Origin of the sequence: Klebsiella sp. 2019SCSN059 (genome assembly GCF_021739525.1) — a bacterium.
Classification (GTDB): Bacteria; Pseudomonadota; Gammaproteobacteria; order Enterobacterales; family Enterobacteriaceae; genus Klebsiella; species Klebsiella quasipneumoniae.
The window spans coordinates 1-113,428 of sequence record NZ_JAKKOM010000004.1; the positions used below are offsets into that span (position 1 = coordinate 1).

Genomic DNA, 113,428 nt, shown 5'->3' on the forward strand with positions numbered 1-113,428 from the left:
GGAACGGTCTGCGTTGTCGGGAAGATGCGTGATCTGATCCTTCAACTCAGCAAAAGTTCGATTTATTCAACAAAGCCACGGGCAAGCTCAGGCCTTCAAGTCCAGAACGACATGGCTGAATGTTTGATAGGTTTTTTCATCTGGCGCAGGCGGAATTTTGGCGACTTTCAGCGCGGACATCACCTGCGCGCAGAATGGCCGATCGCCGTTCTCGACCGCCGGATCCTGCACCGTCCCGTCACGCTGCAGGGTAAAGCGCACCGAGCATTTTTGCCCTTGCCAGGAGTCCGGCTGGTCTATGTTAGCGAAGATAGCCGCCTGGATCCGCGCCAGATAGCGTGAGGCATTGGCCTGCGGTGACGTATCGGCACCCGTTTGATAATCGCGAAGTATCTTATCCACTTCTGCCGATATTTGAGCGTCTTCAGCGCTGTCCGGCGCAGAAGCATGACCCGAACAGGCGGAAAGGAGTAAAGAGAGGGTGCAAACGAGCACGGCGTTAATTTTCACGGACATGGTAAGCCTCCTTGCTGGTGGTGAAACATTTCGTGTACGAGGCGGTTATCCTCTGTTATTCCGCGAGATTATTCAAACGTTGAACGCATGGCGCTCGCTTTAAGTGACACTGTCACACATTTTGGGCTTTCGTCGCGGACGGTTAGGCCATCCAGTCGCGAATCAGGTCACCGTATAGCCGTTCTGCCTCCGCCAGCCGGCTGAGCAGGCAGTACTCGTCGGTTTGATGAGCCATCGACGGCTCCCCGGGGCCGAGAATAATACAGGGCGGGTCGCCCAGGGCAGGCAGCAGCAGCGAGGCGTCGGTAAAGTAGGGCACCACGCGCGGCGTAATCGGCTCAGCGTGCAGCGGCTGACAGCGTTGGTAAACCTGCTTAATCCATGCATGATCCTCCCGGCTCAGGACCGCAGGCAGGTCGACCAGCGTGGTGACCGTAACGCTTTCGCCCAACAGCGTCGTCAAGCGCTCCCGGATAGCGGCGTGCTGTAAATTGGGCGCGCTGCGGATATCGACATCAAAACGCGTGCGGTCCGGTACGGAATTAATATTGAGTCCGCCCTCTATGCGTCCGACGTTGAGGGTGGGTTGCTTCATCAGGGGATGCGGCGCGCCCGGCGAAAAATGCTGGATCTTACCCAGCGCATCCGCCGCAAGATAGATAGCATTGATCCCCAGCTCCGGCATCGCGCCGTGGGCGGTTTTTCCCCGCGTTTCGCAGCGTAGCCAGAGGGCGCCTTTATGGCCGATAACCGGGTAGTTGGCGGTGGGCTCACCGACGATCAGCGCGCCCACCTCTGGCAACGTATCGGAGGCGATCAGCGCCCGCGCGCCGTCGCAGCCGGTCTCTTCTCCGCCGGTGATCAGCAATAGTGCGCCGCGCCCGGCGCGAATCGTTTGCCGCTGATGAACGCAGGCGACGGCAAATGCCGCTATCGCCGCTTTCATATCGCTCGACCCGCGTCCATAAAGACGCCCGTCTTCCATCTGCGCACCGAAAGGATCGTACTGCCAGCGGGCATTTCCCAGCGGGACGGTATCCAGATGTCCGGTAAAAGCCAGCGGTTTACCGCTCTTCGACCCGGGCAGCCTGGCGATAAGATTGCAGCGTCCCTCGCCGAATGACGACAGCGACACCTCAAAACCGCTATCGGCAAGCCAGTCGGCGAAGAACCGCATGCAATCGGCTTCGCTGCCCGGCGGGTTGATGGTGTTAAAGCCCAGCAGTTGCCGGGCGAGCTCAAGGGTAGCGGTCATCAGCGGCGTTCCGTCAGCCAGTCGAGGCAGTTAATCCACAGCTGGCGATAGCCGGGCCATTTGGCAAACTCTTCCGGCAGCCAGTGTGCCGACATGTCGCTGGTCCACACCAGCGAGCGCCCCCGCTGATATTCGCGAATGGCCAGCAGAGGATGATCGGTACCGGCCACGGTCGCCAGCAGTTTACCTTCCGGATGCATTTCAACCTCGTTATAGCCCAGCAGCCACGGCCATTCGCCAGGAATATCGTTAAACAGGGGGTGAGATCCCGCCACTTCAGCAAAGCAGCCTTCCGGGGTTTCAATGCGATCGTCCCAGGCCAGGCAGCGAACCGGCAGCACTTTCTCCACCGCGGTATTACGGTAGCGTGCGCCGCCGTTGATCCCCTGGAAGCTGTAATAGCCGCCGATCATCATCAGCGCCCCCCCGCCGGCCACGTAATCATGCAGGAGCGTTAGACGGTTGGCGGTGCGGCGGCTCTTCAGCCAGGTGTCCGGATGCAGCAGCAGCGTATTGGCGCCGATATCCGAAAGGATGATCGCATCCCAGTATTCCAGCGCTTCCAGCGTCAGCGGAAAGTCGGTCGCCGCCGCGTGGGCGGGCATATAGGTAATGGCATAGGGACTGTCGGCGAGCGCGGCCAGAAAATCCGTTGCGCCGGTGTGCCAGGTGGCGGTGGCAAACTGGTCGAAGCCTTTAACGTGCGTTGAGGTGCTGGTCCAGGACTCACCGACCAGTAAGATTTTTTTCTGCATGATGACGTTTCCTTTTATCCGCCAAAGACCCGCTGGGGGTTTCCAATCATTAAGGTTTCAAGCTGTTCGCCGCTGACGCCGTGGCGCCGCAGACGCGGAACAAAATGCTTGAGTATGTAGCCGTAACCGTGGCCGCCGTAGCGGGTGAGCATGGTTTTCAGGAAGACATCCTGCGACAACAGAATGTGCTGGATATAGCCGTCGTCAATTAACTCGCGGATCGCGCGGGCGTTCTCCTCGTCGGAGGGCGACTGCGCTGACTCGTCGGCGTAGTAATAGCTCATGCCAATCATGTCGTATTCGAGGAATGCTCCGCGCTGGGCCAGTTCGCGCTGGTAGCGCTTATCGGCAAAGCTGGGGTTCATATGGCACAGCACGGTATGGCGTAAATCGGCGCCTTCCTGCTCGAGAATATCCAGCACCCGATGACCCAGCCGCTCCCAGCCCGGCAGATGGACCTCGATCGGCACGCCGGTCGCGGCGCTGGCCCGACCCGCAGCGCGCAGGGATTTCTCCTCATCCGGCGTAAAACGGCTGGAGATACCGATTTCGCCGATAAGCCCGGCGAGTACCTCCGGTTTCTCCTCCGCGCCGCCAAGATCGTAAATCAGCCGTTCGGTCAGCTGTTCAACGCTGCTGGTCCTTACCCACTCGGGGTGCGAGGGCTCCAGATAGAGGCCGGTACCCATAATAATGTTCAGACCGGTCAGACGCGCGATGCGCGCCAGCGCTTTCGGATCGCGGCCAATACCGATATTGGTCGGGTCGACCACGGTTTCGCCGCCAAGGGCGCGATATTTAGTGAGTTCCTCAATCGCAACGTCGACATCAAACAGCTGACAGTTATCGCGGCTCATCAACGGATTCAGCGACAGTTCGCCAAGGTTTTCCATTTTCACCGGCATTTCGGCAAGATGGCGATCGCTACAGCAGCAGGGCGGCACCCATTTGCCGGAGGCATCCAGCAGAATATGCTCATGCATCAGGGTGACGCCCATTTCGTTAATCGGCAGCGGGCCAAGCACTGTCATCACGTAACCGCTGCTGACGCCAACCGGCAGCGGTGAGGGATGACGAAAAATTGATCCGTTCATCAGCTATCCTTTTGCCGCGGAGCGCGTGGGGTTGAGAATGCGGGTGTTCAGCCAGATAGCCAGCAGGATAATGGTGCCGGTAGCTATCTGGGTGTAAAACGGCGAAATATGCGACAGGATCAGCCCGTTCTGAATGACCGCAATCGACAGCGCGCCCAGCAGCGTGCCGATAATGGTACCGAAGCCGCCAAACAGGCTGGTACTGCCGAGCACCACGGCGGCAATAACCTGCAGTTCAAAGCCTTCGCCCTGGTTGGAGGAGCCGCTGCCGAGGCGAGCGGTAATGATCATTCCCGCCAGCGCGGCGGCCATGCCGCTGAGGATATAGACCTTCATCGTGACGGCTTTGGTGTTAATCCCGCTGCGTCGCGCGCCTTCGGCGTTGGCGCCGATAGCGGTCACATAGCGACCAAAACGCATGTGATTAAGAACGATATGCCCGATCAGCAGAATCAGAATGCCGAGCAGCGCGGGCATGGGGATACCGACAACCCACGCGCGTCCGATAAAGGTAAACAGGCTGTCAGCCGGAACCGGAATCGAATAACCCTGAGTGATCAGCAGCGCGATGCCGCGAACCACAGCCAGAGTGGCGAGGGTGACGATAAACGCCGGAATCCCTTCATAGGCAATAAAGAAGCCGTTGATGGCGCCCACCAATCCGCCGAGCAGCAGGCCGCCGAGCAGTACCACCGGCCACGGCAGCCCCCAGCTATTCAGGGCGATAGCGGAGAGTGCGCCGACCAGCGCCAGGGTAGAGCCCACCGACAGATCGATACCGCCGGTGGTAATCACCAGGGTCATCGCCGTCGCGACGATCAGCAGCGGGGCGCTCTGACGGATGATATTCAGCCAGTTGGTGCCGGTGAGAAAGTTGCTGGTGATCAGCGAAAACACCACGCAGCAGAAGACGAAAAAGAGCGCGATGCTGACTACGCCTGAGTGGTTATGCAGCAGGCGGCGCGGCAGCGAATGCTGGATCATGCGGGAGCTGCTTAAGTTCATGATACTCATCCTGTTACCTCAATGTGCAGCCGCAGAGCGGGCGGTGAATTTTTCGCCCACAATCAGGTTAACGATATCGTTCAGGCTGGTGTCGGACACCCGTCTGTCAGCGACATTGGTACCTTCATACATCACCATGATCCGGTCACACACCAGGAACAGGTCCTGCAGGCGGTGGGTAATCAGAATCACGCTCACCCCGCGAGCGGAAACGCGGCGAATGAGTTCCAGCACCGCTTCGACCTCCGCGACGGCCAGCGCGGCGGTGGGTTCATCCATAATCAGCACTTTCGGGTCAAAGGCCGCCGCGCGGGCGATGGCAATAGCCTGGCGCTGGCCGCCGGAGAGATTTCGCACCAGCAGGCGGGTATCCGGAATAGAGATCCCCAGCCCTTTAAGCATCTCTCTGGCATCGGCGTGCATTTTGGCCTCGTCGAGAAAGGGAATACCGAGGACCGATTTCATCGGCTCACGGCCCATAAACAGATTGCCCGCGACGTCGACCGTGTCGCAGAGCGACAGATCCTGATAGACCATCTCGATATGGCAGCGGCGCGAATCGGCCGGATTGGTAAACTGCTGCTGTTCACCGTCGATACGAATCGTGCCGCTGGAGGGGATCACCGCGCCAGAGAGCACTTTGGTGAGGGTGGATTTCCCCGCGCCGTTATCGCCCACTAAACCCAGCACTTCGCCCGGGGCCAACTCGAGGTTAACGCCGCGCAATGAACGTATCGACCCGTAGGTCTTGGTGATATTGATCATCTCCACCCTTGGCGGGGTAGTTTGTGGCTGCTGCATCTGATAACTCCCATCGCTATTGCCGGGAAAATGTTCGCCATCCTGCGGGAGAGACTCTATCCGACACGGTTTACAATCTAGTAAACCGGTTTACCTGCGGAACAGAGCCCTCGCCAGTACAGTCAGGACAAACGCTATGTAAGATATTTGTTCGCCAGTAAGAACACTGCAGCATCCGTGCCAGGGCAGGAACAACACAGCAGCCCTGTAACTTAACCTTATGTATTCAATAGATTTTATTGATTACAATCCGGTAAACCGGTTTACTGATTATAGTGAATAAATTGTTAATTGTTCGTTTTTTGCGCCAAAAACGGGCGCTTTTGCGTCATTATGGGACATGCTTAACAGATCTTGATCGAGTCGCGACCAATCCATTCAACCGGCAGGCGGGTTTCCGCTGGGATATCCGGATCGTCGTTTAGCAGGCGCATCATGATGTGCACCGCGGTGCGCCCCAGTTCCCGGGCGGGCTGGCGGATAGTGGAGATCCGCGGCTGGGTAAAATCGGCGTAATTGGCGTCATCGAAGCCGACTAGCGAAAGCGCCTCCGGCGCCTGGAGCCCGCTGGCGCGTAGACCGTCAAGCAGACCGAGCACCAGATAGTCGCTGGCCGCGAAGACGGCGGTAGGGCGAACCGGTTGGCTGAAGAGGTGCCGCAGCGCCTGCTGGCCAAACTCGCGCTGATAGTCGCCGTACATCACCCATTCGGGCGGCCAGCTCAGGCCGGCTTGCTCCATCGCGGTGCAAAAACCCTGATAGCGCTCACGGACGCTCATCAGTTTGTCCGGGCCGCCGACGAAAGCGATATGACGATGCCCGGCGGCGATCAGTTTTTCGGTGGCGATGCGCCCGCCCTGAACGTTATCAGCAAACACTTTTGGAACCTGACTCCCGGGAATATCTTCATCCAGCAGGACAATGCGTTCGTGACGCTGGATCTCCTTGCGCAGCAGGCCGTTATCGGGGCGGTTGGTGGTGAACAGCAGGCCGTCTACCTGGCAGGTATCCAGCCAGCGGATGAACTGGCACTCTTTTTCCGGGTTGTTGCGGGTGATACACAACACCAGGCTGTAGCCGCTGGCAGAAGCGGCCTCTTCGGCAGCGTCGGCCAGCTCGGCAAAGAAGGGGTTGGTAATGTCGGGGAGCACCAGGCCAAGCGTCTCGCTGCCGCCTTTGCTCAGACGGCGCGCCAGGCTATTGCCGCGATAGTCCAGTTCGCGAATGGCGGTTTCGATACGGTCGATGGTGTCCTGCGGCAGCACAATACTGTTGTTCATATAGCGCGACAGGGTCGCTTTCGACAGTCCCGCCAGCTTTGCCACATCAGATAACAATACGCGTTTTATACTCATTTCCTGCGCCATCTCTGCCAGAATCGGCTATCTGTAACATAGTTAAGCGCGGTGGATACAGCAATTTCTCTGTGCGTAATAACCGAAAATAAATGCTTGACAAATTTTAATCAGCAGAGAATTGTATAGACAGTTTACCGCATCATCCGGGAAGTCATTCCCAAACCCGTTTAAGTCATTCCAGTCGCGCACCGACACGGACCGGTTGCCGGGATGACATTAAGCAGGTATCCGCCGAACGATCGATGATTGTTCTGGCCATATAGACGATATTTGCCCGCCAAAAAAACAATCCTTCTGCGTTCGCATGCGGCGCGGAACTCTGCTGGCTATCAACTATTCCCGACGAGGATACTGATGATGTTATTTCACACCGGAAAACTGCGTTTACTTGCTGTCGCCACGACCATGCTGGCATCGATGAGTTTTATTTCTGCCGCCAGCGCTGCCGGTCCGACTTATGCGCTGGTGCAAATCAATCAGCAGGCGCTGTTCTTTAATTTGATGAATAAAGGCGCGCAGGATGCGGCTAAGGCCAGCGGCAAGGATTTAGTTATTTTCAATTCTAACGATAATCCCGTGGCGCAAAACGACGCGATAGAAAACTATATTCAGCAAGGCGTTAAAGGCATTCTGGTCGCCGCTATCGACGTTAACGGAATTATGCCAGCGGTAAAAGAAGCCGCCGCCGCTAACATTCCGGTGATTGCGATTGATGCCGTATTACCGGCCGGACCACAGGCGGCCCAGGTCGGCGTGGACAATATTGAAGGCGGCAGAATTATTGGTAAATATTTTGTGGACTACGTGCAGAAAGAGATGGATGGCAAGGCGAGGGTGGGGATTGTCGGCGCGCTGAATTCGGCCATCCAGAACCAGCGGCAGAAAGGGTTCGAAGAGACGCTGAAAAGCAATCCGAACATTACCATCGCTAACGTGGTCGACGGGCAGAACGTGCAGGATAAAGCGATGACCGCGGCGGAAAACCTGATCACCGGCAACCCGGATCTGACAGCAATCTATGCCACCGGCGAACCCGCGCTGCTCGGCGCTATCGCCGCCGTAGAAAACCAGGGGCGGCAGAAGGATATTAAAGTGTTTGGCTGGGATCTGACGGCGAAGGCGATTTCCGGTATTGACGGCGGCTACGTAACCGCCGTCCTGCAGCAGGATCCGGAAAAGATGGGCGCCGAAGCCCTGAATGCGCTGAACAGCATCACGTCGGGAAAAACCGTGCCGAAAACCATTCTGGTTCCGGCGACGGTGGTGACCAAAGCGAACGTAGATGCTTACCGTCCGCTGTTTAAGTAGGTCAACGCGCGCCGTCCTGGGTTAACAGGGCGGCGAGCTCATGGCTGCCGGGAAACGCGCTGAGCGTTCCCCGGCGGCTAACGGTTATGGCGGCAGCGCGGCTGGCGTGCGCTAGCGCCAGGTCATCCGGCGCGACGCCGCGCAGCAGGGCGGAGGCCAGCATGACGGCGAGGAACGTATCGCCTGCGCCGGTCGTATCGAGCGCCTCGGCGGGCACGGCGGGACAAAACTGGCGCTGTCCCGCCTGAACCAGCCAGGCGCCAGCGGCGCCCTGGGTTATCACCAAGGTTTTCACCCCATAGGGCTGAAGCAGCTCGGCCTCGGATTCATTGACTACCGCGATGTCGATGAGCGGCCACAGATGGCAAAAGTCAGGATTGACGGGCGAGGGGTTGAACACCGTCGTCATGCCGAGATTTTTGGCGTACTGGAACAGCGCCCGGGTTTTATCGAGTGAGAAATTGCCCTGCTGTAGCAGAATATCGCCGGCAACGGCGTCCGCCATATGCGGAATAATGTCCTCAAGGCTGAATGCGTCGGCAGCCGCCGTCGTGGTAATGATGGCATTGTCGCCATCAGCGCTATTTAAAATAATCGAGGTGTCGCTATGTTGATTGAAAGGGTCGTCGGGAAGTAAGGTCAGTGGTTCATTTTTTATCTGCTGGCGGATCCAGGCGCCGTTGCTGTCATTTCCTGTGGCGGCAATTAAACGCGTCTCTATTCCACAGCGGGATAATATAATCGCCTGATTCGCGCCTTTACCGCCGATATCCTGCGAAACTTTAACGCCGTGAATGGAAGTGCCTTTTTTCGGTATATCCGGAATGGACCAGGTTTCATCGACGGCAATATTACCGGTAACGTAAACACGCATAGTGTTCCCTTAACAGGATGGATAAGATGGTTGCTATCTCAGCAGAAAAAACCAATGCAATACAAGCTATTTTTTCACGAAACAAAGCTGTTATTGGTGTTATTCATTGCGATCCTTTTCCTGGCGCACCTAAATATCGAGGAAAATCAGTCTCCGATATTGTTGAGCGTGCGCTTCGCGATGCTGAAAATTATATTTCAGGCGGTGTTCATGGTTTGATTATTGAAAACCACGGCGATATTCCGTTTTCCAAACCTGAGGACATCGGCCATGAAACCTCCGCGCTGATGGCGGTCATTACCGAGAAAGTTCGTGAACGGTTTGCTGTCCCGCTGGGTATTAACGTCCTGGCTAACGCGGCGATCCCGGCGATGGCCATCGCGCTGGCGGGCGGCGCCGATTTCGTCCGCGTCAACCAGTGGGCTAACGCCTATATCGCCAACGAAGGATTTATCGAAGGGGCGGCCGCAAAGGCGCTGCGCTACCGCAGTATGCTGCGCGCTGAGCATATTCGCGTTTTTGCCGATAGCCATGTCAAGCACGGTAGCCATGCCATCGTCGCCGATCGTTCGATTCAGGAGCTGACGCGCGATGTTGATTTCTTCGAGGCCGACGCGGTGATCGCAACCGGCCAGCGCACGGGCGATAGCGCCACAATGGCGGAAATTGACGAGATCCGCGTGGCGACGGCGCTACCGCTCCTGGTGGGCTCCGGGGTAACGCCGGCTAACGTGAGGCAGATCCTCGGGCGGACCCAGGGGGTCATTGTGGCCAGTACGATGAAGGTCGATGGCGTCTGGTGGAACGATGTTGAGCTGGCCCGGGTGAAGCATTTTATGTCGGTCGCTCAGGCCGCGCTGGAGGAAGCCTAATGGAAGCGTTTAGCGAACGCCTGCTGCGCGAACATCAACCGGCGTGGCAGGCGATGCAGCAGCACCCGTTTGTCACTGATATTGAACAGGATCGCCTGCCGACAGCGGTCTTCAACCGCTATCTGGTGTTTGAGGGCAACTTTGTCGCGACGGCCATCGCGATTGTTGCCCTCGGGGTCAGCAAAGCGCCGGGTATTCATCAGCAGCGCTGGCTGATTGGCGTGCTGAATGCCCTGGTTGATACGCAGATCGCGTGGTTTGAGCAGGTGTTGTCAGCGCGACAGATCGATCCCGCTGAGTACCCGGATGATTTGCCCGGGGTACGGCGCTTTCGCGACGGTATGCTGCGAACCGCCCGCGAGGGCAGCTATGAGCAGATCGTGACCCTGATGTTCGGTGCGGAGTGGATGTACTATCGCTGGTGCCGACGGGCGAGCGAACATCGACAGAGCGATGCTGATTTACGACGCTGGGTGGAAATGCACGCGGAGGACGAATTCTACCAGCAGGCGCTCTGGCTAAAGAACGAACTCGACCGTTGCGCCATGGCGCTGAGTGAAAAGGAAAAGCAGGCGCTGTCGGCGCTTTACGGTGAAGTACTGCAGTGGGAAATTGATTTCCATCACGCTGCATACGAGGAATAGCCGCGAGGTGACTCACAGGAGGCGCCGGAAGCGGCGTCTCCTGAAATCTTGCTCGGGTAGTCCGCGTCTTATCCGGGCATTGCCTCTCCAGCCATCGTACGACGAGGGGCCATCATTTCTCTGCATGGCTGGGGGGGCTATGTCCGCTTCCATTTCGTGTCGCCTTGCCGGAATACAGACTTTCCTGCCGTAGCGGGGCAAATATCCTGCACTTTGACGCTTATTGATTATACTTTGATGGTGGCTTGTGCTGCTTCACGCAGTTGACGCGAGGGCGGGTAGCAAACCAGTCCCCTGACATTGGGTCAACAGGTCCGATGATGATGTGATCATGTAACAGTCGAGGAGGTATGGAAAGATGGGATTATTAAGTTTTGTGAAAGAAGCGGGCGAGAAAATATGGGACGCCGTCTCCGGCGACAGTAAAGAAGAGCGGGCCGATAAACTGAAAAAACATATCGATGGTCTTAATCTGCCTGGCGCCGAAAAGGTCAATATTGATGTTGCGGACGATGGCACCGCCACGGTCACTGGCGATGTTGCTTCGCAGGAGGATAAGGAAAAAATTCTGGTAGCGGTCGGGAATGTCACTGGCGTAGGTCAGGTCAGTGACGGCGTTAAGGTGACGCAAAGCGGGGTGGAAAGTCGTTTTTACACGGTCAAATCCGGTGACACCCTGAGCGCTATCTCCAAAGCGATGTATGGCTCTGCCAATGATTATCAACGTATTTTTGAAGCCAATAAACCGATGCTGACGCATCCCGATAAAATCTATCCGGGTCAAGTGCTGATTATCCCGGCGAAGTAGGCCGTTCATTCCACTCAGTAGTAACATCAGTGATGGCAGGGGTACTTGCTTTATACCGTCGTCGGGAGCAGCTGCGGACATCAATTCCTCTCTCAAGGGCAAAAGAGCCAGCAAGCTGGCTCTTGTTTTCCCGGTTCAGGCGCTTACTGTGCGTCAGCCAGCGCCAGCCTGGCCTCTTCCTGCTCGCTGTTTTTACGCTGTTGCTCAAGCTCCAGCGCGCCGCGATGGGAGAGGTAGCAGAACAGGATGCAGCAGACGATCCCGCCCATCAGCAGATAGAACCCGCCGTGCCAGCCCATTTTATCGACCATCACGCCGAACAGGCTGGTGCCTAACGAGGCGCCAAAGATATAGCTCATAAATCCGCGCAGGCCCACGGCTGAACCAACGGCAAAGCTGGGGACGATCTCCATGGTCTGGACCGAGGCCAGAAACTGCGGGACGTAAATCAGGCAGCCCACAATCGCCGCAAATACCGTGACCATCAGCAGTGATTCGCTTTTCCAGTAGCCGATCAGACAGATGAAGATCAGCGCCATGCAGATCATGGCTAACGGCATCCGGCGGCCTTTGAACAACTTGTCGGAAAGCCAGCCGGCCAGCAGGGTTGACGGAATCGCCGCCCATTCAAAAAACAGGAAGGCGACGCTCATCTGCTCTTTAGAAAAATGTTTCACCGTCAGCAGGTAGATTGGCAGCCAGCTGATCATGCCGAAACGCACCATATAGACAAACACATCCACAAGGGAGACATACCAGGCGTTTTTGTTACGCAGGACGTAGGTGCAGAAGATCTGGAATGCGCTCATGTTCTCCGGCGCTTTCTGGGCGTGTTTGGTCTTCAGCACCACTTTCTCTTCCGGCATCATCTCTTCCAGCGAAGGCAGGCCCTCCTCGCGCGGCGAACCTTTACCCAGCACCAGTACGCTGATGGCGAATACCACCGCCACGCAGGCCGGCACAATGTAGCTGGCGCTCTGCCAGTGCTCGGTACCGAGAATCGCAAACGCGGCGCCGACGATCGGGGCGACAATTCCGCCGCCGACGTTATGGGAAATATTCCAGAAAGCTCCTACGCGGCCACGCTCCCGGCGCGGAAACCAGTTCGCGATGGTAATGAAAGAGGGGCCGACCCCCATCCCCTGAAACAGGCCGTTCAGGACAACCAGCGCAGCAAAAACCCAGAATGCGGTGCTGAATCCTAACCCGACGTTGACGATGGCGCACAGTACGAGACCGCAGGCCATAAACACTTTCGGGCTGGCTTTATCCGCGAGGCTGCTCATCACGCCTTTACTGATCCCGTACGCGATGAGCATACAGCTGCTGAGCAAACCGATCTGCGTGGCGCTAAGATCTAACTGTTCTTTCAGATAGGGCGTGGATAAGGTGAAGTTATTGCGCACGATATAGTACGCCAGATATCCCAGAAATACGCTTAGCAGCGCCTGCATACGGTATCGACCATACGTTGCCTGAATTTTCTCAGCAGGAACTGTATTCGCCGACGGCCCTTTTTTTAATAATGATAACATGTCGTCACCTGTATTTTATATTGATGTGAACATCAGGAGCATTCGGCCTGAAGGGTGAAATAAGCGGCCGTAAAATACAAATCGTCGAAATGAGTCAAAACTGACTCAAACTAATGAATTGATGGGTTGATTTTGACTCATATTGAATGAGCGAGAACCTGCGGAATTAATGTTGCGCTGATTTTATGTCCGGCTTGTGCGGACTCTAACAAATTACCCAATCATTATCTGGTAATCTTTAGCGATATTCCCGGGCGCCCGTTTGGCTATTTTTCCGCTCGCGGTGATTAATTCGCCAGCTGTCATAAACGGGTAAGTTTTGTCTCAACGTAATTTTTTCGGTATTTCAATATTTATGAACGGGATCACAAACATGTCTCTTCGTCGGGGCGGGATAGTGAGCAAAATGCTTGCGATGCTGCTGCTGACCGCCTGGCTGAGACCCTGTGCGGCGCAAAGCAATGAGCTGGTGATGGCGACGACATTTTCTCCCAGCGCCACCGTGTGGATTATCGATCGCTGGCAGACGGAGCCGGGGTCAGTGATGATCAGGACGCTCAACCGCACCAGCGCCTCGCTGGAACAGCTGCTTGATACGGCAAATGCCGAAAATGTCGATTTGATCCTGACCTCGTCGCCGATGCTGCTGCAGCATCTTCAGGAGCATCAAAAACTGGCGCCGTTCAGCGGTGCGCCGGCAGTCAGCCAACATCTGGTGCCGGAATCTATCCGCTCCACCTCCGTGGCCGTGGCGATTTCCGGGTTCGGTTTGCTGATTAATCGCCCGGCGCTGATGACACGGCACCTGCCTGCGCCAGCGGACTGGGATGACCTGACCGATCCCCGCTATCAGGGGGCGCTGCTGATGAGCAGTCCGTCGCGTTCGGATACCAACCATCTGATGGTGGAGTCGCTGCTGCAACAAAAGGGCTGGATTAAGGGATGGGCAACGCTGTTGACGAGTGCGGGAAACCTCGTGACCATTTCATCCCGCAGCTTTGGGGTGGCGGATAAGATTAAAAGCGGCCTGGGCGTGGCCGGTCCGGTGATTGATAACTACGCCAATCTGCTGCTGAACGATCCGCACCTGGCTTTTACCTATTTCCCGCAGTCGGCGGTTTCGCCGACCTATGTCGCGGTGCTTAAAAACAGTCAGCACGCCAGCGAGGCGCGGCGGTTTATTCGCTATCTGTTAAGCCCGGAGGGCCAGGCGATCCTCGCCGATGCTAATACCGGGAAATACCCGGTAACGCCCCTGGCGGCGGGCAATCCGCGGGCGGCGCAGCAGGCGGTGCTGATGAATCAACCGCCATTGAACTATCGGCTGATCCTCAAACGCCAGCGCCTGGTGCAACGGATGTTCGATACGGCGATCAGCTTTCGTCTTGCCCAGCTAAAAGATGCCTGGCGAGCACTGCATAGCGCGGAGGCCCGTCTCAAGCGTCCGCTGCCCGAGATTCGCGCGTTGCTGACCCGTGTGCCGGTCGATCCGGCCAGCAGCGAGGATGAAGCCTGGCTGGCTCAGTTCGACAATAAGAGCTTCGCGGAACAGCAGATGATGGAGTGGCAGCTCTGGTTTCTCAACAATCAGCGGCAGGCGATTAATAAACTGGAAGAACTGAAATGATGGGCAGGTCCATGCTGCAACGTCTGCGGCAAATCAGTATCAGTAGCAGCCTGCGCGGGGCTTTTCTGATGGGGGCGCTGCTGACGCTGATTGTCAGCAGCGTCAGCCTCTATTCATGGCATGAGCAAAGTTCGCAGATCCGCTATTCGCTGGATGAGTATTTTCCGCGCATCCATTCGGCTTTTCTGATTGAAGGGAATCTCAACCTGGTGGTCGATCAACTCAATGAATTTCTGCTGGCGCCGAATACCACGGTACGGCTGCAGCTGCGCAACCAGATTATCCAGCATCTGGATAAAATAGAGCGGCTGAGCCAGGGGCTGTCGCCGGCAGAACGCCAGCAGCTGGCGGTGATATTGCAGGACAGCCGCGCGCTGCTGGCGGAACTGGATCGCGTGCTCTACAACATGTTTCTGGTTCGCGAAAAGGTGGGAGAGCTTTCGGCGCGGATCGACTGGCTGCACGATGATTTCACCACCGAGCTGAATTCGCTGGTGCAGGATTTTACCTGGCAACAGGGAACGCTGCTCGATCAGATTGAGGCCCGACAGGGGGATGCGGCGCAGTACCTGAAACGCTCCCGGGAAGTGCAGAATGAACAACAGCAGGTCTATACGCTGGCGCGTATTGAAAATCAGATCGTTGACGACCTGCGCGACAGGCTTAATGAACTGAAATCCGGGAATGATGACGGCATGCTGGTGGAGACGCATATCCGCTATCTGGAAAACCTGAAGAAAACGTCGGATGAAAATATTCGTGCGCTGGATGACTGGCCGAGCACCATTACCCTGCGACAAACGATCGATGAGCTACTGGAAATTGGCATGGTGAAAAATAAGATGCCGAACACCATGCGCGACTACGTTACCGCGCAAAAAGCGCTCGTGGAAGCCAGCCGGGCCAGAGAAGCGACGCTGGGACGCTTCAGAACGCTGCTGGAAGCCCAGCTTGGCAGCAGTCACCAGCAGATGCAGATGTTTAATCAACGTATGGGGCAGATTGTCCGGGTCAGCGGCGGGTTAATCCTGGTGGCGACGCTGCTGGCGCTGCTGCTGGCGTGGGGGCTGAATCATTATTTTATTCGCTCGCGGCTGGTGAAACGCTTTACCGCGCTGAATCAGGCGGTGGTGCAGATTGGTCTGGGCCAGACCAAAGCGACCATTCCGGTTTACGGGCGCGACGAGCTGGGACGTATTGCCGGTTTGCTTCGCCATACCCTGGGTCAGCTTAATGCCCAAAAACAGCAGCTTGAACAGGAGATAGGCGAGCGGAAAGCGATTGAGGCCGATCTGCGTGCCACTCAGGACGAGCTGATCCAGACTGCTAAACTGGCGGTGGTGGGGCAGACGATGACCACCCTGGCGCATGAGATCAATCAGCCGTTGAATGCGCTGTCGATGTATCTTTTTACCGCAGGAAGGGCAATCGAGCAGGGACAGACGGAGCAGGCGCGGACGACGTTAAGCAAAGCGGAAGGGCTGATCAACCGCATTGACGCGATTATCCGCTCCCTGCGTCAGTTTACCCGCCGCGCAGAACTGGAAACAGCGCTGCACCCGGTCGATTTGCGCCAGACATTTACCGTGGCGTGGGAATTGCTGGCGATGCGCCATAAACCTCAGCAGGGGACGCTGCTGATACCGGATGACACCGTCTGGATCCTGGGAGACGAAGTGCGTGTTCATCAGGTGCTGGTGAACGTGCTGTCAAATGCCCTTGATGCTTGTCCGCACGCAGCGCAAATCACCGTGAGCTGGCAAATCCAGGGCGAAAGGCTGTGCGTGTTGATTGCCGATAATGGCCCCGGCTGGCCTGCGGCCTTACTCCCTTCGCTGTTAAAGCCGTTCACTACCAGCAAAGCCGTGGGACTGGGAATAGGGCTTTCGATATGTGTTTCGCTGATGACGCAAATGGAAGGGGCGTTGCGCCTGGCGTCGACGTTTACGCGCAGTGCCTGCGTGGTGCTGGAATTCAATTTGACGGATGTAAAAGATGTTGAGTAATCACTGTTCGATTCTGCTGATTGATGATGATGCCGATGTGCTGGATGCCTATACGCAGCTGCTTGAGCAAGCGGGGTATCACGTCAGTGCCTGTAATAATCCTTTTGATGCGCGGGAGCAGGTGCCGAAGGACTGGCCCGGCATTGTTTTAAGCGATGTCTGCATGCCCGGCTGCTCCGGAATCGATTTAATGACGTTGTTTCATCAGGATGACGATCTGCTGCCGATTCTGCTTATCACCGGTCACGGCGATGTGCCGATGGCGGTGGAGGCGGTGAAAAAAGGGGCCTGGGATTTCCTGCAAAAGCCGATCGATCCGGGCAAGCTGCTCACGCTGGTGGATGCCGCGCTGCGTCAGAGGCAATCGGTGATCGCCCGTCGCCAGTATTGTCAGCAAAAATTACAGGTTGAGCTTATTGGCCGTAGCCAATGGACGGATCGGTATCGCCAGCGCCTTCAGCAGCTGGCAGAGACGGATATTGCGGTATGGCTTTACGGCGAGCCGGGAACCGGCCGCATGACCGGCGCGCGTTACCTGCACCAGTTAGGGCGTCACGCCGAAGGTCCGTTTATCTCCTGCGAACTCAACACGGCTAACGCCCACACGCTGAATGAACTGATCGCGCAAGCCCAGGGCGGGACGCTGGTCTTAAGCCACCTGGAGCATCTGTCTCACGGGCAACAGCATCATCTGGTACAGCTGCAGAGTCATGAGAAACGGCCTTTTCGCCTGATTGGTATCGGTAATGCTTCGCTGGTGGAGCTGGCCGCCAGCAGCCAGATAGTGGCGGAACTCTATTACTGCTTCGCGATGACGCAAATTGGCTGCCAGCCTCTGTCAAAGCGACCTGATGATATCGAGCCGCTGTTTCATCACTATTTGCAAAAAACCTGTCAACGGCTGAATCATCCCGTCCCTGAGGTGGATGCCGGTCTGTTGAAGGGGATGATGCGGCGGGTGTGGCCAAATAACATTCGCGAACTGGCGAACGCCGCCGAGCTGTTTGCGGTGGGGGTATTACCGCTCGCGGAAACGGTGAATCCGCAGATGTTCGTCGGCGAACCGACGCCGCTGGATCGGCGGGTTGAGGAGGTCGAGCGGCAGATCATCACCGAAGCGCTGAATATCCACCAGGGACGTATTAATGAGGTGGCGGAGTATCTGCTGATACCGCGTAAAAAACTCTATCTCAGAATGAAGAAGTATGGCCTGAGTAAAGAGCACTACAAAGGGGTTTAGGCATGGCGCCAGACGATGGTTGATAATATCCTGCATGGTTCCTGTGCCGGAAAATAACGATGTTTTTACGCTAAAGGGGGCAGGGAAGGGTGAACCCTTATGAATACCTGAAATATACTCATGCGCTGCGCGGCCATCTGAGTGGTCAGACGCCGGTCGACAACGTCCTGAATGATTTTGAGTCGGTTAACTTCGTTCAAAGTGAAAACGTCCGCTGCATGAGCCGTTATCAGAATCTATCGATGGTGAATCTACGTGTCACTTATCCAGGAGCAGGCCTTACAACTCAGCCACCATAATCTATGTCAAAGCTAAGTTCAGATGTCCGGGGCAGGGCAAAGTTAAAATGTCCGCTCTGTGCCAAAAGCAGACATTGCATAAAACATCCTTTAACCTTGGCCTGCAAATTTTCACTACATTAGCAGGCTCTGTTTTAACTACCAGACTCTGTTAGGAGGGGGTTATCAGGCATTTAGCCGACAGCAAGCCAATGTTGTCACTGCAAAAATCAATATAAGCTCTGGCAGAGGCTGAGATATGTCCTTGCCTTTTATAGACCAGATGTAATGAAGAATAAGGCAGTGGATAAGCTGGAAGCAGCTCGATTAACTTTCCATTATTTATATAGTCAGCTGCAAAGAAAACCGGCAACTCTGTAATGTATTCCCCCTCAAGTGCTCCTGCCCGCAAATGAAGATAATCATTTACCGTTAAGGTGGCAGGAACGTCAAAGGCATGATTGCCCAGCATCCAGACGGGCCGTGCCCCTGTCACCGATCCCCAGGCCGCACAGGGATAGCCCGTAAGATCGGACGGTTTTACAGGAAGCGGTGCTGAACTGAAAAGAGCAGTGCTGGCGACCAGAATATGACGAAAATCCATAAGATGGCGAATAACCACGGAGTCGTCAGCGATAGTTCCGACTCTCAACGCAACATCAACGCCTTCAGCGATGAGATCCACACGACGCTCCGTCGTATGAACGCTGATAGCAATATCCGGATAAGCCTTCTGAAACTGCCTTATAAGCTGCCACCACACCTCAAGTGACTGGGGTATTGTCAGACGCAGATGTCCTGTAATACGGGGCGATGCTGTCAGCAGAGCCTGTTCGGCATCAGTCAGAATATCCATTGCTGAGCTTGCATAATTCATTAACTTTTGCCCGGCCTCGGTTAACCTGCAACCTGTGAAAGTCCTTTCGAGCAACACGGAGTTCAGCTCCTTTTCCAGCTCGGCTATTTTGCGGCTGAGCGTGGGCAAAGGAATATTGTTGTTACGCGCAGCAGCGGAAAGACTACCGCCACGTACGGCAAGAACAAACATTTTTAAAGCATTAAGATCCACCGAACCCCTCTCATTAATGAAAGTCCCATTCCCATTCTCAGGACTGCATCTTACTTAACTCAGCTCTTAAAATGTACCCGTTATGCTACAGCTTGTTGTTAAATGAGAGGGGAAAATGATTAAGACCGCATTAGAATATTTTGGACATGATTATGAATTCGCACACAGCATCCCAGGCCTGCCAACGAAGCTCTCAGATGTGAAAGGCCTTGAGATAGGATCTTTTCAGACTAACGATGGCGTGAAGCTGACTTACTGGAAAGCGGGAAAAGGCACCCCGTTAGTATTTGTTCCCGGCTGGTCTTCAAACGGAGCGGAGTACATCAACCTTATTCATCTTCTGAAAGATAAATATGAAGTCTATGTCCTCGACCAGCGCAACCACGGGTTGTCAGATAAGGTGAGTTTTGGCAATCGGATATCACGCCTTTCAGCCGATCTCAACGATATGCTGGTTTCGCTGGACATTCGCAAAGCACAGCTTTGTGGCTGGTCGATGGGATGTTCTGTTATCTGGAGCTACATTGACCTGTTCGGTAACGAGAAAATCGAAAAACTGGTGTTTATCGACGAGGCAGCATCTATTTATTGTCATAGCGACTGGACTGAAGAGCAGCGTATTAATGCCGGTGCCTTTACAACATCAGCGGAAGCGATGATCTCAATGTATTACGGTAAAGGTCCCTCAAACAGGCTGGTTGTGAATACGGATATCATGGATTTTTACACCGTCACAGGCGCGCCCGCTTTTGAAAACTCACATACTTTTGCAGAAGAGATGGTGCCGCCTGATATGGTAGCCCTGGAGCTTGTGCTTTTCGACCATATTCTTAACGACTGGCGTGATGTCCTTACTCAGAAAATTTCAAACCCCGTGCTTGTCGTATCTGGTGAACACAGTAACTGGGTGGAAAGCCAGCGCTGGATTGCAGAGACCGTATCTGACGGACGGGTCATTATCTATGATAAAAAAAATAATGGTGACCATTTCCTGCATCTCAAAGAGCCGCTGACGTTTACCCGGCAACTCCATGAATTTCTGAGCAAATAAACCTAGATAGCTGTCCATTAAGGTCCTGAAGACCGTTTCCGATAAGCAGGATGTTTCAGGCGCAGCGGTGACCATAAAGATAAGCTCGATGGATTATTGACCGATCATTCCATAATTGATAAGATGAAGTCGGTTTCTTCAGCAGGAGTTAATGATGGCAGGCAGACCAAGAGAGTTTGACGACGAGCTGGTAATACAGGCCGCCATGGATGCGTTCTGGCGTAACGGCTTTGAGGCAACTTCAGCTCAGGCGCTTGTCGAGAGTACCGGGCTGGGCCGGGGTAGTCTCTATGCCGCTTTTGGTAATAAAGAAAACCTTTACCATGAAGCACTGCGTCGGTATCACCGCTCCAGCATTGAGTTTCATCAGGAAGTTTTCCGACAGCCTGGAACAGTCAAAGATCGGCTGCGCATCCTGCTTGAAAAGGGCATTGAACTAGATTTCAGCGAAATAGAGCGTAACGGCTGCATGGCCATATTCTCGCCGCTTGAGAGAGCAGCTAAAGATAAGACCGTTGAGGATCTGAGCCGCAGTTATATCAAAGAGCTGGAAGCCTTATTTGTAGCGCTTTTCGCCACTGGTATTGCTTCCGGAGAGTTTGCAGCAGAGCGTGAACCAGAGAAAATGGCAAAAGCATTTATGTGTGCCTACTTTGGCTTTCGGGTGTTCGGCAGGATCGTGCATGAGGTTGATTACCAACAGCATGCAATTCAATCGCTTATCAGCAGCATTCAGTAAAAGGCCTGACGGCCTTTTTATTTAATCAATTATTGAATGATCATTCCAGTTTTAAGGAAACAAATTATGACTGACAATTTGCAAAAAGAACAACTGATTACAGCTCGCTATGGTGAGAAAAACCGCCCCGAAAATATTATCTGGAATGCACAGATAGAAGGGCTGCTCCGACACCGTTCGGTTAGAAATTTCTCGCAGCAAGCTCTGCCGGAACACTGGTTTGAAACTCTGGTGGCAGCCGCACAGTCTGCTTCCACATCTTCAAACCTTCAGCAGTGGAGCGTGGTAGCCGTTACCGACCCTGAGCTTAAGGCAGAAGTCAGAAGGCTCTCAGCCGGAGATAATGGCCTGGCTAATGGCTACATTGAAGAAGCACCGGCAATACTGTTATGGGTTGCCGATCTGTCGCGTAATCATGATATGACCGTCGCGGATGGGCTTAACCCGGGCGTGCATGAATATCTTGACTCGTTCATCATGGCGACCGTGGATGCCTCTCTTGCTTCACAGAACGCCACGGTTGCAGCCGAATCGATCGGGCTTGGAACAGTTTATATTGGCGCTGCACGAAATAAGGCCAAAGAACTGGCCGAGCTTATACAGCTACCGCCGCATAGTTACGTAGTATGCGGACTGGTTGTCGGATGGCCTCATCCGCAAAGTAACGCCAGTATCCGCCCGCGCCTGCCACAAAGTGTAGTAGCGCATCGTAATCGCTATAACGCAGCCGACTTTGAAGCGCATGTTAAAAGCTATGAAGAAGCGTTCCACGCATTTCGTGAAGGACTGGGAATGAAAGACAAAACCTGGAGACAGGCCGTGCAAAGTTCAGCAACCAGCATGGCTTATATGGACGGACGTCAGAATCTTCGCGCTACTCTTGAGGGACGTGGTTTCGGTTTTAAGTAAGTTTTCCTTTGCGGCTGCCTATGCAGCCGCCAGAGAGCTCAGAAAAAAATATTTCCAAATGAAATAAACGCGATGTCTGCTATTCGCTCAAAGCGGACGTTAGATACCGAAGCATTGCTGTTTATCATGGGATTCAAGTCATCTCCTTGGGCCAAAAATTTCTCCAGAACGTAATTGCAACGTCTTCAATGCTTCCAGCATATCGTCGCCATTCAGAGAACGTTGAGATTTTTTCTGTGTGGGTTTTCTGCGTCTACGCGAGGGGCCATCTCCGGCAGGGAGAGCCTGTGACCGGTTGTTGTCGCGTTTATCCTGAACCAGTTTGATAAATTCAAGTGTCCGCCCGAGGCGTTTATTGTCCACAATAGCCCCCTGGTCGATTTCCTGGAGTCGATCATAGGTGGAGTAGGGAAGAACAGCGTCATTAAGGCGGAGTTCTTTACGACCATCCGGGTAGTGCCAGACCTCGATATATTTCCCGATAGCCCTGCGACTTAACTCATTATCTTCAATCAGATAAAGCACTTTGTCATATTGCACCGTCAGGGATTTTGAAACACGGCGCGATTCCCGCCATGTGAAAAACGCGGCAAGGTCATCGTCAGTTTCAAGTGGCCGGTGAACATCAAAATCATGCCGGGGCGCTTTCGCAAAGCGCCGGTTGTAATCAGCCATAAACTCATCAGCAAATTCATTGGCTGCATCCACAGAAGAAATTCCCCTGAGACGGAGCTCCTTTACAAGGCGATCCTGAAGCGTCAGATGGGCGCGTTCCACACGGCCTTTGGCAGAGCTGGTATTAGCGCAGATAGTCTGGATATTCAGCTCATGCATCGCACGGCCAAACTGGGTATAAATCGCCGCCGGTGGCATTTTTATTGTTGATTCTGAAGACGCTGGCTTTGTCACTGTACAATGCCAGTGGTTTGCCATGCTTTTCCAGATAGCCCCTGGTGGCTTCAAAATCGGTGAAGGTTGATTCCGATTTCACAAATCGAAGCTGCATCAGGCGGCTCGTCGCATCGTCGACGTAGACCAGTGCGGTACAGGCGGGCGCTCGGTTCTCGAACCAGTGATGGTCGCAACCATCAATCTGGATCAGTTCGCCGCAGCAGGCCCGACGATAACGCGGCTGCTGAATTTTCAGCGCACGTTGTTTGCGGGGGATCCAGAGACCGGCTTTGACCATGAGTGAACGGACAGTCTCTTTGGACAGGTGAACATCGTGCAGTTCTGCGAGTTTCTCACACGCCAGCGTAGGCCCAAAGTCGGTATAGCGATCTCGGATAATATTGAGCGCGTACTGTGCAAGGCCATTAGGCAGCTGGTTATTGCTCGGTTTGCCGCGACGGCGGTTAGCCATACCAAGTGGGCCAGATTCACGGTAACGCGACAGAAGGCGTCGGCACTGGCGATCGGAAATATCCAGGCGCTGCGCGACCATCTGAGTGGTCAGACGCCGGTCGACAACGTCCTGAATGATTTTGAGTCGGTTAACTTCATCCAAAGTGAAAAACTCCGCTGCGTGAGCCGTCATCAGAATCCCTCGATGGTGAATAGAGCGGACATTACAACTTTGCGGTTACAATATAAGTGCGCATAATGTATATTATGTTAAATTGCATGTGCTACCCAATAACTTCATATTTGACAGCGGCCTCTTAACAAATCAACACGGTACTTATTATGACTGACATCCCTTTTCTTGCGTTATGTTTATAGTACATGCGCCCTGTCATCTGATATTCAAACTCCTCCCTTAATGGACAATGCTTCCTGAAGATGAACTTTCACCAGACCAGAAACTGGCGGTTATGTATGTTTCATACTTGCCTCCAGTTTCAGGGAAATTAAAACTACACAGGCAGATTTTGTCTCACAGAACACCCAGTATCACTTTGACAGGAAATCACGAAGGTAAAATCTCAATCGTGGCCGCTCTGGCGCGTGTCCCTGTCATTGCTGAAACATAGCTGCTGCCGGAGTGCTTTTTCTGATAAGCCTGATCAATTTTACTTTCAAGCTCAGGGTCTGATGGTTTTGCGAACAGTACGTCGAACTCTTGTCCAATAGCCAGTATCTTACCCGCCTGCTGGGACAATGCAGCCTGATACCATTTTGAACGGGTACCACTATAGGCTCGGACGAAAAGTCTGTTCTCCACCTTCACTTCCCAAATCCATGTCGGCGTACCGGTCGTATTCATATCGGGATGATACGGAGCGATTTTCAGGTCGTCGGCCGCATCTATTCTTGTTAATACTTCAGGGTTCCAGAACATAAACTTCTCCTCTTTCAAGAGCAGTGTCTGTCGTTTGTCGCGCAGACACTGCATCTGAAAGCACCGGACGGTGCTATGGCTTACTTATTAAAATTTTTGTTAAAAAATGCAGTGATGTTATCGAACGGGATCTTATCCATACGATCATATAAATCGACATGTGTGGCATCTTTAACAATCAGCAGCTCTTTGGGTTGATTTGCCGCTTCATAAGCCGTTTTAGAGAAGTAAAGCGAATGCGCTTTTTCGCCATGGATGAACAGGATCGGACGCGGAGAAATTTCCTTGATATAGGTCATGAGCGGGAAATTCATGAAGGCCATCGGCGTTGTCACCGACCATGAATTGCCAGAGTTGACGGCTCGTGGATGATAACCGCGTTTGGTCATGTAGTAATCCGCATAGTCCACGAGGAACTGCGCTTCCCCGCCCTTCAGTTTATTATAGGCTGGCTGGTATGCAGGTTTGCCGTTTGCCGCATCTTCCCAGCGCTGAAGACTCATCTTCTCCAGCACCTGCTCGCGTTGCTCCGGCGTTACGCTGTCATTGTAGCCTTTCGACATCACGCGGCTCATATCATACATGGTGCTGGCAACGACCGCTTTTACGCGTTTATCCACTGCAACAGCGTTCAGGGCAATCCCTCCCATGCCGCAGATACCAATGACACCGATACGTTCACGATCCACATAAGGTTGCAGTCCAATGAAATCGACTGCGGCCATAAAGTCTTCGGTATTGATATCAGGGGAAGCAATATTGCGGGGTTCACCACTGCTTTCACCGGTATAAGACGGATCAAATGCCAGCGTCACGAATCCGCGCTCTGCCAGGGTCTGAGCATAAAGACCTGAAGCCTGCTCTTTTACCGCGCCAAACGGGCCGGAAATCACAAGCGCAGCAAGCTTCTTGTTCCCGCGATCTTTAGGAAGATACACATCTGCGGCCAGCGTAATACCGTAACGATTTTTAAAAGTGACTTTTTGATGATCCACTTTTTCGCTCCTTGGGAAAGTTTTATCCCACGTCTGAACCAGACGGACTGAAGAATCTGCTGTGCCTGGTGCCGGCTGGGCGACCGCAGCTTCTGTTGAAATCAGAGCCATCGCTCCGGCGAGGAGTGCGCCATTAAAAAAGCGCGTTGAAGATTTTAGCGTCATGATATTAAAACCTTTCATTGGATGTGGAGGGATAGTTTCAGACAGCATGCATGAGTATTTCAGTTACAACTTCCGCCGGGTAATCACTGGCGATACCAAACGCTTTGACATTAATCTGGACGTTCTCAACGATAGCGGGCAGATCTGCTTCCCTGATGTTCAGCTGTTCAAGACGTGTTGGCGTACCAATTTCTTCGAACCACTTCTCAAGCGCTGCGATGCCGTCGTCTGCCGAACTGAGTCCGAACACATATTTTGCGAAACGCTCAAACTGCGGTGTATTTTGGTTTTTGTACCATTTCATCCAGGCGGGCATAACAACGGACAACCCTGCCCCATGCGGAACGTTGAAAAGTGCGGATAAAGCGTGCTCGATTGCATGATTCGGATAGCTGAATCCGGCACAGCCTGACAGGATCAAACCGTTTTGAGCAAGGGTTGCTGCCCAGGCAAATTCCCCACGCGCAGCCTCATCATCCGGACTGGCAATGAGTATTTGTGTGGTTTCAATTACCGTATTTAGTAGCGCTTCAACCAGTCGCGACTGAATTGCAGGCTGAACGGTTGCGGTGAAGTACACTTCGATAAGGTGTGAAATGATATCAGCGGCAGAATAGACCAGGTAATCTCGGGAGACGCCCGTCATCAGCGCAGGACTCAGTACGGATACCACCGGACGCGTGTAGTCGTTACCGATCGATAATTTTTCATGGGTTGCTTCGTTGGTGACAACGGCATGCGGGTTCATTTCGCTTCCCGTTGCGGCCAGGGTCAGAATGGCAAACAAAGGTAAAGCAGAGATAAGCTCGCCTTTACCAGCGAATAAATCCCAGACGTCGCCATTATAATGTGCACCGGCCGCGATTGCCTTAGCGCTGTCAAGGACGGAGCCGCCGCCAACGCTCAGAATAGCGTCCACGTTATGGTGTTTCGCCAGTTCCACCCCTTCACGGACTTTGGATATCACCGGGTTACTTACGATACCGCCAAGTTCTATATACTCGATGTCGTTATCGGCAAGATTCTGGCTGACCGTAGCGAACAGGCCTTCTCGTTTAATACGTTCGCTTCCGTAGCACAGCAGGACGTTACGTGCGCCAGCACTGGCAATGTGTGCACCGATAGTATCCTCTTTTCCGGAACCGAATTCGATTCGGGTTGGGTTGTAGAAAGTAAACTCTTTCACGTATGTCTCCTCCGGATAACCTGTCTGGCAGTTAAAAATGGCTTTAACCTGAACGGTTTAAATTGGCTCGCTGTGAAAGCTGACTGACAGGTCACAGCTTCATTTCAGTGTTGTTATTTTGAGTGCCTTACATGAAAGTTGTTATTAAAATACTCTGCATTATTTGCCTGATCCTCTGAAACTGAATTTAAAGCGTATATTTCAATTTTCATCTTTGCTAAGTTGTTAACGTCAAAAGCCGCAATAAACGTGAGGTATTACAGAATGATTTCTGACAAGACGGTTGAAAAACGACTCAGCGTGCTTTCCCGTGATATTGCTCAGCGCACTCCGGGCACCGGTGATTTCCCAACAGCGGTAGAAGGACTCCAACTGTTCCGCCGAAACGAAACCGCTCCTCCGGTGAGCTGCCTGGTCCCTCCCAGTATCGTTCTGGTGGCCGATGGCGCGAAGATCATGTGGGTTGGTGGTGAACCTTACGAATACAATGCGGAAAAATTCCTGATCACCTCCCTTGACCTGCCAGCCAGCTCGGAGGTTTTACAGGCTTCGACATCCCGGCCCTGCGTCGGCGTAGCCTATAAACTTGACCAGCGCGTGCTGATGGAATTAATTGCCCAGGGAAGCCTGCCGCCGGTCAAAAAACGAGACGCGGGAACGGGTGTCGGTATAGGAACGGTTACTGATGTTTTGCTGGAACCTTTCTGCCGTCTGCTTTCTTTGCTTGACGAGCCTGAAGCCATTCCTGTCCTCGGGCCGCTGATTCAAAGGGAGATACATTACCGGCTTTTGATGAGCGATCAGTCCGATCATCTCAGACAGATTGCAGCAGTAGACGGCCATGGCTACCGTATCGGTAAAGCAATCGACTGGTTAAAAACCAATATTGCGTCACCCTTACGCGTAGAGGAACTGGCAAGTCGGGTGCAAATGAGCACGCCCTCTTTTCACCAACACTTCAGGCAGCTTGCGGGAATGAGTCCGCTCCGGTATCAGAAATGGCTGCGCCTCAATGAAGCCAGGCGACTGATGCTGAATGAACATTACGATGTCACCACAGCAGCCTATGCTGTCGGTTACGAAAGCTTATCCCATTTCAGCCGGGAATATACGCGGATGTTCGGGGAGTCACCCAAGAGGGATGTTACTGTGCTGAGAAATTCAGCTGGTAAGCTTTAGTATTATCGTTATGTATTTTATCCTGTTATTGTTCCGGTCGCGCAAAACTTGCAGGAAAGCCATAAAGGCGGGAGAATCCTGTCGGCGGTAAGGATAAAAGATGTGGTAGCCCTCAAACACAAGCCTTTTCATAATCCCTACTTCTCGCCTGTGAAATCAATATGCTCGGGCATCACGGTTCTATTGGTGACGCTTTATTTTGCTCTTACTCTGTTGCGTCGATACTCGCTTATAGTGCTGACCTTCTGAAGGTCCCTATTGGCGATCGGATCAATGCAGGACAACTGCTGGCCACGCGTGTCATACCAGCACGATGGTGCACAGGCCGACGTTTCAGGAGACTAAGCGTCTGCATAGAGGTCTCCTCCCTTATCGTCAGTCGAAAGCATAATATCATGGCATTAGTCCCGTTTGATCGCATGCGCTCAAAAAGCAGCAGTCACGTACTCAACAGTTAGCGCGGTATATGCTCAAACCAGATTTATTAACCTTTTTAAAACTTCAGAGCATCTGTCTTTGCGCCATACTAACTCCCATTCCTGAACCAGGTTTAAATCTTCTAAAACCACAAACGACACGTTTGGCGGAGCAAGGTGTCTAATCCCTTCTGCAACGATGGTACATCCCATCCCGGCGCTAACTAACGTAAGCATGGAAACTGCATCCACCCCGTGCATAACGGAACGCGGCGTAAAACCCGCATCGTAAAAGGAATGAATAAGTCGATCATGCCACGCCGGTGCGGCGGTACGAGGAAGCCATATAAAGTCAAGATTCTGCAAATCTCTTAAGTAACGAGGTTCCTTATTATCAGGCCACTTCCATTCAGCCGGATAAGCTAATAACATTTTTTCTTTGAAAACGGGAATTCCTGCAAAAAGCGGGTCATTAAGTGGTCTAAACAATAAAAAGCCAGCATCAAGATCTCCCTCAGCGATCTTTGAAAGTTGCACTTCAGATATGAGGTGGTGAAGCGTAATGCCGACGAGCGGTGATGTCTTCTTGAATTTTTTTAATAATGCCGTGATCGGTGGTGCGGCATATTGTATTACAGGAAGCGCTATAGAGATATTCCCGCATTCCCCATGGGAGGCCCGAATAGCACGCTCCTTTATGACCGTTACATTATTAATTAATACTTCGGCGTCTTTGAGGAACTGGCTTCCTGCATCAGTAAGTTGCACCCCTCGCCCCGTTCGTTTGAATAGCGTGACTCGAAGATCTTCTTCCAGTTTTTGGATCTGGCGGGTTAGAGCAGGTTGAGCTATATGCAGTTCTAACGCTGCTTGACTAATGCTGCCCAGCTTCGCTACTGAGATGAAGTAGCGGCATTGACGCAATTCCATAGATATACCTCGATGGTATGAGTTAGATGTTGAAAAGGTATTTTACGACATAGTTAGCGTTATCTATCATCCATGATGAATGAATTAAAGCAAGTAGTCTTATGGCAGTAATTCATTAAGGTAGTTTGGGAAGATTGATTTTATGTGAATTAAGTCAATAAAGATTAAAATATTTGTTGCCTTTTCGAAGATTAACGCTAACTAAAAGAGATATATCATGTCATATAAAAGTAGAACGACTCTTAATGTGAAGAGGCTCACAGAATTTAGGCATGATTTACATATGCATCCAGAATTAAAATTTATGGAGCATCGGACATCCGATAAAATCGCAGATTTTCTTGCGGATCTGGATATCCCCTACACGCGAGGGCTAGCTTCTACGGGAATTGTTGGCAGTATATACGGTAAAAATCGTAGCGCTAATGATCCTGGACCAGCATTAGGTATAAGAGCAGATATTGATGCCCTGCCATTAGAAGAAGCGAATAAATTCATGCATGCTAGTAAGCGTAAAGGATGTATGCATGGATGCGGACATGACGGGCACACCGCTATGTTACTTGGCGCAGCCGAACTGCTTTCAGCTAATCGAGATTTTGATGGGACCATTCATCTGATTTTTCAGCCAGGGGAAGAAGGCGGCGCTGGGGCGCGCGTTATGATGAACGAAGGACTGTTTAAGCTCTTTCCCTGTCAAGCCGTATTTGCTTTGCATAACTGGCCTCACCTTCCGCAAGGACAAATGGGGACAAAAATTGGACCAATAATGGCATCGGGAGTCACCTTTGAGATCACCGTTTTTGGTAAAGGTGGACACGCGGCTCTCCCCCAGTCAACTATTGATCCTGTGCCGATCGCCTGCTTTATTGTAACACATCTGCAGACTTTAATATCACGTCGGATGAATCCTCTGGACGCCGCCGTGTTGACTATTGGAAAAATTGAGGCAGGTAGTTCGCCGAATATAATCCCTTCTGAAGCAAAAATTATGGGTACATGCCGTACCTTAACAAACGAAGCGCAATCATTAATTCTGGATAATATGCAGCACATTGCTATCAGCATAGCAGAAGCACATGGCGCACATGCTGAGGTAATTATAAAAGAAGGTGGTTATCCAAATACAAACAATCATCCCAAAGAAGCTAGGTTTATGGCTGAAATGATGCGGGAAATTGTTGGTGATAATAATACTCATGATAATGTTCTTCCAGCGATGACTGCCGAAGATTTTGGTTTTATGCTCCAGGAGGTACCTGGCGCATATGGATGGATCGGGAATGGTAACGATGCGCATTCTCAAGGGGATCTACATAGTACATCATATGACTTCAACGATAAAAACCTCGAGTTAGGTGCTGTTTTTTGGGAAAAACTGGCACGCCAATGGTTTATTACAGAGGTTACACATAGTTAGCTGTTATTTCGCCCGTAAAGTCCGACCAGGTAAAATCTGCTCTTTCCTTATCTGAGGAAAATAAGAATTTACCGCCCTATAATAACCATAAGGATTAACAAATGAAAAATGATACTGATTTACCTCAAAGTGTCACAATTTTAGAACACGTACAAAAACCTACCCGACAGCGTTTTTTTGTATTAGGGATTTTATTCATTAGCTTATCGATTATATATCTTGACCGTGTCAATATTTCTATTATTGCAGCGAACACTCATTTTTTAAATGAAATGCATCTCAATGACAAACCAATCTTAGTTGGCTTATTGATGTCTTTATTCTTAGCGAGTTACGGGATTGCAAATGTTTTTTTAAGCCCTCTAGGAGATTATATTGGTCCTCGAAGAGCCATGCTTATCGCTTATGTGGTGATAAGCCTGTCACTTTTGGTTGGGGGGTTGTCAAGTTTTTTTGCTATATTATTAGGAACCAGAATTTTGCTAGGTATTGGTGAGGGTCTTTACTACCCTATGCAAAATACAATCATAAAAAATTGGTTCCCAGCTGGAGAACGAGGCCGAGCGAATACGGCATGGATCTTGGGGCAGTCACTCGCTCCTGCACTAGCCATGCCTCTTTATACCTGGATCATAGCTGAGCATTCCTGGCGTCATACTTTTTATTTTTCATTTTCGTTAACCTTGTTACCCATTGTTCTAATCTATTTTTTTACATCAAACTTCCCACAGGAGAATAAATACGTTAACGATCTTGAACTCAAAACAATCAATAAAAGCACCACGGAGGAAGTTTTACATAAAAATAGCAGTGAAAAAATTTCAGTTGTTGAACGTGCCAAAGTATATCTGTGCAATTCTAATTTTTGGATTTTATTGGCTGTTTTTTCTTCTAACTCCATGCTGTCGTGGGGCGTTGTAACTTGGCTTCCAACATATTTAAATACTGAGCGCGGTTTTTCATGGGCAAATGTTGGTTGGATGTCCGCCCTGCCTTTTATATTTGGACTTTTGTTCAAAGTGCTCGCTGGGTTCATTGTCGACAAAACTGACAGGAAAGGCATGGTAATGTTTGCTTCCGCCATGTTATGTGCTGCAAGCATCCTGATTGGAGTGAATATAACTAATAATGTTTTCGCTGCCATCGTGATCTCTTTCGGTATCGGCGCCTCCTCAATGCAGCTACCCTGTGTGTTTACCCTCTTGCAATCAATGGTTCCTGCAGAAGCGATGTCTGCAGCTGCGGGGGCTTTAAATGGCATGGCCGTTGGTTTTGGGGCATTATCACCTGTATTAATTGGTTTTATTCTGAGTGTTACTCATAACTTTTACGTTGTTATGTATATCCTGGTTGGGATAGTGATACTTGGCGGTTTGTTTTCATTATTATTTAGCCGTCGCAGAAATTAATTTTTAAAGTAAGCGCTATTCATTGTTTTGATATTAACAATGGCGACACTCACGTGTCGCCATTATTCTACAAGAAAGCATAGTAATATAACGCGAGATTAAATATAGCCATATCTGGTTTTAGATTTACGCGCCATAACATTTTCTGTCATAAATTTAATGTGTGCATATAGTTTGTCTTCCTTCTTTAAACGTATTCAGAGATAAAATCACCGGGTGCCAGGTCATGATAGAAGACTGTCTCCCTTCGTTGGACTGATATAGTTGCAATCTCAGGCCACGGGAACGATACCCCATATCGCGATTGACTGGCAAACATTATGTAATGAATGGATTATACGTGATATGTGTGAAATGAAGAGCATTCACAAATTACAGAATGATGAATAAAACGGTTTGCGATCACTTGGCGCGCCCCCTAATAACTGCATATAATGCTGCCAGAGAGAACCAGCGAGGGGTATTATTACAATATTCTTCCCATTGTCGGCCAAACAGTTCTTGCATGCCAGCCTCTTCAACCTGTATATGCAAGTTGCTCAGAAGTAAAATGAGAAGCGGGGTAATCATTAAACCAGCTACACTACTTAACAATAGGGCAAAAGCGATATGTATCCCTATAAATCCAAGGTACACGGGGTTACGGGAAAAACGAAAACATCCTCTGGTCACCAGCGTACTGGTTCGTTCCGGATGTAATGCATTGAGGGTTGTGTGATTGCTCATCAACGTTACCAGTCCCGTCAGAGACAGGCCAAGACTAATGCCTCCAGTGACCAGGGCGGTGCATACTCTCCATGATACGGTGAATATCTCATCAATATGCATAAGTACAGGCCAACGCGCCCACATATTGACCAGTAAACATAGTAGTAAAAGCACCGGCGGTGCCAGCCCCTTTCTTGCAATATCTTTCATTCTAAACATGTTATCCCTGCTGCTGTGGATTCAGGAGCGAGTCAAAATTAACACTGATTTTCTCACTCATTGACGCGTGCCCGCCCCTGGTCCTTGCCTACGCAGTTATGCCCTCATCATTCAACTTCTTCAGTTAACAGGATTAAAACAAATATTATTTCTGTCTTCTTATTTTACATGTAGTAAATAAATTCAATATCGTCAATCCAGGAAAGAAACACGGAGGACAAAGCAAAAATAGTGCACCTGTGTTTACAGCGTCTATCCACTTTGCCTCCTGTTGTATTACCTAATATACGCGATAGCTTCGATTTCAACTAAGGCTTCTTTTGGTAATTTGCCGGCCTGAATGCATGAACGTGCTGGCGCTCCTGAGTCGCCAAAAAATTCGGTGTATACTTCATTAAATACTGCAAAATCCTCCATCTTTGCGAGAAAACAAGTGGTTTTAAGCACAGTATCCAGCGAGGCGCCTGATTGCTCCAAAACGGCTTTTACATTCAATAATGATTGACGAGTCTGTTCCCTTACTCCTCCTTCGGGAAATTTCATTGTTGATGGATCCAGAGGTAGCTGGCCTGAAGTCATCACCAAATTACCAAATGACACCCCTTGAGAATAAGGTCCAATGGCTGCTGGAGCTGCTTTGGTATTAATAATTTTTTTCATCTTTATCTCCTGAAAATAAAAAATGCCGTCTTCTCGCGCAAAAAAATCTGATTTACATCATTATTACGTTGTTTGGATTTCAGTTAACAAGCGTAAGCAGTGCTGTCGGGTAAAGTTAATAAAGTCAGTGATATAGTCCTTATTGATGTTTTCTGTAAGTGTAGCAAGCCAAATTTCTGAAATTAGTTTATTTTCTGTAATTGACTTTGCTGTGACGTATTTTTTATCAAGATATTCTGATACTGCCCAGATAGGCAATGCGGCAATACCCCGCTGGCAGGCAACCTGTTGAATGATAGCCATGGTGAGCTCTGTTGTTTTCCTCCTTATTGGAATGCCGGCAGGTTTAAGGACTTTTCGACAAAGATCGATACGTTCATCCGGTACTGCGTAGGTGATGAGCGATTCACCACGGAAGTCCTCCGCTTCAAGCCAGGGCTTTCGCGTTAAAGGATGTTCATTTGCCAAAATAGCAACCATTTCATATTTAAATAAGGAGCTATAACTCACCAGGTCTGTCTGCTCGGTTTCATCCACGATGGCAACATCAGCTCTGTTTTGCAACAGAAGACCCACTGGATCTGGCTGAAAACCAGGCAAAATATCAATTTCAACCTCAGACCATTTCTTACGAAACTCATCCATCACCGGTAGTAACCAGCCATAACAGGTGTGACACTCAAGGGTTATCCGGAGCGCGCCCTGTTTTCCGAGCGCTAACTTATAAAGATCCCTGTTGGCTTCCTCCATTGCATTAAGCACGGTTTCAGCAAGCTGTAACAGACGCTCACCCGCCAGGGTAAACTTTACGGGCGATGTTTTTCGCATAAACAGAGAAACGTTATAGTGTTCTTCGAGCTGTTTGATCTGGTGCGATAATGCCGATTGAGTCAGTTGCATAGCTGCTGCCGCGCGCGTCAGGCTTCCTGTTTTACGCAATGCTAAAAGAGTTTGTAAGTGCTTAAGGTCTATCGGAATATCCATTACTGCTTCCGTTAATCACAACGTTTTGTCATAGCGCTAGTATAACAAGCGCCAGCCTGACTGGCGCTTTTCCTGGTTCTTACGCCTTTAGATGACGTAGCGCCCGATCCAGGTCTTTTACTAAATCTACGGGATCTTCTAAGCCGATCTGTAAACGGAAGGAGTGCCCTTCGTACGGCCAGTGATATTCCGGACGATCTTTACGCGGGTTAAACGGAATAGCCAGGCTTTCAAAACCGCCCCACGAAAAACCGATGCCGAAATACTCCAGGCTATCAATAAACTTCTCCACGGACTCTTTTGAATAGTGAGGTTTAAGCACCACGCTAAACAAACCGCTGGAACCGGTGAAGTCACGTTTCCAAATTTCGTGACCCGGACAGGAAGGTAATGCCGGATGTAGCACCTGCTCCACTTCTTCACGTTCCTCAAACCATTTAGCAATTTTAAGCGCTGAATCCTGATGGCGTCCAAGACGCAAAGACATAGTACGCAATCCGCGCTGTGCGAGATAAACATCATCCGGCGCAGCATGCAGACCAAAGAGATAGATAAAGCGACGAATGGCAAGCCAGGTTTCTTTATTTGTGGTGATCAACCCCATCTGCGCGTCAGAATGTCCAACGATATATTTAGTGGCAGCATGCACGGAGACATCCACACCGTGCTCAAATGGCTTGAAAAACAGCGGTGTCGCCCAGGTATTATCAATAATAACTTTAGCGTTGTGGGCATGCGCCACGCGAGTTATTGCCGGAATATCCTGGATATCGAAAGTTTGGGAGCCAGGAGATTCTGTAAACACTACGGTCGTGTTTTCCTGGAACAGTTCAGCAATGCGATCGCCAATAGTCGGATCGAAAAAGGTTGCCGAAACGCCCATTTTGGCCAGCACATTATTGACGAATCCACGCGTCGGGCCGTAAACGCTACTACTGACCAGGATATGATCGCCATTTTTAACCAGAGCCAGTAACGCACTTGTGCAGGCTGCAAGTCCAGTAGGCACCAGTAAAGATCGGTACCCCCCCTCCAGTTCGGCCAGGGCTTTCTGCACGGCGAAGGTGATAGGCGTTCCAAATCGACCATAATACATCACTTCATCTTCCGCATCTTCAAACAGCGCCTGGTGGCGCTCATTGAGCTCTTTGCAGTTTTTGAAGATGACCGTTGAGGCGTGATATACAGGCGGGTTAACCACGCCACCAAATACTTCGGGATCGAACGGACCATGACATAGATACGTTTCTGGTGATATCTGGTTATCAAAACTATGATTAGACATTATTACTATTCCTCTGATTACAACTCTTACTGTCTTATTTATGGCCTATGACCTCTCACGGGATAACTGGAGAGGACAACTCATTAAGCGCGGTTTTTAGGCGTTTTACCGCTTCTTTAAGGCTCTCTTCTGTCGCGCTGACATACGACATTCGTAGGGTGGAATGATCCGGTTCTTCGCAGTAGAAAAATTCACCAGGCACGTACACCACGCCGTTGCGCAATGTTTTCTGAAGCCACTGCGTGGTATCCATCTCATATTTAAACTTTGCCCATAAAAACATACCGCCCATCGGCTGATGGAACGTGATGTGGTCACCTAGTTCGTTCAACAAATGGTGGCTTAGAACTCGACATTTACGCTCATAAGCCTTTCGGATGAGTGCGATCTGTCCCGACAAGCGGCCACTGCTTAAATAGTGGTAGGTAAGCGACTGCGAGAGAGAACTTGTATGTAAATCTGTGGTTTGCTTGATGTTGACAACCCCTCTTTTGAGCCAATCCGGTAGCACCAGCCACCCTACCCGAGCGCCTGGCGCGAGGATCTTCGAAAAGGTTGATGTGTAAACAACGTTATCACTGTTACCCCTTTCCGCAGACCATGCTCTGAGCGGAATGAATGACGTATCCGTAAAATTGATTTCGCCGTAAGGGTCGTCTTCGATGATGATAAAATCGTAGCGTAGCGAGAGTTCCACCAGCTGTTTACGCCGTTGCTCCGCGAGGGTAACGCCGCTGGGATTACCAAACGTGGGTACGATATACACTGCTTTTATCCGGGTCGTTAGAAGCAGCGTTTCCAGCTCATCGACAATCATGCCCTGAGCATCAGTTCCTACCGACATCAGGTTCGCTTCAGCAAGCTGAAATACCTGCAGTGCCGCCAGGTAAGTAGGCCGTTCTAACACCACTACATCGCCAGGATTAATCAGTGCCCGAGCAAGAATATCCAGAGATTGCTGCGAGCCAGAGGTCACAACGACATCCTCTATGCTGCAGTGAATTCCCCGGTCACGCATGATCTGGCAGATGGCTGCCCGCAGTTCAGAATGACCCTCACTCAATCCATACTGAAACGCGTCTTTCCAACCATGGGTCAGGATATTATCCATAGCAATCTGTAAGCCTTCCCGATCAAACAAGTTTGGATCTGGTATTCCGCCGCCCAGGGAAATAACACCGTCCATTTTGCTGTGTTTCAGCAGTTCTCTAATTGCAGATGATTGAAGGTTTTGTAACTTTTTTGCGATCTTATTGCGCGACATCTCCGCTCCCCACCTTTTTTATATAACGCTTTTAATATCACAGGTACGCAGCGATGATAATTATTTTTTCGCTGGTACTTTTATTTGTGGGTCAACATGAATTGAATTAATGATGACCCACAACAGGACTAATGATTACGCAATGCAAATATCAAGGTTGCAGTAAGGTGCAAGTTGTATAGGTAATACTTATTGTGAAAATAACATGACAAAAGGACCAATGCACATGAGCATGCCGATTAAAATCACATAGTAAACCGAGACGCCACGCAGGTCAGAAAACTTGTCATTTTTAAGAATAATAAAACCGGGAATGATGCAGCTTATAAGACCGTAAGTCACGCCACCAAACACGAACACCTTCAGAATGGGAAAGTTCGTTAGCACGATCAACCACAGCACCAGTACAACCATGACAAAAGCGGCAACTGAAATCGCCTTGCTGTTGTTTGCCTGAGGCTTAACCATTTTTTCAACAGTGACTTTGATCAGACCTACGAAAGATTCATGTACGGCCAGATAGAGCGCCAGGAACGCCGTCACGATGGAAAACACATTGAGAACAACGCTCATATACTTGACCGCGGCACCAGGAATGACCTTAGCGGCCAGAGCCAGGGCCGAGATATTGTCCTGATAGGCTCGTAGCGCATCGGCTTCACTGATAGAGAGTACGATGGACATGACAAACAACAGCACGGTAGCGACCAGAACTAAATAAGCCACTTTATGTACGCGTAAAATTTTATACTTTGCCACGTCCTTATCTTCTTCACGTTTTTTGTAGGCGATGTTCATCGGATTTAGTATCCCAACAAACATAATGGAGAAGATAGCGAACGGAAGCGTCGGGAACGTACCTACGACAAGGTGGCTAACGGTTGGGAATGCACCAATATTGCTCAGATCCCAGAAGGGGATCACCACGAAACCAATCGCTACGATGATCACCAGCTTTACGGCGATCATGCTGCCTGAGACTTTGAAGAGCAGCTTTTCTCCTTTCGACGCGACCAGCGAGAGCCCGGCGATTAACAGCAGAGACCACCACCAGTGTTCGGACAGCGTCTGGTTAGTAAGCCCAAAGGTTTTCAGATACGAGGCGCTGTCGTTGGTAATGGCAAGAGCATACTCCACCATCGACTTCAGCATGGTGAAGGAGTAAAGCGCGCCAAGCAGCACGCCCCAGCGACTGCCAACGTAGCTGGTGATGATACTCAGATAGGAATCTTGCTCATCGCTGCGCGCCATCGTTTCGATGAATAGCTTCTGCATGTAATAAACTGCCGGATAGCCCAGGATAACGGCCAGGGCAAAGACCCACACCCCTTTCAATCCAACCTGTAACGGGAAAAAGACGATTCCGGAACCAATGGCAGCTCCGATGCAAAGCACCACCCACCCTAAATCATACATGGTAAAGGGAATATTCTTATTATTAATTGCGTCAGTATTAATTCCTACGGTCATAGGAGTCCCCAATAGACTTAACAAAAACACAAAGTTATGCATGTTTTAATTATATACTGGAATGACTTGTCTACATTTAATCCAGCAACCTACAAGTCCCTGACGATATTTCAATCAAATACTCGATAGATATCTTTGATTGAATGCATGAAGCTTTACACAGCATACAAAGGGTGGCTAATGAATATTAGAGAAAACAGTTTATACTTTTATTCACATCAAATTTATTTCAGCACAATATGACATGCACCACAAAATATAGTTCCTTTTATCTTAAAGTGTGATCGATGCAATAGCTTTTTCTTATACTTATAATTTCGCCGCGGCTAATTATTGTGATCTGACGCACGTTGATTTTTACCTATTAGAGCAAATTATCTATCGCTTTTTCCCAGTGATTCCATGGCTGGTTTTCTTCCACCAAAAAATCAATAAAGGATCTTACTTTTGGATTACGAAACTTGCTGGGGAAATAGAGTGCATAGAGGCTATGCGTCGGGTAAGCGTATTTACCATCAAGCTTTAAAGGAACAAGCTCCCCTGCATCGATGTGCTGGCTGATGAGATAAGAGGGAAGCCAGGCAATACCCTGCCCTGAAAGAGCCGCCTTCAAGAGCAACAGGCTGCTGTTGGCTTGAACCGGCGTTCGGGGTTTTATCGCGCACTGCGGATGCGGGGATACGATATCGTTATAGCGCAAGGGCGGCGTTAACCCTGGATAGATCAGGCACTCATGGCTTGCAAGCTCGGCGCGTTTAGTCGGCGAGCCCATCCGTGCAAGATAATCAGGGGAAGCGCAGTATAGCCAGCTGATTTTTGAAAGTTTTCTGGCGGCATAGTTCTGCGGGGGCGTGGCGGTAACCCTCAATGCGATATCAACATTGTTTTCGTTCAGGTTCGTCAGGTGATCGTCAAGTTCCAGTATAAGTTCGACATTATGATTTTTCTTACGATATTCTTCGAAAATATCAATCAAATGTGCGTAGCCAAACGCCACAGAACTGGTGACCTTCAAGGCCCCGTGCGGATGGTTGAAATAGCCACAGGTCGTGTTAATGATATCGTCGAACTCTTTGAGCAATTCCGAAGCTCTGGAAACGAAGTACTCCCCGGCTTCAGTCAACTGAAATGAACGGGTTGTTCTTTGGATCAGCGGAACGCCCAGGTTTTCTTCCATTACCGCCAGCCCCTTACTCACGGCGGAGGGCGATAAATTAAGCAAGCGCGCCGCTTCTGACAGCCCCTTCCCTTCACTTATTTTTACCAGCATTTCAATTTGTTTGATCGTCAATGGAATGGTCATCGTTCTTTTCAACCGTCATGCCTGTGGCGTTTGATAATCTCACTATGAAGCAGTATGAAATGGAAACCGAGGTCATACCAAGCAGATAAACTTCCTGGCTAATATAGTTTTTCTTTTAACAAAGCCATCCAGGCAGCAGGCCCGGATAGCATTCGTACGGTTATGCTTTCAGACCCGCTGCAGATCTCAAGGCCCGGGAAGACGTCACAGCGCCAGTAGGTGTAGAGATAATCACCAGGATACCGGCCAGCATGAACGACGGTCCCGATAGATAGTGGAAAGAGAGAGGATGGTGACGCTAGATATCCAGCGCCACCAGAAAACGCGAAACCACCTTGTAAGCAGCCACGGTCTCAACTGTTTTGGCTTCACCGAAGAGACTTTTCAGTGACGCAATGACTGCGGCGTCGACATTAACGTTTATGGAGGATAGATCGGTCAACACAGGTAGGTATTCAACGATGTCCCATGGTGAGAACCATGCGAAAAGACGCCTTTCCGCTACGCATTTTTTCATACGCCTCTTGTGCTTGTGCCAGAGAACGCGTTTCAATCTGCGCGCGCACAGCTGCCAGCAGGCTGAAATGAAGCGTTTTTTCTAATTCAATTGCCGTCCCGGTCATGGCGCCGTTTATCTGTAACTCCCGCCCGACCATGAGACCCGGGGCAAAGCTCAGTGGCGCTTTACCCACACCAACGACCATCAGCCTTCCCTGGGGAAGCAGCGCGGGTAGCAGAGTGGAAACGGCGTGGCTGTCAGTGATGGTCGACAAAATAATTTTGGCGCCGCCCAACGCCTTAATGGCTTCAACAGCCTCTTCGATGTTGGTATCGACGTAGTGATGGGCTCCGAGCGCAATGACTTCTCGTGCAATATCATCGCCCCTGCCAACGGCGATAACGCGAAAACCCATTTTGCGTGCATATTGCAAAGCTAAATGTCCTAACCCCCCGATCCCCTGAACAACAACCGTATCGCCAGCCTGCGCTTGAGATTTTTTTAAGGCATTAAAGGTCGCTACTCCCGCACAAAGTAATGGTACGGCGTCGACGGAGGACAAGTCATCCGGTATAGCGACCAGTCCCGTCTCACGCGCCAGCATGTATTCTGCATACCCCCCGTCTCTTGTGCTGCCAGTAACCGGTTGATTTTGACAGAGATTAAAGTGACCAAGACGGCATTGCTCGCAAGCGTTGCAATGACCACCTAGTCGCCCAACGCCGACACGTTGACCAGGTTTGAGCCAGGCAGGGAGCGGCCCCGATGTTTTGCAGATCGTACCGACCACTTCATGACCCGGTACGCGAGGATACTCAACACGCTTTTCCAGACCTTCAACGACGCCAGAATCCGCTCCGCAAATTCCACAGGCTTCCACTTTTATCAGCACTTCGCCTGGGCCGGGATCCGGGAGTTCTTTTTCCACGTATTCCAGTTGACCAGGACGAGAAACCTGCATTGCTTTATAAGTTTGCTTCATCTTTTATTTCTCGATTATGTGTTGTACGCCTGCCGCAGCGGCATCAATCGCCCCTGCCAGATAGCCTGGAAAGACGGTGGACCATTCGCTCGCGATACCGGTAAGACAGTTACGCCACGGACCGTGATTTGCGCTGGCGGGTGGTACAGAATGACCTGCGGGTAGGGTTAGATCGCGCGAGGTGGAGGTAAAGGGATCTGCCGCCCAGTCTTTAAGAAATTCAGCATGGGGATAGGCGGCTTCCTCGCCAAACAGTCTTATCAACTGGTTTCTGCATAAATCTCTCAGGACTGCGTCACCTATCTTATGACGCTCGTGAAAAGGCACGCCAATAAACCCGAATAACGCAAACATCCTGTCAGGTTCTGAAACATCGTGAATTTCAACCATAGGCCCAATGTTGCTTCTTACCTCCCCGGATAGTCCCTTCCTTTTCCAGAAATTATCGGGATACACAGCGACATACTTTGCATGGGGTGCCATCCAGGTTCCGGTGTTACGCCATGCGTGCAATAACGTCGTGGGTAGCGCGGGGAAAAAATTGATCCCTGCAGCCAGCATAGGAGGCAATGCCAACAGTACATGTTGCGCCTGCCGGCTAAACGGGCGTCCATCGGCATAAGTTCCGCAAACGTTCAGGTTGCCATTTTGCTGTTCGATGTGTTTAACCTGCAGTCCGGTCTGAATGCGCCCAGGCTTTAACTCCGCCAGTAATACATTGGGCAGTCGTGACATCCCACCACTTACACGGGCGGCTGCAGGCGAAGAGACAAATCCAGGATGGCGAGAAGGGGCATCTTTGGGACGCTCAAAAAGCATGTCCCCCCTCTCCTGGTGACTGAATGACTCAATGTTCAGTTCTCTGAATAACTGCTTCAATGCAGGTTGTATCGTTGGCCAGAACCAGGTCGCGCCTAAATCTGCCTCAGCGGCATTCGCCTGTAAGATACGCCCCCCCATACGCTCACGACCTTCGAGAAGTGCGTAGTCAATATCCGCTTTCTCCAGCAATCTGGCCGCGTATAACCCGCTGAGCCCCCCTCCCACAATGATGACCTCAGCATTCATCATGGTACTGTTACCTGCTCAACGTCGAGATGGCCTTTTTTGAGATACACCAGGGTGTTGTCGATCCCGGCAGTAAACGCCATTCCCTGCCCGGACGGGATGCGTATCAAGCTCCCCTTCGCATGAATGCGGTTGCCTTCTATCATGCTCCCTTCCACGATGAGCAACTCTGCCCCTCCCTTCAGTGCAGGGTCCACCAGTAGCGCACCAGCATGAATACCCAGCAGACAAACACTTTCTTGTGCACTCTCAAATAACGGACAAACAGACATTCCGCCGTCCGCAAGCCAATTTTCAGGCGCACGGGTATCGATACGTAACGGAACAGTTTCCTGGGTTGTCATCTGGCCAAGCTTAACGAACAACAGCGTGCCGTTTTTGCTGTGAGGTTGATGGGAAGAACCCGGTGGGTTACGCAAATACCAGCCGGTGGGATAATCGCGGTTACCTTCTGAGAATTGACCCTGCAGAACCAGGATCTCTTCTCCACCGGGATGTTGATGTTGCGGGAATACTGTAAGAGGCAAATAACGAACCACGCTGGTGGCGCGGGCCTGCTCACCACCGATACGATCCAACATAACCCGATCAATCCCTGTCTGAGGGGAGTGAACCCAGTGGTAATCATCACAGGAAACGGTAACGCGCTGGGTGAAATCGTGGTTTATTAACATGCATTTTCCAGGGTATGTGTAAGGCGGCCCCACGCGGAAGCCGCGACTATTTTTACTTAGGCAGGTTGTCGAAGGCGTCAAGTGCTCGGCTGGAATAGACCAGCGCGGCGCCCGTGTTTAGTGTGATTGCCACACCAAGCGCCTCAGCGATCTCTTCGCGCGTTGCCCCCTGTTTTGCAGCAGCTTCAGCATGGACGGACAGACATCCATCACACCGGGTCGTGACCGCCACGGCAAGCGCGATCAGCTCATGAGTTTTCGCGTCCAGGTGGCCTGTTGCGACAGCCGCATTTTGCATCTTATCGATGCCTTGCATCACATCGGGTTGCAAACCTGCGAATTCTCCGATCGCTGCCCGTAGTTCTTTGCGCATTTCAGTCCAGTGAACCATCACTGCTACTTCCGTTTTATAATGCGTTATCAGGCAAGGTCGTAGATACGCACGTCAGGCGCGCGGTTCAAATAGGGTTTGAGTGCCTCAACCACATCCGCGGTAAATAACTGAGATCCGAGATACGCTTCAGCCTGTTTAACCGTGTGGAAACCATGCAGAACTTGCACATCTTCGGCACGTACCAACAGTTCTTTTGAAACAGCGCCGTCGATCGTTGAGAGGAATGGTGCTTTGTATTTTTGATATACCGCTGCAGCTGCTGCTCTGTTCTTTTCGCTGATATCCAGGTTGATCTGCAAATAAGCCATTGAAAACTCCTTAATTCATTTATTCGCGGAAGTCATAAAGATAGCCTCAGGCCATACTTCGTTACGGTGACACTCGCTTGTCCATTGCAAAGAAAAGCTTTGCGCATAAAGTCGCCACTAAGTGTTGGGGGTACAATAATTTATTTTGTAACCCTCACCGTTTCTGCATTATGTTAAGCAATACCCTCATGAACAAATGAGATAATCTTGGTTTTGTAAGAAGGTTTTCTATCAGGTATGAAAACACCCGTTCATCTCAATGCATTACGTGCCTTTGAAGCCAGCGCGCGCCACCAGAGCTTTTCTCTTGCAGCCGAGGAGTTAAATGTCACCCCGGCAGCCGTCGGACAGCTGGTGCGTTCACTTGAAGAAGTGGTCGGTTTTCCGCTATTTCATCGCAGCAATAATCGTCGTGCCGCCCTCGTTTTAACAGAGCCTGCGCTGCGTGCGCTCCCCGATATACGCATGGGTTTTCAAAGCCTGAACCTGGGGATGACGCTCCTGCGGGAGGGCGCGACAAACGGTATTCTGAACGTAACCGTCAGCCCTGCCTTTGCAGCTAAGTGGTTATTACCACGTATTGAAGATTTCCAGCATAAATGGCCTGATATTGACGTGCGCCTGGAAACCAGCCTGAAGTTAATGGATTTTACCGCACAGGGTATAGACGTAGGTATTCGCTATGGTCTGGGGCAATGGGAAGGATTAGAGGCAGAACGCTTAATGTCTGAGGAGGTTTTCCCAGTATGCGCCCCCTCTCTTATGTCAGTGAATCCAGCGATTAACTGTCTGACGGGGGTCACTGAGCAGACGCTTATTCACGATCTGTCGATGGAGCAACACCAGGATTTTATCACCTGGGATCGCTGGTTACGGCGCTTTAACGTCCAGTCGATAGCCCGTAAACCCGGCCTGCGGATAAATAACTCCGCCGCGGTACTTCAGGCAGCTATTGATGGTCACGGCATCGCGCTGGCGAGGAGCATAATGGTTGATGATGACATCAAAAGCGGGCGCCTTCTTCGCTTATGTCCGGACGTTTCTCTGACAAGCCCGCTGTCTTATTATCTGGTCTACAGGCCAGGGTGTGAAAGCCTGCCGAAAATTGCCAATTTTCGTAAGTGGATAATTGAGCAAGCTCACGCGTTTAATAACACCGTAAATCCCGGAAACCTCCCCAGCAAGAGCGATTCAGCGTAAGTTCTGCTCGCTCCCGCTACGGCCTTGAATACTGGGTATCAGTCGCGCTCAAGGGGGCCAATATTGGATGCAGCCATGGGAGGAAGCATCCTTTACCATTAATACAAATCTTCGTCGCGCTTTGAATACCATGTTTGCTTCATGGAACATGCAAAGCATGCTACGAACTTACAGAGTTTGTTTTCATCTTCACGCTTACGTAAAAAGTAAACCTTCCCTGACCATGATTATTTATACTCAGAAAACAGGTCATTAAGAAAGGAAGCCACGCGTTGAAATGGGTAACCTGGTTAAAACGTATCGTGTTGTCCCTGCTGCTGTTGCTTGTTGGCGCTCTGGGACTACGCGTTTATGACATTCAGCGCGGGCCCGAACTGCAGCTCTGGCATACCTGGGTTCCGCATGAAATGGGCGCGGATGAAATCGACGATGCTGACTGGAACGATTACCTCCAAAAAGAGAATGCGCTCTTCGGTGAGGTAAAACGCCAGGTTTCCGATAAGCTGGACGCTGAACAGCAAACCGAACTTAATCGTTACTACAGTCACAGCCCCATCTATCCGGACTCGTTTCCCACCAACTGGAATCGGTCATACATTATGATGCCGGATGGCAAACCGAAAGGCGCTGTGGTGTTGCTGCATGGTCTGACGGATACACCCTACAGTCTGCGGCATATCGCCGAAAATTACCGGCAACAGGGTTATGTCGCCATCGGTATCAGGTTACCGGGCCACGGGACGGTACCCGCCGGGCTGACCGACGTGGACTGGCAGGACTGGCTGGCCGCCACGCGCCTGGCGGTGAGAGAAGCGAAACGACTGACGGGGCATGATGCGCCCCTGCATATCGTCGGATTTTCCAACGGCGGCGCGCTGGCAATGAAGTATTCGCTGGACGCGCTGGATAATACCGGACTGGCAAAACCCCAGCGGGTGATCCTGATTTCTCCAATGATCGGTATTACCCGCTTCGCGCGCTTTTCCGGCCTCGCGGGCTGGCCCGCGTTTCTTCCCGCCTTCTCGAAAGCCGCATGGTTAAACATCATGCCTGAGTTTAATCCGTTTAAATATAACTCCTTCCCGACGAACGCCGCCCGTCAGTCGTTTCTGCTGACCAAAGCGCTGCAAAAGCAGATAGTGACGGATTCGAGAAATCATAGGCTTAACAGCTTACCGCCGGTATTGACCTTTCAGTCCGTTGTGGATTCAACGGTCAGTACGCGGGCGATCGTGACGGCGCTGTATAACCGCTTGCCGGATAATGGCAGTGAAATTGTCCTGTTCGATTTAAATCATGCGGTCAGGTTTAATTCATTATTACGCCGGACGTCTTACACCGCGCTGGCGCGGTTGCTGCCCGCGGCGCCGCGGACTTATCAAACCACGATCATCACTAACGCCAATTCCGCCAGTACAGAGATGGAAATTCGCACCACCCGCGCCGGGAAAACAGACACCACGGTGGAAAAACTGCAGGGAATGCACTATTTACCGGACGTCTACTCTCTTTCTCATGTCGCGCTCCCCTTCCCCTTGAGCGATTCGCTGTACGGGCGCTATCCCCATCCGCTGAATCAATACGGGATCAGCCTTGGCACGTTTGCAGCTCGCGGCGAGCGTTCTGTGCTGGTTGTGGGTCTGGACTCGCTGATGCGCCAGTCTTCCAATCCGTTCTTTCCCTATATGATCAAGCGCATTGACGAAGGGATCTGATCAAGCGCATTGACGAAGGGATCGACACTCGCCCGGCGCTCTCCGGAAAATAACTCCCCTCTGGATAAGTGGCCACCGAGGCCACTTTTTCCTGAGGGCGCTACACTATGCTTTCGCCGACGTCGACAGCCACTGATATATCGAGGACAGATCCTGCCCGGCAAATCCCGCATCCGCCGCCTGCTGCCACAGTTCGGCGATGTTATCCAGTCCCGGCATGGTGTGCGGCTCGGACAGGGACAAGGCCAGCCGGGCATCTTTCAGCGCATGCGCCAGCTGCATCTGCGGCGCGAATTGCTCATTGGCGATGGCGTCCAGTTTGACTTTGACATAGGGCGCCGCCAGCGGGCCGCCCTCCAGGGCGCTCCACAGCTGGTCGGGGGTAAAGCCCAGCGTCTTCGCCAGCTGTGCGCTTTCCGCGATGCCCTGCATCATCGCAATCAGCCAGGCATTGAGGACCAGCTTCATTTTCTGGCTGTTGCCCGCCTCGCCAAACCACTGCGTCCCACGTGAGATAGCGGCAAATACCTGTTCCGCCGGGCTACACTTTTCACGATCTCCGCTGGCGAGCACCAGGATCTGCGCCTTCTCCGCCGGGGCTTTGGTCCCTGAAACCGGGGCATCGACGAAGGTCATCGCCGGCTGACGCTCCCGCAACAAGGCAATAGCCTCCTGGGTCTCCGCCAGGCCGATGGTGCCCATCTGGCAATAGATCGCCTGCGGCTGACAGGCAGACGCTATTTGCGCCAGTACCTGCAGGGTAGCCTGACCATCGGCGAGCATACTGATGATCACCTCGGCATCGGCCACCGCCTGCTGCGGCGTGGCGTGCAGGGATAATCCCTGCTCCTGTAAATCCTCGCCGCGCGCTGGCGAACGGTTCCAGCCCGCGACGGTAAAGCCCTTCTTCAGCAGATTGCTGGCAAAAGCGTGTCCCATGGCGCCGAGTCCCAGCACCGCGACTTTTGGTAATGTACTCATCTTGTCTGTCCTGATTCGCGTGTTAATAAATGGCGGACGTCTACTATCGCATCTCTGGCACGGATGTCAGTAGCAATAACCGCCATATAAAGTGACACTGTCACTATATGATAGCCACGTTTATCGCGGCTCAGGGCTGGCGGAGCCACTCCAGCAAGCGGCGCATCGCTGGCGACAGGCGTTCGTCATCCTGATAGCACAGGCACAGCCGACGCAGCGCCCAGCGATCCTGCAATGTGATAACGGCGAACCGGTAGCGTGGCAGGTAGCGTTCGGCAATAACGCGCGGCAGGATCGCCGCGCCGGCGCCGTGAGCCACCATCTCGCAAAGCCCTTCAAAATGGCTCATCCTGATGCGGACGTTCAGCGCCTGGCCGACTCCGGCGGCCTGCTCTTCGATATGCTGCTGCAGCGCGCTGGTCTGATAGAGCGCGACCAGCGGCTCATGGATGATCGTTGCGAAAGCCACCTCGGCGGCGTCACTCAAGGCATGGGCCGGCGGCACGATCAGCACCAGGGGATCCTCCGCGACGGGCTCCAGGCGCAACGGCCCGGGGTCGACCGCATCGGACACCACCCCGACCTGCGCCACGCCAGCCAGAATGCTGCTGACAATATCTGCGCTGGTGCGCTCTTCGGTGTCGATCTGTATCCCGGGATGCGCGGCCATCCACGTGGCGAGCTTGCCTGGCAGAAAAGCCGACATCGCCGAGGTATTGGCAAACAGGCGCAGCGTGCCCTGCTGACCGCGGGCGAAGGCGTGCATCGCCTGGCGCAGACGCTGCTGCTGCTCTAACAACGGACGAGCATGGCGCGCCAGCACCTCCCCGGCCTCGGTCGTTGTCACCCCCCGGGCATGACGGTGCAGCAGCGGCACACCGACCTCCGCCTCCATTTTGCGCAGCCTTTCGCTGGCGGAGGCCAGCGCCAGATGGGCCGCCGCCGCCCCGCCGGTAATGCTGCCGCTATCCACGATGGCGATAAACAGTCGCAGATCGGCGAGATCCAGTCGCATAACGCCCTCCTTTCCCTTCGGTTTTACCGTAGCCTGCGGGCAACATACCGCATTGTCCCCCCGGCGACCAGCTGTTTCAATGCCCTTCTCTGAGCCGATAAGTGAGCCATGATGTTTGATCTTCACACTCTCTGTTTACTGCTGATCTTTATCGCCGCCGGGCTGGTCAAAGGGGTGACCGGTATGGGACTGCCCACCGTGGCGATGGGCCTGCTTGGCCTGCTGATGCCGCCACCGGCCGCGGCGGCCCTGCTGGTGCTCCCCTCGCTGTTAACCAATCTCTGGCAACTGCTGGCAGGCCCCGCGCTGGCGCAGATTGTGCGTCGCCTCTGGTTAATGATGACCGGGATGATTATCGGCACGCTGGCGGGGTCATCACTGCTCATCCACCTGAACCCGCGGTGGTCGGCGCTGGCGCTGGGCGTCGTGCTGATAGCTTATGCCGGATACGCGCTCCGTGGTCCGGCGGTGCAGGTTTCCGCCCGCGTGGAAAAGCGCCTGTCGCCGCTGATGGGCGGACTGACCGGACTGATCACCGGGGCGACCGGGGTATTCGTTATTCCGGCGGTGCCCTGGCTGCAGGCGCTGGGCTTTCGTCGCGACGAGCTGGTCCAGGCCCTGGGTCTGTCGTTCACCCTCTCCACTCTGGCGATGGCGGCCGGCCTCTCCCTGCACGCTGGCTGGCGCGCAGAGTCGCTGCTGCTGTCGGCGCTGGCGCTGTTGCCCGCGCTGCTCGGCATGTGGCTGGGACAGCGGATCCGCTCGCGTCTCAGCCCGCAGCGCTTTCGTCAGGGCTTTCTGTTGTTCCTGCTGGCGCTGGGGCTGGAGCTTGTCCTCCGGGGTCTGCTGGGGGGATCGGCCTAGCGGCGGGTAATGTGCTTCACATTGTATTTACTGGTGTTCTGGTAGATCTCTGAGAAATCAACGATCGCCCGGTTCTGGGCGTAGCTGACAGACTGCACCCGTAGCAGGAGACTGTTAGGCGCCACCTGCAGCAGCTCCGCCTGTTCGCGGGTCGCCAGCACCGGCGTATAGCTGCGGTGGCTCTCGATAATGGTGATATGGCACTCTTTTTTGAAATAGTTGAACTTAGACTGCTCAAGGTTACCCACGCTGAGCCACGGAAAAGCGGCGTACGGAATGTAGCTGTTCTCCACCAGGATCGGGACCTCATCAATCAGGCGCAGCCGCCTGACGTAGTAGACTTTCTCTCCCGGCTGGATCTTTAACTGCTGGGCAATGGCCGGTGGGGCGTCAAGCAACGTGAACTCAATGACCTTATTACGGTAGTTGGTGACCCCCACCACCTGCATCTGGTAGTTAAACCCCTCCAGCTCGCCGCCATGATAGTTACTCTTACGCACAATGCAGGTTCCGCTGCCGTGCCGTCGGGCGATCAGCTTTTCCTCCTCCAGTAGCGCCAGCGCTTTGCGCAGCGTCATCACCGAGACCTGCAACTCCGCAGCCAGCGCTTTTTCGCTGGGCAGCATATCCCCGACGGCGTAGTCGTCGCTGTTGATACGGGCCTTCAGTTCGGTGGCAATCTTTTTATAAATCACTTTTAGATGTCTCGGTGAGATGGAGGATGTGGGAAAGAACGATAAATAACGCATTGTATTTACAGATAATAGTTAACTTTTACGCGAGAGATAAGACGTTAACTCATCTATAAAAATGGTTATATTTATATATCTCTCCTGCAACAATATATATGACTTTCGTCACAGATGGCCTTTTTCCTGCTCGGGATCCCGGTGGTCTGCTCCTAGTCTGATAAGCCTATTGATCAGGTGATGACAGCAGGCTATGAAGACGAGAGGACAACCATGATTGGCGTGAAAAAGCTTCAGGACTTTTCCAAGGCGATGATCGGGCCGGTGCTGTATCTGCCGGCTATCGGCCTGTTGATCGCCCTGTTCAGCATGACCACCAACCGGCTGTGGGTGGATGAAAGCAGCGGGATCTATCTGTTAGGGAAATTCGTCTCCAGCATGCTCTGGGCGCTGATGAACAATCTCGGGTTTCTGTTCTGCCTCGGGCTGGCAAGCGGTCTGGCGAAAACCCGCAAAGCCGAAGCCGCTTTCGTGGCGGCCATGACCTGGCTGGTCTACCTGGCGGCGAACAACAGCTGGCTGATCCTGACCCATCGCCTGGCGACCGGGGCCACCAACGCGCAACTGTATGGCAGCGGACAAACCTACATCTTCGGTTTTCAGGTTATCGATATGGGCGTGTTCCTCGGTATTATCCTTGGCTGCGCTGTCGCCTTTGTTCACAATCGCGTGATCGGCATCGAATTTCGCGGCGCGCTGTCGATCTACGGCAACAGCAAGCTGGTGCTGATCGTGATGCTGCCGCTGGTGGGCCTGTTTGCTATCGCCACCGTCTATCTCTGGCCGGTGGTGGAGCTGGGCATCTCGGCGCTGACCGGCTTTATGAAATCGTTTGGCGCCATCGGGGTCTTCCTGTACGGCTTCCTCAACCGGTTCCTGATCCCCACCGGGCTGCATCATCTGATCTGGTCGCCGTTCGTCTTTACCTCTATCGGCGGTCAGCTGCTGATTGATGGCCAGACCGTCATTGGCGCCAAGCCTATTTTCCTCGCCGAAATCGCCCGTCATCCCGTTGACGCGCTCAGTGATTCCGCCCGCTTTTTAACCTATGGGATGGTGAAGATTTTTGGCACCGCCGGTATGGCGCTCGCCTTCTACCGCACGGCGAAACCGGAGAATAAACAGCGACTCAAAGTCACGCTGATCCCCTTAATTGTCACCTCAGTGCTGGTGGGGATCACCGAACCGTTTGAGTTTCTCTTTATCTTCACCGCCCCGCTGCTGTGGCTTATCTACTCCCTGCTGGACGGTTTCTTCCAGATGCTGGCCTGGCTGCTTCACGTGCGGGTCTGCGCCACCAACGGTCTTATCGATTTTGTCGTCTATAACCTGCCCGCCGGCGCCAGCGTGACGCGCTGGCCGGTATTTGTCCTGCTCGGCCTGCTGGAAACCGCCACCATGTACCTGGTCGGCACCTTCTGCATTGCCCGCCTGCGAATGCTTACCCCGGGGCGCGAAGCCGCTGCCGATGCGGCGTCTTCCCCACAGACGGATCAGGCGCATGGCGATTCAGGCAAAGGCGCGCTGGTGATTGCGGGGCTGGGCGGTAAAGAGAATGTTTGTACGGTGGAAAACTGTTTTACCCGTCTGCGGGTCGATGTGCGCGACCCCACTCTCATCCAGCAGACGCTGTTGAAAGAGAGCGGCGGGAGCAGCGTGCTGATTAAAGGCAATCATGTCCAGGTGATCTATGGCCTGGGGGTTAACAAAATTCGAACGGCGGTCAACGCCAGTCTGGGTGTAACTGAATAACGAGGTGGTAAATGAAAGATAACTTTGTGGTCACGATTGCCGGCGGCGGGAGTACCTACACGCCAGGGATTGTCATGATGCTGCTGGAAAATATGGCGCGCTTTCCCCTGCGGGAGATCCGTCTGTACGATAACCATCACGAGCGTCAGAAAACCATCGGCGACGCCTGCGCCATTCTGGTGGCTGAACGCTTCCCGCAGGTGAAGTTCAGCTATACCACCGATCCGCAGGCGGCCTTCACCGACGTTGATTTTGTGATGGCGCATATTCGCGTTGGCCTGTATGAGATGCGGGAAAAGGATGAAAAGATCCCGCTGAAATATGGCGTGCCGGGCCAGGAAACCTGTGGGCCGGGGGGTATCGCCTACGGTATGCGCTCGATTGCCGGCGTACTGGAGCTGGTCGATTATATGCAGCAGTACGCCCCGGGGGCGTGGATGCTCAACTACTCCAACCCGGCGGCCATCGTCGCGGAAGCGACCCGTCGCCTGCGTCCCGACGCGCGCATTATCAACATCTGCGATATGCCGGTGGCCATCGAGGGGCTGTTTGCCGACATCCTCGGTCTGCCGTCCCGCAAGGCACTGAACGTCCGCTACTACGGCCTGAATCATTTTGGCTGGTGGACCAGCATCACCGATAAAGCCGGTAACGATCTGATGCCGGCGCTGAAGCGTCACGTGGCGGAGCAGGGTTACAGTAGCCCAAAAGAGGATTTTCAGCATAAGGCGCCGAGCTGGATCGAGACCTTCAAAAAGGTGAAGGATGTGTTTGCCCTTGATCCCCTGACCCTGCCTAACACCTACCTGAAATACTACCTCTACCCTGACTACGAGGTGGCGCACTCTGACCCGGAATTTACGCGGGCCAACGAGGTGATGGCCGGGCGTGAAAAAGAGGTCTTCGATATGGCCCGGGAGATCACCCGTCGCGGCACTGCGGAAGGCGCGCATTTCCACGCCGGGGCCCATGCCACTTTCATCGTCGACCTCGCCTGCGCCATCGCCTTTAACACCCAGGAGCGGATGCTGTTGATCGTGGAGAACAACGGGGCGATCGCCAACTTTGACGAAACGGCGATGGTGGAAGTCCCCTGCCTGGTGGGCGTCAACGGCCCGGAACCGCTGGCGATGGGAAAAATCCCTTCGTTCCAGAAAGGGTTGATGGAGCAGCAGGTGGCGGTGGAGAAGCTGGTGGTTGACGCCTGGATCGAGGGCAGCTACCAGAAACTGTGGCAGGCCATCACCCTGTCGAAAACGGTGCCCAGCGCCGCGGTGGCGAAAGCGATCCTCGATGAGCTGATCGTCGCCAACGAAGGTTACTGGCCCGCGCTGCACTGATTTTTTGCCGCAACCCTGCCGGGAGACCTTCTCTCCGCAGGGTTATCAGCGGCACCCGTCCCGCGATGCCTGCCCCATAACCTCCCTCCGCACAGACGCGTCAATGGCCTGCGCTACCCCCTCCAGACCGACGCCCCAGAGTCGCCAGCCACGCTTTTCCCTAATCGGAGTAATGAAATATAAATTCTATTCTTCGATATTATGGCGTGAAAATGTGATCTGCGTTGTATTCTTTAAGTTACATTAACCTACTGAAAACAACATCATTATTACTCTCTCGCAAAATTAACCCCCTTTTCATGGGGATATCGCGCTGCATGCCATTGTGATTGGCTTCATGTATTTACCTTCCTGCAACACTGATTTGAAATTAAATTTTCATAATGTGATCTTGTAGCATGCTCGTTCCATTTCTTTGTGCCATATTCTTATCACAGTAAATCGCCGGAACGACGCGCGGAGTGTAAAGCCAAAGGCTATGTCAATCAGGAGTGCGTTCACTTTCTGCTGGAGCGTGAACATCAGGTTTCCACTTTTTTGGGCAATGGCATCACCCTGCCGCATCTGCCGAAATCAGCGACGGATATCATCCTTAAAACCGGGATTGAGATCTTTCAGTTTCCTGATGGCGTTATCTGGGATCGCGGCAACGTGATGTTTATTGCCATTGGCGTGATTGCGAAAGAGAAAGAGCATATTGACGTGCTCAAAGAAATTGCCTCGATATTCAGCGATGAGCTGATCGCGAATGCGCTGTCATTAATCTCTGACAAAAATGACTTCCTGAAGATCCTCCAGCATAACGCACTGCCCCATTAAGTGCGCCACCGGCCGGGGCGCAGCCCCCGGCCCTTCCATTTATTGGTCTGGCAGCAAACAGACATTGCGAAAAATCTAATTTTCCCCGTTATCACGTCAATCACAATAATAACCGGGGAAATTAACGCATATTAAATTGCTATCATATCTATTTATTATGCGTCTCCTCTTATTCGATACACTAAAATAATCAATAAAAACAAAATGTTAAGAATTTAATCAGTGTTTTACCCTCTGTTTTGTCAATCAGGCCGTGAGTACCGTGCGCCAGTATTTCCTGCGCTATCCCATTAGTTTTGATTTATATCAATACCTCTTCCATGGTTAAAATGCATTTTACAGCGCGATTATTTTGGCAAGGTGTATACGACATTGGTCTTACGATTTGGATATTTATTTAGCCGGCCCGCAAGCCTGTGGGGATGGCTGATGTGTAACGCGCTTAACGGTATCGCCATCGTCCTTTGCTTTCGCGGGATAAGTGTCGTGACAGGCTATCGTCAAGCGGTCTGGCAGGTCATCATCACGCTGGCTATTATTATATCGACCTGGTATAGCGCTAATTATTTCGCCGCCCTGGAAGCGCGGCGCGACAAACGACGCTTTCTGCTGCTGGCCTGGGTGGTCATGACCATTCTGTTGAATTTCATTCACCTGAGCGGTGGTGAATACGGTTATTAAAGGAGCATGCCCATGACGCTGGCGATGCTGTGGGTGCTTATCACTCACCATAAAGGGCTCGCGCTCTTGCTGGTCGTGATAATTGCACTGCTGTTTATTGCGCTTACCCCGCTGGTCAAAAAAGTGCTGAGCACCCTTCACGATCGTTCCTGACCTTTCTCCCATAGCCGCCAACAGGCGGCTATCTCTCCTCCTGATGGACTGAATCCGCCACCAGCCTCAGCGGCATGCCACCTGCTACTGCGCGCATAAAAAGAAATGAGAACCATTATCAATGAAGCTATGCTAACGTGTCAGCCCAGGCAAAACGCCAGATGACAGAGAACAGGAGGACAGACGAGGTGAAGCAGGATTCAGGGATCATCACAGCGCGGCAGACGCACGGATTGCTGACGCTGGCGATAGGCGCGCTATTTTACAGCAGCGGCAGTTTCGCCCGGCCGGATCTGCAGCCGCTGGGACCGAATATTGCGGATAAAGGGTCAGCTTTCTATCATTTTACCCAGCGCCAGTACGACTCTGCCGATGGCGAACGCCATTACCGGGTGTGGACCGCGGTGCCGGATAAAGCGCCGCCGGCCGCCGGTTACCCGGTGCTGTATATGCTGGACGGCAATGCGGTGATGGATAAACTCAACGACGCGTTTCTGCAACAGCTCTCCGCCGGTTCCCCACCGGTCATCGTCGCTATTGGTTACCAGACGGCGCTGCCCTTCGATACCGCCGCCCGGGCCTGGGATTACACTCCGCCGCTGAAGACGCATGAACCTCGCGCCGGGAAAACCGCGCTGCCGCCGCGAAAAACCGGGGGTAATGATCTGTTTCGTCAGCTGCTGAGCGAAACGATGGTTCCGCAAACAGAAGCTAACCTGAAAATCGATCCTCGCCAGCGCGCTATCTGGGGCCACTCTTACGGCGGACTGTTTGTACTCGACGCGTGGCGAAACCACTCCCTTTTCAGGATCTACTATTCTGCCAGCCCGTCGCTTGGCCAGGCGCAGACGTCTCCCCTGAAGGACACCCAGACCCTTGATGCCACCGCGTTTACCGGGACGTCCCTGTATCTGCTGGAAGGCGACGGAAAAGCCGCTGGCGAGCCCTCCGGGCATGAAGCCTCCCTGGGCGTACTGCGTCAGACCCAGCAGCAGCTGGCCAGCAACGGTCTGACGGTGCAATTCTGGCGCTACCCTGGCCTGACGCACGGTCAGATGTTCGAGGTCTCCCTGCGCGCGGCACTGCTGCACCTTTCCGGGCAGCCTACGTTAGCGCATCAGTAACGATCCCGCGCCCACCAGCCAACGGCGGGTGCGTTAATTCTGCCGTGGCAGATGTTTAACATCGACCGGCTCGCCGAACAGAAAGCCCTGCATTTCGTCGCATCCCTCTTCTTCGAGGATTTGACGTTGCCCTTCGGTTTCTACCCCTTCGGCGATAAGCGGGGTATTGATTGAGTTGCCCAGCGAGATAATCGCCCGCACGAACGAGCGAACCTGAGGATTGCTCTCCACATCCTGCATAAAGCTACGGTCGAGCTTGATGACGTCGAAATGAAAATCGCGCAGCATGCTCAGGGAGGAGTAACCGGTGCCGAAATCATCCAGCGCAATACTGATGCCCATCTTTTGCAGATGATGCAGCACGCTGAACGCCAGCTGTTTATTGATGATAAACGCCGTCTCCGTCACTTCAAATTCCAGCAGGCTAACCGGATAAGCGGTTCGCATCAGGATCTCGCGGACTTTTTCGATAAAGCTGCGGTGACGCAACTGTACCGGTGAGATATTGACTGAGATTTTTTTATTCAGCCGATTATCCAGTGATTCGCTGCACACCTGCTCCAGTACCCAGTAGCCTAATGGCACAATAGCGCCACTCTCTTCGGCGATGGGAATAAACACCTCCGGCGGGATAGCCCCCAGCTGCGGATGCTGCCAGCGCAACAGCGCTTCATAACCGGTGATGCGACGATCTTTAATGTTGCGGATCGCCTGATAGTGAAGCGAAAACTCCCCCGCCTGAATACCGCGGCGGATGTCGGCGGCCATCATATTCCGCTGCCGCGTCTTGTCGTCCATCTCACGTTCGTACCAGCAAATCTTGTGGTCGAGACTGCTCTTTGCCCGATACATGGCCAGATCGGAATTGCTCAGTACCGTATTAATATCCGTCCCGTCCTCCGGGTAGACGGAGATACCTATGCTGGCAGAGAGGATCACTTCCGTCGCGGCAAACGTCTGCTTACCGCTGAAGCAGTGCCAGAGACGGGTGGCAAAGGCGTCCACCTCGCTTTCATCGGCAAAAGGTTTGACGGCCACAAACTCATCGCCGCCGAAGCGGGCGACCATCTCCTCCTTCTGCAGCGTTTTGAGCACGGCGCCTGCCACGCGCTGCAGCAGCTGATCGCCAATAAGATGGCCCTGCAGATCGTTAATCTCTTTAAACTTATCTAAATCGATGGTGAAAACGGCAAAGCGGCGGGCGTCATTACCGGTGATCAGCTTTTCCACCCGCTCAAAGAACTCCACCCGATTGGGTAAACCGGTCAGCGCATCGTAGCGCGCCATCCACGCGATGCGGTCATTGATCGCCTTCTGTTCGCTGATGTCGCGGGTAATTTTGGCAAAGCCCAGCAGGTTATGTTGTTCATCGCGGATGGCATTGATCATGACATGCGCCCAGAACCGGGAGCCATCTTTACGATACCGCCAGCCTTCGCCTTCGAACTGGCCGCTACGCAGGGCAATTTGCAGATTTTTTGCCGGCACCCTGGAGAGCTGTTCGGCTTCGCTATAGAAGAGGCCGAAGTAGCGACCGACGATCTCGTCGCTCAGGTACCCTTTTGCCCGGCGGGCGCCCTCGTTCCAGCTGATGACCGTCCCATCGGCGCTCAACATATAGATGGCATAATCTTTAACACTTTCAATAAAGTGGCGATAGGCAATATCCGTCAGGTGATCGTTACTCATGGTACAGCGCTCTCTGTGGCTCGGTCGTGGCAAAACGCATTAGATATAACAGAATCACGCCCATAATGAATACAAGGTTAAGGTGTTTTATGGTCGGCTTTCCGGCCCGGGCATGCGCCGACCGCGCGGTGCATACGCCTGTTAAGCGTAGTGGACCTGGCCATCTTCGGGAGTGACAAACTCGGCGATTTTCGCACTTAAGTCGCCCACTAATAGTTACTTTTATTGATTAAAAAGTTTGATTGAAAGAATAAATAAAAGGAGTAATGTTAATAATACTTTCTATGGAGGTTAAATATGTTGCGTGATTATTTAAAAGTGGAAAAAGAAGATCGCCTGGTTGAACAACAGAGTCGTCATGACAATAGTCAGCATTATTCTTCGGTGACCGAATGGGTTATTTTAAGCAAAGATGGCCAGCGTAAAGGTCGGGTATCCCTGTTTGACCGCTTCACCACCCGCCGCTCCTGGAGCGACAGCTTCCGCATTACGCAGTTTGATAATGCGGGTAAAGTGGTGGTGGATAAACTCACTGACGCGCTGTAAATCCCCCGGATTCCCGGCCTGACGGGAGAATATTCATACGCAAAATTAACACCTGCATAAAATATATTGATGCGTCGCCATCATGTTATTTTCATTCCGCATACTGATAACCTAATGGGTAATTTTCGCCATGGTAAACAGCGCGAATTTTTAACCCGAACACATGCTGAAAAATAAGCCCGCCGGTCGGGCTTTTTTGCATGGTGTTCGCCGCCCAGGCCACTAAATGCCAGGGACATTCCGCGCTGGATGGTATACGATACATATACGAATCATATATGGGTTGTTGCTATGGGAATCGTCAAAATCTCCGATCTGCTGCACGATGACATTCGTGATGCCAGCAAAGCCATGTCCCGCTCCGTCAATGCGCAGGCGGAATACTGGATCCGTCTGGGCATGATGAGCGAACTCTACCCCGAGCTTAACCACCAGCAGATCAAACTGCTGATGCTGAAATCCGGCTCTGACCGTCTGCTGGAGGTGATCAATGCCATCAATAATCATTAAAACCGCCGATGAGCTCGCGCGCCAGCGTCATGCCGGCCAGCTGCTGGCATCGGTGTTTGCCATGCTGGATACCTTTATCGTTCCCGGCGTGACGACGATGGAAATCAACGATCGAGTGGAAGATTTTATCGTCAACCAGCTGCACGCCCGCCCGGCCAGCAAGGGGCAATACGACTTTCCCTATGTGTTGAACACCTCGATTAACGACGTGGTCTGCCATGGGATCCCCAAGGCGACCGAGCATCTGCGCTCCGGGATGATCGTTAACGTCGATATTACCCTCGAGAAAGCGGGCATGATCGCTGACTCCAGTAAGATGTACCTGATAGGCGACGTTTCCCCGCTGGCGCGCCGGCTGGTAAAGACCACCTATGAAGCGATGTGGAAAGGCATTGAGGTGGTGAAACCTGGCGCGACGCTGGGCGACATCGGCCATGCCATTCAGCGCTGGGTCGAGGACCATGGCTACAGCGTGGTCAGAGAATACTGCGGTCACGGCGTCGGTCAGGAAATGCATGAAGAGCCGCAGGTGCTGCACTACGGCAGGCCCGGGGAAGGCGCCGTGCTGCGGGAAGGCATGGTATTCACTATTGAACCGATGGTGAACCAGGGCGACAGTCGTATCAAGACCAAAAAGGATGGCTGGACGGTGGTCACCCGCGATAAAAAACTCTCCGCGCAGTGGGAGCACACCGTGGCGGTGACCGCCAACGGTTTTGAGATACTGACGCTGCGCGACGACGAGCAGTCGCGGATCCGCTGAGTTACCTTCTGGCGGGGCAGCCCGACTGACGCCTCTCTCTTGATGGCCGCAGTCCGAACAAGGAATTGCTCTGACCGGCGAATCGTAAGAGAATAGCGCCTACACGCGACGATCTGATTTACACGGGAGTTCATCATCAGCCATTCTCGTCGATTCCCCTTAGCCAGCAAAGTGGCGCTGGCAGGCGCGGCGCTCATCGCCGCCGGCATGCTGTTCAGCTGCACCAGTAAGGCCCCGAAATCCCTCGTCACGCCGCCGAAGAGCGCGACCGTTAAAGCCGGTCAGACGCACCGGGAGCCGGTACGCGGCGTCTGGCTGACCACCGTCTCGCGCCTTGACTGGCCGCCGGTCGGGTCGATTATCGCCAGTACGCCGGAAAGCCGCATCACGCAGCAGAAGCTGGCGCTGATCGCCAAACTCGATAATCTACAGCGCCTGGGGATCAACACCGTCTTTTTCCAGGTGAAACCGGACGGTACGGCGCTCTGGCGGTCGGATATTCTGCCGTGGTCCGATATGCTGACCGGCAACATCGGCGAATATCCCGGCTACGATCCGCTGCAGTTTATGCTGGATGAAGCGCACAAGCGCGGCATGAAGGTTCACGCGTGGTTTAACCCTTACCGCGTCTCGGTCAACACCAAACCGTCGACCATTGCCGAGCTGAATAACACCCTCACTCAGGTACCGGCCAGCGTGTTTGTCCTGCACCGTAACTGGATCCGCACCGCCAGCGATCGCTTTGTTCTCGACCCGGGTATTCCCGAAGCGCGTGACTGGATCACCAGCATCGTCGCTGAAGTGGTGCAGAACTACCCGATTGACGGCGTGCAATTCGATGACTATTTCTACACCGAAACCGCCGCTTCCCCGCTTAACGACAACGAGACCTTCCGCCGTTACGGGCAGGGCTATGCCTCGAAGGGCGACTGGCGGCGGCATAACACTCAACAGCTTATTGCCCAGGTCTCCGCGACCATTAAAAAACTCAATCCGAACGTCGAGTTTGGCGTAAGCCCGGCCGGGGTGTGGCGCAACCGCTCCCACGATCCAGCGGGGTCTGATACCCGTGGCGCGGCCGCCTATGATGAATCCTATGCCGATACCCGCAGCTGGGTGCAGCAGGGACTGCTCGACTACATCGCCCCGCAGATCTACTGGCCATTTGCCCGCGATGCGGCGCGCTATGATGTGCTGGCCAACTGGTGGGCCGAGGTGGTTAAGCCCACGCATACCCGGCTGTATATTGGCGTGGCGCTGTACAAGGTGGGTGAACCGTCCAAAAATGAGCCTGACTGGACGGTGGATGGCGGCGTGCCGGAGCTGAAAAAGCAGCTCGATCTCAATGAGTCCCTGCCGCAGATCCAGGGCACCATCCTGTTCCGCGAAAACAACCTCAATCAGCCGCAGACCCGCCAGGCGGTTAACTACCTGCGCAGCCGCTGGGGGCAGCCGCAGAGCTAACCGCCACTCGGCTTCGCTATCGCGCCTGCAGCCCTTGCTGCAGGCGGGCGTGCAGTTTCAGCATGTTCTCCGTGATCGCCCGCCAGACGTGGGGGGAAAAGTCCGCCGGCAGCGTCCGGCGGGCGCTTTCGATGGCCTGCGGCACGCGGTCGGCAAACTCGTCAAGGATCGCCAGCATCTGATCCCGGGGAAAGTTAACCGCTTTGGCGGTCGCCAGAAAATGACGCGGATAGATGGCGTTAATCTCCGTTTTCCGCCCTCGGGTGGCGTTGAGCCCCATCGACAGCTTCAGATCGCGCAGATGCAGTCCCGTCCCTCCCAGCACCGGAAATGCCGAAATAATGTCGTAGAACGGCGTGAGCCGGTAGCTGCCGCCGGGCAGCAAAAAGAGCGAGAAATTCTTCGCATGCCCGTCCGTTGCCCCGGTTAGCCACTGGAACACCATGAACTTCATAAAGTCATAGCGATCTTTCAGGGCTTCACTGGAGCCCAGCAGAAAGGTCATGATCGCGGCGATACCCGGCCCGCCGTCAGACTCGTATTTCATCGACGACGGTATGCCGAATGCCTGACACAGATCCTCCTGCGGCAGCCGCAGCAGCACGCGCCCCTCCTGTGCCCAGCGCCGGTCGAAGCGGGTCACCGCCAGCGCACGGATCCGCGGGGTGGTGATAATCTCCGCCTCCGGCACCGCCAGGCCCAACGCCCTGGCCAGCGCCAGGCACAGATATTCGTTATCCACGCTTTCACGCAGATCCAGCGTCGCATTGGGCTGTTTTATCTCGCCAATGGGCAGTTTAATGATATGGGTGGTCGGGGTGGTGCCCTGCGGAATACACCAGTGCTCGCCCATTCGCAGCAGCGCGGTTTTCTCCTGGGCGCCGGCCACCGAGATACGAAAATCGTCCTGGCCGGTCACCATCCCGAGCGGAATATCCGACTGGTAGGCGGTCAGCAACGCGGTCAGTTGCGCCTCATCCAGCGTCTGCCAGCGCAACGCTGCAAGATGCGCCTCTTCTCCCGGCGGCAGCAGAGTCACCGCCCCTACGCTATCCCGGCCGACCTCGGCCAGCAGATCGAACGGCTGTTTCGAGCGCGCCTGATAGCGCCTGACGATCCGGTCGCGGACCTGTGGGCTGTCGGGCAACAGGTTATCAAAATAGTGATACACCGCGTCGGCGGTGATATTGCCATACTGCAGCGGCAGCGAGAGGGAGAGCGGCCTGGCGCGCGGGCTGCGCAGCCACTCGTCATCATAGCGGAAACTGTGCGCCCCGTTGGCCTGGCGGGTTAAGGTTCCCACGCGCACATTGTTCATCCAGGTGGTGAGCGTCGCCATTACCAGTCCAGATCCGTGGTGTTATCGGGGGCCGTCGCCGTCTCGGCCGGTTTGGCGTTCAGGGTCATCACCACCCCCAGCGACTGGAGGATCTTGAACAGGGTGGTCAAGGTGGTTTTGTCCGGGTGATTTTCAAAATTGGACAGCGTCGCCTGTTTAATGCCGATCCGGCTGGCCAACGCCTCCTGAGTCCAGTGATTTTGCTGGCGCAGCAGTTTCAGGTAATTGGCCAGCTGAACGGGACTGTATATCTGCGGGGAATGCATCGCTTGTTCCTCACCATCGTTTATCCCCCTATCGGGATAAATCTGCTTTTATACCCTACAGGGGATAATGTCAAGGTTATCCCCTGGTGGGGATAGGAGTATAATTATCCTTGTGTGGGGATAAAACAGGAAGAATGGTGGCCGGAGACACCCTTACATGCCCGGTGGCGGCTGCGCCTTACCGGGCCTACGGGCTGTCTCTGCCCGCTCCGTAACGATCCAGGCCGGGCAAGCGCAGCGCCGCCCGGCAACGGGCATCCGGCTCTGTTGCCGGCTTAATGCCCGGTGGCGGCTGCGCCTTACCTGGCCTACGGGCTGTCTCTGCCTGCTCCGTAACGATCCAGGCCGGGCAAGCGCAGCGCCGCCCGGCAACGGGCATCCGGCTCTGTTGCCAGCTTAATGCCCGGTGGCGGCTGCGCCTTACCGGGCCTACGGGCTGACTCTCCCCGCTCCGTAACGATCCAGGCCGGGCAAGCGCAGCGCCGTCCGGCAATGGGCATCAGGCTCTGTTGCCGGCTTAAAGCCCGGTGGCGGCTACGCTTTACCGGGCCTACGGGCTGTCTCTGCCTGCTCCGTAACGATGTAGGCCGGGCAAGCGCAGCGCCGCCCGGCAATGGGCATCCGGCTCTGTTGCCGGCTTAATGCCCGGTGGCGGCTGCGCCTTACCGGGCCTACGGGCTGACTCTCCCCGCTCCGTAACGATCCAGGCCGGGCAAGCGCAGCGCCGCCCGGCAATGGGCAGCCGGGCTTAGCTGCCGCGGTAGGTCGACCACCCGCCCGGGGCTATCAGGAACGGCAGATGGAAATGGTCATCTGTCGCCTCGCCAATGACAAAATCAATCTGCGCCCGGGTAAAAACGCTCTCGCGCCCGACGCGGGTAAACCACGCCCCCGTTTCCGCGGTTAAGCAGTAGCGCCCCGCCGGCAGCGGCGCGGCGCTGAAGGTGGCGATACGCCCCTGGGCGTTAGTCACCAGGTTCGCCAGCGTCTCGCCCTCCCGGCTCAGGCTGACCGCCACGCCTTCCGCCGGCGTGCCGGTGGAAATATCCAGAATATGGGTGCTCAGGGTACTCATTCGCCAATCGCTCCTTCCAGTCTTAACATCGTAATTTCCCGCAGCTGGGCAAGCGCCTCAGCCACTTCTTCGTCGACGGTATGCTGCAGCCGGCGCGTCAGCGCCTGCAGCATCTCTTCGCCGCTGCGCCCTTTGGCGCGGATTAAAAACACCCGGCCAAAACGAGCCTCGTAGCGGGCATTCCCCTCCCGCAGGGCCTGCGCCAGCTTTTCATTATCGCTGTCCACCGCCGACTGCTCCTGGCGCGACATCGTCGCGTGCGCCTGGCTGCCGGTCGGTTTTTCCCCGATCCGCGGATGGGCGCTGAGCGCCGCGTTCAGCTCGTTCTCCCCCCAGTCGGCCATCGCTTCCCGGGCGACCTGCAGCAGCGCTTCACGGCAGGCGAAGGGTCGCAAGCTCACCAGCGTATCGCTCCAGGCCGGGATCGCCACGCAGGGGGCCAGCAGCGCCACTGCCTCATCATGACTCAGACGGTTAAACTGTCTCAGCGCGATCATCCTGACTCCTTATCGTTTTCGTCGCCGCCTGCTCCTGCGGCAGAACAAGGTTCAGCGCTATCGCCACCAGCCCACCGCTGGTGGCCGCCGAACCGAACAGATCGCCGACCATCGGCGGAAAATGGCTGAGAAACGCCGGCACCGACTCCACGCCAAGGCCCGCGCCAAACGCCAGACCAACGATCAGCACATCGCGTCGGGTGAGCGGGTTCTGGGTAATGATCCGGATCCCGGCCGCTACCACACAGCCAAACATCACCATCGTGGCGCCCCCCAGCACCGGCGCCGGGATCTGCCGCAGCAGTTCGCCCACCGGCGGGAACAGCCCAAGCAGGATCAGAATCACGCCAATGTAGCGCCCGACATAGCGGCTGGCCACCCCGGTCATCTGGATCACACCGTTGTTCTGCGCGAAAGTCGTGTTCGGAAAGGCGCTGAGCATCGCGGCCACCATGCAGCTGACGCCGTCCGCCAGGATACCGCCCTTCAACCGGTTGCGGAAAGCGCGATCGTCAACAGACTGTTGCGAAATCAGCGAGTTGGCCGTCAGATCGCCCACCGCCTCCAGAATACAGACCAGCGACACCAGCGCCACCGGCAGAAAAATCGCGCTGTTAAACTGAAAGCCAAACGGAAACAGCGTCGGCAGGCGAAACAGGGTGTCGCCCAGGCTGTGAAGGTGGAACTGACCGCTCAGCCCTGCCGCCACACAGCCCACGGCAATGCCCACCACCACCGAGGAGAGCCGCAGCCAGCGGTTTTTGGCGCAGCTCAGCAGAACGATAACGCCCAGGGTACCCGCCCCGAGCGCGATATTGCTCATGCTGGCGAAATCCTGCGCCTTTTCGCCACCGCACCAGTTAATGACGCTGACCTTGATCAGGCTGATGCCGATCAGCGCAATCACGCTGCCGGTAATGATGGGGGTAAAGATTTTCTTCAGCGGTTCAATAAAGCGGCTGACAATCACCGGCACCAGGGCGGCGACAAAGTTAACGCCAAACAGCATCGCCATAATATCCTGCGGCCCGCCGCCATGCGCTTTCACCCACATCCCTCCGGCTACCGCCACGCCAAGAAAGGCGAAGCTGGTGCCCTGCATGCAGATCATCCCGGCGCCAATGCCCCAGACCCGGTTGGACTGCAAAAAGGTACCGATACCCGAGGCCAGCAGCGACATACTGATGAGATACGGCAGCCAGTCGCCAAGTCCGAGGGTGGCGCCGATAATCAATGGCGGCGTGATGATCCCCACCAGACCCGCCAGCACATGCTGGAGGGCGCTAAAAAAGGCCGCAAGCGGTGGGATCCGCTGTTCAAGGCCGTAAAGCAGGCCGCTGTGATGTTCGTCAGACATGGTGTTATCCCGTAGCAAAGAGAAGTGCAAGAGCTTCTGCACAAAGCAGGCCAGAGACGACCAACGCGAACGAATAAATTTATTAATACTTTAATATCAATTAGTTAAATCACTCCAGTCATGCCTCGCTCCCCACCGCTGCGGAACCAGAGTACTGAAACGATAGATTCTTAATGCAACATACAGAAACTTTTGATTCATAAAAAGGCAACCAATGCGTCACATTGCACCGATGTGGTGCGTCATGACCTATCGCTGTGCCTCAGGCCGGCGGTTTTCCACCTTCCGGCGAACTGGTACGCAAATTGCTGTAGTCAGTCACAACATCGGGAGAAGGAGAAAAAAATGAAAGCAATCGTGATTGGCGCCGGCATCGGCGGCTTAAGTGCGGCAGTGGCGCTCAAACAGTCGGGGATCGACTGCGAAGTCTATGAAGCGGTGAAAGAGATCAAACCGGTCGGCGCGGCGATTTCCGTGTGGCCCAACGGCGTGAAGTGCATGGCCCACCTCGGTATGGGCGATATCATGGAAACCTTCGGCGGACCGCTGCGCCGCATGGCGTATCGCGATTTCCGCAGCGGCGAGAACATGACCCAGTTCAGCCTCGCGCCGCTGATCGAACGTACCGGCAGCCGCCCCTGCCCGGTCTCCCGCGCAGAGCTGCAGCGGGAAATGCTGGATTACTGGGGACGGGAAAGCGTGCAGTTTGGCAAACGTGTCACCCGCTGTGAAGAAAACGTCGACGGCGTGACGGTGTGGTTTACCGACGGCAGCAGCGCCAGCGGCGATCTGCTGATTGCCGCCGACGGCAGCCATTCCGCGCTGCGTCCGTGGGTGCTCGGCTTTACCCCGCAGCGCCGCTACGCCGGCTACGTCAACTGGAACGGTCTGGTGGAAATAGATGAAGCGCTGGCGCCCGGCGATCAGTGGACCACCTTTGTCGGCGAAGGCAAGCGCGTCTCGCTGATGCCGGTCTCCGCCGGCCGGTTCTACTTTTTCTTTGATGTGCCGCTGCCGGCGGGTCTGGCGGAGGATCGTGACACCCTGCGCGCTGACCTCAGCCGCTACTTTGCCGGCTGGGCGCCGCCGGTGCAGAAGCTGATCGCCGCCCTTGACCCGCAGACCACCAACCGTATTGAAATCCACGATATCGAACCATTCAGCCGCCTGGTGCGCGGTCGCGTCGCGCTGCTGGGCGACGCCGGACACAGCACCACCCCGGATATTGGCCAGGGGGGATGCGCGGCGATGGAAGATGCGGTGGTGCTGGGCGCCGTTTTCCGCCAGACCCGCGATATTGCGACCGCCCTGCGCGAGTATGAAGCCCAGCGCTGCGACCGGGTCCGCGATCTGGTGCTGAAGGCGCGCAAGCGCTGCGATATCACCCACGGAAAGGATATGCAGCTCACCGAAGCCTGGTATCAGGAGCTGCGGGAGGAGACCGGCGAGCGGATTATCAACGGCATGTGCGATACCATCCTCAGCGGGCCGCTGGGCTGACGGTCGCCATGGATTCAATCACCGCGCTCAGCGTCTGAATGGCCATCTGCGCAGGACGCGATAGCTGACGCGAAGGCGCGGTGCACAGCGCCAAAGTCAGCGGCCGCAGCAGCGTACTGCGCAGCGGGATAAAGGCCAGCTGTCCGCGCTGAACCTCGTCCAGCACGTCGAGCAGGCTGAGGAGCGTCACGCCGCTGCCGCGCAGCACCAGCGACTTAATGAGCCGGATATCATTGCAGCTGATGGTATTCTCCGGCGCAAAGTCATGGTGGCGATAGAGAAGCGCCACCCGCTCATGAACGATCAGCGGCGCGCCGGGCACGATGTGCCGCTCGAGGCTGAGCTCGCCCAAAGACAGAGCCCTCGCCCCCGCCAGGGGGTGGTCCGGGCGCATCACAATCCCCACCTCCAGTTCGGCAAAGGCCAGCACGCTGAGTCCGGCCTGCCCCTGCGGATCGAGGATCAGACCGACGTCCAGATCCGCCTGACGCACTTTCTGGCTGACGGTGTGGCTGTCGGCCACCTGCAGATCCAGCTCCAGCCACGGCCAGCTGGCGATAATCTCCGCCAGCGCGGCGGCGAAGCCACCTTCCGCCAGCGCCTGCACCATACCGACGCTGACGCTCCCGCGCTTCATCCCCTGCAGCTCATCAAATTTCTGCCGGGTCTGGCGAAACTCCTTCTGCCAGCGCAGCAGATTGTCATACAGCAGTTCGCCCGCGGTGGTCATCCGCAGTCCCTCCGGCAGCCGCTCGAACAGCGGTGTCCCGAAGGCCTCCTCGGCCTGCAGGATCTGGCGGTTAATCGCCGAGGCGGAGATATGCAGCTGCTCGGCGGCCCGGCGCAGGCTGCCGCAGCGGGCCACGGCGATGAAATAGTGGGCGAAACGGGAAAATGGACTCATGGCGACCCTGTACTCTTTTTTGCAACAGCAGAGTGAATTAATGGTGATGGATGTGAACACCCTAATATGACAACAATAATCTCACAACAATAAAACAATCACCGATGTGAGCAGGAAGAGAAATCATGAAGACAACCATCCCGACGCCCCCCGCCCATTGCACCTTTGATCCAGAGGACTGGCTGCGGCTGGCCCGCTGCTGGCACCCGGTGGCCCGCGCCTGCGATATTGGCGGCGCCCCGGTGAAAGCCACCCTGCTGGACGAACAGCTGGTTATCTATCGCATTAAAGGTCAGGTGGTGGTCGCCCGCGACGTCTGCCCGCACCGCGGCGTCCCGCTGACCCTGGGGTTTCATGAAGAAGAAGGCATCGTCTGCCCCTATCATGGCCTGCGCTTTGGCGAGGATGGCCGCTGCAACCGCATCCCCTCCAGTCCGGGGCAACCCATTCCAGCCAAACTGCATCTCACCAGCTTCGCCGTGGAGGAGCGCTACGGGCTGATCTGGACCTGCCTGGCCTGCGATCCGGACAATCCGCCGCCGTTACCGACCATGCCGCACTGGGACGACGCCGGCTTTCAGCAAATCAACTGCCCGGCCTTCGAGGTGAAGGGCTTTGCCGGCCGCCAGGTCGAAGGCTTTCTCGATGTCGCCCACTTTGCGTGGATCCACACTGATACCTTTGCCGACCCGGACAATCAGCAGGTGCCGGACTACACCCCGCAGGAGACACCGTTCGGTTTTGTTGCCGACTACTGGAGCTCGGTGGGCAATTACCCGGCCAGCTCCGATTTCCGCGCGCCGGAAGGGTTCCAGTGGCTGCGTCACTTTGAAATGCATCTGCCCTTCACCGCCACGCTGACCATCCATTTCCCTGCCGATGCGAAGCTGGTGATCATGAACGCCGCCTCGCCGGTGTCGTCGCGCGTGACGCGGATGTTCGCCCCTATCGCCCGCAATTTTGACCTGCATGTGCCGGTGGAAGACGTTCATGCGTTCAACCTGCGGGTGTTTGAGGAGGATCGCCTGATGGTTGAGACCCAGCGCCCGGAGCGGCTGCCGCTGGATCTGACCCTGGAGGCGCATATTCCGGCAGACCGCAGCTCTATCGCCTACCGGCGCGGGCTGAAGAAGATGGGCTTTGGCGATTTCTTTCTGGTATGAGTGGAGGTCTTATGCGCGACATACTCCCGGTGGTGGTCGATGGCCTGTGGCGCCAGGGCGCGAAAAATCTGGCCGTTCGTCTGGTGAGCGCCGATGGGCAACCGCTGCCGGCGTGGACGCCCGGCGCCCATATCGACCTCCATCTCCCCTGCGGGCTGATCCGTCAGTATTCGCTGACCGGCAGCCCGGCCGGGCGGGATCACTATCTGCTCTGCGTCGCCCGCGAGGCGCAGTCGCGAGGCGGCTCCCGTTATATTCATGACACCCTGCGTCCGGGGCAGCCCTTGCTGATCTCTGCCCCGCGCAACCACTTTCCCCTGCGCGGGGGCGGCCACGTGGTGCTCCTCGCCGCCGGGATTGGCATTACGCCGCTGCTGGCGATGGCCCACGCCCGGGCGGCGTCCGGCGCCAGCTTTACGCTGCACTACTACGTCAGCCGCGCGCAGGAGGCCGCCTTCGCCACCGAGATCGCCAACCAGCTCACCGGCGGAACCTGCCTGATCCACTGCTCTGCCGACGGACAGAGTCCGCGCCTGCGGCTGGCCCAGGATCTGGGCGCGCCGGACGCCGACACCCGGGTCTATTTCTGCGGACCGGCAGGGTTTATGAACCAGGTCCGCGACACCGCGCTGGCTGCCGGCTGGGCGGAGGCGCAACTGCACAGCGAAGCGTTCCAGCCGCCCGCCCCGACGGCGGCCTCGGCGGCGGACGGAACCTTCACCATCACCCTCGCCTCCACCGGGGAGCGCTGGCCGGTACCGGGGGACAAAACCATCGCCCGGGTGCTGCAGGAGCATGGCGTCGACGTGCCGCTCTCCTGCGAGATGGGGATCTGCGGCGCCTGCCTGACGCCGGTGCGGGAGGGAACGGTCGACCACCGGGATACCGTGCAGTCGGAGGCGGAAAAACAGGCAGCGGAGCAGCATATTGCGCTGTGCTGCTCCCGCAGCCTGTCGGCCAATTTAGTTATCGATCTCGCGGGATAAGCGACCGGTCTCCGGCTGTTCGGCGCGGGCGACCGGTTTCACCCGCACGGCGGTGAAGACCACGACCATCGCGGTCAACAGCAGCACACCGCTGCCGGTGAAGACGCCGCTGGCGCCGTGCAGATCGAACACCGCCCCGCCGCCGGCGGCGCCGGCGCTGATGGCCAGCTGAATAGAGGCCACCAGCAGACCGCCCGCGCTTTCCGCCTCATCCGGCACGGTGGTGGCCAGCCAGGTGGACCAGGCCACCGGCACCAGACCGAAGGCAAACCCCCAGAGGGCGACCAGCAGCCCGTCGAGCACGCTCAGATGACCAAACGTCACCATCAGCAGCGCCAGGACGCTCATCATCAGCGGCACCAGCGCCAGGGTCAGACGCAGGCTGCGGCTCAGCAGATAGCTCGCTACCGAGGTGCCGATAAAGTTAGCGATACCGAAGCCGAGCAAAATCAGTGAAACGCCTTCAACGCTGGCCTGCGCGACGGTCTCAAGGAACGGACGCAGGTAGGTGAAGAAGGCGAAATGGCCGCTGAAAATGAGGATCGATGCCAGCATGCCGCCCAGCATACCGGGACGGCGCAGCACCCTGAACAGCGTGGAGAAGGTGCCAACGCTTTCCGGGCGCATGGAGGGCAGCACCCACAGCTGCCAGAGCAGCGCCAGCAGGCTGGGTATCGCGCAGAGAATAAACACGTTGCGCCAGCCGATCAGCTCCCCGAGGTAGCTGCCGAGCGGCGCGGCCACCACCGTGGCGACAGACACCGCGGAAAAGATGATCGCCAGCGCCTTCGGCACATGGGCCGCCGGCACCAGACGCATCGCCGTGGCGGTGGACATCGCCCAGAAACCGCCGATGGCGATCCCCAGCAGCAGACGACCGAGCAGGAGAAACGCCAGCGAACCGGCAAAAGCGACCATCAGGCTGGAGACAATCTGCAGCACGGAAAAAAACATCAGTACCCAGCGGCGGTCGATATTGCGGGTGGCGGTGGCGATCAGCAGGCCGGTGACTAACGCCACCAGCGCCGTGGCGGTCACCGCCTGCCCGGCCATCCCTTCGCTGACGCCGAGGCTGCTGGCCATCGGCGTTAACAGGCTGGCGGGCAGAAACTCGGCCACGATCAGGCCGAACACCCCGAGGGCCAGGGCATAGACGGCACGCCAGGCAGGCCTGACGGGTGTCAGGCTTGCGTCAGCAGCTATGCAGGAAGTCATATACATCTCTCCAGGTTTATTAACATCCTGGTCATCTTAGGGGCTTACCCCTGGACGATATATGATGCATACTCTTCAGTTATTGATTATTCGTCCGGAATTACCATGAGCCAGCCTACAATCGACCTGACCAGCGAACTGCTGCGCGGTATGCGCCTCTCCGGCGTGAATTACCGGCGCATCGAAACCTCCCGCCCGTTTGGCGTCGGCTTTAGCGCCGTGGCGGGCAAAGCCCAGTTCCATTTCATCAGCCGCGGACCGGTGCTGCTGCGCATGGCCAGCGGAGAACAGTTCACCCTGGAGAGCGGCGACGCGCTGTTTATTCCCAACGGTGACGGACACGCCCTGCTCTCCGATCCGCAGGCCGCGGTGGTGAATGTGGCGCAGCTGGACAGCGAAACGGTGTGCAGCACGGTAAGTTGCATCAACGCTGGCGGCCAGCCTGACTGCCCGGAGCGCGCCGTGATTTTCAGCGGTTGCATGGACTTTGAGCTCGGCGGCATGCAGCCGCTGGTGAAGGCCATGCCCGAGGTGATGCGGGTGAGTTGCCTGCTGCACACCTGGCCGGAGATCCAGCCGCTGCTGGCCGCAATGGAGCGGGAGTCGCTCACCCGCCAGGCGGGCTATGCCGGGATCCTCGCCCGGCTGGCGGACGTGGTGGCCGCGCTGATTGTCCGCGGCTGGGTGGCATGCGGGTGCGGTAACGCCACCGGCTGGGTGCAGGTCCTGCGCGATCCCCGGCTGGCGAAAGCGATCTACGCCATGCATCAGCGTCCGGGCGTGAACTGGAAAGTGGAAGATCTGGCGCGGGAGGCGGGGCTGTCGCGCTCTCTCTTCGCCGAGCGTTTTCTTGCCGCCACCGGCACCACCCCCGCCCGCTATCTGACCGAGCTGCGTATGCGGCTGGCGGTGCAGTACATCACCCACGAAGGCCAGGCGCTGGAAAAGGTGGCCTTCCGCCTCGGGTATCAGTCGCTGGCGGCCTTCAGCCGGGCTTTCAAACGCATCACCGGCCAGCCGCCGGGGGCCCTGCGCGCCACGGCACGCTAGAGTCAGCCTTTATATAAAGCGATACACGCCGTTGCCAACGCGAAAGCGTTGCCCCTTAAGCGCCGGGTTGGCGACGCGAAACACCAGTTCGGTCAGCTGGTTGGCGGCTCCTTCGCGGAAAGTAAACCACTGGCCGCCCACGTCCAGCCCCTGCTCCCCCTGTGGCGGGAAGCCCAGCAGCGCCTGCCAGCGATCGCGCACCGCCTGCGGATTGTCCACCTCGAACACCGCCTGCTCGAGCACAATGTCGCCCAGCGGATGAGGCACGTTCAGCCCCTGGTCGCGCAGCCGCGCCAGCCTGGTCTCGTCGTCTTCTCCCCACTGCAGCACAAAAGGATAGACCAGCCCGTCGGTGTCGCCATCAATGGTGAAGATCCGCCAGCGGATGACATTGCCCTGCGGATCGTGGCGCTGGCCATCGACGATCGGTGACACCGCCAGCCCCTTGCGACGCAAGTGGTCATGGGTGGCGTCGATGTCGTCGCTGCGCAGCGCGACGCGAAACAGTGCTTCGTTCTCCGGCAGCAACCGCGCGGCATCCCGCGAGAGCAGAAACCTGTCCTTCGCGACGCGCAGTTCGTCCGGGTCGGAAATGGCGAGGAATTCGATATAGGTCAGACCAAAATAGCTCAGCGCATTGCGGGTTCCCCACCCCGGATGGCGCCCGCCGGCCACCGCCCGCAGCTGCTGTCCGGCAAAGGTTTCAATCGCCGCTTCCGGCTGATTCACAAACTGTACTGCGTGGTCCCACTGCAAGGTTGCCATGATCTCTCCCGCGGTTGTGCCTGTTCAGGCGTCTGCGGCAAAAGATAGTGCTGGGGTGAAGGGAATGGCAAACAAGAATTAAGTATATCGAAAGCTGGATAAGTGATTTATATCAACGCGGTATATGGAGTCTGACAGGCGATGAAACGGCGGACTAACGAATGGCCCGCCGGCGGGATCAGACCGACCCTTCTTTCTCAATCACCAGAATACGCGCCGCCCCCTGGGGATGAGCGACATGCTCGCATCCCACCTCGGCGTAGAAGATATCGCCGGCGTTCAGCACGATCACCTGCTCCTCGCCGTTGACTTTCACATGCATCGCCACCTGACCATCCATGACGGCAAACACCTCCTGACCGTCGTTGATGTGCCAGATATAGGGTTGGTCGGTCCAGTGCAGGCGCACGGTGGTGCCGGAAAAATTGGCGATATCCAGTGCGCCCCACGCGCGGTCGGCGGTGAAATCTTTACTGCTCCAGCTCTGCATAATGATGTCCTGTGGTAAGGGTTATTTTTTCTGCCAGTTTGCCCATGGATCCGCTTTCTCTGCCGGCGCATCGTCGTCGAGCGAAGCCAGATACATCGCCTCCACCTCTTTACGCGCCCACGGCGTCCGGCGGAGAAATTTCAGGCTGGACTTGATGCTGGGATCGCTTTTAAAGCAGTTAATGTTGACCTGGCGGGCCATTTCCGCCCAGCCGTAGCGCGCGACCAGGGCATTGAGCAGCGCTTCCAGCGTCACGCCGTGCAGGGGATCTTTTGAACTGTGCATGAGGATACATCCGTTCCGCATTAAAAAAGTGCGCCCACCTTACTGACTCTCGATGACGGGCGCAACGGCTTCAGTTCGCCCTTACGCCTTTATCTATTTAACGCAAAAGCACTGAACCCCGCGCGAACATAAATTAGAAAATAACGTTATTGGTTGATTATCTGGCCCTGAGGCAAGCTGTGCTCAGCCCCGAACAGAGGAAATCACCATGCGCTGCTGTTGTGCCCGAACCCTGAACCTGAATCGACCCATAACATATTATCCCGTTTTCGGAGAACACAATGAACGCGACAACCCTGCCGATTCTCGATCTGGCCCGCTACGCGGACCCCGCGGATAAAGCGGCCTTCCTGGCCGACCTGCGCCACGCCGCCCGCGACATCGGCTTCTTTTATCTGATCAACCACGGTGTCGACGACGCGCTTCAATATGAAGTTCAGCGCCAGTCCCAACGCTTTTTTGCCCTCGATGAGGCGCAAAAACAGCAGGTGGCGATGATTCACTCCCCCCATTTTCGCGGCTATAACCGCGCGGCCTCTGAGCTGACGCGCGGCCAGCCTGACTGGCGAGAGCAGTTTGATATCGGCGCCGAACGTCCGGCGCTGACCCTCAGCGATGACGCCCCGCGCTGGCAGCGCCTGCAGGGTCCGAATCTGTGGCCTGCCGCCCTGCCGTCGCTTAAACCGGTATTACTTCACTGGCAACAGCAGATGACCCAAGTGGGGATCCGCCTGCTGCGCGCCTTTGCCGAAGCGCTGCAGCTCCCGGAGAATGCCTTTGACCGACTCTATGGCGACAAACCCAACGAGCATATCAAACTGATCCGCTATCCCGGCCAGCAGGAGACGCAAAGCAGCCAGGGCGTCGGCGCCCATAAAGATTCCGGTTTTCTCAGCTTCCTGCTGCAGGACGAACAGAAAGGGCTGCAGGTTGAGGTGGCGCCCGGGCAGTGGATCGACGCTGTGCCGCTGGCCGGCAGCTTTGTGGTCAATATTGGCGAACTGCTGGAGCTGGCCACCAACGGCTATTTGCGCGCTACCGTTCACCGGGTGGTGTCGCCGCCGGCGCAGCAGCAGCGCCTCTCCATCGCTTTCTTCCTTGGCGCCCAGCTTGACGCGGTGGTGCCGGTTTATACCCTGCCGCCCGAGCTGGCGCGTGAGGCGCGCGGTCCGGACAGCGACCCGCACAATCCGCTGCTGCGCGATGTCGGCTGGAATTATCTCAAGGGCCGTCTGCGTTCCCATCCGGACGTGGCGGAACGCTACTATCAGGACGTGTTTCGCGAACGCGCCGAGCAATTGATCGTTTAACCATAACTAAAAAGGAACACACCATGAAATATGCCGCTTTTAAACTGGCAGGGGTCGCACTGTCTCTTTCTCTGGCATGGACGTCTGCCCAGGCCGCCGCGCTGCGCGTCGCCGCGGACCCGGTTCCCCACGCGGAGATCCTCAACTACATCAAAAAAATCGATCCCAGCCTCGATCTGAAGGTGGTGGAGCTGACCAGCGGGGTCAACGCCAATGAACTGCTGGCCAGTGGCGACGTGGATGCCAACTACTTCCAGCATGTTCCCTACCTGAAGGATCAGGAAAAAGCGCTGGGTAAAACCTTTGCCGTCGCGGCCACCGTGCACATTGAGCCGCTGGGGATCTACTCGCACAAACATAAAAATTTCTCGTCGCTGCCGGACAACGCCACGGTGGCGGTGCCGAATAACACCACCAACCTGAGCCGTGCGCTGTTCCTGCTGCAGGCGCAGAAGCTTATCAAGCTGGACCCTAAATTTACCGACCCGGCCACCACTCTGGCGACGCCGAAGGATATTGTCGAGAACCCGAAGCACCTGAAGATCCTGGAGATTGAATCGCCGCAGATCCCGCGCTCCCTCGACGATGTCGACCTGGCGGTGATTAACGGTAACTACGCCCTCGAAGCCGGGCTGGTGCCGGCGAAAGACGCTCTGGGGCTGGAAAGCGCCGAGCATAACCCCTACGCCAATATCCTGGTGACCACCCCAGCCCTGGCCAATGACCCGCGCATTAAGGCGCTGGCGAAAGACCTGACGTCGCCGCAGGTAGCGGAGTTTATCCGTAAAAACTACAACGGCTCGGTGATCCCGGTGGCCCCTCAGTCATGATAACCATCGAAGGGCTGAGCAAAACCTACGCCGGAACCGGCCGACCGGCGCTGAACGATATCGCGTTACAGATCCCGAAAGGGGCGATATACGGCATTCTCGGGCGCAGCGGCGCCGGCAAAAGTACGCTCATCCGCTGTCTCAATTTGCTGGAGCGGCCCACCTCGGGCCGCATTCTGGTGAACGGACAGGATATTACACAGCTGAACAAGGCGGCGCTGCGGGATTATCGCCTGCGTACCGGGATGATTTTCCAGCACTTCAATCTGCTGCATGCCCGCACCGTCGCCGACAACATCGCGGTGCCGCTGGAGATAGCCGGGGTGCCGCGGGCCGCTCGCGAAGCGCGGGTGCGCGAACTGCTGGAGCTGGTGGATCTCAGCGACAAGGCCGCCGCCTTCCCGTCTCAGCTTTCCGGCGGGCAAAAACAGCGCGTCGGCATCGCCCGGGCGCTGGCCGCCCGACCGGAGGTGCTGCTGTGCGATGAGGCGACCAGCGCGCTGGATCCCGAGACCACCGCCTCGGTGCTGGCTCTGCTGGCGGATATTAACCAGCGGCTCAATCTGACCATTGTGCTGATAACGCACCAGCTGGAGGTGGTGAAAACCATTTGTGACCACGCGGCGTTGCTGGAACAGGGCGAAATTGTCGAAAGCGGTAAACTCGCCGACCTGCTGGTGACCCCGTGGTCGCGGCTGCGTCAGTCGCTGCTGCACGACCCGCAGGCTGAACAGGATTTTCTTACCCGTCACGGCGTTCAGGGGAGGCCATTATGCGGAGTAGCATGAGCTGGGAAGATTTGTGGCCGTTATTACTCGACGGCACGCTGGATACGCTCTATATGGTGGGCCTGGCGGCCCTGTTTACCGTGCTGATCGGGCTGCCCACCGGTGTGTTGTTATTTATTTCCCGCGCCAACGGCCTCGCGCCGATGCCGAAACTGAACGCGCTGCTGGGGGCGGCGATCAACATCGGCAGATCGTTACCGTTTATCGTGCTGCTGATCGCGCTGATCCCTTTTACCCGCCTGATCGTCGGCACCACGCTGGGCAGCACCGCCGCTATCGTGCCGGTGACCATCGGCGCCTTTCCGTTCTTTGCCCGCCTGACGGAAAACGCGCTCGACGAGGTGGATTACGGGAGAATCGAAGCCATTCTGTCGATGGGCGGCAACGTCTGGCACGTGATTTTTAAATCTCTGCTGCCGGAAGCCCTGCCGACGCTGCTGGCCGGGATTACGCTGACCATCGTGATGCTGATTGGCTTTTCGTCGATGGCCGGGGTGATCGGCGGCGGCGGGCTCGGCGACCTCGCCATCCGCTACGGCTATCAGCGGTTCAATAATGAGGTGATGTTTGGCACGGTGCTGATCCTGGTGGCGATGGTTCAGGGCGTACAAATGGCCGGCGATCGGCTGGTGCGCCGCCTGGCACACCGCCGCTAACCGTCAAACATTAATTCCAGCCGCACTCAGCCGCCAGCTGGCGGACCAGACTGGCGGCGTCACACTCGCGGATCAACCCCACACCCTGCCCGGCCCAGTGCGCGCCATACTCATGGACGCCCTGGGCTTTCGCGGCGGCGGCCAGCGCTTTGCCGATATCATATGCCAGCGGATAATCCGGCACAGCGCTCGCCGGACAGGCTTCCCCCACTGCGCAGAAGGTATTCGCCAGACAACGTGCCGGACGCCCGGATATCGCTGAGGTCAGTACCGTACGCCCGTCAATGCTGTTAGCGATCGCCGCGCGGTAGCCGGCGTCGGCGGCCGATTCCGCACAGAGTAAAAACGCCGTGCCGAGCTGAGCGCCCTGCGCCCCCAGCTGCATCACGCTGGCGATCCCCGCGCCGTCCATGATGCCCCCGGCGGCAACCACCGGGATGGTCAGCCGACGCCGCAGATGTTGCACCAGAATAAAGGTGCTCATCTGCGCATCTGGCTCCTGCGGGTCGAAGATCCCCCGGTGCCCGCCCGCCTCAAAGCCCTGAGCGACCACCACGTCAATCCCCTGCTCTTCAATGACCTGCGCCTCCTTAAGCGACGTCGCCGTGGCCAGAGTGACGATCCCCTGCTGTCGCAGGCGCTGGATCGCCTCGCGCTCAGGAAGGCCGAAATGGAAGCTCACCACCGCGGGTGAGAGATCGAGAAGCAGCTCCAGCATGGCGGTGTGGCCGATAAACGTCTGGTATATCTCCCTAAGCGACGCCGGAGGGATACTGCCAAAGCGGGTAAAATGGGGGCGCAGCGTCTCAGCCCAGTCCGCCTCCCGTCGGGCGTCGCGCCGGGGCGGCGCATGGCAAAACAGATTGACATTGAACGGCCGGTCCGTCAGCTGGCGGGTGGCGACGATCATCGCTTCCGCCTGGGCAACGGTTGAAGCGCCCAGCCCCAGCGAACCCAGCGCCCCGGCATGACTCACCGCGGCAGCCAGCGCGGGGGTGGAGACGCCCGCCATCGGGGCCTGGATCAGGGGGTAGTCAATATCAAGAAGCGAAAGCAGTGAATTTTGCATGGGTTCCTCGTTCATGAGCGATGCCGGAGGCTTACCATCTCTTTTAAAGATGATAAGATCAACATCATTATCATATTGAGAATAAAAATATGAACCACAGCACACTGCAGATTTTTATCCAGGTGGCCGACACGCAAAGCGTCACTCTGACAGCAAAACGGCTTGGCCGCGCCCAGTCCAATATCACCACCCGTATTCAGCAACTGGAAGAGGAGCTTGCCGTGGAACTCTTCGTCCGCGGCAACAAAAAAATGGTGCTGTCGCCGGCAGGCGTTCAGTTTCTCAGCTATGCCCGGCGGATCCTGAGCCTGGCGGAAGAGGCAAAGCAGAGCCTGCATCCAACCACGCCCGGCGGCAGCCTGCGGCTGGGCGCGATGGAGGCGACCGCCGCCAGCCGTCTGCCGCCGCTGCTCACCCGCTTCCAACAGCGGTGCCCGCAGGTGGATGTCACGCTCAGCACCCGGCCGACCCGCCAGTTAACCGAGGGGGTATTAACCGCCGCCCTTGATGCCGCGCTGGTCTGCCTGCCGCCAGGGACGGATGGCCAACCGGCTTGCCCGCCCGGCCTGGGATCTGTCCCGGTGTTTCAGGAAACCCTGATGCTGGTCCGTCCGCAGAGCGCTGGCCCGCTGCGGTTCGCGGCATTTGCCAGCGGCTGCAGCTATCGGGCGCTGGGAGAGCGCTGGCTGGCGGAACAACAGGCGGCCGTCGAGGTGCATGAGGTGAGCTCCTATCACAGCATGCTGGCCTGCGTAGCCTCCGGGCGCTACGCCTGCCTGTTGCCGCAGAGCGTGCTGGCGCTGATGACGCTTCCCGAAAACAGCCTAAGCGAACCGCTGTGCGAGGCGACCACCCAGCTTATCTGGCGCCAGGGGTTCAGCACCTCCGCCCTCAGCGAGTGGCGCATCCTGTTGCAAAGCGCCGCGAACGGCTAAGCTAAAAGAGGAAACCGCGACGCACTCGCCGGAGGCGAACCTGAGCTCTTACCGACAAACGCAGAGGCGTTTTGCCGCTACAGTATCCATCCGAGCGACAAAATCGTTTTCGCCAGGTCGCGGCCATGATGCCGCTTTTTTGCCGGGTGGCGGCTGCGCCTGACCCGGCCTACATGGCGGCGCTTAGCCGGCTAAAGGGATCCTCCGCTCCGTAGGCCCGCGCAAGCGCAGCGCCGCCGGGTGCCAGTTCGCAGCCATGATGTCGCTTTTTTGCCGGGTGGCGGCTGCGCCTGACCCGGCCTACTGGCGGCGCTTAGCCGGCTATAGGGGCCTCCGCTCCGTAGGCCCGCGCAAGCGCAGCGCCGCCGGGCGACGGGTCGCGGCCATGATGCCGCTTTTTTGCCGGGCGGCGGCCGCGCCTGACCCGGCCTACATGGCGGCACTCAGCCGGCTAAAGGGATCCTCCGCTCCGTAGGCCCGCGCAAGCGCAGCGCCGCCGGGCGCCAGGTCGCGGCCATGATGTCGCTTTTGCCGGGTGGCGGCTGCGCCTGACCCGGCCTACATGGCGGCGCTTAGCCGGCTATAGGGGGCCTCCGCTCCGTAGGCCCGCGCAAGCGCAGCGCCGCCGGGCGACGGGTCGCGGCCATGATGCCGCTTTTTTGCCGGGTGGCGGCTGCGCCTGACCCGGCCTACACCTTTTGGGAGTCATTATGTCGTTCTGCCACATGCGCATCGCCAGACCGGTCAGCGAACTGGAGAGCACCGCCAGCATGTATTGCGCCGGGCTGGGGCTGCAGCAACTTGGAAGCTTTACCGATCATGAAGGATTCAGCGGGATGATGATCGGTTCGCCGGATGCCAGTTGGCATCTGGAATTCACCCACTGCCGCCACCATCCCGTTACCCCCTCGCCAGGAGATGAAGATCTGCTGGTGCTGTACTATCCGCAGCCTGAGGCCTGGAAGGCACAATGCAGCGCCATGGACGCCGCCGGGTTTCTGCGCGTCACGGCATTCAACCCCTACTGGGAGGTCAACGGCGTCACTTTCGTCGACCGCGACGGCTATCGTACCGTGCTGCAAAACCGCGCCTGGGGGGAAGTGCGAAACATTTCACATCACGAGGAGCCTCAATAACCTCCCCGAGGTGACCCGCACCGCGCCCGGCGGGGGCGTTAAGCCTGTTCCGCCCGCAGCCACGGCGTCACGGTAAGCCCGGCCAGCAGACCTTCCGGACTGAGCAGGCGGGTGACGGTCTGCCCCCACGGCTCGTCGCGCGCGGCAACAAGGAGATGGTACCCCTGCTGCTGCAGCCGCGCCGTCGCCGCGGCAAGGTCGCGGACCTCAAATTCAATCCACGCCTGCGGCACCGGCTCCGTCTCCGGCCACTGCTCCTGACCAAAACAGGACTGCGCCGCCTGCGCCAGCGGCCACAGCGCAAAATGCTTCACCCCGCCGATGGCATCCTGCTCGCTAAGCAGATACGCCTCGTTACCCGGCATCGGCTTCAGCGGCAATCCCAATGCCTGACAATAGAAATCACGGCTTTGCGAGGTGCTTTGGGTAATAGGGCCGAAGCCCGCAATGAACATAACGTCAATATCGGCGAATTCCTGGGACATATTCTCTCCTCAAGGCGGCGGTAAGATACCGTCATCATGCCCCGAAGCCGGCGTCAGCGGCAACACCGTTAATGACGGCGGCGAGGCCATCGATCACGGATAAAACGCCCTCGCCACTCGCCAGCCTCTTCGCGGCGCGTTATGCTAAACATCCCTATGTATTAACCCTTTATCCCTATGAGCACTTCCGTCAGCACCACTCAACTTAATCTGCGCATCATTTCGATCGTTGTTTTTACCTGTATCTGTTATCTCTCTATTGGTCTGCCGCTGGCCGTTCTGCCGGGATATATTCACTATCAGCTGGGCTACAGCACCTTTGTCGCCGGGATCGTGATCAGCCTGCAGTACATCTCGACGCTGATAAGCCGGCCGCACGCCGGGCGCTACACCGATATCTGGGGCCCGAAAAAAGTGGTTAGCCTCGGGATCGTCTGCTGTCTGCTCAGCGGCGCCTTCACGCTGCTGGCGGTAATGTTGCAGGCGATGCCGATGCTGGCGATTGCCGCGCTGTTGGCGGGCCGGGTGTTTCTTGGCGTCGGCGAAAGCTTTACCGCCACCGGCGCCACGCTATGGGGGATCAAAACCGTCGGCGCGATCCATACGTCGCGGGTGATCTCCTGGAACGGCGTGGCAACCTATGTGGCGATGGCGGTCGGCGCGCCGCTGGGGGTCACCCTTAACCAGTATTTCGGCATCAGCGGCTTTGCCACGGTGGTGGTGCTGGTCGCCGCCATCGGCCTGCTGTTCGCCCGCACGCGGCAGGACGTCAGCGTGACCGCCGGCGTCAGAGCGCCCTTTCACGCGGTGGTGCGCAAAATCTGGCCTTATGGGCTGGGGCTGGCCTTTGGCACCGTCGGTTTCGGCGTTATTGCCACCTTTATCACCCTCTACTTTGCCGCGCACAGCTGGCAGGGCGCCGCGTTTACCCTCTCGCTGTTCAGCGTCGGCTTTATCTGTGTTCGCCTGGTGCTGGGGAACACCATCACTCGCTATGGCGGGGTCCCGGTGTCCCTGGCCTGCTTCGTCATCGAATGTCTCGGCCTGCTGCTTATCTGGCTGGCGCCGTCGGCCTGGGTGGCGGGGATCGGCGCCTTTCTCACCGGCTCGGGTTTTTCGCTGGTCTTCCCGGCGTTGGGGGTTGAGGCGGTAAAACAGGTGGAAGAGCAAAACCAGGGGACCGCCCTTGGCACCTACTCGGCGTTCCTTGATCTCGCGCTGGGGCTGACCGGGCCGCTGGCCGGCTGGGTCGCCGGTTACTACGATCTCGCCACCCTGTATCTGCTGGCGGCAATCGTCGTAGTGTTCGCTTTCCTGCTGATTTTACGCGTATATCTGCAACAGCGGGCCGCGGTCAGGACGTAGCCAGGCCCGGCTCGCGGAACGCCGCGGGCCGCCGACACCGGCAAAAAACGAATCGGCAATTGACGACGATTCGGCTTCCGTGCCAACATCCCCTTCAGCGTCTGGCGACAGATGCAAGGACGGTGGCGGAAAACAACAGAGATCGCGCAACGATCCGGCCCGCCGCCGTAGTCCAATCCGAATCACTGACCCACACGGTGAATTCCTGATTCTGGCGGGAAACACAGACATGCACCAAAGTTTTAATCAGCGCGTTCATTTCTATTACTGCGTCCTGGTCGCGCTGAAGATGCACGGAAAGTCGAAAAAGTCGGGCGGTATCAGAGGAAAGAACAACTTTCTGCTGAAATGGCTGCGCCGGGCGCAGGATAACAACATTTTCCCTCCCGATATCACCAGTGAAATAGAATGGCTGCGCGGGAAGATTATTCAGGCCGGCTACGATACCGATCTCGAGCCGATGCTGGATTTTGTTTACGCCACCGCCAGCCGCGCCGAAGCGCTCAAGAACGCCGAATAAGCCACTGCGCCCGCTGCGGGCGCAGATGCTGCCCAATCCGCTTACTCCCTGACAATGTGCCCATCACGCACGGGATAGCCTGCTGAGGTTATTTTATCGGTGACACTGTCACGCAAGGCAGATGCTGCAGTGGATCATTTCCCCCTGACAGGCGGCCCCGGGCGTTCTATGCTTTGCCCTGTCTCCCTTACACAGGACAACGCCCGATGGTCGACTGGAACCCTTCCCTGTATCTGCAGTTTGACGCTGAGCGCACCCGCCCGGCGGCTGACCTGCTTTCCCGTATCGCTCACCTGCAGGTCGAGAGCGTCGTTGACCTCGGCTGCGGGCCGGGCAACAGTACCCGCCTGCTGCGTGCCGCCTGGCCGCTGGCGGCGATCGTCGGTATCGATAACTCCCCGGCCATGCTGGACCAGGCGACGCAGGCCTTACCTGACTGTGAGTTTATCGAGGCCGATATCGCCAGCTGGCGGCCTGCGCAACCGCCGGACGTGATCTATGCCAACGCCTCGCTGCAGTGGCTGGCGGATCATGAGACGCTGTTTCCGCATCTGGTGAACCAGCTGGCGGAGAACGGTACGCTGGCGGTGCAGATGCCGGATAACTGGCAGGAGCCCTCCCATACTCTGATGCGTCAGGTCGCCGGCGAGCTGGGATTACCGGACCGTGGTCGCCAGCCCTTGCTTCCGCCGAACGCCTGGTACGATCTGCTCACCCGTCAGGGCTGTGAAGTTGATATCTGGCGCACCACCTATTTTCATCCGCTCGCTTCCCATCAGGCGATCGTCGACTGGCTGCAGGGCACCGGACTGCGACCTTATCTGACGGGCCTCGATGAACCTGCCAGGAGCGCCTTTCTGACACGCTATTTGGCATTGCTGGCCGATCACTATCCGTTACAGTGTAACGGAATGGTGCTTTTGCGCTTCCCGCGTCTGTTTATCGTGGCGCGAAAAAGAGCCGCCTGACGGTTGGCCTGAGCAAGTCGTAAAACATAACCAACACAAAAATAAGAGCGGGCCAGCTGACCATCCTGATTTTCAGGATTAACTATCCTGAACATTGCGATATTCAACACATTCCTCAGCGTGCGACAGTGACGACCACTTCAACCTGTAACGGGAGTCACTATGCATACCCCCTCTGTCGATCGCCACACGCTGGCCGCCATTGCGCCAAAACTGGCCGAACTGACCGAAACGGTGCTGTTTGGCGATATCTGGGCGCGCAGCGAGCTGTCGCTCCGCGAACGCAGCTTAATCACCCTCTCCGCCCTGACGGCGCTGGGCAAAACGGAGCAACTGCCCTGGCATATCGCCTACGGCTATCAAAATGGCCTGAGCCAGGAGGAGATGGTCGAATTGTTTACCCACCTGGCGTTTTACGCCGGCTGGCCGGCGGCGGCCAGCGCCCTGACCTGCCTGAACGCGCAGGAGGCACCATGCCTCTGACGCGTATTTCGCTTGGCGCGGCCTGGCGTCCCGCGGAGTTTGCTCAACTGTCGGCGCTATTCCATGAATGCCTGGTGGCGGAGTTTGACGTGCCGCCGGCGGACAAATTTCAGTTTATCGAGCAGACCGCCGACGGACAGCGTATTTACGACCCGCATTATCTCAGCGGCGGGCGCAGCGCCCGCTTCGTGCTGTTTCATATTTTCGCCGGGAAGCCGCGCCGCCGGGCGCAGAAACAGGGGCTCTACCGTCGGCTGTGCGCGCGGTTAGCCGATGAGATGGCGGTCAGCCCGCAGGACGTGATGGTGGTGATCCAGTTTAACCAGCTGGAGGACTGGAGTTTCAGCGCCGGCATAATGGCGGGTGAATAAGACAGGCGGCGCCTGCAGGGCGCCGCGATTCAGGCTATTTTGTTGCTACCAGGCGAGATGATGCACCAGTGACAGATCCCAGGCCGTCGCCAATAGCGAAAGAAACATTATCAGATTGACCACTGTTTCGAGACGTTTTTCCATCGTTGCTTCTCCTGAGCCTGTTTCCCCTGTTATAGCGGGAAAAGCTAAACAACATCTTATCGCTTCAGGAGTCGAGGGTGATCCTGTAGCGCACATAATCGTCAGCCGGGGTGAATTCATCATACAGGTGGCGGGCGGGATTATCACAGCGAGTATGCCAGTACAGACGTGACCAGCCTTTCTCAGCCCCTTCGGTTTGCAGCGACTTAATCAGCGTTCTGGCAATGCCTTGTCCGCGGAAGGCAGGATCGACGAACAGATCCTCCAGATAGCAGATCGGCGTGGTGACCCAGGTGCCTTCGTGCAGAATGCAGATAGCGAAACCCACCACCGTATCATCCACCACCGCGACTCTGCCCAGCACGGGTGAGTTCACCTCCAGCATCCGCTGCCAGGTGCATTCGGTCACCTCTTCCGGCTGCGGGCTGCCGTAGAAGCGGGTATAGCCTTCCCAGAGCTGAAGCCATTCGGCTTTGTCATGTGGCCGAACTTCCCGGATATCGATGACCATGCGAGTTTCCTTACAGATGAATGAATTAGCCTGCGAACATTGGCAGGAAATATGTGTTAAGGCCATTATTTTCCTGCGCAGGTATTTGTTCAAGCGGCTTAACCACAATTCTCCCCCTGTGCAGGGCGATTTGGCACTAAAAAGCCTTTTGCAGCGAGGCTGCCGACCGGCTTAATCTGGTTAATAAAAAAGTATGTTGTAACTAATTCGAGTGCGATTAAACCCGGCCGCAGCCGGGTGAATAGACTCCGCTATCAGCAGAGCGGCCTGACGGCGTCGCGCATACCGCGGGTCAGGATAGCGTCAAGGTCCACGGCGACCTGCTCCACCAGGCCGGGGATCTGGCTGAGATCCTGCTCCCAGTGGGACTCCACGCTGAGCACAGCTGAAACCAGCTCGCGGGTGCATATCTGGCCGTCACGATGGCGCGCCCAGAGCGTCTGGTAGCGCGTCAGCCATTCCGCATCATCCTGTACCGGATAGCTTGTCCCCTCCCGCTCTCCCCGGTAGAAGGCGATCAGCGCCGCCAGGGCGAAGGTCAGGCGCGGCGGCAGCGCGCCATGCGCCTTCTGCCCTGCCAGCAGCTGCGGCAGAATACGGGTGCGGTATTTGGTCATGCCGTTGAGAGCGATCGAGAGCAGCTGATGTTTGATATAGGGATTACGGAAGCGCCCGGTCACGGCGCTGGCGAATGACACCAGCTCATCGTGCGGCAGATCCAGCACCGGAATAATCTCGTCATAAATCGCCTTTTCGACAAACGCGCAAATTTCCGCATCGTTCATCGCCTCGCCGACGGTGTCGATCCCGGCCTGGAAGGCCACCGGCACCAGGGCGGTGTGCGCCCCGTTGAGGATCGCCACTTTGCGCTCTTTATAGGGCTTGATATCGTCCACGATACGCACATTGAGCGGCAGCTTATCGAGTCGCAGCTCGCTGGCTAATGAGGCGGGCCCCTGAATAACGAACAAATAAAAGTGCTCGGCAGTATCGAGGAAAGCGTCCTGATAGCCGGTTTGCGCCTCCAGAGCCGCCACTTCATCGCGCGGGTAGCCGGTCACTATGCGATCCACCAGCGTGGAACAGAAGGTATTTGCCGACGTCAGCCAGTTGATAAAGGCCTGCGGCAGCTGCCACTCGGAGGCATAGCGCAGCACCAGCGTCTGCAACGCCTCGCCGTTATAATCGATCAGTTCGCAGGGGATGATCACCCATCCCTTATCGGCTGCGCCGGCAAAATACTGGTAGCGTTCAAACAGCAGGCGGGTCAGTTTTGCCGGATAGCTTACCGGCGGCGCGTCATCAAACCGATCCCCGGCATGGTAGCTGATGCCCGCCTCAGTGGTATTGGAAAAGACAAACCGCATCTGGGGGTTATGCGCCAGACGTAAAAAAGCGTCGTAGTCAGCGTAAGCGCTGATTTCCCGATTGACCGAGCGGATCAGCCGCGCGTCGCTCACCGCTTCGCCCTGCTCGTTGAGACCGCGAATGATGGTGGTATAGAGGCCGTCCTGGGTATTCAGGGAGGGTGGGAAATCGGTGGCAATAGGACGAACGACCACGATGCCAGCATTCAGGTCGGTATGCGTGTTGAGCAGGTCAATCTGCCAGTCAACGAATGCGCGCAGGAAGTTACCTTCTCCAAACTGGATGATACGGTCAGGGTACTGCGCGCCGGGGAAATCACGACGGTTTAACGTTTTCACAATGGGTTCCCTCTAAGAGTAGTCATACAACCTGAGTAATTGGTCCAATAACTTATCAGGTTTTACTACCAGTGAAACCCTGTTTTGATCAAAGGATTCTGTAATAACCGCCGTCAGGGAAGAAACTTATAGAACAGTGAAGTGGCGGTCATCGCACCGTCAGGCATCAGCGCATAGCGCGGAATTTCGCCCACTTTTTCCCAGCCACAGCGGACATAGAACTGTTCCGCCCCGCTGCCGGTCGCCGTGTCCAGCACCAGCACCGTCTTACCTACCCGCCGGGCGGTTTGCTCCAGCTCCGCCATCAGCGCGTTGGCAATCCCCAGGCGGCGGGCATTTTGGTGAACCAAAAGTTTGGCCACGTCCGCACGATGGGGCTGGTTTTCCGGTTGGCTGGTGATCAGTTGCACGGTGCCGACGGGACGTTCCTCAGCGTCAAGGGCGGCCAGCACGATGCGCTCCCCGGCCGCCACGCTGTTGGCGACATGTTGCCAGAAGGTCGTCGCCGTCTGCTGACTGAAAGGCAGCATAAAGCTCACCGAGGCGCCGCCGTTCACGCAGCTCGCCAGGATATCGCTTAATGCCGGAAGGTGATGAAGAATATCGTCACGCGATAGCGTGCGCAGTGAAAATGATGCGATCATACTAGCTCCTTGTTTTTGACCACATCACTATATTTTAACCAATCATTAACACAAGCATAACATCTATAGGATTTTCTTATGGCGCGCTTTCCGTTAGCGTCGGCATACAGATGCGGTTACGGCCTGTCTGTTTGGCTTTGACCATTTCATCGTCCGCCGCCAGCAGCAGCTGGTTAAACAGCTCGGTAATACGGGCCTGGCCCACCTCGCGTGTCTCCAGTCCCATACTGATGGTCAGGCGGATCGGGTTATGTCCCCAACCGAAAGCTTGCGACTCTACGCCGTGGCGGATCTTCTCCGCCAGCAGGTATCCCTGCTGGGTGCTGTCGACCACGGCGGCGACCGCAAACTCCTCGCCGCCGATACGGGCGACCATACCCTGCTCGCCCACCAGTTGTCTGACCTGCTGGGCAAACTGAGTCAGTACGCAATCTCCGCCCTCATGGCCCAGGGCATCGTTCACCCTTTTGAAGCCATCGATGTCCAGCACCATCACCGTCAGCAGTTTATCGGCCGGCAGCGTCTGACGTTTCAGCGCCTCGCTCAGCCCGGAACGGGAATAGACCCGGGTCTGGAAATCAAAATCGGCGCGCAGGGCCAGCTGTTTCACCAGCATGTTAATCGCCTCGACGCTGGAGGCGACGATCACCGGACTTATCAGCATCGCCGCGATCCCCAGGCGAGTGGAGAACAGCTGCCACGGCTGCATTCGCGTATCCGGCGCAAAGTGAATTAACGAGTTGGCCACCAGCAGTATCTCGCCGATGCCGGTGAAAAAGGTCAACAGGCAGGTCAGGGGCAGCGGATAGCGCACGGCGCACCAGATCAGGGCCGGTAACGGGAAGGTAATGCTGCCGGCGCCGCCCACCGCCACGCCGAGGGCAATCGACAGCACCAGCGCCAGCGCGGGCAGCAGCTGGCGAAAGCGAAAACCGCTTAACGCGGAGGGCAGCGTCAGGGTCAGAATAAACGGCAGAATAAGCACCGCCGTCGAGAACTGCTCGCTAAACCAGTCCGCCAGCTGGGGAATAAAGGTGGCGCGCTCGACGTCCACCGACCCCAACGCGCCGACCGCTGCGCACAGCAGCGCGGCTAACAGACAGAAACAGAATAAATTAAGCGCGTTAATCGGGCCGGGCATCGAGTCGGCGCGTCGTTTATCCCACAGCACCAGCTGCGCCAGGGTCACAATAAAGACAATATTGGAGAAGTTAATCAGCAATGAGGCAAAGCCCATTCCCCAGCGCGAAGTTAATCCGTCATAGACCAGCATTGCCGCAAAGCAGACGGCATAAAAATAGCTGCGATTAAGCCATACGTAGCGCGCAAAGATCCCGGCCATCACTGCGTTGAGCGGCCAGAAGAAAGAGAGCTCCTGCACCAGACGCAGCATCGCGCCCAGGAAATGCAGCAATAGCGTTAACGTAAATAAGACCAGTGCATCGCGCACGGGTTGTTCTTCACGAAACAGCGTAAATGACCGAATCGACAGTGAAGACATTCAGTAATTATCCGTCTAATTGTTTCAGGCAATTATTATGTTAATAGTTAGTTAGCGGATTATCATAACATGAGAATATTTATCAGGCATACTCCGGCGCCGATCAAATGCAAATTAGCGCACAGACGGGCCATTCATCTGCAGCACCAGCCAGCGGTGGATCACCTGCACAATATAGCGCTGCTCCTGCTCGCTCAGCGCGCGGCCGTGGGGAATGGCGTGCCATTTTTCCAGGCAGCCGCGACAGCAGGTGGCGGTCGCGTGCTGGGCGATAAACACCGGGTGACCGCGCATTGGCGTCTGCTTGCCATCATTGGCCGGCGCGGCGGACGCCAGCCGCTGACGGATAAAATCGGCGGCATGCTGGTCGATGACCTCCGGCCCTTTATCGAGGCAGTATTGCCGCTCTTTCATCCCCAGCCGGAAGCGTGAACGAAACGTCGAACGCGCCAGGCGAGCAAACAATCGATCCTGATCGACCATCAGAACACCGACCTCCCCAGCCGCTGAGTCAGTTTCTCCAGCAGCGCCACGCCGGCCAGGGAGTTCCCCGCCTCGTCAAGCTCCGGGCTCCAGACCGCGATCGCCATCTCCTGCGGCACAATCGCCACAATTCCGCCGCCGACGCCCGATTTCGCCGGCAGACCGACGCGCCAGGCAAACTCGCCGGCGTTCTGGTACATGCCGCTGGTCATCATCAGGGCATTCACCTGGCGGGACTGTATCGGCGCGATAACCGGCGTTTCGAGATGCGGGGCGATGCCGCGGTCGGCGAGAAACAGAAAGGTTCGCGCCAGCTCGACGCAGCTCATCTCCAGCGAACAGTAGTGGAAATAGTTCTGCAGCACGGTGGCGACATCATTATGGAAGTTGCCGAAGGATTTCATCAGCCAGGCGATGGCGGCGTTGCGCGCCGAATGCTCAAACTCAGAGCGGGCCACCAGCGGATCGTAGGCGATATCGGCCACGCCGCTCAGGCGGCGGACAATCTCCAGCATCCGCTGGCGCGGCGCGCTGAGCCGGCTCTGCAGCATGTCGCAGACAACCAGCGCCCCGGCGTTGATAAACGGGTTGCGCGGTTTGCCCTGCTCGATCTCCAGCTGCAGAAGCGAGTTAAAGGGCTGACCGGAGGGATCTTTCCCCACCCGCTGCCAGATCTCCTCTTCCTGATAGTGGTTCATGGCCACCACCAGACTCAACACCTTGGAGATCGACTGGATGGAGAATCGTTCATGGGCATCGCCGGCGGCAAAATGTTGCCCGTCCACCGTACAGATAGCGATGCCAAGCTTATCGCCGCTGACGCTGGCCAGCGCCGGAATATAATCCGCCACTTTACCGCGGCCAATCAGCGGCCTGATTTCTGCCAGAATGGCTTCCAGCATTGCGTTATTGATCACCGTCGCCACACGCGGCTCCTTGCCCACCGTCGAATTTTGGTGGGCGAGTATAGCAGACGAGAACGACGGTCGTCAGGGGCAAACGCAGATTAGCGACGGTCTTTCCAGACGGTCTGCGCATTGCAGAACTCATGCAGGCCAAAATGCGACAGTTCGCGACCAAAACCGCTCTTCTTCACGCCGCCGAAAGCCACCCGGGCGTCGCTGGCGCAGTAGCCATTAAGGAAGACACCGCCGCACTCCAGCTCGCGGGCAAAGCGCTGGGCCTGCGCCTCGTCGGTGGTGTAGACCGTTGCCGACAGGCCAAATTCGCTGTCGTTGGCGAGGGCCAGCGCATGGTCTGCGTCACGGGCGGTGGTCAGGGTCGCGACCGGACCAAACAGCTCCTGGCGGAAGCCGGTCATGCCGGCGGTGACATTGCCCAGGACCGTTGGCGCATAGTAATTGCCCGCCCCTTCGATTTTTTCCGCCCCCAGCAGCAGGGTTGCGCCTTCATCGAGGGTCGCCGTTACCTGCTGGTGCAGTTCATCGCGCAGATCGAATCGCGCCATCGGCCCGACGTAATTCTGCTCGTCGCGCGGATCGCCCATCTTCAGCGCCGCGACGGCGTCGACAAATTTGCGGGTGAAGGCCTCGGCAATGCCGGCTTCGAGGATAAAGCGTTTCGACGCGGCGCACACCTGGCCGCTGTTCTGATAGCGGCCGGTGACGGCGGCCTTCACCGCTTCATCCAGATCGGCATCGTTTAAAACGATAAAGGGATCGGATCCCCCCAGCTCGAGCACGCATTTCTTCAACGCTGCGCCCGCCTGAGCGCCAATCGCTTTCCCGGCGCGGACGCTGCCGGTGACGGTCACCGCCGCGATGCGGTCGTCATTGATAATCTGCGAAACGCCGTCATTGGTGGCGTTGACCCAGCCAAACACGCCCTCCGGCAGGCCGGCGGCAGCAAAAATCTCGCCCAGCAGGCGGGCGCTGCCCATCACGTTCGGGGCGTGCTTCAGCAGGTAGCTGTTTCCGGCCAGCAGGATCGGCACCGCGCCACGCAGCACCTGCCAGACCGGGAAGTTCCACGGCATCACCGCCAGAATGGCCCCCAGCGGACGATATTCGATCACCGCCTGGTTATTTTCCACCAGCGTGGCTTCGGTCGCCAGCATCGCCGGGCCATGTTCGGCATACCAGTCGCAGAGATTGGCGGATTTCGCCACCTCGCCGCGAGCCTGAGCAATCGGTTTGCCCATCTCAAGAGTGATCGTCTGGGCCACCTCTTCACCGCGGGCGCGCAGTTCGGCCCCGATGCGGCGCAGCGCGTCGGCGCGTGCGGCGAGCGGCGTCTGACGCCACTGGCGATAGCCCGCCGCGGCGAGAGCGATAGCCGCGTCGACCTCGCGTTCGCTGGCCCACGGCAGCGAGGAGACCACCTCGCCGGTAGTCGGGTTGACGGAGACGGCGTGCGTTGCAGATAAATTCATCGTTATTCTCTCTCTCGTTGCTTGCGAAGTGAACGTATTCTGGCTTACCTTTCCATTCATTGAAAATGAATAATATTAAGCAACGCATTCACAAAAGAAGAATAGTATGGACCTGACTCAACTAGAGATGTTTAACGCCGTCGCCAGCACCGGCAGCATTACTCAGGCAGCGCAGAAAGTGCATCGCGTGCCGTCCAACCTCACCACCCGCATCCGCCAGCTGGAGGCGGATCTTGGCGTTGAGCTGTTTATCCGCGAGAACCAGCGGCTGCGCCTCTCGCCCGCGGGCCACAGCTTCTTACGCTACAGCCAGCAGATCCTCGCCCTGGTGGACGAGGCGCGAATGGTAGTGGCGGGCGACGAACCCCAGGGACTCTTCTCTCTCGGTTCGCTGGAGAGCACCGCGGCGGTGCGGATCCCCACCACCCTGGCCCACTTTAATCAGCGCTACCCGAAAATTCATCTCGCCCTCTCCACCGGCCCCTCCGGGACGATGATCGACGGCGTGCTGGAGGGAGCCCTGAGCGCCGCGTTCGTTGACGGACCGCTGGTGCACCCGGGCCTGGAGGGGCTGCCGGTGTTCCCTGAAGAGATGATGATCGTCGCCCCCTACGGCCACGCGCCCATCGCCCGCGCCAGCGAAGTGAACGGGGCTAATGTCTACGCTTTTCGCGCCAACTGTTCCTACCGCCGGCATTTTGAGAGCTGGTTCCATGCCGACAGAGCCACTCCGGGCCGGATCCATGAGATGGAGTCTTATCACGGGATGCTGGCCTGCGTGATCGCCGGCGCCGGGCTGGCGCTGATACCGCGCAGTATGCTGGAGAGTATGCCGGGCCATCAGCAGGTTTCCGCCTGGCCGCTGGCGGAAGAGTGGCGCTGGCTCACCACCTGGCTGGTGTGGCGCCGGGGCGCCAAAACCCGCCAGCTGGAAGCGTTTATAGCGCTGCTGAACGAAGATCGGCAAACAGCGGTTTCTCCATAAAGACGCTGAGCGGATCGGGCTGGTAGGGAGCAAACGCGCAGCGGGTCTGATAGCCGTTGCGCGTATAGAGGGTGATGGCCGCATGCTGATGGATGCCGGTCTCCAGGCGCAGAGTATGGCAGTCGCGCTGGCGCGCTTTCGCCTCCAGGGCCGCCAGCAGCTTTTCTCCCAGCTGTTGCCCACGATGCTGTGGATCAATATAGACCCGCTTCATCTCGCCAAAACCTTCATCGCTGAGGACGATAGCCCCACAGCCAACGGCTTCGCCCTGCGGACTGCGGATCGCCATGGCGATCACTGTCTCCGGCGGCAGCTGGCCGAGGTCCAGCAGATGGTTGCTCTCCGCCGGGTAGAGTGTCTCCTGCCAGGCGTCGAGGGCGGCAATCAGGGCGGTAAATTCGGCGTCGGTGGGGGCGATGTCGGTGATGGTATACATAGGTGAGCTCCTTTTTTTACGCCACTGTAGCGCGCCCCGGAACGGTTTTCGCCATAGCATTAACTTATATTGCCGCCCGCCACTTGCGCTAACTAACTGAAACGCAGTAACTTTATCCCCTGCCGTCCGTTTTTGAGACCTGAATATGCGCACCAAAACCCGTAAAGTGATGATTATTGGCGCCGGTAACGTCGGCGCGTCAGCGGCCTACGCCCTGCTCAACCAGAGCATTTGCGAGGAGCTGATCCTCGTCGACCTTAACCAGCCGCGCGCCGAGGCCCACGCTCAGGACCTCAGCGACGCCGCGGCCTATCTGCCGGGAATGATGACCATCTCCACCCGCGAGGCCAGCGACTGCGCCGATGTCGACATCGCGGTGATCACCGTCTCCGGCGGCGCGCTGCGCCCCGGCCAGAGCCGTCTCGATGAACTGACCACTACCGCGAAAATCGTCAAGAGCATCGTGCCGACCATGATGGCCAACGGGTTTAACGGCATCTTCCTCGTGGCCACCAACCCGTGTGACATCATCACCTGGCAGGTATGGCAGCTCTCCGGCCTGCCGCGCAGCCAGGTGCTGGGCACCGGCGTCTGGCTGGATACCACCCGCCTGCGTCGTCTGCTGGCGCAGGAGCTGAACATTGGCGCCCAGAGCATCGACGCTTTTATCCTCGGCGAGCACGGCGATACCCAGTTTCCGGTATGGTCGCACTCCTCGGTATATGGCACGCCGATCGCCGACCTCTACCAGCAACGCACCGGCCGGCCGCTCGACCGGGAGGCGATGGCCGACAAAGTGCGCAAGCTGGGGTTTGAGATCTACGCCGGCAAAGGCTGTACGGAATATGGCGTGGCAGGCACCATCGCCGAGATCTGCCGCAATATTTTTACCGGCAGCCACCGCGCGCTGGCGGTCTCCTGCATTCTTGACGGTGAGTACGGGGTCAGCGGCGCGTCGGCTGGGGTGCCGGCGGTGCTGGCCCAGGGGGGCGTGGAGCAGATTATCGAACTGCGGCTGGCCGGCGAAGAACAGACGAAGTTCAGCCAGTCGGTTGCGGTGATCAAAGCCAATATCGCGCGTCTGCCCTGACGGCAGACGGCGGCGTCTGGATCAGTCGGCAATGATCAGCTGAGGGGAAAGGGTCACCAGCGCCTCGCGGGTCGCTTCCGGCAGGTGGCCGTCGGTGACGATATCGGTCAACGACTCCAGCGGGGCAATGTTGAAGAGTGACCAGGCGCCGTATTTGGAGCTGTCCGCCAGCAGAATGCGCCGGCGGGCATTGGCCATCAGATCGCGTTTCAGGGCGGCCTTTTCCTCCGTCGGGGCGGTGATCCCTTTCTCAAGGTCCCAGCCGTTGCAGCTGACGAAGGCGAGATCGGGCCAGATGGTCTGCAGCAGGCGGCGGCCGTGATCGCCGATGCACGACTGGCTGCTGTCATCGATGCGCCCGCCGATAATCGTCACTTCAATCTGCTTAAATTCCGACAAAAACAGGGCGATATGTAAATCGCTGGTGATCACCCGCAGCGGCAGATGGGTGATCTGCCGCGCCAGTTCAATCATGGTGGTGCCGGCATCAAGCACAATGGCGTCGCCGGCTTTCACCAGCGCTGCCGCCGCGCTGGCGATCGCCTGCTTTTCCAGCGGGCTGCGCTGGGCTTTCTCCAGCGTCGTCGGCTGGGCAGGAATAAACCGGTTCAACGTCACCCCGCCATGCGTGCGGCTGATCACCCCTTCCTGATCGAGTTTGATCAGGTCGCGACGAATGGTGGCTGGCGAGGCGTTGGTCGCCGCCACCAGCTGGTCGACAGTCACCAGATTATGGCTTTTCAGGAAGTCCATAATCTGCTCTAACCGGTTATATCCCTTCATGTTATTCCTGCGCGATGTGCATGGCGAGCTCAATGGAGGTTGCCATGCTCTCAGACTTCGCTTTACCTGTCCAGGCAATATCAAACGCGGTGCCATGATCCGCAGAGGTGCGGATAAACGGCAGCCCGGCGGTGATATTGACCCCATCATAGAATCCCAGCAGCTTCAGCGGAATATGCCCCTGGTCGTGATACATCGCCACGACCATGTCGTACATCCCCTCATGACACTGCATAAACACCGTGTCCGGCGGACAGGGGCCGGTTACCTCCACTCCCTGCTCCCGCATGGCGGCAACCGCGGGGGCGACGATGCGGATCTCTTCATCGCCAAACAGGCCGTTCTCCCCGGCGTGCGGATTCACGCCGGCGACCGCAATACGCGGACGCTGATAGCCGACGCGGCGCAGAAAGCGATCCGCCACGCCGATCACTGTCTCGATCCGCGGCTGGTTGAGGGTGTCAAGGAACTGGCGCAGGGCGATATGGGTGGTGATATGGATAACCTTAAGCTTTTCGGTGTACAGCACCATGGCGTAATCGGTGGTTTGCGTCAGGTGGGCCAACAGTTCCGTATGACCGGGAAAAGCATGCCCCGCCAGATGCAGCGCCTCTTTATTCAACGGCGCGGTGGCGATGGCCGCGACGGCGCCCTCCAGCGCGAGGCGGGTCGCCCGCTTAATGCAGCGAAACGCCAGATCCCCGGCCTGGGCCTGCACTTCGCCAGGACGCAGCCCCTGCGGGTCGCTGAGCGGCTCATCGATGACGTTAATCGTCGCCGGGGCAAAGCTTGCCTCGGCGGGATGGTCAATGATGCGTAGCTCCGCCCGCGGGGTGATGTTCAACGCCAGGATACGCCGCAGCGTCTGCGCGCAGCCCACCACCACCACCGGCGCGCCGCTCAGCGCCCCTTCGGCGAGGGATTTGATAATAATCTCCGGACCAATCCCTGCCGGGTCGCCCATTGTGACTGCAATGATGTTAGACACTCAGTTTCTCCTCAATAAAATTCACAACATGTAATAGCGTGGTGTCGGTGCCGAATCCTCCGGCTTTAGTCATCACCGGCCGCGACCAGCGGCCGCCGAGGAAGTATCCGTATGGGACGCACTCCGCGACCCGGCCGCGGATCTGAAAACCGCTGGCGCCGAGCGCCTGAGCCACGGCGATGGCCACATCGCCACCGGAGAGATACAGCGCGCCAGGGGGGCACAGCGCCACCGCCTGTGCCGTAACGTCGGCAAGCCAGGCGCAGATGTGCTCCCCGTAGGCCGCACGGCTGAGACCGCGTTCGCGGCACTGGGCTTCAATCCCGTGCCGGACGGCGTTATTCGGGCGGGTGGTCACCACGCAGTGATCACCCTCACGCAGCACCTCGGCGATCCGCGAGGCTTCCTCCTTCGGCGATCCGCTAAAGGCCTGTTCGACATCAATTTCGATCTTTCTCACTCGGGAATGAGCCTGCAGCGCCGCGACCTGGCGCTGCGCCATCTCGCTCATCGAGCCGACCACCGCCAGCAGCGGCCCCTGCTCGCTGCGGCGCAGGCGGCGCGCCAGCGCCTCGCAAAGGCCTGCCGAGCCGACCAGCAGGGTCTCCTGCGCATGAGGAGCGACGGCGTCAATCACCTGGTCCAGATGGCTGTCTTCCCAGGCGTCGATAATCAGTACCTGCCTCGCTTCGCCCGCCGTCGCTAACGCTCCCGGAAGCTGGGTGGCGCTCAGCGACCGGCTCGGCAGCCGGCTCTGCATGGCGAGAATGCCGGCAATATCCGCCCGGCTAACCGGCGTCTTCGGATCGCTGGCAAATTCGGTGTGATCGAGGGGTATCCCGTGTACATAGCAGCGTCCGTCCCGGGTATGCCGCCCGGCCGCCGGGTAAGCCGGCGCCACAACCGCCACCCGGCAGCCCTGCGCCGTCATCATCGCTTCCAGTTCGGCGCCGGGGTTGCCGCGCAGCGTGGAGTCAATCTTCTTTATCTGCCAGCGCGGGGCGAATCGCGCCGCGCCGCGCAGCAGAGCGGTGACCTTGTCGGCGGCCGCGCCGGCGGTCATCGCCCGGCTGTCGCTGTTGAGTATTAACGCCCGGGCGGATGACGCCTGCCCGGCGGAGAATGCCACTTCTACCGACATGCCCGCCTCCGCCAGGCTGACCCCGGCGTCATTGGCTCCGGTAAAGTCATCTGCCAGCACCAGCACGCTGTTATTGCCGTCTTTCATTGTCCTGCCTTGTGGTCGTTGTAAACGTTGCAAACCTGAAATTGATTATATTCAATCATATTTGATTAAATGTGAGCAAGCTCAAGTTATTAAACCGCCGTATAAATTATAACTTTTCCCCACCAGACGAGTAGAACGACTCGTGAATGATTGAATTCAATCAACCACTACCAAGGAGAAACGCGTGGCGACGATACACAGCACGATCATCAGCGGGGCTGGCGCCTCATCGGCCCTGCTCCCGCTGCTGGCAGATAAAACCCGTATCCTGCTGGTGACCGACCAGAACGTCGGAGCGCTGGAGGCGACCCGGGCGATCCATCGCCTGCTGGCGGCAGACGGGCGCCAGGTTGAGGTCATTAACAGTGTGCCTGCCGAGCCCAGTCATCAGGATGTGGCGAAGATCGTCAGCCAGCTGGGCGCTTCTCAACCGCAGATGGTCGTCGGCATTGGCGGCGGGAGCGTGCTGGACGTGGCGAAACTGCTGTCGGTGCTGCTGCATCCGCAAGCCCCCACTCTGACGGCCCTGCTGGCGGGTGAACAGCCGCAACGACGGCTATGCTCCCTGCTGATCCCTGCCACCGCCGGGACCGGCTCCGAAGCAACGCCGAACGCTATTCTGGCGATCCCCGAGCAGCAGACCAAAGTGGGGATCATCTCCCCGGTGCTGCTCCCGGACTACGTCGCCCTGCTGCCGGATCTGACCACCAGCATGCCGGCCAGCATCGCAGCCTCGACCGGGATCGATGCTCTGTGCCATCTGCTGGAGTGTTTCACCTCCACCGTGGCCAACCCGGTAAGCGATAACGCGGCGTTAATCGGTTTACACAAGCTGGTGCGTCATATCGAACGCTCGGTGGATCAGCCGCAGGATCTGACGGCGAAGCTGGAGATGCTCTGGGCCTCGTGGTACGGCGGCGCGGCGATCAACCATGCCGGCACCCATCTGGTGCATGCGCTCTCCTATCCGCTCGGCGGCACCTGGCACCTGCCGCACGGGGTGGCCAACGCCATTCTGCTGGCGCCCTGCATGCGGGTCGTCCGCCCCCACGCGGTGGCGAAGTTCGCTCAGGTCTGGGATCTGATCCCCGACGCGGACCTCACCCTCAGCGAGGAAGAGAAATCCCATGCGCTGGTGGCATGGCTGGCGGCGCTGGTCAAACGCTTACCGCTGCCCGATAACCTCGCCGCGCTCGGCGTTCCCGCAGACAGCATCCCCGCCCTCAGCGCGGCGGCGCAGAACGTGAAGCGCCTGATGAATAACGCCCCCTGCAGCGTCAGCCGTGAAGAGATCGCGGCTATCTACCAGACGCTGTTTCCGGAACATGCCTAACAGGAGAAAATCAAATGAGGAGAGCCATTAGCGGCGTACTCACCGCCATCGTTACCCCCTTTACCACCGAGGGAGCCCTTAACCTGCCAGCGCTGCAGCAGCAGGTGCAGCGCCAGATCGCCGCGGGCAACGGCATATTCTGCGGCGGCACCAACGGCGAGTTTTTTGTCCTCAATGAGGAAGAGAAGATCGCCGTCGCCAGAACCTGCGTGGAGGCGGCCGCCGGTCGCGCGCCGGTGGTAGCCCACATCGGGGAGGTTTCCACGCGGGAGACCCGCCGGCTTGGCCAGCAGATCGCCCGCCTCGGGGTTGACGCGGTATCGGCCATTACCCCGTGGTTCGTGCCCCTGAAGCAGGATGAGCTGATAAACCACTATACGGCGATCGCCGACGCGCTGAGCGTCCCGCTCTTTCTTTACAACATTCCCGCCCGCACCGGTAACACCCTTGCGCCGGAGACAGCGCGTAAGCTGGCGCAGCACGACAATATCATTGGCATCAAGGATAGCGCCGGCAGCTACGACAGTCTGAAAGGCTTTCTTGACGCGGTACGCGACATTGACGGTTTCGACGTTCTCAACGGCCCGGACTCGCTTATCCATCAGGGGTTTGTCGACGGCTGCTCAGCCTGCATCTCGGGGCTTGCCAACGTCGCGCCTGCCGAGATCAACGCTATCTGGTCGCTGTTCCATGCTGGTGATATCGCCGGATCGCGCCAGGCGCAGGAGCGGGTAACGGGCCTGCGCACCGACCTGTACAACGTAGCGTTCTCACCCGCGGCGGTGAAAAAAGCGCTGCAGCTGATGGGCCATGAGGTGGGCGACAGCCGCTACGCGGTGCAGTTTAGTGACCAGCAGCTGCAGGAAATACGCGGCATCATTGCCCGTTATTTAGCGTAATACCCGCTGCGTTTCGTAAATAAAACAGACCGGGTACCGCCGTACCCAGGATTCGTACGCCCAGAGAGAGGCTAAGATGAATCATTTTACCGCTGAAGATACCTTTATTATTGTCGGCATTGTCATTGCCTATATTCTGTTTACCACCTGGCTGACATTCCGTATTCGTAGTAAGAATTCCGGGGATTTTATGGAAGGCTCGCGCGCCATGCCGGCCTTTATTGTCGGTATATTACTGATGTCGGAATATATTGGCGCCAAATCAACCATCGGTACCGCTCAGGCCGCCTTTGAGAGCGGAATTGCCGCCTCATGGTCCGTGCTGGGGGCGGCCATCGGCTTCCCGCTGTTCGGTTTGATTCTGGTAAAGCGCATCTATAACACCGGGAAAATCACCATATCCGGGGCTATCGCTGAGAAATATGGCACCAGTACCAAAAATATTATCTCCTTGATCATGATTTATGCGCTGTTGCTGGTTAACGTGGGCAACTACGTCAGCGGCGCCGCGGCTATTTCCACCGTCTTAAAAGTCAACTTACCCGTGGCCGCCTTTATTACCGCCATCGTCAGTACCTTCTATTTCGCCTTCGGCGGCATGAAAGGCGTCGCCTGGGTCACCATGTTACACAGCGCGTTAAAATACGCTGGTCTGCTGATCATTCTGGGTTTTGCTCTATCCAAAACCGGCGGCTTCACGCCGATGATTGAGAAGATGCCGGATTACTACTGGACGTGGGATGGCAACATTGGCGCTGGCACTATCTTCGCCTGGCTTATCGGCACTATCGGCTCCATCTTCTGCACCCAGTTTGTTATCCAGGCGATCAGCTCCACCAAAGACGTCCGGTCAGCAAAGCGCTCCACGTGGATCGCCTTCTTTTTCTGCCTGCCCATCGCTCTTGCCATCGCCATCATCGGCGTGGCGGCGAAGTATCTGCATCCGGAAATCAACAGCCTGTACGCCCTGCCGGTATTTCTGCAGGACATGAATCCCTGGCTGGCGGGACTCGTGACAACGTCACTTGTGGCCTCGATATTCGTCAGCGTAAGTACCGTTGCTCTGGCCATTGCCTCGCTGGTGGTGAAAGATTTCTACGTACCATGGCGTAACCCAACTCCGGACCAGGAGTTCAGAGCCACGCGCTGGGCATCGTTAATTATCGGCTTCCTGCCGCTGATCTTTGTGCTGCTGGTGCCGGAAGTGCTGAAACTCTCCTTCTTCACCCGCGCCATCCGCCTGTCCATTACCGTAGTAGCGGTCATCGCCTTCTATGCCCCCTTCTTCAGGAGCACCCGCGGCGCCAATGCCGGTCTGATCGGCGCCTGCGTGGTGACCTCCGTCTGGTATTTACTTGGCGATCCGTTCGGCATCAATAACATGTATATCGCCCTGGCGACCCCGGCGATCATTATGGTCATCGATCGCCTGATCCCGAATAAATCACAATCATCCCCTGCCCCTGTTGAGCAACGTGGAGTCTAAAACATGTCCGCAATTCCTTCTTTCGACGGCGTCATTCGCCAGCACCAGCAAGATGAACATATCGCATGGGCGATGCTCCCCAACGCCTGCCCGCAAAATCATGCCGCCAACCTGCTTCAACTGGAAGATGGCTGCCTGATGTGCGTCTGGTTCGGCGGCTCCCAGGAGGGGAAAGCCGACATTTCGATCTGGGGTTCGCGGTTAGCCCCCGGCAGCGATCGCTGGAGCGAAGCGGTTAAGCTCTCCGACGATCCTGACCGCTCGGAACAAAATCCGGTGCTGTTTCAGGCGCCGGACCAGGTAGTGTGGCTGTTATGGACGGCGCAATTCGCCGGCAACCAGGATACCGCCATTGTGCGCTACCGCCAGTCACACGACGGCGGGCAAAGCTGGGGACCCATCAATACCCTGTTGGATCAGCCCGGTACCTTTATTCGCCAGCCGATTAGCGTCATGCCTGACGGCAGCTGGCTGCTGCCGGTGTTTTACTGCCGCACTGCACCCGGCGAGAAATGGGTGGGTAACAATGACGTCAGCGCGGTGAAGATCTCCTCCGACGGCGGCAGAAGCTGGCGTGACGTGGCGGTCCCGGAGAGTCTTGGCTGCGTCCATATGAGCATCACCGCGCATCCCGACGGCGGACTGGCGGCCTTCTTTCGCAGTCGCTGGGCGGATCACATCTGGTTCAGCCGCTCCAGCGACCAGGGTGAAAGCTGGTCTGCGCCGGTGCCAACGACGCTGCCGAACAACAACTCGTCCATTCAGGCGACGACTCTCGACAATGGCGAACTGGCGCTGGTGTTTAATAATATGAGCGCCGCCGGGGCCACCGAACGCCGAGCCTCACTGTACGATGAAATTGCGGATGACGATGGCCGTAAGGAGCCGGAAACAACCGGAAAAAGCGCCTTCTGGGGCGCGCCCCGCGCGCCGATGACGGTGGCGATCTCGCCTGACGGCGGCAAAAGCTGGCCGTGGCTGCGTAATCTTGACGAGGGCGACGGCTACTGCATGACCAATAATTCGGAGCAGAAGCTGAACCGGGAGTTCTCCTACCCCAGCATCAAACAGGGAACAGACGGTAATTTGCATATCGCCTACACCTGGTACCGCCAGGCGATCAAGTATGTTCGCGTTTCGCCACAGTGGGTGAAAGGAGAAAGCGCATGATTATCGGTACCCTGCAGGCGCTGCACCAGGCTGGTCTGCCGCCGGCGTTAAAGCAGCTTTTGAGCAGCGAGGCCTGTTCGCTGGCCGCCCTGAGCGCCAGAGAGGATGGCCGCTTCCAGCCCGACGGCGCGCCGTGGTTCTGCACCCTCGGCGTGGCGCAAACCCAGCCTGCGGCCGAGCGGCATACGGAATATCATCGTCAGTGGGCGGATATTCAGGTCATCCTGGCCGGCGAGGAGCGGATCCAGGCGGGCATGGCTGCCGTGATGCGCCCGCAGGATAATGAGCTTAAGCCCGACCTCTATCTCTGTCAGCCGGCCCCGGAGAGTGTCTCTATTCTGCTGCGTCCCGGCGACTTCGCGGTCTTTTACCCCGGCGAACCGCACCAGGCGCTGTGTGCGGTTTCGACGCCAGCGCCGGTCAGAAAGGCGGTATTCAAGATACCGGCAGCGATGCTGGAGGCGCAATGAAGCGGGCCATAGTCACCGGGGCCAGTTCCGGAATCGGCGCCGCGGTGGTGAGGCAATTGCTGGAGGACAGCTGGCAGGTGGTCGGCATGAGCCGTTCGCTGCCGCCCTTCACACAGCCGATCTTTCGCCATCTGGAGGTCGATGTCAGCCAACGCAGCGCGCTGCTGGCGGCGCTGGAACAGATTGAGCCTCCTCAGGCCATCATCCACGCCGCGGGTTCGATGACCGCCGCGCCCCTGGGCAATCTTGATCCACTGCGCGGCGAGTCGCTGTGGCGTTTACATGTCGACGCGGCCCAAACGCTGGTCAATCACTTCGCCCCGGCCATGGAGCCGGGCGGGAGGATTGTTCTGCTGGGAAGCCGTACATCACGAGGCGCAGCGGGTCGTTCCCAGTATACGGCCACCAAAGCCGCGCTGGTCGCCCTTGCCAGAAGCTGGGCGGCAGAGCTGGCGCCCGCAGGGGTGACGGTCAACGTGGTGGCGCCCGGGGCAACCGATACGCCGATGCTCCATCAGCCTGGCAGGGAAAGCTCTCCGCCGCGGCTGCCGCCGCTGGGGCGGCTCATTACCCCGCAGGAGGTGGTCTCGCTGATAAGCTGGTTATTGAGTGAGGGCGCATCGGCGATGACCGGACAGGAGCTGGTGATGTGCGGTGGCGCCTCCCTTGCCTGATGACGCACGCCGCGCCGTCCCCGGACAACGGAACGACGCGGCGGTGAGGATTAACGTAAATAGACAGTCCCGCGCAGATAGGTGGTGGCCTGACCGCCGATCAGCACCCGGTCGCCCTGCCACTGGCAGCGCAGATCCCCGCCGCGGGCGGAGACCTGGCGCGCCATCATGGTGGTTTTCCCCAGCTTGTCGCCCCACCAGGGGATCAGCATGCTGTGCGCGGAGCCGGTCACCGGATCCTCCGGCACCCCTTCTCCCGGGCAGAAGAAGCGGCTGACAAAGTCATATTCCTCATCCGGCGCGCTCACGCAGATCATTTTGCCGAGCTTCTGCAGGCGCGCCATGTCCGGTTGCACCGCTTCAACCTGCCGGCGATCCGCCAGCAGCACCAGATAATCGCGCCCTTCCCGTACCTCGACGGCCGCCTCGAGGCCCAGCCCGGCCAGCAGGTCCGCCGGCGGATTGGCCACCGGGGTGGTCGTCCACGCCGGGAAGTCGAGCGTCAGCCAGTCGCCGCTGCGGGTCACCCGCAGGTCGCCGACAAAACGGGTGCTAAAGGTAATCGTCGCCGAGGGATGGTCGAGATATTCAAAAATAACGTGCGCCGTCGCCAGGGTGGCGTGGCCGCAGAGGTTGATCTCGCCAAGGGTGGTAAACCAGCGCAGCTCATAACCTTCGTCGGTGCGGACGAAGAACGCCGTTTCGGACTGGTTATGCTGTTGGGCCATTTTCAGCAGCACATCGTCGGCTAACCACTCGCTGAGGGGGCAAACGGCCGCGGCATTGCCGCCGAAGTTTTTATCGCTGAAAGCATCGACCAGATAAAATTGTATTTCCTGCATACACTGTCCTTATTTTTTTTACTTTCCTTCAACATGACATAAAAGCGCCCCCCTGACACTATCCATAGCAAAATTAATTGCTTAACCGCACCTGGGTGTTTGCAGTGAAATGAGATGCAGATCACAAAATGATTGTCTTTTCGCCAGCAAACGTTTTAAGATCAGCGTCACATCTTCCCCTGAATCACCAGTCCAGAGCTTATGACTACGAATACGGTCTCACGCAAGGTAGCGTGGCTACGTGTCGTGACGTTGGCCATCGCCGCGTTTATTTTTAACACCACAGAATTTGCCCCGGTCGGTCTTCTGTCGGATATTGCCGACAGCTTCGGCATGGAAACCGCCCAGGTGGGCATGATGCTGACCATCTACGCATGGGTGGTGGCGTTAATGTCGCTGCCGTTTATGCTGCTGACCAGCAAAGTGGAGCGTCGGCGGTTGCTCATCGGCCTGTTTATTCTGTTTATCGCCAGCCATGTGCTGTCGTTCTTTGCATGGAATTTTGACGTGCTGGTCATCAGCCGCATCGGCATCGCCTTCGCCCATGCGGTGTTCTGGTCGATAACGTCGGCGCTGGCCATCCGCATGGCGCCTCCGGGCAAACGGGCGCAGGCGCTGAGCCTGATCGCCACCGGTACCGCACTGGCGATGGTGTTTGGCATTCCGATCGGCCGCATCATCGGCCAGTATTTTGGCTGGCGGATGACCTTCCTGGCGATCGGCCTCGGCGCCTTAGCCACTCTGGCCTGCCTGGTGAAACTGCTGCCGACGCTGCCGAGCGAACACTCAGGCTCGCTGAAAAGCCTGCCGGTGCTGTTCCGTCGCCCGGCGTTGGTCAGCGTGTACATTCTGACCGTGGTGGTGGTGACCGCCCATTATACCGCCTACAGCTATATCGAACCCTTCGTCCAGACGGTGGCGGGTCTGAGCGGCAATTTTGCCACCGTACTGCTGCTGATCCTCGGCGGGGCCGGGATTATCGGCAGCATTCTGTTCGGCAAGCTCGGTAACCAGCACGCTTCGGGGCTGATAAGCCTCGCCATCGGCCTGCTGCTGGCCTGTCTGCTGCTGCTTTTGCCGGCCTCGCATAACCCGCACCACCTGATGCTGCTCAGCATCTTCTGGGGGGTGGCGATCATGATTATCGGTCTCGGCATGCAGGTGAAAGTGCTGGCCTCCGCCCCGGACGCCACCGACGTCGCCATGTCGCTGTTCTCGGGCATCTTTAACATCGGCATTGGCGCCGGCGCGCTGGTGGGCAGTCAGGTGAGTCTGCACCTCTCTATGGCCTCCATCGGCTACATCGGCGCCATCCCGGCGCTGGCAGGCCTGATCTGGGCCCTGCTGATCTTCCGTCGCTGGCCGGTATCGCTGGAAGAGCACCAGCCGCACCACTCTTGATTGAGCCGCAAAAAAAAGCCCGTCGGTATCGCTCCGGCGGGCTTTTGTCTCTCTGCGCATCACCGCGGTCAGGGATGCCAGGTCGAAATGATCTCCAGCACGCCGTTAATAATGAACTGCACGCCCATGCAGACCAGCAGGAAGCCCATCAGCCGCGAAATGGCCTCAATGCCGCCTTTGCCTACCAGACGCATAATCGCCCCCGAACTTCGCAGGCAACCCCAGAGAATGATCGCCAACAGGGCAAAGATAATCGGCGGCGCCGCCAGCACCACCCACTCCGGGAAGTCCACGCCGTGCTTCACGGTTGAGGCGGAACTGATGATCATCGCGATGGTGCCCGGACCGGCGGTGCTTGGCATCGCCAGCGGCACAAAGGCGATATTGGCGGTTGGCTCATCCTGTAGCTCTTCCGATTTGATCTTCGCTTCCATCGAATCGTGGGCTTTTTGCTGGGGGAACAGCATGCGGAAACCGATAAAGGCCACAATCAACCCCCCGGCGATACGCAGCCCAGGTATTGATATGCCGAATGTATTCATCACCACCTGGCCGGCATACCACGACACCATCAGGATGGCGAAGACATACACCGAAGCCATCAACGCCTGTTTGTTCCGCTCGGCGTTGTTCATATTGCCCGCCAGGCCAAGGAACAGCGCCACGGTAGTCAGCGGATTCGCCAGCGGTAACAGCACCGCCAGGCCGAGCCCTATCGCTTTAAACAAATCAAACATAGTTAAAAAAAGCCCCGTAAATATTCATTTTTTAAGGATGGTTTCACGCCGTGAGTATACCGGCATCAACAATTCCAACGCCAGCCTGCTGATAAATCACCTTCGCCAAAAATTAACAAGCGTTAGAAAATTCACAAACAGTGACCCGTGTCGAATTTTCTTGTTTTAGCAAATCGTGGCATCGGCCAATTCATAATGTTGACTTATGATTGCCTGGGCAATAGTATCACTCGCAACTAAATCATTGCCTGGGCAACCATCATGAAAAGTACCAGCGACCTGTTCAACGAGATGATCCCGCTGGGCCGCTTGATCCAGATGGTTAACCAGAAAAAAGATCGCCTGCTCAACGACTACCTCTCTCCCATGGATATTACCGCGACCCAGTTCCGGGTGCTCTGTTCCATTCGTTGCGAGGTATGTATTACCCCCGTTGAGCTGAAAACCGTGCTTTCCGTCGACCCGGGCGCGATGACGCGTATGCTCGACCGCCTGGCGTGTAAAGGCTGGATTGAACGGTTACCCAACCCCGCTGACAAGCGCGGCGTGCTGGTGCAGTTGACGCCAGACGGCGCAGCCCTTTGCGAGCAGTGTCATCAGGTTGTGGGTCAGAAGTTACACCAGGAGTTAACAAAAAATCTGTCGGCGGACGAAGTCGCCATGCTTGAGCAACTCCTCAAGAAGGTCCTGCCGTAAAAATAAGAAGAGGTAAGATGATGTCCAGACGTAATAATGACGCCATCACTATCCATAGTATTTTGTCGTGGATCGAGGATAACCTGGAATCGCCCCTGTCGCTGGAAAAAGTGTCTGAGCGCTCAGGTTACTCCAAGTGGCACCTGCAACGTATGTTTAAGAAAGAGACCGGCCATTCCCTCGGCCAGTACATCCGCAGCCGTAAGCTGACGGAGATTGCGCAAAAGCTCAAGCAGAGCAATGAGCCAATCCTGTACCTGGCGGAACGCTACGGTTTCGAATCGCAGCAGACCCTGACGCGAACGTTTAAAAACTATTTCGATGTTCCGCCCCACAAATATCGCATAACGAATGTACCTGGCGAATCCCGCTATCTGCATCCGCTAAATAACTGTTGTTAATCGCCTGCATTATTAAAGACGTATTGAGGAAATCATGAAACTATTCGCTGCCGCAGCCATCGTCGTTATGTCGCTGGCATCCAGCTTCAGCTATGCGGAGCAAACCACCACGCCGGTGCGGCAAAACCAGCGTGACACAATGATTATCCCTTCGGAACATAACGACTCGCCGTTTGATTTCAATCATATGGCGGCCGGCAATGATAAATCTGACGAACTTGGCGTGCCGTACTACCAGCAGCACGACCTGTGATGCCATTACACGCATACTTGTGTATAGCCCCGTCTCCGGGGCTTTTTTTTACCCGCGCGCCATGCCCGGCCGCACCAGACGCAGACCGAAAACGTTGATATAGAGCCCGGCCATGATCAGCGCCGCCCCGGCGAGCTGCAGCCCGCTCAGCGTCTCTCCCAGCAGCAGCGCGGCGCTGGCCATCCCCACCACCGGCACCAGCAGCGACAGCGGCGCCACCCGCCAGGTTTCATACCGCCCCAGCAGCGAGCCCCAGATACCGTAGCCGACGATAGTGGCGATAAACGCCAGGTAAAGCAGCGAGAGAACCGTCAGCACATCGATCTGGCGCAGACTCGCCAGCATCAACTGCGGGCCATCGATCAGCCACGAGGCGAGCATAAACGGCAGCACCGGGATCAATGCGCTCCACACCACCAGCGACATGATCGGCGGCCGGGTCGCCTGGGACATGATTTTTTTGTTGAAAATATTGCCGCAGGCCCAGCTGAGCGCCGCCGCCAGGGTCAGCATAAAGCCCACCAGCGGGACATGTTCCCCTCCGAGGCTCCCCTCCACCAGCACCAGCACGCCGAAGATCGCCAGAGCGATCCCCGCCAGCTGCTTGCCCTGCAGGCGTTCGCCAAAGACGAAGGCGCCGAGGATGATGGTAAAGAAGGCTTGCGCCTGCAGAACCAGCGACGCCAGCCCCGCCGGCATGCCCAGGCCGATAGCGCAGAACAGAAAAGCAAACTGGCCAAAGCTAATGGTCAGGCCATAGCCCAACAGCAGGCGCAGCGGAATGGCTGGCCGGGCGACAAACAGCAGCGCCGGGAAGGCCACCAGCATAAAGCGCAGGCCCGCCAGCATCAGCGGCGGCATATTGTGCAATCCCAGCTTAATCACCACGAAGTTAAGCCCCCACACCACCACTACCAGCAGCGCCAGCAGTCCATCTTTCCTCGTCATACCCCTGCCTCTGTCGTTATTAGAATTTTTGTGAACAAAATCAAAGTAGCGAAAAAGCGGCCGCCAGGATAGATCATTATTTTTGGCAGGTTCAGAAGTGCCGATCGCGACCGGGGCGACCTGTACAAGGCGTGATGACCGTGTTATTTGTGATCGAAGACATAAAATTATAACAACATGACAGGCAAGGAAATCATGATCACCACACTCCGGCGCTCCACCATCGCGCTGCTGGCATCGTCGTTACTGTTGACTATCGGCCGCGGGGCCACACTGCCGTTTATGACCATCTACCTCACCCGACGCTATCAGCTGGAGGTGGATGTGATCGGCTACGCCCTGTCGCTGGCCCTGGTGGTCGGCGTGCTGTTCAGCATGGGCTTTGGCATCCTCGCGGACAAGTTCGACAAAAAGCGCTATATGGTGTGGTCAGTGCTGGTATTTATCCTCGGTTTCAGCGCGATACCGCTGGTCCATAACGCGACCCTGGTGGTGATCTTCTTTGCGCTGATCAACTGCGCCTATTCGGTCTTTTCCACCGTACTGAAAGCCTGGTTCGCCGACCGGCTGACGGCGGAGAAAAAAGCGCGCATCTTCTCGTTGAACTACACCATCCTCAACATCGGCTGGACCGTCGGGCCGCCTATCGGCACACTGCTGGTGATGCACAGCATCAATCTGCCCTTCTGGCTGGCGGCGGCCTGCGCCGCCTTCCCGCTGGTGTTTATTCAGCTATTTCTCCAGCGGGATGGGGCCGCCGCCGCCCAGCCGGGAGCTGCCGCCTGGACGCCTTCGGTGCTGCTGCGCGACCGCGCGCTGCTGTGGTTTACCTGTTCCGGGCTGCTGGCCTCCTTCGTCGGCGGCGCCTTCGCCTCCTGTATCTCGCAGTACGTGCTGGTGGTCGCCAGCAGCGACTTCGCCGAGAAAGTCGTGGCCGTGGTGCTGCCGGTTAACGCCGCGGTGGTCGTCGCCCTGCAGTACGCCGTTGGCCGGCGGCTGAGCGCGAGAAATATCCGCCCGCTGATGACCTTCGGTACCGTCTGCTTTGTGATCGGCCTCGTGGGCTTTATGTTCTCCGGCGCCAGCCTGTGGGCGTGGGGGATCTCGGCGGCGATCTTCACCCTTGGCGAGGTGATTTATGCCCCCGGCGAGTATATGCTGATTGACCATATCGCCCCGCCGGGAATGAAGGCCAGCTACTTCTCCGCTCAGTCGCTGGGATGGCTGGGCGCGGCCTTCAACCCGATGTTCACCGGGTTGATCCTCACCCATCTGCCGCACTGGTCGCTGTTTGTCATTCTTATCGTGGCCATTGTCGCCGCCTGGCTGATGATTTTCCGGGGGATGAATGCCCGTCCCTGGCAGCCGGATTCTCCGCTGGCCAGGGCCTGACGCCAGCTGACATGCGGCTGTCAGGTTGCTGTCGGGCCGTTGTCGGGTCGCTGTCGTGGTGGCTGGCGGCCCGCTTTTCCATACTCCATCACAGGTTTACATCCCCAGAACGTCATGGAGCATATGAATATGAACAGCATCAATCAGGTCAAACAATTACGGCTGCAGCGCGCCTGGTCCCAGGAACAGCTGGCCGAAATGGCGGGGCTCAGCGTCCGCACGATCCAGCGCATTGAAAATGGCGAACGCCCGGGGCTGGAGACCCTCAGCGCCCTCGCCGCGGTCTTTGAGGTGACGGTGGCCGAGATCGGCGGCGAAGCCTCGCGGGAAGGCGCGCCGGGTCCGCAAGCTTCGCTGGATCTGCGTATAGAGGAAGCGAAAGCGCGGGTGCAGCAGGAGAGTCGCTTTTTTCGTTCGCTGTCGGTGGCGCTGGTGGTCTGCGTGCTGCTGGCGGTGCTCAACCGGTACACGAACCCGCAGTACTACTGGTCCGGCTGGGTCGCCCTGATCTGGGGCGCTCTGCTGGTGGTGAGAGGATTACGTCTGTTCGTCTTTGGCGAATGGATCAAAAACTGGCGCCAGGCGCGCCTGCAGCGGCTGCTGCGTAAATAGCATGGAAACCGGCGGCGCGCGCCGCCGGCCCGATCAGATAGTCACCAGGGCGCGCACGCCGTCGTTTTCCATATCTCCGCCCTTTCCCTGCTGGACGATGGCGCCGCGCGACATCACCAGGTAGTGGTCCGCCAGCCCGGCGGCAAAGTCATAGAATTGCTCCACCAGCAGAATGGCCATATCCCCGCGGCTCGCCAGTTGACGGATCACCTCGCCAATCTCTTTGATGACCGAGGGCTGGATCCCCTCGGTGGGCTCATCGAGGATCAGCAGCTGCGGACGGCTGGCCAGCGCGCGGCCGATCGCCAGCTGCTGCTGCTGACCGCCGGATAAGTCACCGCCCCGCCGCTGCCTCATGGTCTTGAGCACCGGGAAAAGCTGGTAAATCTCCTCCGGCACCTGCTGCGCCTCGCGGGCGGGAAAGCGCGACAGCCCCATCAGCAGATTTTCTTCCACCGTCAGGCGCGGAAAAATCTCGCGTCCCTGGGGGACGTAGGCCACCCCGGCCTGCACCCGCTGGTGCGGTTTACGGTGGGTGATGTTCTGATCCTGCCAGCGCACCTCGCCGCTACGCGCCGGAATAAGCCCCATCAGACATTTCAGCAACGTGGTCTTACCGACGCCGTTGCGCCCCAGCAGGCAGGTGACCTCGCCCTGACGGGCGGTAAAATCCACCCCGCGCAAGATGTGGCTCCCGCCGTAGTACTGATGTAACTGACTCACCTGTAACATTGGCGCTCCTTAACGTCCCAGATAAACTTCAATGACCTGCTCATTGGCCTGCACCTCCCGCAGCGACCCCTCCGCCAGCACCTGGCCCTGATGCAGGACCGTCACCCGGTCGGCGATGGTCTCGACAAACCCCATGTCGTGCTCCACCACCATCAGGGAGTGCTGTCCGGCCAGCGTGCGAAACAGCTCCGCGGTATATTCGGTTTCCGCATCGGTCATGCCGGCCGCTGGCTCATCAAGCAGCAGCAGATGCGGCTCCTGCACCAGCAGCATGCCGATCTCAAGAAACTGTTTCTGGCCATGGGACAGCAGACCCGCCTGGCGGTAGCGTTCGCCGTCGAGGCGCAGCAGGCGCAGCACCTCATTCAGCCGATCGTCCTGTTCGCTGCTCAGCCGGGCGCGCAGGCTGGCCCACACCGATTTATCCCCCTTCATCGCCAGGGCGAGATTTTCCGCCACCGTCAGCGCTTCGAAGACCGTCGGCTTTTGAAACTTGCGCCCGATACCCTGGCGGGCGATGGCCACCGGGTCGAGAGTGGTCAGATCCACCGACTGGTCATAGATCGCTTTGCCGCTCTGCGGCCGGGTTTTGCCGGTGATCACGTCCATCAGGGTGGTCTTGCCCGCGCCGTTGGGGCCGATCACGCAGCGCAGCTCGCCGACGCCTATCGCCAGCGACAGATCCGTCAGCGCCCGGAAACCGTCAAAGCTGACGTTAATGTTCTCCAGCTGCAGTACCGGGTCGGTTTGCGCACGGAAGCGATCTCCGGGCAGCTGGCGGGTAAACAGTCCTTCATCCGGTTGCATTAGCGGTCTCCTCGACGCAGCAGACCCATCACCCCGCGGGGTAGAAACAGGGTCACGATGATGAACATGAGGCCGAGAAACAGCTGCCAGTACTCCGGCATCGCCACGGTGAAAATGCTTTTCGCGCCATTGACCAGTCCGGCGCCAAGCACCGGGCCGATCAGGGTGCCGCGCCCGCCGAGCGCCACCCAGATGGCGGCCTCGATGGAGTTGGTCGGCGACATTTCGCTGGGGTTGATGATCCCCACCTGCGGGACGTATAACGCCCCCGCCAGGCCGCAGAGCACCGCCGACAGCGTCCACACCAGCAGCTTGAAGCCGCGCGGGTCGTACCCGCAGAACATCAGGCGGTTCTCGGCATCCCGCACCGCGGTGAGGATGCGGCCAAACTTACTCTGCGCCAGCGCCGAGCCCAGCCACAGGGTCAGCAACAGCAGCAGGACCGTGGCCATAAACAGCGCCGCCCGGGTGCCGGTGGCGGTGACCGGAAAGCCCAGCAGCGTGGTAAATCCGGTGAAGCCGTTGTTACCGCCAAACCCGGTCTCGTTGCGAAAGAACAGCAGCATACCGGCATAGGTCAAGGCCTGGGTCATGATCGAGAAATAGACCCCTTTGATCTTCGAGCGGAAGGCGAACCAGCCGAAAACCAGCGCCAGCAGGCCGGGAACCAGCACCACCAGCGCCATCGCCCAGGCGAAATGCTGCGTGCCCCACCAGAACCAGGGCAGCTCGGTCCAGGAGAGAAAAGACATGAACGCCGGCAGACCGTCCCCCGCCGCCTGGCGCATCAGGTACATGCCCATGGCGTACCCGCCGAGGGCAAAGAAAATCCCGTGGCCAAGGGATAGCATACCCGCGTAGCCCCAGACCAGATCCAGCGCCACCGCCACGATGGCGTAGCAGAGGATTTTGCCGCTCAGGGTCAGCAGCCAGCTCGGCACCGCCAGCGGATGGGAGGCCGGCAGCAG

At 56.6% G+C, this 113,428-nt stretch carries 112 protein-coding genes and 5 pseudogenes (1 of these 117 cut by a window edge); 57 read left to right on the plus strand and 60 right to left on the minus strand.

Annotated elements, in window-relative coordinates; translation table 11 throughout:
* Positions 1–87: 87 nt before the first annotated feature.
* From L2I46_RS06250 to L2I46_RS06280, 7 genes are all read right to left on the minus strand, one after another.
* The gene (locus tag L2I46_RS06250) at positions 88–516 is read right to left on the minus strand and encodes a cell envelope integrity TolA C-terminal domain-containing protein (RefSeq protein WP_102002882.1); all 429 of its coding nucleotides are present in this window, start codon (positions 514–516) and stop codon (positions 88–90) included.
* 142 nt (positions 517–658) lie between these two features.
* On the minus strand, positions 659–1,771 hold the full coding sequence (locus L2I46_RS06255; RefSeq protein WP_049014095.1) for a M20 family metallopeptidase: 1,113 nt from the start codon (positions 1,769–1,771) through the stop codon (positions 659–661).
* Positions 1,771–2,526 carry a glutamine amidotransferase gene (locus tag L2I46_RS06260; protein WP_105490603.1) on the minus strand — a complete coding sequence of 252 codons (756 nt, stop codon included), beginning with the start codon at positions 2,524–2,526 and terminating at the stop codon, positions 1,771–1,773. Before L2I46_RS06260 ends, L2I46_RS06255 begins: the two co-directional genes overlap by 1 nt.
* A 14-nt stretch (positions 2,527–2,540) precedes the next feature.
* On the minus strand, positions 2,541–3,620 hold the full coding sequence (locus L2I46_RS06265) for a phosphotriesterase family protein (protein ID WP_044523249.1): 1,080 nt from the start codon (positions 3,618–3,620) through the stop codon (positions 2,541–2,543).
* A gap of 3 nt (positions 3,621–3,623) precedes the next feature.
* Positions 3,624–4,625, minus strand: coding sequence for an ABC transporter permease (locus tag L2I46_RS06270; RefSeq protein WP_176221083.1), 1,002 nt, complete (start codon positions 4,623–4,625; stop codon positions 3,624–3,626).
* Positions 4,626–4,643: 18 nt separating this feature from the next.
* Positions 4,644–5,390, minus strand: a complete 747-nt coding sequence (locus L2I46_RS06275) for an ATP-binding cassette domain-containing protein (RefSeq protein ID WP_072199055.1) — start codon at positions 5,388–5,390, stop codon at positions 4,644–4,646.
* 380 nt (positions 5,391–5,770) lie between these two features.
* Positions 5,771–6,793 carry a LacI family DNA-binding transcriptional regulator gene (locus tag L2I46_RS06280; RefSeq protein WP_032428845.1) on the minus strand — a complete coding sequence of 341 codons (1,023 nt, stop codon included), beginning with the start codon at positions 6,791–6,793 and terminating at the stop codon, positions 5,771–5,773.
* Between the two features lie 345 nt (positions 6,794–7,138).
* On the opposite strand from L2I46_RS06280, the gene L2I46_RS06285 reads away from it, so the two are divergent.
* Positions 7,139–8,092: an ABC transporter substrate-binding protein gene (locus L2I46_RS06285; protein ID WP_032452864.1), complete on the plus strand. Its 954-nt coding sequence runs from the start codon at positions 7,139–7,141 to the stop codon at positions 8,090–8,092.
* Position 8,093: 1 nt separating this feature from the next.
* On the opposite strand, the gene L2I46_RS06290 is transcribed toward L2I46_RS06285, so the two are convergent.
* Positions 8,094–8,966 (minus strand): PfkB family carbohydrate kinase, encoded by an 873-nt coding sequence (locus L2I46_RS06290; protein ID WP_236947624.1) that lies wholly within the window; start codon positions 8,964–8,966, stop codon positions 8,094–8,096.
* A gap of 26 nt (positions 8,967–8,992) precedes the next feature.
* Here L2I46_RS06290 and L2I46_RS06295 point away from each other — a divergent pair, with 26 nt between their 5' ends.
* The 3 genes from L2I46_RS06295 (at position 8,993) to lysM (ending at position 11,290) form a co-directional block, all read left to right on the plus strand.
* Positions 8,993–9,838 carry a BtpA/SgcQ family protein gene (locus L2I46_RS06295; protein ID WP_236947625.1) on the plus strand — a complete coding sequence of 282 codons (846 nt, stop codon included), beginning with the start codon at positions 8,993–8,995 and terminating at the stop codon, positions 9,836–9,838.
* Positions 9,838–10,482, plus strand: a complete 645-nt coding sequence (locus tag L2I46_RS06300; RefSeq protein WP_064154604.1) for a TenA family protein — start codon at positions 9,838–9,840, stop codon at positions 10,480–10,482. Before L2I46_RS06295 ends, L2I46_RS06300 begins: the two co-directional genes overlap by 1 nt.
* 358 nt (positions 10,483–10,840) lie before the next feature.
* Positions 10,841–11,290: a peptidoglycan-binding protein LysM gene (gene lysM, locus L2I46_RS06305; RefSeq protein ID WP_236947626.1), complete on the plus strand. Its 450-nt coding sequence runs from the start codon at positions 10,841–10,843 to the stop codon at positions 11,288–11,290.
* Between the two features lie 143 nt (positions 11,291–11,433).
* On the opposite strand, the gene pgtP is transcribed toward lysM, so the two are convergent.
* Positions 11,434–12,825, minus strand: coding sequence for a phosphoglycerate transporter PgtP (gene pgtP, locus L2I46_RS06310; RefSeq protein ID WP_044523233.1), 1,392 nt, complete (start codon positions 12,823–12,825; stop codon positions 11,434–11,436).
* 406 nt (positions 12,826–13,231) lie between these two features.
* Here pgtP and pgtC point away from each other — a divergent pair, with 406 nt between their 5' ends.
* The 4 genes and pseudogenes from pgtC to L2I46_RS06330 form a co-directional block, all read left to right on the plus strand.
* Positions 13,232–14,452 (plus strand): phosphoglycerate transport regulator PgtC, encoded by a 1,221-nt coding sequence (pgtC, locus tag L2I46_RS06315; protein WP_236947711.1) that lies wholly within the window; start codon positions 13,232–13,234, stop codon positions 14,450–14,452.
* Positions 14,449–16,458, plus strand: coding sequence for a two-component system sensor histidine kinase PgtB (gene pgtB / locus L2I46_RS06320; RefSeq protein ID WP_236947627.1), 2,010 nt, complete (start codon positions 14,449–14,451; stop codon positions 16,456–16,458). The genes pgtC and pgtB overlap by 4 nt, the downstream gene beginning before the upstream one ends.
* A complete protein-coding gene (gene pgtA, locus L2I46_RS06325) occupies positions 16,448–17,698 on the plus strand; it encodes a two-component system response regulator PgtA (protein ID WP_236947628.1) in 1,251 nt (416 codons plus the stop codon). Before pgtB ends, pgtA begins: the two co-directional genes overlap by 11 nt.
* Positions 17,699–17,787: 89 nt before the next feature.
* Positions 17,788–17,907, plus strand: a pseudogene (locus L2I46_RS06330) (hypothetical protein); the annotation flags it as partial.
* A gap of 241 nt (positions 17,908–18,148) precedes the next feature.
* Here the strand turns inward: L2I46_RS06330 and L2I46_RS06335 are convergent.
* On the minus strand, positions 18,149–19,045 hold the full coding sequence (locus tag L2I46_RS06335; RefSeq protein WP_236947629.1) for a LysR family transcriptional regulator: 897 nt from the start codon (positions 19,043–19,045) through the stop codon (positions 18,149–18,151).
* A 115-nt stretch (positions 19,046–19,160) separates the two neighbouring features.
* Here L2I46_RS06335 and L2I46_RS06340 point away from each other — a divergent pair, with 115 nt between their 5' ends.
* The 3 genes from L2I46_RS06340 to L2I46_RS06350 all read left to right on the plus strand — a co-directional run bounded on the left by L2I46_RS06340 (position 19,161) and on the right by L2I46_RS06350 (position 21,744).
* The gene (locus L2I46_RS06340; RefSeq protein WP_236947630.1) at positions 19,161–20,096 is read left to right on the plus strand and encodes an alpha/beta fold hydrolase; all 936 of its coding nucleotides are present in this window, start codon (positions 19,161–19,163) and stop codon (positions 20,094–20,096) included.
* A 151-nt stretch (positions 20,097–20,247) separates the two neighbouring features.
* The gene (locus L2I46_RS06345) at positions 20,248–20,835 is read left to right on the plus strand and encodes a TetR/AcrR family transcriptional regulator (RefSeq protein ID WP_221813153.1); all 588 of its coding nucleotides are present in this window, start codon (positions 20,248–20,250) and stop codon (positions 20,833–20,835) included.
* 66 nt (positions 20,836–20,901) lie between these two features.
* Complete coding sequence (locus tag L2I46_RS06350) at positions 20,902–21,744, plus strand: nitroreductase family protein (protein ID WP_236947631.1); 843 nt, start codon at positions 20,902–20,904, stop codon at positions 21,742–21,744.
* A gap of 138 nt (positions 21,745–21,882) precedes the next feature.
* On the opposite strand, the pseudogene L2I46_RS06355 reads toward L2I46_RS06350, so the two are convergent.
* From L2I46_RS06355 to L2I46_RS06370, 3 genes and pseudogenes are all read right to left on the minus strand, one after another.
* Positions 21,883–23,281, minus strand: a pseudogene (locus L2I46_RS06355) (ISNCY family transposase).
* Between the two features lie 372 nt (positions 23,282–23,653).
* Positions 23,654–24,025, minus strand: coding sequence for a DUF2255 family protein (locus L2I46_RS06365; RefSeq protein ID WP_236947632.1), 372 nt, complete (start codon positions 24,023–24,025; stop codon positions 23,654–23,656).
* An 80-nt stretch (positions 24,026–24,105) separates the two neighbouring features.
* On the minus strand, positions 24,106–25,203 hold the full coding sequence (locus tag L2I46_RS06370; protein ID WP_117132279.1) for an alpha/beta hydrolase: 1,098 nt from the start codon (positions 25,201–25,203) through the stop codon (positions 24,106–24,108).
* A 28-nt stretch (positions 25,204–25,231) separates the two neighbouring features.
* On the opposite strand from L2I46_RS06370, the pseudogene L2I46_RS06375 reads away from it, so the two are divergent.
* Positions 25,232–25,414, plus strand: a pseudogene (locus tag L2I46_RS06375) (hypothetical protein); the annotation flags it as partial.
* Here L2I46_RS06375 and L2I46_RS06380 read toward each other — a convergent pair.
* Positions 25,340–26,371 (minus strand): annotated as a pseudogene (locus L2I46_RS06380) (iron-containing alcohol dehydrogenase); the annotation flags it as partial. The pseudogenes L2I46_RS06375 and L2I46_RS06380 overlap by 75 nt on opposite strands.
* A 264-nt stretch (positions 26,372–26,635) precedes the next feature.
* Here L2I46_RS06380 and L2I46_RS06385 point away from each other — a divergent pair.
* Positions 26,636–27,550: an AraC family transcriptional regulator gene (locus tag L2I46_RS06385; protein ID WP_032452853.1), complete on the plus strand. Its 915-nt coding sequence runs from the start codon at positions 26,636–26,638 to the stop codon at positions 27,548–27,550.
* A gap of 470 nt (positions 27,551–28,020) precedes the next feature.
* Here the strand turns inward: L2I46_RS06385 and L2I46_RS06390 are convergent, their stop codons facing one another.
* Complete coding sequence (locus L2I46_RS06390) at positions 28,021–28,896, minus strand: LysR family transcriptional regulator (protein ID WP_236947633.1); 876 nt, start codon at positions 28,894–28,896, stop codon at positions 28,021–28,023.
* 217 nt (positions 28,897–29,113) lie between these two features.
* On the opposite strand from L2I46_RS06390, the gene L2I46_RS06395 reads away from it, so the two are divergent.
* Together L2I46_RS06395 and L2I46_RS06400 are read left to right on the plus strand one after the other, a co-directional pair.
* Positions 29,114–30,316, plus strand: coding sequence for a M20 aminoacylase family protein (locus L2I46_RS06395; protein ID WP_071997536.1), 1,203 nt, complete (start codon positions 29,114–29,116; stop codon positions 30,314–30,316).
* A 101-nt stretch (positions 30,317–30,417) separates the two neighbouring features.
* Positions 30,418–31,725, plus strand: a complete 1,308-nt coding sequence (locus L2I46_RS06400; protein ID WP_236947634.1) for an MFS transporter — start codon at positions 30,418–30,420, stop codon at positions 31,723–31,725.
* Between the two features lie 402 nt (positions 31,726–32,127).
* Here the strand turns inward: L2I46_RS06400 and L2I46_RS06405 are convergent, their stop codons facing one another.
* The 12 genes from L2I46_RS06405 to L2I46_RS06460 all read right to left on the minus strand — a co-directional run bounded on the left by L2I46_RS06405 (position 32,128) and on the right by L2I46_RS06460 (position 43,543).
* Positions 32,128–32,643 (minus strand): methyltransferase family protein, encoded by a 516-nt coding sequence (locus tag L2I46_RS06405; RefSeq protein ID WP_236947635.1) that lies wholly within the window; start codon positions 32,641–32,643, stop codon positions 32,128–32,130.
* A gap of 285 nt (positions 32,644–32,928) precedes the next feature.
* The gene (locus L2I46_RS06410; protein ID WP_032452850.1) at positions 32,929–33,312 is read right to left on the minus strand and encodes a RidA family protein; all 384 of its coding nucleotides are present in this window, start codon (positions 33,310–33,312) and stop codon (positions 32,929–32,931) included.
* Positions 33,313–33,375: 63 nt separating this feature from the next.
* Positions 33,376–34,296: a LysR family transcriptional regulator gene (locus L2I46_RS06415; RefSeq protein WP_049014112.1), complete on the minus strand. Its 921-nt coding sequence runs from the start codon at positions 34,294–34,296 to the stop codon at positions 33,376–33,378.
* A 79-nt stretch (positions 34,297–34,375) separates the two neighbouring features.
* On the minus strand, positions 34,376–35,581 hold the full coding sequence (gene metC / locus L2I46_RS06420) for a cystathionine beta-lyase (protein WP_075206815.1): 1,206 nt from the start codon (positions 35,579–35,581) through the stop codon (positions 34,376–34,378).
* Positions 35,582–35,636: 55 nt separating this feature from the next.
* Entirely contained in the window at positions 35,637–36,845 is a 1,209-nt protein-coding gene (locus tag L2I46_RS06425; protein ID WP_236947636.1) for an aminotransferase-like domain-containing protein, read from the minus strand.
* 189 nt (positions 36,846–37,034) lie between these two features.
* Complete coding sequence (locus L2I46_RS06430) at positions 37,035–38,315, minus strand: amino acid permease (RefSeq protein WP_236947637.1); 1,281 nt, start codon at positions 38,313–38,315, stop codon at positions 37,035–37,037.
* A 364-nt stretch (positions 38,316–38,679) separates the two neighbouring features.
* Complete coding sequence (locus tag L2I46_RS06435; RefSeq protein WP_032452846.1) at positions 38,680–39,618, minus strand: LysR family transcriptional regulator; 939 nt, start codon at positions 39,616–39,618, stop codon at positions 38,680–38,682.
* A gap of 455 nt (positions 39,619–40,073) precedes the next feature.
* Positions 40,074–41,099: an alcohol dehydrogenase catalytic domain-containing protein gene (locus L2I46_RS06440; RefSeq protein ID WP_236947638.1), complete on the minus strand. Its 1,026-nt coding sequence runs from the start codon at positions 41,097–41,099 to the stop codon at positions 40,074–40,076.
* A gap of 3 nt (positions 41,100–41,102) precedes the next feature.
* Positions 41,103–42,170, minus strand: a complete 1,068-nt coding sequence (locus L2I46_RS06445) for a flavin monoamine oxidase family protein (RefSeq protein WP_065806195.1) — start codon at positions 42,168–42,170, stop codon at positions 41,103–41,105.
* Entirely contained in the window at positions 42,167–42,841 is a 675-nt protein-coding gene (locus L2I46_RS06450; RefSeq protein WP_272909725.1) for a cupin domain-containing protein, read from the minus strand. Before L2I46_RS06450 ends, L2I46_RS06445 begins: the two co-directional genes overlap by 4 nt.
* 52 nt (positions 42,842–42,893) lie before the next feature.
* A complete protein-coding gene (locus L2I46_RS06455) occupies positions 42,894–43,232 on the minus strand; it encodes a carboxymuconolactone decarboxylase family protein (protein WP_101990377.1) in 339 nt (112 codons plus the stop codon).
* Positions 43,233–43,261: 29 nt separating this feature from the next.
* The gene (locus tag L2I46_RS06460; RefSeq protein ID WP_032452841.1) at positions 43,262–43,543 is read right to left on the minus strand and encodes a hypothetical protein; all 282 of its coding nucleotides are present in this window, start codon (positions 43,541–43,543) and stop codon (positions 43,262–43,264) included.
* A 237-nt stretch (positions 43,544–43,780) separates the two neighbouring features.
* On the opposite strand from L2I46_RS06460, the gene gcvA reads away from it, so the two are divergent.
* Both gcvA and L2I46_RS06470 read left to right on the plus strand, forming a co-directional pair.
* Positions 43,781–44,743, plus strand: a complete 963-nt coding sequence (gcvA, locus tag L2I46_RS06465; protein WP_032452840.1) for a transcriptional regulator GcvA — start codon at positions 43,781–43,783, stop codon at positions 44,741–44,743.
* A gap of 272 nt (positions 44,744–45,015) precedes the next feature.
* Complete coding sequence (locus L2I46_RS06470) at positions 45,016–46,458, plus strand: alpha/beta hydrolase (protein ID WP_409201480.1); 1,443 nt, start codon at positions 45,016–45,018, stop codon at positions 46,456–46,458.
* Between the two features lie 105 nt (positions 46,459–46,563).
* Here the strand turns inward: L2I46_RS06470 and L2I46_RS06475 are convergent, their stop codons facing one another.
* Positions 46,564–47,439, minus strand: coding sequence for an NAD(P)-dependent oxidoreductase (locus tag L2I46_RS06475; RefSeq protein ID WP_236947641.1), 876 nt, complete (start codon positions 47,437–47,439; stop codon positions 46,564–46,566).
* A gap of 130 nt (positions 47,440–47,569) precedes the next feature.
* Positions 47,570–48,454: a LysR substrate-binding domain-containing protein gene (locus L2I46_RS06480; protein WP_236947642.1), complete on the minus strand. Its 885-nt coding sequence runs from the start codon at positions 48,452–48,454 to the stop codon at positions 47,570–47,572.
* A 111-nt stretch (positions 48,455–48,565) separates the two neighbouring features.
* Here L2I46_RS06480 and L2I46_RS06485 point away from each other — a divergent pair, with 111 nt between their 5' ends.
* Positions 48,566–49,318, plus strand: coding sequence for a sulfite exporter TauE/SafE family protein (locus tag L2I46_RS06485; RefSeq protein WP_065806211.1), 753 nt, complete (start codon positions 48,566–48,568; stop codon positions 49,316–49,318).
* Here L2I46_RS06485 and L2I46_RS06490 read toward each other — a convergent pair.
* Complete coding sequence (locus L2I46_RS06490; RefSeq protein ID WP_004205898.1) at positions 49,315–50,013, minus strand: GntR family transcriptional regulator; 699 nt, start codon at positions 50,011–50,013, stop codon at positions 49,315–49,317. The two genes, L2I46_RS06485 and L2I46_RS06490, sit on opposite strands and share 4 nt — an antisense overlap.
* 267 nt (positions 50,014–50,280) lie before the next feature.
* On the opposite strand from L2I46_RS06490, the gene L2I46_RS06495 reads away from it, so the two are divergent.
* The 6 genes and pseudogenes from L2I46_RS06495 to L2I46_RS06520 all read left to right on the plus strand — a co-directional run bounded on the left by L2I46_RS06495 (position 50,281) and on the right by L2I46_RS06520 (position 55,936).
* Positions 50,281–51,819 (plus strand): PTS transporter subunit EIIC, encoded by a 1,539-nt coding sequence (locus L2I46_RS06495; protein WP_065806199.1) that lies wholly within the window; start codon positions 50,281–50,283, stop codon positions 51,817–51,819.
* 11 nt (positions 51,820–51,830) lie between these two features.
* Positions 51,831–53,159, plus strand: a complete 1,329-nt coding sequence (locus L2I46_RS06500; RefSeq protein WP_105490592.1) for a 6-phospho-alpha-glucosidase — start codon at positions 51,831–51,833, stop codon at positions 53,157–53,159.
* A 456-nt stretch (positions 53,160–53,615) separates the two neighbouring features.
* Positions 53,616–53,978, plus strand: a pseudogene (locus tag L2I46_RS06505) (PTS sugar transporter subunit IIA); the annotation flags it as partial.
* Positions 53,979–54,407: 429 nt separating this feature from the next.
* Positions 54,408–54,659, plus strand: a complete 252-nt coding sequence (locus L2I46_RS06510) for a hypothetical protein (protein WP_102002324.1) — start codon at positions 54,408–54,410, stop codon at positions 54,657–54,659.
* Positions 54,660–54,671: 12 nt separating this feature from the next.
* Positions 54,672–54,812, plus strand: a complete 141-nt coding sequence (locus tag L2I46_RS06515) for a hypothetical protein (protein ID WP_065806202.1) — start codon at positions 54,672–54,674, stop codon at positions 54,810–54,812.
* 188 nt (positions 54,813–55,000) lie between these two features.
* Positions 55,001–55,936, plus strand: a complete 936-nt coding sequence (locus tag L2I46_RS06520) for an alpha/beta hydrolase (protein WP_032428839.1) — start codon at positions 55,001–55,003, stop codon at positions 55,934–55,936.
* Between the two features lie 33 nt (positions 55,937–55,969).
* Here the strand turns inward: L2I46_RS06520 and L2I46_RS06525 are convergent, their stop codons facing one another.
* Entirely contained in the window at positions 55,970–57,625 is a 1,656-nt protein-coding gene (locus L2I46_RS06525) for a putative bifunctional diguanylate cyclase/phosphodiesterase (RefSeq protein ID WP_023289671.1), read from the minus strand.
* A gap of 297 nt (positions 57,626–57,922) precedes the next feature.
* Here L2I46_RS06525 and L2I46_RS06530 point away from each other — a divergent pair, with 297 nt between their 5' ends.
* From L2I46_RS06530 to L2I46_RS06545, 4 genes are all read left to right on the plus strand, one after another.
* Complete coding sequence (locus L2I46_RS06530; RefSeq protein WP_004205912.1) at positions 57,923–58,171, plus strand: hypothetical protein; 249 nt, start codon at positions 57,923–57,925, stop codon at positions 58,169–58,171.
* 291 nt (positions 58,172–58,462) lie between these two features.
* Positions 58,463–58,681, plus strand: coding sequence for a ParD-like family protein (locus tag L2I46_RS06535; protein WP_002904808.1), 219 nt, complete (start codon positions 58,463–58,465; stop codon positions 58,679–58,681).
* Complete coding sequence (map, locus tag L2I46_RS06540) at positions 58,662–59,444, plus strand: type I methionyl aminopeptidase (RefSeq protein ID WP_048297502.1); 783 nt, start codon at positions 58,662–58,664, stop codon at positions 59,442–59,444. The genes L2I46_RS06535 and map overlap by 20 nt, the downstream gene beginning before the upstream one ends.
* 171 nt (positions 59,445–59,615) lie before the next feature.
* The gene (locus L2I46_RS06545; RefSeq protein ID WP_032452829.1) at positions 59,616–60,908 is read left to right on the plus strand and encodes a glycoside hydrolase family 10 protein; all 1,293 of its coding nucleotides are present in this window, start codon (positions 59,616–59,618) and stop codon (positions 60,906–60,908) included.
* 16 nt (positions 60,909–60,924) lie between these two features.
* Here the strand turns inward: L2I46_RS06545 and L2I46_RS06550 are convergent, their stop codons facing one another.
* The 5 genes from L2I46_RS06550 to L2I46_RS06570 form a co-directional block, all read right to left on the minus strand.
* Positions 60,925–62,247, minus strand: coding sequence for a type II toxin-antitoxin system HipA family toxin (locus L2I46_RS06550; protein ID WP_072420212.1), 1,323 nt, complete (start codon positions 62,245–62,247; stop codon positions 60,925–60,927).
* Positions 62,247–62,513 carry a type II toxin-antitoxin system antitoxin HipB gene (gene hipB / locus L2I46_RS06555; protein ID WP_023289667.1) on the minus strand — a complete coding sequence of 89 codons (267 nt, stop codon included), beginning with the start codon at positions 62,511–62,513 and terminating at the stop codon, positions 62,247–62,249. The genes L2I46_RS06550 and hipB overlap by 1 nt, the downstream gene beginning before the upstream one ends.
* Positions 62,514–63,261: 748 nt before the next feature.
* Entirely contained in the window at positions 63,262–63,588 is a 327-nt protein-coding gene (gene uraH / locus L2I46_RS06560) for a hydroxyisourate hydrolase (protein WP_121936072.1), read from the minus strand.
* Positions 63,585–64,085, minus strand: a complete 501-nt coding sequence (uraD, locus tag L2I46_RS06565) for a 2-oxo-4-hydroxy-4-carboxy-5-ureidoimidazoline decarboxylase (RefSeq protein ID WP_236947643.1) — start codon at positions 64,083–64,085, stop codon at positions 63,585–63,587. The genes uraH and uraD overlap by 4 nt, the downstream gene beginning before the upstream one ends.
* A complete protein-coding gene (locus L2I46_RS06570) occupies positions 64,063–65,442 on the minus strand; it encodes a nucleobase:cation symporter-2 family protein (RefSeq protein WP_236947644.1) in 1,380 nt (459 codons plus the stop codon). The genes uraD and L2I46_RS06570 overlap by 23 nt, the downstream gene beginning before the upstream one ends.
* A gap of 345 nt (positions 65,443–65,787) precedes the next feature.
* Between L2I46_RS06570 and hpxO the strand changes: the two genes are divergently transcribed.
* On the plus strand, positions 65,788–66,942 hold the full coding sequence (hpxO, locus tag L2I46_RS06575) for an FAD-dependent urate hydroxylase HpxO (protein ID WP_171879000.1): 1,155 nt from the start codon (positions 65,788–65,790) through the stop codon (positions 66,940–66,942).
* Here hpxO and hpxR read toward each other — a convergent pair.
* Positions 66,923–67,846 (minus strand): LysR family hpxDE operon transcriptional regulator HpxR, encoded by a 924-nt coding sequence (hpxR, locus tag L2I46_RS06580; protein ID WP_044522995.1) that lies wholly within the window; start codon positions 67,844–67,846, stop codon positions 66,923–66,925. The genes hpxO and hpxR overlap by 20 nt on opposite strands.
* 125 nt (positions 67,847–67,971) lie before the next feature.
* Here hpxR and hpxD point away from each other — a divergent pair, with 125 nt between their 5' ends.
* Together hpxD and hpxE are read left to right on the plus strand one after the other, a co-directional pair.
* Positions 67,972–69,009 (plus strand): molybdenum cofactor-independent xanthine hydroxylase subunit HpxD, encoded by a 1,038-nt coding sequence (gene hpxD / locus L2I46_RS06585; protein ID WP_048297498.1) that lies wholly within the window; start codon positions 67,972–67,974, stop codon positions 69,007–69,009.
* A gap of 11 nt (positions 69,010–69,020) precedes the next feature.
* Positions 69,021–69,995: a molybdenum cofactor-independent xanthine hydroxylase subunit HpxE gene (hpxE, locus tag L2I46_RS06590; protein WP_236947645.1), complete on the plus strand. Its 975-nt coding sequence runs from the start codon at positions 69,021–69,023 to the stop codon at positions 69,993–69,995.
* On the opposite strand, the gene L2I46_RS06595 is transcribed toward hpxE, so the two are convergent.
* A complete protein-coding gene (locus tag L2I46_RS06595) occupies positions 69,972–71,210 on the minus strand; it encodes an MFS transporter (RefSeq protein ID WP_032452827.1) in 1,239 nt (412 codons plus the stop codon). The two genes, hpxE and L2I46_RS06595, sit on opposite strands and share 24 nt — an antisense overlap.
* Positions 71,211–71,315: 105 nt before the next feature.
* Between L2I46_RS06595 and L2I46_RS06600 the strand changes: the two genes are divergently transcribed.
* Positions 71,316–72,260 (plus strand): AraC family transcriptional regulator, encoded by a 945-nt coding sequence (locus L2I46_RS06600; protein WP_085550856.1) that lies wholly within the window; start codon positions 71,316–71,318, stop codon positions 72,258–72,260.
* 9 nt (positions 72,261–72,269) lie between these two features.
* Here L2I46_RS06600 and L2I46_RS06605 read toward each other — a convergent pair whose 3' ends face one another.
* The 3 genes from L2I46_RS06605 to L2I46_RS06615 form a co-directional block, all read right to left on the minus strand.
* Entirely contained in the window at positions 72,270–73,025 is a 756-nt protein-coding gene (locus L2I46_RS06605) for a VOC family protein (protein ID WP_236947646.1), read from the minus strand.
* A 178-nt stretch (positions 73,026–73,203) separates the two neighbouring features.
* Complete coding sequence (locus L2I46_RS06610; protein WP_023289656.1) at positions 73,204–73,515, minus strand: cupin domain-containing protein; 312 nt, start codon at positions 73,513–73,515, stop codon at positions 73,204–73,206.
* A 21-nt stretch (positions 73,516–73,536) separates the two neighbouring features.
* Positions 73,537–73,800, minus strand: coding sequence for a VF530 family DNA-binding protein (locus L2I46_RS06615; RefSeq protein WP_004205937.1), 264 nt, complete (start codon positions 73,798–73,800; stop codon positions 73,537–73,539).
* A gap of 281 nt (positions 73,801–74,081) precedes the next feature.
* Here L2I46_RS06615 and L2I46_RS06620 point away from each other — a divergent pair, with 281 nt between their 5' ends.
* From L2I46_RS06620 to L2I46_RS06635, 4 genes are read left to right on the plus strand one after another with little or no spacing between them, the layout of a single operon-like run.
* Complete coding sequence (locus L2I46_RS06620) at positions 74,082–75,110, plus strand: isopenicillin N synthase family dioxygenase (protein ID WP_049014130.1); 1,029 nt, start codon at positions 74,082–74,084, stop codon at positions 75,108–75,110.
* A gap of 23 nt (positions 75,111–75,133) precedes the next feature.
* Positions 75,134–75,940, plus strand: coding sequence for a MetQ/NlpA family ABC transporter substrate-binding protein (locus tag L2I46_RS06625; protein WP_032452814.1), 807 nt, complete (start codon positions 75,134–75,136; stop codon positions 75,938–75,940).
* Complete coding sequence (locus tag L2I46_RS06630) at positions 75,937–76,728, plus strand: methionine ABC transporter ATP-binding protein (protein ID WP_023289653.1); 792 nt, start codon at positions 75,937–75,939, stop codon at positions 76,726–76,728. Before L2I46_RS06625 ends, L2I46_RS06630 begins: the two co-directional genes overlap by 4 nt.
* Positions 76,725–77,384, plus strand: coding sequence for a methionine ABC transporter permease (locus L2I46_RS06635; protein ID WP_072096700.1), 660 nt, complete (start codon positions 76,725–76,727; stop codon positions 77,382–77,384). The genes L2I46_RS06630 and L2I46_RS06635 overlap by 4 nt, the downstream gene beginning before the upstream one ends.
* A gap of 10 nt (positions 77,385–77,394) precedes the next feature.
* Here L2I46_RS06635 and L2I46_RS06640 read toward each other — a convergent pair whose 3' ends face one another.
* On the minus strand, positions 77,395–78,453 hold the full coding sequence (locus L2I46_RS06640) for an NAD(P)H-dependent flavin oxidoreductase (RefSeq protein WP_369822364.1): 1,059 nt from the start codon (positions 78,451–78,453) through the stop codon (positions 77,395–77,397).
* An 89-nt stretch (positions 78,454–78,542) separates the two neighbouring features.
* Between L2I46_RS06640 and L2I46_RS06645 the strand changes: the two genes are divergently transcribed.
* Positions 78,543–79,388, plus strand: a complete 846-nt coding sequence (locus L2I46_RS06645; protein WP_101861580.1) for a LysR substrate-binding domain-containing protein — start codon at positions 78,543–78,545, stop codon at positions 79,386–79,388.
* Between the two features lie 710 nt (positions 79,389–80,098).
* The gene (locus L2I46_RS06650; protein WP_139620335.1) at positions 80,099–80,524 is read left to right on the plus strand and encodes a VOC family protein; all 426 of its coding nucleotides are present in this window, start codon (positions 80,099–80,101) and stop codon (positions 80,522–80,524) included.
* Between the two features lie 38 nt (positions 80,525–80,562).
* Here L2I46_RS06650 and L2I46_RS06655 read toward each other — a convergent pair whose 3' ends face one another.
* Positions 80,563–81,009, minus strand: coding sequence for a VOC family protein (locus L2I46_RS06655; RefSeq protein WP_032452804.1), 447 nt, complete (start codon positions 81,007–81,009; stop codon positions 80,563–80,565).
* A 177-nt stretch (positions 81,010–81,186) separates the two neighbouring features.
* Between L2I46_RS06655 and L2I46_RS06660 the strand changes: the two genes are divergently transcribed.
* From L2I46_RS06660 to L2I46_RS06680, 5 genes are all read left to right on the plus strand, one after another.
* The gene (locus L2I46_RS06660; RefSeq protein ID WP_023289646.1) at positions 81,187–82,374 is read left to right on the plus strand and encodes an MFS transporter; all 1,188 of its coding nucleotides are present in this window, start codon (positions 81,187–81,189) and stop codon (positions 82,372–82,374) included.
* 229 nt (positions 82,375–82,603) lie between these two features.
* Positions 82,604–82,894: a hypothetical protein gene (locus tag L2I46_RS06665; protein WP_008804940.1), complete on the plus strand. Its 291-nt coding sequence runs from the start codon at positions 82,604–82,606 to the stop codon at positions 82,892–82,894.
* A gap of 206 nt (positions 82,895–83,100) precedes the next feature.
* A complete protein-coding gene (gene tam, locus L2I46_RS06670) occupies positions 83,101–83,862 on the plus strand; it encodes a trans-aconitate 2-methyltransferase (RefSeq protein ID WP_194859526.1) in 762 nt (253 codons plus the stop codon).
* 162 nt (positions 83,863–84,024) lie between these two features.
* On the plus strand, positions 84,025–84,345 hold the full coding sequence (locus L2I46_RS06675; RefSeq protein ID WP_044522959.1) for a carboxymuconolactone decarboxylase family protein: 321 nt from the start codon (positions 84,025–84,027) through the stop codon (positions 84,343–84,345).
* Positions 84,336–84,716, plus strand: coding sequence for a tautomerase family protein (locus L2I46_RS06680; protein ID WP_023289643.1), 381 nt, complete (start codon positions 84,336–84,338; stop codon positions 84,714–84,716). The genes L2I46_RS06675 and L2I46_RS06680 overlap by 10 nt, the downstream gene beginning before the upstream one ends.
* A gap of 208 nt (positions 84,717–84,924) precedes the next feature.
* Here the strand turns inward: L2I46_RS06680 and L2I46_RS06685 are convergent, their stop codons facing one another.
* From L2I46_RS06685 to sad, 7 genes are all read right to left on the minus strand, one after another.
* The gene (locus L2I46_RS06685; protein ID WP_236947647.1) at positions 84,925–85,371 is read right to left on the minus strand and encodes a GNAT family N-acetyltransferase; all 447 of its coding nucleotides are present in this window, start codon (positions 85,369–85,371) and stop codon (positions 84,925–84,927) included.
* Positions 85,372–85,625: 254 nt separating this feature from the next.
* Positions 85,626–87,077: a tagaturonate reductase gene (locus tag L2I46_RS06690; protein WP_105490578.1), complete on the minus strand. Its 1,452-nt coding sequence runs from the start codon at positions 87,075–87,077 to the stop codon at positions 85,626–85,628.
* Positions 87,078–87,190: 113 nt separating this feature from the next.
* Positions 87,191–87,721, minus strand: a complete 531-nt coding sequence (locus L2I46_RS06695; protein ID WP_072420225.1) for a GNAT family N-acetyltransferase — start codon at positions 87,719–87,721, stop codon at positions 87,191–87,193.
* Between the two features lie 76 nt (positions 87,722–87,797).
* Entirely contained in the window at positions 87,798–89,222 is a 1,425-nt protein-coding gene (locus L2I46_RS06700; protein WP_236947648.1) for a GGDEF domain-containing protein, read from the minus strand.
* A gap of 114 nt (positions 89,223–89,336) precedes the next feature.
* A complete protein-coding gene (locus tag L2I46_RS06705; protein ID WP_023289638.1) occupies positions 89,337–89,705 on the minus strand; it encodes a DUF4186 domain-containing protein in 369 nt (122 codons plus the stop codon).
* Positions 89,705–90,631, minus strand: a complete 927-nt coding sequence (glsB, locus tag L2I46_RS06710) for a glutaminase B (protein WP_023289637.1) — start codon at positions 90,629–90,631, stop codon at positions 89,705–89,707. Before glsB ends, L2I46_RS06705 begins: the two co-directional genes overlap by 1 nt.
* An 80-nt stretch (positions 90,632–90,711) precedes the next feature.
* The gene (gene sad / locus L2I46_RS06715; protein ID WP_004205961.1) at positions 90,712–92,097 is read right to left on the minus strand and encodes a succinate-semialdehyde dehydrogenase; all 1,386 of its coding nucleotides are present in this window, start codon (positions 92,095–92,097) and stop codon (positions 90,712–90,714) included.
* 106 nt (positions 92,098–92,203) lie between these two features.
* Between sad and ptrR the strand changes: the two genes are divergently transcribed.
* The gene (gene ptrR / locus L2I46_RS06720; protein WP_023289635.1) at positions 92,204–93,082 is read left to right on the plus strand and encodes a putrescine utilization regulator PtrR; all 879 of its coding nucleotides are present in this window, start codon (positions 92,204–92,206) and stop codon (positions 93,080–93,082) included.
* Here the strand turns inward: ptrR and L2I46_RS06725 are convergent.
* Positions 93,036–93,518 carry a GNAT family N-acetyltransferase gene (locus tag L2I46_RS06725; protein WP_032452796.1) on the minus strand — a complete coding sequence of 161 codons (483 nt, stop codon included), beginning with the start codon at positions 93,516–93,518 and terminating at the stop codon, positions 93,036–93,038. The two genes, ptrR and L2I46_RS06725, sit on opposite strands and share 47 nt — an antisense overlap.
* Before the next feature lie 145 nt (positions 93,519–93,663).
* Here L2I46_RS06725 and L2I46_RS06730 point away from each other — a divergent pair, with 145 nt between their 5' ends.
* A complete protein-coding gene (locus tag L2I46_RS06730) occupies positions 93,664–94,608 on the plus strand; it encodes an L-lactate dehydrogenase (protein WP_236947649.1) in 945 nt (314 codons plus the stop codon).
* Positions 94,609–94,629: 21 nt separating this feature from the next.
* Here L2I46_RS06730 and L2I46_RS06735 read toward each other — a convergent pair whose 3' ends face one another.
* The 3 genes from L2I46_RS06735 to dtnK are packed head-to-tail and all read right to left on the minus strand — an operon-like array spanning position 94,630 to position 97,607.
* A complete protein-coding gene (locus L2I46_RS06735; protein WP_023289632.1) occupies positions 94,630–95,391 on the minus strand; it encodes a DeoR/GlpR family DNA-binding transcription regulator in 762 nt (253 codons plus the stop codon).
* Position 95,392: 1 nt separating this feature from the next.
* Positions 95,393–96,379 (minus strand): D-threonate 4-phosphate dehydrogenase, encoded by a 987-nt coding sequence (locus tag L2I46_RS06740; RefSeq protein ID WP_032452794.1) that lies wholly within the window; start codon positions 96,377–96,379, stop codon positions 95,393–95,395.
* Positions 96,372–97,607, minus strand: a complete 1,236-nt coding sequence (dtnK, locus tag L2I46_RS06745; RefSeq protein ID WP_105490577.1) for a D-threonate kinase — start codon at positions 97,605–97,607, stop codon at positions 96,372–96,374. Before dtnK ends, L2I46_RS06740 begins: the two co-directional genes overlap by 8 nt.
* Before the next feature lie 184 nt (positions 97,608–97,791).
* Between dtnK and L2I46_RS06750 the strand changes: the two genes are divergently transcribed.
* From L2I46_RS06750 to L2I46_RS06775, 6 genes are all read left to right on the plus strand, one after another.
* Entirely contained in the window at positions 97,792–98,940 is a 1,149-nt protein-coding gene (locus tag L2I46_RS06750) for an iron-containing alcohol dehydrogenase (protein WP_105490576.1), read from the plus strand.
* A gap of 14 nt (positions 98,941–98,954) precedes the next feature.
* The gene (locus tag L2I46_RS06755; RefSeq protein WP_236947650.1) at positions 98,955–99,839 is read left to right on the plus strand and encodes a dihydrodipicolinate synthase family protein; all 885 of its coding nucleotides are present in this window, start codon (positions 98,955–98,957) and stop codon (positions 99,837–99,839) included.
* Positions 99,840–99,915: 76 nt separating this feature from the next.
* Positions 99,916–101,325 (plus strand): sodium:solute symporter family protein, encoded by a 1,410-nt coding sequence (locus L2I46_RS06760; protein ID WP_032452778.1) that lies wholly within the window; start codon positions 99,916–99,918, stop codon positions 101,323–101,325.
* Between the two features lie 3 nt (positions 101,326–101,328).
* The gene (locus L2I46_RS06765; protein WP_105490574.1) at positions 101,329–102,495 is read left to right on the plus strand and encodes a sialidase family protein; all 1,167 of its coding nucleotides are present in this window, start codon (positions 101,329–101,331) and stop codon (positions 102,493–102,495) included.
* The gene (locus L2I46_RS06770) at positions 102,492–102,965 is read left to right on the plus strand and encodes a YhcH/YjgK/YiaL family protein (protein ID WP_048297479.1); all 474 of its coding nucleotides are present in this window, start codon (positions 102,492–102,494) and stop codon (positions 102,963–102,965) included. Before L2I46_RS06765 ends, L2I46_RS06770 begins: the two co-directional genes overlap by 4 nt.
* Positions 102,962–103,639, plus strand: a complete 678-nt coding sequence (locus L2I46_RS06775) for an SDR family NAD(P)-dependent oxidoreductase (protein ID WP_236947651.1) — start codon at positions 102,962–102,964, stop codon at positions 103,637–103,639. The genes L2I46_RS06770 and L2I46_RS06775 overlap by 4 nt, the downstream gene beginning before the upstream one ends.
* A 50-nt stretch (positions 103,640–103,689) precedes the next feature.
* Here the strand turns inward: L2I46_RS06775 and L2I46_RS06780 are convergent, their stop codons facing one another.
* A complete protein-coding gene (locus tag L2I46_RS06780; RefSeq protein ID WP_105490572.1) occupies positions 103,690–104,481 on the minus strand; it encodes a PhzF family phenazine biosynthesis protein in 792 nt (263 codons plus the stop codon).
* A 201-nt stretch (positions 104,482–104,682) separates the two neighbouring features.
* On the opposite strand from L2I46_RS06780, the gene L2I46_RS06785 reads away from it, so the two are divergent.
* Positions 104,683–105,882 (plus strand): sugar transporter, encoded by a 1,200-nt coding sequence (locus tag L2I46_RS06785; protein WP_032452773.1) that lies wholly within the window; start codon positions 104,683–104,685, stop codon positions 105,880–105,882.
* A 68-nt stretch (positions 105,883–105,950) separates the two neighbouring features.
* Here the strand turns inward: L2I46_RS06785 and L2I46_RS06790 are convergent, their stop codons facing one another.
* Complete coding sequence (locus tag L2I46_RS06790; protein ID WP_004205969.1) at positions 105,951–106,619, minus strand: MarC family NAAT transporter; 669 nt, start codon at positions 106,617–106,619, stop codon at positions 105,951–105,953.
* A gap of 261 nt (positions 106,620–106,880) precedes the next feature.
* Between L2I46_RS06790 and marR the strand changes: the two genes are divergently transcribed.
* The 3 genes from marR to marB are packed head-to-tail and all read left to right on the plus strand — an operon-like array spanning position 106,881 to position 107,969.
* Positions 106,881–107,315: a multiple antibiotic resistance transcriptional regulator MarR gene (gene marR, locus L2I46_RS06795; RefSeq protein WP_004143563.1), complete on the plus strand. Its 435-nt coding sequence runs from the start codon at positions 106,881–106,883 to the stop codon at positions 107,313–107,315.
* A gap of 20 nt (positions 107,316–107,335) precedes the next feature.
* Complete coding sequence (gene marA / locus L2I46_RS06800; RefSeq protein ID WP_004205971.1) at positions 107,336–107,716, plus strand: MDR efflux pump AcrAB transcriptional activator MarA; 381 nt, start codon at positions 107,336–107,338, stop codon at positions 107,714–107,716.
* A gap of 34 nt (positions 107,717–107,750) precedes the next feature.
* Entirely contained in the window at positions 107,751–107,969 is a 219-nt protein-coding gene (marB, locus tag L2I46_RS06805; protein WP_032452772.1) for a multiple antibiotic resistance protein MarB, read from the plus strand.
* A 48-nt stretch (positions 107,970–108,017) separates the two neighbouring features.
* Here the strand turns inward: marB and eamA are convergent, their stop codons facing one another.
* Positions 108,018–108,917: an O-acetylserine/cysteine exporter gene (eamA, locus tag L2I46_RS06810; RefSeq protein ID WP_023289620.1), complete on the minus strand. Its 900-nt coding sequence runs from the start codon at positions 108,915–108,917 to the stop codon at positions 108,018–108,020.
* A 195-nt stretch (positions 108,918–109,112) separates the two neighbouring features.
* Between eamA and ydeE the strand changes: the two genes are divergently transcribed.
* Both ydeE and L2I46_RS06820 read left to right on the plus strand, forming a co-directional pair.
* Complete coding sequence (gene ydeE, locus L2I46_RS06815) at positions 109,113–110,309, plus strand: efflux MFS transporter YdeE (protein WP_065806117.1); 1,197 nt, start codon at positions 109,113–109,115, stop codon at positions 110,307–110,309.
* Positions 110,310–110,438: 129 nt separating this feature from the next.
* Positions 110,439–110,921 (plus strand): helix-turn-helix domain-containing protein, encoded by a 483-nt coding sequence (locus tag L2I46_RS06820; protein ID WP_023289618.1) that lies wholly within the window; start codon positions 110,439–110,441, stop codon positions 110,919–110,921.
* Between the two features lie 33 nt (positions 110,922–110,954).
* Here the strand turns inward: L2I46_RS06820 and urtE are convergent, their stop codons facing one another.
* The 3 genes in view from urtE to urtC are tightly spaced (at most 9 nt apart) and all read right to left on the minus strand, a layout consistent with a single transcriptional unit that may run on beyond the window.
* Positions 110,955–111,653 carry an urea ABC transporter ATP-binding subunit UrtE gene (gene urtE, locus L2I46_RS06825; protein WP_236947652.1) on the minus strand — a complete coding sequence of 233 codons (699 nt, stop codon included), beginning with the start codon at positions 111,651–111,653 and terminating at the stop codon, positions 110,955–110,957.
* Between the two features lie 9 nt (positions 111,654–111,662).
* The gene (gene urtD / locus L2I46_RS06830; protein ID WP_023289616.1) at positions 111,663–112,460 is read right to left on the minus strand and encodes an urea ABC transporter ATP-binding protein UrtD; all 798 of its coding nucleotides are present in this window, start codon (positions 112,458–112,460) and stop codon (positions 111,663–111,665) included.
* Positions 112,460–113,428, minus strand: partial view of an urea ABC transporter permease subunit UrtC gene (gene urtC, locus L2I46_RS06835; RefSeq protein ID WP_101861573.1) — the 3' portion only. The gene runs 105 nt beyond the window's last position; only the last 969 of its 1,074 coding nucleotides appear in the window; its start codon lies beyond the right edge, outside the window; its stop codon occupies positions 112,460–112,462. The genes urtD and urtC overlap by 1 nt, the downstream gene beginning before the upstream one ends.

Coding starts and splice junctions, on each gene's coding strand:
- L2I46_RS06250 (WP_102002882.1), bottom strand. CDS start 516: ATGTCCGTGAAAATTAACGCCGTGCTCGTTTGCACCCTCTCTTTACTC.
- L2I46_RS06255 (WP_049014095.1), bottom strand. CDS start 1,771: ATGACCGCTACCCTTGAGCTCGCCCGGCAACTGCTGGGCTTTAACACC.
- L2I46_RS06260 (WP_105490603.1), bottom strand. CDS start 2,526: ATGCAGAAAAAAATCTTACTGGTCGGTGAGTCCTGGACCAGCACCTCA.
- L2I46_RS06265 (WP_044523249.1), bottom strand. CDS start 3,620: ATGAACGGATCAATTTTTCGTCATCCCTCACCGCTGCCGGTTGGCGTC.
- L2I46_RS06270 (WP_176221083.1), bottom strand. CDS start 4,625: ATGAACTTAAGCAGCTCCCGCATGATCCAGCATTCGCTGCCGCGCCGC.
- L2I46_RS06275 (WP_072199055.1), bottom strand. CDS start 5,390: ATGATCAATATCACCAAGACCTACGGGTCGATACGTTCATTGCGCGGC.
- L2I46_RS06280 (WP_032428845.1), bottom strand. CDS start 6,793: ATGGCGCAGGAAATGAGTATAAAACGCGTATTGTTATCTGATGTGGCA.
- L2I46_RS06285 (WP_032452864.1), top strand. CDS start 7,139: ATGATGTTATTTCACACCGGAAAACTGCGTTTACTTGCTGTCGCCACG.
- L2I46_RS06290 (WP_236947624.1), bottom strand. CDS start 8,966: ATGCGTGTTTACGTTACCGGTAATATTGCCGTCGATGAAACCTGGTCC.
- L2I46_RS06295 (WP_236947625.1), top strand. CDS start 8,993: ATGGTTGCTATCTCAGCAGAAAAAACCAATGCAATACAAGCTATTTTT.
- L2I46_RS06300 (WP_064154604.1), top strand. CDS start 9,838: ATGGAAGCGTTTAGCGAACGCCTGCTGCGCGAACATCAACCGGCGTGG.
- lysM (WP_236947626.1), top strand. CDS start 10,841: ATGGGATTATTAAGTTTTGTGAAAGAAGCGGGCGAGAAAATATGGGAC.
- pgtP (WP_044523233.1), bottom strand. CDS start 12,825: ATGTTATCATTATTAAAAAAAGGGCCGTCGGCGAATACAGTTCCTGCT.
- pgtC (WP_236947711.1), top strand. CDS start 13,232: ATGCTTGCGATGCTGCTGCTGACCGCCTGGCTGAGACCCTGTGCGGCG.
- pgtB (WP_236947627.1), top strand. CDS start 14,449: ATGATGGGCAGGTCCATGCTGCAACGTCTGCGGCAAATCAGTATCAGT.
- pgtA (WP_236947628.1), top strand. CDS start 16,448: ATGTTGAGTAATCACTGTTCGATTCTGCTGATTGATGATGATGCCGAT.
- L2I46_RS06340 (WP_236947630.1), top strand. CDS start 19,161: ATGATTAAGACCGCATTAGAATATTTTGGACATGATTATGAATTCGCA.
- L2I46_RS06345 (WP_221813153.1), top strand. CDS start 20,248: ATGATGGCAGGCAGACCAAGAGAGTTTGACGACGAGCTGGTAATACAG.
- L2I46_RS06350 (WP_236947631.1), top strand. CDS start 20,902: ATGACTGACAATTTGCAAAAAGAACAACTGATTACAGCTCGCTATGGT.
- L2I46_RS06365 (WP_236947632.1), bottom strand. CDS start 24,025: ATGTTCTGGAACCCTGAAGTATTAACAAGAATAGATGCGGCCGACGAC.
- L2I46_RS06370 (WP_117132279.1), bottom strand. CDS start 25,203: ATGAAAGGTTTTAATATCATGACGCTAAAATCTTCAACGCGCTTTTTT.
- L2I46_RS06385 (WP_032452853.1), top strand. CDS start 26,636: ATGATTTCTGACAAGACGGTTGAAAAACGACTCAGCGTGCTTTCCCGT.
- L2I46_RS06390 (WP_236947633.1), bottom strand. CDS start 28,896: ATGGAATTGCGTCAATGCCGCTACTTCATCTCAGTAGCGAAGCTGGGC.
- L2I46_RS06395 (WP_071997536.1), top strand. CDS start 29,114: ATGTCATATAAAAGTAGAACGACTCTTAATGTGAAGAGGCTCACAGAA.
- L2I46_RS06400 (WP_236947634.1), top strand. CDS start 30,418: ATGAAAAATGATACTGATTTACCTCAAAGTGTCACAATTTTAGAACAC.
- L2I46_RS06405 (WP_236947635.1), bottom strand. CDS start 32,643: ATGAAAGATATTGCAAGAAAGGGGCTGGCACCGCCGGTGCTTTTACTA.
- L2I46_RS06410 (WP_032452850.1), bottom strand. CDS start 33,312: ATGAAAAAAATTATTAATACCAAAGCAGCTCCAGCAGCCATTGGACCT.
- L2I46_RS06415 (WP_049014112.1), bottom strand. CDS start 34,296: ATGGATATTCCGATAGACCTTAAGCACTTACAAACTCTTTTAGCATTG.
- metC (WP_075206815.1), bottom strand. CDS start 35,581: ATGTCTAATCATAGTTTTGATAACCAGATATCACCAGAAACGTATCTA.
- L2I46_RS06425 (WP_236947636.1), bottom strand. CDS start 36,845: ATGTCGCGCAATAAGATCGCAAAAAAGTTACAAAACCTTCAATCATCT.
- L2I46_RS06430 (WP_236947637.1), bottom strand. CDS start 38,315: ATGACCGTAGGAATTAATACTGACGCAATTAATAATAAGAATATTCCC.
- L2I46_RS06435 (WP_032452846.1), bottom strand. CDS start 39,618: ATGACCATTCCATTGACGATCAAACAAATTGAAATGCTGGTAAAAATA.
- L2I46_RS06440 (WP_236947638.1), bottom strand. CDS start 41,099: ATGAAGCAAACTTATAAAGCAATGCAGGTTTCTCGTCCTGGTCAACTG.
- L2I46_RS06445 (WP_065806195.1), bottom strand. CDS start 42,170: ATGATGAATGCTGAGGTCATCATTGTGGGAGGGGGGCTCAGCGGGTTA.
- L2I46_RS06450 (WP_272909725.1), bottom strand. CDS start 42,841: ATGTTAATAAACCACGATTTCACCCAGCGCGTTACCGTTTCCTGTGAT.
- L2I46_RS06455 (WP_101990377.1), bottom strand. CDS start 43,232: ATGGTTCACTGGACTGAAATGCGCAAAGAACTACGGGCAGCGATCGGA.
- L2I46_RS06460 (WP_032452841.1), bottom strand. CDS start 43,543: ATGGCTTATTTGCAGATCAACCTGGATATCAGCGAAAAGAACAGAGCA.
- gcvA (WP_032452840.1), top strand. CDS start 43,781: ATGAAAACACCCGTTCATCTCAATGCATTACGTGCCTTTGAAGCCAGC.
- L2I46_RS06475 (WP_236947641.1), bottom strand. CDS start 47,439: ATGAGTACATTACCAAAAGTCGCGGTGCTGGGACTCGGCGCCATGGGA.
- L2I46_RS06480 (WP_236947642.1), bottom strand. CDS start 48,454: ATGCGACTGGATCTCGCCGATCTGCGACTGTTTATCGCCATCGTGGAT.
- L2I46_RS06485 (WP_065806211.1), top strand. CDS start 48,566: ATGTTTGATCTTCACACTCTCTGTTTACTGCTGATCTTTATCGCCGCC.
- L2I46_RS06495 (WP_065806199.1), top strand. CDS start 50,281: ATGATTGGCGTGAAAAAGCTTCAGGACTTTTCCAAGGCGATGATCGGG.
- L2I46_RS06500 (WP_105490592.1), top strand. CDS start 51,831: ATGAAAGATAACTTTGTGGTCACGATTGCCGGCGGCGGGAGTACCTAC.
- L2I46_RS06510 (WP_102002324.1), top strand. CDS start 54,408: ATGTGTAACGCGCTTAACGGTATCGCCATCGTCCTTTGCTTTCGCGGG.
- L2I46_RS06515 (WP_065806202.1), top strand. CDS start 54,672: ATGACGCTGGCGATGCTGTGGGTGCTTATCACTCACCATAAAGGGCTC.
- L2I46_RS06525 (WP_023289671.1), bottom strand. CDS start 57,625: ATGAGTAACGATCACCTGACGGATATTGCCTATCGCCACTTTATTGAA.
- L2I46_RS06530 (WP_004205912.1), top strand. CDS start 57,923: ATGTTGCGTGATTATTTAAAAGTGGAAAAAGAAGATCGCCTGGTTGAA.
- L2I46_RS06535 (WP_002904808.1), top strand. CDS start 58,463: ATGGGAATCGTCAAAATCTCCGATCTGCTGCACGATGACATTCGTGAT.
- map (WP_048297502.1), top strand. CDS start 58,662: ATGCCATCAATAATCATTAAAACCGCCGATGAGCTCGCGCGCCAGCGT.
- L2I46_RS06550 (WP_072420212.1), bottom strand. CDS start 62,247: ATGGCGACGCTCACCACCTGGATGAACAATGTGCGCGTGGGAACCTTA.
- hipB (WP_023289667.1), bottom strand. CDS start 62,513: ATGCATTCCCCGCAGATATACAGTCCCGTTCAGCTGGCCAATTACCTG.
- uraH (WP_121936072.1), bottom strand. CDS start 63,588: ATGAGTACCCTGAGCACCCATATTCTGGATATTTCCACCGGCACGCCG.
- uraD (WP_236947643.1), bottom strand. CDS start 64,085: ATGATCGCGCTGAGACAGTTTAACCGTCTGAGTCATGATGAGGCAGTG.
- L2I46_RS06570 (WP_236947644.1), bottom strand. CDS start 65,442: ATGTCTGACGAACATCACAGCGGCCTGCTTTACGGCCTTGAACAGCGG.
- hpxO (WP_171879000.1), top strand. CDS start 65,788: ATGAAAGCAATCGTGATTGGCGCCGGCATCGGCGGCTTAAGTGCGGCA.
- hpxR (WP_044522995.1), bottom strand. CDS start 67,846: ATGAGTCCATTTTCCCGTTTCGCCCACTATTTCATCGCCGTGGCCCGC.
- hpxD (WP_048297498.1), top strand. CDS start 67,972: ATGAAGACAACCATCCCGACGCCCCCCGCCCATTGCACCTTTGATCCA.
- hpxE (WP_236947645.1), top strand. CDS start 69,021: ATGCGCGACATACTCCCGGTGGTGGTCGATGGCCTGTGGCGCCAGGGC.
- L2I46_RS06595 (WP_032452827.1), bottom strand. CDS start 71,210: ATGACTTCCTGCATAGCTGCTGACGCAAGCCTGACACCCGTCAGGCCT.
- L2I46_RS06600 (WP_085550856.1), top strand. CDS start 71,316: ATGAGCCAGCCTACAATCGACCTGACCAGCGAACTGCTGCGCGGTATG.
- L2I46_RS06605 (WP_236947646.1), bottom strand. CDS start 73,025: ATGGCAACCTTGCAGTGGGACCACGCAGTACAGTTTGTGAATCAGCCG.
- L2I46_RS06610 (WP_023289656.1), bottom strand. CDS start 73,515: ATGCAGAGCTGGAGCAGTAAAGATTTCACCGCCGACCGCGCGTGGGGC.
- L2I46_RS06615 (WP_004205937.1), bottom strand. CDS start 73,800: ATGCACAGTTCAAAAGATCCCCTGCACGGCGTGACGCTGGAAGCGCTG.
- L2I46_RS06620 (WP_049014130.1), top strand. CDS start 74,082: ATGAACGCGACAACCCTGCCGATTCTCGATCTGGCCCGCTACGCGGAC.
- L2I46_RS06625 (WP_032452814.1), top strand. CDS start 75,134: ATGAAATATGCCGCTTTTAAACTGGCAGGGGTCGCACTGTCTCTTTCT.
- L2I46_RS06630 (WP_023289653.1), top strand. CDS start 75,937: ATGATAACCATCGAAGGGCTGAGCAAAACCTACGCCGGAACCGGCCGA.
- L2I46_RS06635 (WP_072096700.1), top strand. CDS start 76,725: ATGAGCTGGGAAGATTTGTGGCCGTTATTACTCGACGGCACGCTGGAT.
- L2I46_RS06640 (WP_369822364.1), bottom strand. CDS start 78,453: ATGCAAAATTCACTGCTTTCGCTTCTTGATATTGACTACCCCCTGATC.
- L2I46_RS06645 (WP_101861580.1), top strand. CDS start 78,543: ATGAACCACAGCACACTGCAGATTTTTATCCAGGTGGCCGACACGCAA.
- L2I46_RS06650 (WP_139620335.1), top strand. CDS start 80,099: ATGTCGTTCTGCCACATGCGCATCGCCAGACCGGTCAGCGAACTGGAG.
- L2I46_RS06655 (WP_032452804.1), bottom strand. CDS start 81,009: ATGTCCCAGGAATTCGCCGATATTGACGTTATGTTCATTGCGGGCTTC.
- L2I46_RS06660 (WP_023289646.1), top strand. CDS start 81,187: ATGAGCACTTCCGTCAGCACCACTCAACTTAATCTGCGCATCATTTCG.
- L2I46_RS06665 (WP_008804940.1), top strand. CDS start 82,604: ATGCACCAAAGTTTTAATCAGCGCGTTCATTTCTATTACTGCGTCCTG.
- tam (WP_194859526.1), top strand. CDS start 83,101: ATGGTCGACTGGAACCCTTCCCTGTATCTGCAGTTTGACGCTGAGCGC.
- L2I46_RS06675 (WP_044522959.1), top strand. CDS start 84,025: ATGCATACCCCCTCTGTCGATCGCCACACGCTGGCCGCCATTGCGCCA.
- L2I46_RS06680 (WP_023289643.1), top strand. CDS start 84,336: ATGCCTCTGACGCGTATTTCGCTTGGCGCGGCCTGGCGTCCCGCGGAG.
- L2I46_RS06685 (WP_236947647.1), bottom strand. CDS start 85,371: ATGGTCATCGATATCCGGGAAGTTCGGCCACATGACAAAGCCGAATGG.
- L2I46_RS06695 (WP_072420225.1), bottom strand. CDS start 87,721: ATGATCGCATCATTTTCACTGCGCACGCTATCGCGTGACGATATTCTT.
- L2I46_RS06700 (WP_236947648.1), bottom strand. CDS start 89,222: ATGTCTTCACTGTCGATTCGGTCATTTACGCTGTTTCGTGAAGAACAA.
- L2I46_RS06705 (WP_023289638.1), bottom strand. CDS start 89,705: ATGGTCGATCAGGATCGATTGTTTGCTCGCCTGGCGCGTTCGACGTTT.
- sad (WP_004205961.1), bottom strand. CDS start 92,097: ATGAATTTATCTGCAACGCACGCCGTCTCCGTCAACCCGACTACCGGC.
- ptrR (WP_023289635.1), top strand. CDS start 92,204: ATGGACCTGACTCAACTAGAGATGTTTAACGCCGTCGCCAGCACCGGC.
- L2I46_RS06725 (WP_032452796.1), bottom strand. CDS start 93,518: ATGTATACCATCACCGACATCGCCCCCACCGACGCCGAATTTACCGCC.
- L2I46_RS06730 (WP_236947649.1), top strand. CDS start 93,664: ATGCGCACCAAAACCCGTAAAGTGATGATTATTGGCGCCGGTAACGTC.
- L2I46_RS06735 (WP_023289632.1), bottom strand. CDS start 95,391: ATGAAGGGATATAACCGGTTAGAGCAGATTATGGACTTCCTGAAAAGC.
- dtnK (WP_105490577.1), bottom strand. CDS start 97,607: ATGAAAGACGGCAATAACAGCGTGCTGGTGCTGGCAGATGACTTTACC.
- L2I46_RS06755 (WP_236947650.1), top strand. CDS start 98,955: ATGAGGAGAGCCATTAGCGGCGTACTCACCGCCATCGTTACCCCCTTT.
- L2I46_RS06760 (WP_032452778.1), top strand. CDS start 99,916: ATGAATCATTTTACCGCTGAAGATACCTTTATTATTGTCGGCATTGTC.
- L2I46_RS06765 (WP_105490574.1), top strand. CDS start 101,329: ATGTCCGCAATTCCTTCTTTCGACGGCGTCATTCGCCAGCACCAGCAA.
- L2I46_RS06770 (WP_048297479.1), top strand. CDS start 102,492: ATGATTATCGGTACCCTGCAGGCGCTGCACCAGGCTGGTCTGCCGCCG.
- L2I46_RS06775 (WP_236947651.1), top strand. CDS start 102,962: ATGAAGCGGGCCATAGTCACCGGGGCCAGTTCCGGAATCGGCGCCGCG.
- L2I46_RS06780 (WP_105490572.1), bottom strand. CDS start 104,481: ATGCAGGAAATACAATTTTATCTGGTCGATGCTTTCAGCGATAAAAAC.
- L2I46_RS06785 (WP_032452773.1), top strand. CDS start 104,683: ATGACTACGAATACGGTCTCACGCAAGGTAGCGTGGCTACGTGTCGTG.
- L2I46_RS06790 (WP_004205969.1), bottom strand. CDS start 106,619: ATGTTTGATTTGTTTAAAGCGATAGGGCTCGGCCTGGCGGTGCTGTTA.
- marR (WP_004143563.1), top strand. CDS start 106,881: ATGAAAAGTACCAGCGACCTGTTCAACGAGATGATCCCGCTGGGCCGC.
- marA (WP_004205971.1), top strand. CDS start 107,336: ATGTCCAGACGTAATAATGACGCCATCACTATCCATAGTATTTTGTCG.
- marB (WP_032452772.1), top strand. CDS start 107,751: ATGAAACTATTCGCTGCCGCAGCCATCGTCGTTATGTCGCTGGCATCC.
- eamA (WP_023289620.1), bottom strand. CDS start 108,917: ATGACGAGGAAAGATGGACTGCTGGCGCTGCTGGTAGTGGTGGTGTGG.
- ydeE (WP_065806117.1), top strand. CDS start 109,113: ATGATCACCACACTCCGGCGCTCCACCATCGCGCTGCTGGCATCGTCG.
- L2I46_RS06820 (WP_023289618.1), top strand. CDS start 110,439: ATGAACAGCATCAATCAGGTCAAACAATTACGGCTGCAGCGCGCCTGG.
- urtE (WP_236947652.1), bottom strand. CDS start 111,653: ATGTTACAGGTGAGTCAGTTACATCAGTACTACGGCGGGAGCCACATC.
- urtD (WP_023289616.1), bottom strand. CDS start 112,460: ATGCAACCGGATGAAGGACTGTTTACCCGCCAGCTGCCCGGAGATCGC.